This window comes from Sulfitobacter sp. EE-36 (assembly GCF_000152605.1).
Taxonomy (GTDB): Bacteria; Pseudomonadota; Alphaproteobacteria; order Rhodobacterales; family Rhodobacteraceae; genus Sulfitobacter; species Sulfitobacter pontiacus.
Genome location: NZ_CH959310.1, coordinates 1,641,153 through 1,756,495 on the forward strand (window position 1 = coordinate 1,641,153; position 115,343 = coordinate 1,756,495).

Here is a 115,343-nt window from a genome sequence, read left to right on the forward strand (position 1 = left end):
ATGCGCCACCTCCATCCCGTGGGCCCCGCCCATCATCAATCCGATCTCGTCCACCGTCAGCCCTGCCGCGGCGCGCGGCTCCGACAGGCGGCCCTCGTTCAGCGCGGCGAAGCGGTCCGAGATTTCCATCAGCTCGTCCAGATCCTGACTGATCACGATCACGGCTGTGCCATTCTCGGCCAGATCCAGCAGCGCCTGCCGGATCGCCGCCGCGGCAGAGGCATCGACCCCCCATGTGGGCTGATTGACCACCAGCACCTGCGGATTTTGCAACACCTCGCGGCCGATGACGAATTTTTGCAGGTTCCCGCCCGACAGCGACCGCGCGGCATTGCCGGGGCCGGGGGTGCGCACGTCGAAATCCGCGATGATACGTTCGGCAAACCGTTTGGCGGCGGGCCAGTTCAACATGCCGCGCCGCTCCAGTTTTTCGCGCACGGCACCGGTCAGCATCGCGTTCTCGGTCAGGGACATATCAGGGGCGGCGGCATGGCCAAGCCGTTCCTCGGGCGCGGTCAGGATACCCAGACGGCGGCGCGCGGTGGGGCCAAGCTGGCCCACGTCCTGACCCTCGAACCCGATCATGCCAGCGGCGGTCGGCAACTCGCCCGACAGGGCCGACAGCAATTCATCCTGCCCGTTGCCCGCCACGCCACCGATGCCCAGAATCTCGCCCGCGCGGACTTGCACGGTGATGTCACGCAGCGGCATGCCAAAGGAACTCGGCGAGGGCGCGGACAGCCCCTTCAGGTCCAGCTTGACCGCGCCGGGCGTCTTGCCTGCGCGGGTCGGTGTCTTGAGCGTGCTGCCCACCATCATTTCTGCCATATCCCGTGCCGTCGTCTCTGACGGGGTGCAATGGCCTACCACCTTGCCCAAACGCAGGATCGTGGCGCTGTCACACAGGCTGCGGATCTCTTCGAGCTTGTGCGAGATATAGAGGATCGCGGTGCCCTCGGCGCTGAGCTTGCGTAGGGTTTTGAACAGGATTTCAACCTCTTGCGGGGTCAGAACGCTGGTAGGTTCATCCATGATCAACAGTTTGGGGTCTTGCAGCAGGCAGCGGATGATCTCGACCCTCTGGCGTTCACCGGCCGAAAGGTCGCCGACGATGCGGTCGGGGGCCAGCGGCAGGCCGTAGGCCTCGGACACATCGCGGATCTGCTTGCTGAGGGTGCGCAGCTTGGGCGCGTTCTCCATCCCGAGGGCGATGTTTTCGGCCACGCTGAGCGCATCAAACAGTGAGAAATGCTGGAACACCATGCCCACACCGGCGGCGCGTGCGGCGCGGGGCTCGTGCGGGGCGAAACTGGCTCCGTGCATCTGCATCGTGCCGCTATCGGGTTTGACCAGCCCATAGATCATCTTGACCAGCGTCGACTTGCCCGCGCCGTTTTCCCCCAGCAGCGCGTGGACCTCGCCCGGCGCGATCCGCAGTGTCACGTCATCATTGGCGACAACACCGGGGTAGGCTTTGGTCAGCCCGGAAAGCGCCAGAAGGGGCGTGTCGGTCATGCGCAGCGTTCCTTTTGTGTCAAACGAACCTGTTTATTCGTGCGGGCGGGTTCAAATTGCAAGAGTTGCGTGGCCACCCCAAGCGCAATCGCTTGAGGATGCTTGCCAAATTGCCGCGCGCCGATGGGGCAGGTGATGCGGGCGATCTGTTCGGGGGCATGGCCAAGGGCGACCAGACGGCTACGAAACCGCGCCCATTTCGTGTCTGACCCGATCAACCCGCCAAAGGCGAAATCGCGTTGCAGCAAGCGGTGGCAGAGCTCCAGATCGTCGTCATGGGCCGGTGTCATGATAAAATGTGCAGCGTCATCTTCAGCGCTGTGCAGCGCGGCACCCCAAGGGGCATCGACGCCGCTGACGCCCTCTGGCAGATCGTCCAGATACCCGGGGCGCGGGTCGGCGAGTATGACGCGAAACTGCGGCAGCGGGGCCAGAATACGCGCCAGCGCGCTGCCGACATGGCCCGCGCCGTGAATGACCACTTGCCGCGAGTGCTGCCACAGCGGCTCTGCCAACCAGCCACCGTGCAGGGTAATAGCGAGCGGTGTCGTGCCGCCACTGGCACGGTCGATCTTGGCGCGAAAACTGTCGGCAAGGGGCGGGGCCGCCGGATCAACAGCGCGCAGGTAGATGTCGGGGTAGGTGTCGGGCAGGGCTTCGACTGTGGCGGCGTCGAAACGCTCTGTCACGACTGTCACCGCCCCGCCGCAGCATTGGTTCATCGCGGGGCCAAGGGCGGCGCGGGTCAGCTTGCTGCGGGGGTCGCCCGCCAGCATGGCGGCGGCGTCGCGCATCGATTGCAGCTCAAGCTGGCCGCCGCCGATGGTGCCGGACGCACCGCCCGCCCAAACCAGCATCGACGTTCCCGCCGGACGCGGGGCAGAGCCTTTGACCTGCACCAGAACGATGCGCGCCACCGTGCCATGCGCGGCAACGGCCTGCGCCAGGGCTGCGCGGTCAAAGGGCATTGCGGGCCTTCCCGATGGCGGTCAGCACTGCTTCGGCCGTGGCGGGTGTTTGCAGGTCGCCAAACCCGTCGCCACAGGCGCTCACCGCATCCGACAGCGCCATAAAGGCCGAGATGCCCAGCATCAGCGGCGGCTCCCCCACCGCTTTTGACCGGTAAATCGTCTGCGCAGGGTTGGGCTCGTCCCAAAGCGCCACGTTGAACACATCGGGCCGGTCCGAGATGGCGGGGATTTTGTAGGTCGACGGCGCATGGGTTTTCAGCGTGCCTTTGGCATCCCAGACGAGTTCCTCGGTCGTGAGCCAGCCCGCGCCCTGCACATAGCCGCCTTCGATCTGGCCGATGTCCAGCGCGGGGTTCAGCGATGCGCCTGCGTCATGCAAGATGTCCGCGCGCAAAATGCGGTTTTCGCCCGTCAGCGTGTCGATCACCACTTCGGTGACGGCTGCGCCATAGGCAAAGTAGAAGAACGGGCGGCCCTTGCCCTTGATGCGGTCCCATTCGATTTCGGGTGTCTTGTAGTAGCCGGTGGACGACAGCGACACGCGGTTTTCATAGGCAGAGGCGGCAGCTTGGGCAAAGCTGATCACCTCTTCCCCGATATGAACCTGGCCTTGGGCAAAGCGTATCTGGTCTGCGGTGGTCTGATAACGCTCGGCCAGATGGTCGGCGATGCGGTCGCGGATCGTGTCGCAGGCCGCTTGCACCGCCATGCCGTTCAGGTCCGTCCCCGAAGACGCCGCCGTGGCCGAGGTATTGGGTACCTTGCCCGTATCCGTCGCGGTGATCTTGACGACCGAGAGGTCAACGCCAAAGCGACTGGCGGCGACCTGCGCGATCTTCTGGAACAGGCCCTGACCCATTTCCGTGCCGCCGTGGTTCAGGTGGATCGACCCGTCCTGATAGACATGCACCAACGCCCCCGCCTGATTAAGGTGGGTGAGGGTAAAAGAGATGCCGAACTTGACCGGCGTCAGCGCGATGCCGCGTTTCAGAACCGGCTGTGTCGCGTTCCAGTCGGCAATGGCGGCGCGGCGGGCGGCGTAGTCTGATGTCTGGGCCAGCCGGTCGGTCAGCGCGTTGATGATACAGTCCTGCACCGGTTGGTGGTAGGGGGTGGTTTGCAGACCCGTGGGCTGGGGTGGCGTGCTTTCCTGTGGTGCGGGCGGTGCCCCGCGAGAAGCAAGATCAGCCTCGGTATCATGGGGCAGGGCGCGGTGGTCACGGGCCTGTCCGGTAGCGTCAGGCTGCATCACATCGGCGTAGAAATTGGCCCGCCGCACCGCCAGCGGATCAAACCCGAGTGACTGCGCGATATGGTCCATAACCCGTTCGATGCCCACGATCCCCTGTGGCCCGCCAAACCCGCGAAACGCCGTGGCGCTTTGCGTGTTGGTGCGCAAGCGGTGCGAGGTGATGCGGATGTTATCGAGGTGATAGGCATTATCCGCATGCAGCATCGCACGGTCGGCCACGGGCAGGGACAGGTCCATCGCCCAGCCACAGCGGGTGTAATGGGTGAAATCCAGCGCCGAGATGCGGCCAGTGGCGTCAAAGCCTACGGTATAGTCAATGCGGAAATCATGGCGTTTGCCTGTGACGATCATATCGTCATCGCGGTCATATCGCATTTTGCAGGGGCGTCCCGTGCGCGCGGCCGCGACGGCACAGGCCACGGCGAGCGCATTGCCCTGACTTTCCTTGCCGCCGAAACCACCGCCCATGCGCCGCGTCTCTACCCGCACGGCGTGCATCGGCGTGCCAAGCGCCTCTGCCACCTTGTGCTGGATCTCGGTCGGGTGCTGGGTGGAGGAATGAACGACCATGTCGCCATTATCTTGCGGCAGGGCGAGGGCGGCCTGACCTTCGAGGTAGAAATGCTCTTGCCCGCCGATATTGATCGTCCCGCTCAGAGTTTGGGGGGCGGTGGTCAGCGCGGCTGTGGCATCGCCTTTTTGGTAGATGCGGGGGCCATCCTCGAACCGTGCATCGGCGGCCAGCGCCTCTTCGATGGTCAGGATCGGCGCGGTCGGGGTGATGTCCACCGCCCCAAGCCGCGCGGCGTGGCGAGCGGCAAGGTGGGTTGTCGCGATGACCATGAAGACGGGCTGGCCCGCATAATGTACCGCGTCGGTGGCCAGCAGGGGTTCGTCATGGTTTGACGGGGATACGTCATTGTCAAACGGCAGATCTGCCGCCGTCAGCACCGCCACCACACCGGGGGCAGCAGCGACATCGCGCAGGTCCATGCCGTTGAGCGTGCCCGAGGCCACCGTGCTCAGTCCAAAGGCGATATGCAGCGTTGTGGCCGGTGTCGGGATGTCGTCCACGTAACGCGCAGCCCCCGTGACATGGAGCTTGGCTGCATCATGGGGGAGGGGTTTGGCAACGCTCATGCTGTCACCTCGTGCAGGTTCGTGGGCAGGCCGTTCACGTCATGCAGATAGCGCAGCAGCAGGTTCTGGGCGGTCAGCAGGCGATACTGCGCCGAGGCGCGCATGTCGCTCATCGGCTGATAATCCAGCGCCATCGCATCCATCGCGCGGCGGATCGTCGCCTCGTCAAAAGGTTGGTTGATCAACAGGGCTTCGGTCTGGCTTGCCCGTTTCGGTGTGCCTGCCATGCCGCCAAAGGCGATGCGTGCGTCTGTGATTACATCGCCCGCGCGGGTGATGTTGATACAGCCGCACAGGGCCGAGATGTCCTGATCGAAACGTTTGCTGATCTTGTAGCAGCGCAGGCTGTCATCCTTGCCGGTGGGGAGCTTCGGGACGGTGATCGCCTCGACAAATTCTCCGGGGGCGCGGTCCTGTTTGCCGTAGTCGATAAAGAAGTCCTCAAGCGGCAGGCTCCTGCGGGTGTCGCCGTGACGCAGGTGCAATGTTGCCCCCATCGCGATCAGCGCCGGAGGGCCGTCCCCGATGGGCGAGCCATTGGCGATGTTGCCCCCGATGGTGGCCGCATTGCGCACCTGCGCCGAGCCATACCGCCGCAGCATCGCGCCCAAGCTGGGATAGAGCGGGCCAAAATGCGCGGTGAGCGTGGCAAGGGTGGTGGCTGCGCCGATGCGCCAGTGATCCCCGCCATCGGTGACGCCGCGCAGGTCGGGGATCTGGTTGAGAAACACGACCGGCCCCAGATCGCGGAATTGTTTAGTGACCCAGAGGCCGACATCCGTTGCCCCCGCAATCAGGGTCGCATCGGGGTGATCGGCGTACCAGCGGGCCAGTTCATCCGTGGTCGTGGGGCGCGAGGTCGCAGGGGGCTGTCCGCCCCCGTCCGGCTGCGCCGGCCCCCCCGAGGATTTAGGGCCATCTGGAAGTTTGAGGTTGCGCAGGTGGGCGGGCACGGGGGCGGCCTCGGCGGCTTTGGCGGCGCGGATGATGGGCGCGTAGCCGGTGCAGCGGCACAGGTTGCCGGCGAGCTGCGTGTCGTGGTCCGTGGCCCCGTTGAGATGGTCGGTGGCCATGGTGACGGCAAAGCCCGGCGTGCAAAAGCCGCATTGGCTGCCGTGATAGTCGACCATGGTCTGCTGCACGGGATGCAGGCTGCCGTCAGGTGCCGAGAGCCCTTCGACGGTGGTGACGGATTTGCCGTTGATCTGGGGCAGGAACAGGATGCAGCCGTTCAGGGCGCGGTGACCCTGATCGTCGCTGATCATAACGGAACAGGCGCCGCAATCGCCTTCGTTGCAGCCTTCCTTGGTGCCGGTCAGATGTCGGGTTTCGCGTAGCCAGTCCAGCAGCGTCATGGTGGGGGAGACGCCGGTCAGTGACACGACTTCCCCGTTGAGGAGAAAAGTGATGTCCATAGGGTTCGTTCCGCCGCGGTACCTCAGCCCGTGATCTGCGCGGCGTTCGATGCGACGTAGAACGCGGCGCGGGCAAATGTTGAACGAGGCTAGGCGGGGGCAAGGGGGCTTGGCAAGAGATTTCGTGGCGTCCTGCGCTCAAGGGCGTGTCGTGTTGCTGGAAAAACGGGCGCGGGGTGCCGGTGGGACTGGTGACTGCGGGTGGGCTTGGGTAAGTTGGCCCCATGGCACAAGCACCCCGATTCATTCACCTGCGCACGCACTCCGAATATTCGTTGTTGGAAGGGGCGTTGCGGCTGAAAAAGCTGCCCGATCTGTGCAAGGGGGCCGATATGCCGGCGCTGGCGCTGACGGATACCAACAACATGTTCGCCGCGTTGGAATTCTCGGTCGCCATGGCAGGGGCCGGTGTGCAGCCGATCATCGGCTGTCAGGTGGATCTGGCCTATGTGAAGGTGCAACCGGGGGAAAAACCGCGCGATCCGGCCCCTGTGGTTTTGCTGGCCCAATCCGAGGCCGGGTATGAAAACCTGATGAAGCTGAACTCCTGCCTTTATATCGACAAGGGCGGGGCGCTGCCGCAGGTCACCTTGGAGGAGCTGGAGGCGCTGAACGGTGGGTTGATCTGTCTGACAGGCGGGGCGGGCGGCCCCGTGGGGCAGCTGTTGCAGGGCGGTCAACGCCCCGCGGCAGAGGCATTGATGGCACGGCTGCACGGGGCTTTTGCCGACCGGCTTTACGTCGAGTTGCAGCGCCACCCCGGCGAGGATGGCCAGCCCGTAGCCGAACAACTGACCGAGCGGGGCTTTGTCGAGATGGCCTATGACATGGGCATCCCTTTGGTCGCGACGAATGACGTCTATTTCCCCAAGGCCGATATGTACGAGGCCCATGACGCGCTGATCTGTATCGCGGATGGGGCCTATGTCGATCAGCAGCACGAACGCCGCCGGCTGACCGCGCAGCATTACTTCAAATCGCAGGCCGAGATGGTGACGCTGTTTGCCGATCTGCCCGAAGCCATCGAGAACACGGTCGAGATCGCCAAACGCTGTGCTTTTATGGCGTATCGCCGTGATCCGATCCTACCGAAGTTTGCGGATGACGAGATCGAAGAGCTCAAGCGGCAGGCGCATGAGGGGCTGAAAAACCGGCTGAAGGTGATCCCCCATGCCACCACCGTCGAAGAATATGAAAAGCGGCTGGATTTTGAACTAGGCATCATCGAGGGCATGGGGTTCCCCGGCTACTTTCTGATCGTTGCCGATTTTATCAAATGGGCGAAAGACAATAATATTCCCGTCGGGCCGGGGCGGGGCTCGGGGGCGGGTAGTCTGGTGGCCTATGCGCTGACGATTACCGATCTGGACCCGCTGCGCTATCAACTGCTGTTTGAACGGTTCCTGAACCCCGAACGGGTATCGATGCCCGACTTTGACATCGACTTTTGCATGGATCGCCGGGAAGAGGTGATCCAGTATGTGCAGCGCAAATACGGGCGCGACAAGGTGGGGCAGATCATCACCTTCGGGGCGCTTTTGTCCAAGGCGGCGGTGCGTGACATCGGGCGGGTCTTGCAGATGCCTTACGGGCAGGTGGATCGCCTGTCCAAGATGATCCCCGTCGAGGGCGTGAAACCTGTCAGCATCGAAAAGGCACTGGCGGATGAACCACGCCTGCGCGAGGAGGCCAAGAACGAGGAAGTCGTCGCGCGGCTGTTGAACTATGGCCAGCAGGTCGAGGGGCTGTTGCGCAACGCATCGACCCACGCGGCGGGGGTTGTGATCGGGGACCGGCCGCTGGACGCGCTGGTGCCGCTGTATCAAGACCCGCGGTCCGATATGCCCGCGACGCAGTTCAACATGAAATGGGTCGAACAGGCCGGTCTGGTCAAGTTCGACTTTCTGGGCCTCAAGACCCTGACCGTCATCCAGAACGCGGTCGACCAGATCAAATCCTCGGGCCGTCACCTGCATGTGGCCGCCGACGGGACAGAGCTGTTCGAGCCGCCCGAGGGGCTGATCGACGATATCGCCACCATCCCGCTGGACGACGAGGCCTCTTACAAACTTTATGCCAGTGCCAAGACGGTGGCGGTGTTCCAGGTGGAATCCAGCGGCATGATGGATGCCCTAAAGCGGATGAAGCCGACTTGTATCGAGGATATCGTGGCCTTGGTCGCGCTGTACCGGCCCGGCCCGATGGAGAATATTCCGGTCTATTGCGAGGTCAAGAACGGCCAGCGCGAGCGGGAATCCGTGCATCCGTCGATTGACCACATCCTCGAGGAAACACAGGGCATCATCGTCTACCAGGAACAGGTGATGCAGATCGCGCAGGTCATGGCGGGCTATAGCCTTGGTGGCGCTGACCTGCTGCGCCGTGCGATGGGTAAAAAGATCGCCGAGGAAATGGCCAAGGAACGCCCCAAGTTCGAAAAGGGTGCGATGGCCAACGGGGTCGATAAGAAAAAGGCGTCTGAGGTTTTCGACCTTCTGGAAAAATTCGCCAACTACGGTTTCAACAAATCCCACGCCGCCGCCTATGCGGTGGTCAGCTATCAGACCGCATGGCTCAAGGCGAACCATCCGGTCGAATTCATGGCTGGTGTGATGAACTGCGATATCCATCTGACCGACAAGCTGGCGGTCTATTTCGAAGAGGTCCGCAAACGGCTGGAACTGCCCTGGGTGCCGCCTTGTGTGAACCGCAGTGATGCGACGTTCAAGGTGGTCGAGGGCGCGTTGGTCTATGCTTTGGGCGCGCTGAAAAACGTCGGGGTGGAGGCGATGAAGCTGATCACCGAAGGCCGCAAGGTTGACGGTGTGGACAAGCCCTTTGCCACGCTTTTTGATCTGGCGCGGCGGGTTGATCTGAAACGGGTGGGAAAACGTCCGCTGGAAATGCTGGCCCGCTCCGGTGCGTTCGACCAGCTGGACAACAACCGCCGCCGCGTCTGGCAGTCGCTGGACGGGTTGGTCAGCTATTCCGCCGCGATCCACGAGCAGAAAGCCTCTAATCAGGTGTCGCTGTTTGGCGAGGCGGGGGATGACTTGCCAGAGCCGCGCATCGTGCCTTGCGACGATTGGGAGGCCGCCGAGCGCCTGACCGAAGAGTTCAAGGCCGTAGGCTTCTATCTGTCGGGCCACCCGCTGGACGATTACATGGGGCCGATGAAACGCAAATCCGCTACGGGCGGTGTGCCGTTCCTGACGCTGGACGAGCTGACCGAGAAAGTCTCGGTCAAAGGGGCGATGAACGCCCGTCTGGCAGGGATCGTCGCCGGTCGGCAGGAACGTAAATCGGCGCGCGGCAACCGCTTTGCTTTTGCGCAACTGTCGGACCCGACGGGCGCTTACGAGGTGACGCTGTTTTCGGACACGCTGGAGCTGGCGCGCGACCACCTTGAAACAGGATCTAAGGTCGTGGTCATGGTCGAGGCGACGATGGAAAGCGACCAGTTGAAACTGCTGGGCCGGTCCGTGGTGCCGATCGACACGGTGGTCGAGGATGCGGGCAACATGGGGCTGCGGATCTTTGTGGATGATGCGGGGGCTATTCAGGCGGTCGCCGATGTGCTGGCCGGTGCCCGATCCGCGGCGCGCAGCGCGGGCAAGGGGCCGGTGCAACTGTGCCTGATGGACCCGACCCTGCCCGGCGAGGTGGAGGTAGACCTCTGCGCCGAATACCCTGTCACCCCCAAGATCAAGGGCGCGATCCGGTCCCTGACCGGCGTGATGGAGGTAGAGGAAATCTGACGCGGCCCATCGGGGCGGCGGCAGCTTCCTGGATGGGGCATCCTATCAATAGTGCGGCGGGCGTTCGTTGCCGATGACAACCCCTTCGGAGCCCGCTGCCTCGCGTTCGCCCTCGCGCTGCATCAGCATATGAACCCGCCGCGTCAGGGTCGCTATCTCTGTCTCCTGACGGGCGACGACATCGGACAGGTCATCCACCGTACGGATCAGATGGGCCATTTGTTCTTCGAGCTTATCCATGAGGGCACCTTGCAGCTTGCGCGTTTGCCGTCCTCCTAACAGGTTGTATGGCGTTCGATAAGGGGGGATGCGTGCCGCGGCGGGGCCGCGTCGCTTGCCCTTGGCGGGGGGTTGGGCTAGACGCGAAGCGCGATATTCAGCCCACAGGATGTGATCCAATGGCCAAGCCAAAAAAGACCCCCCGCCCCAAGGCCGAAACGCCAAAGGGGTTTCGTGACTATTTCGGTGCAGAAGTAACACAGCGTGCCGAGATGCTGCATAAGATTGCGCAGGTCTATCATCGCTATGGCTTTGACGCGCTGGAAAGCTCCGGGGTCGAGACGGTGCAGGCTTTGGGCAAGTTCCTGCCCGATGTGGATCGCCCCAATGAGGGCGTCTTCGCGTGGCAAGAGGATGCAGAGGCGGACAAGCCCGGCGACTGGCTGGCCCTGCGCTATGACCTGACGGCACCGCTGGCTCGCGTCTATGCTCAACACCGCAACGATCTGCCCACGCCCTATCGGCGCTATGCGATGGGGCCGGTCTGGCGCAACGAAAAGCCGGGGCCGGGACGCTTCCGCCAGTTCTATCAATGCGATGCCGATACGGTCGGCGCACCGTCGGTCGCGGCCGATGCAGAAATCTGCGCGATGCTGGCCGATTGTCTGGAAGAAGTCGGGATCGACCGCGGCGATTACATCGTGCGGGTGAACAACCGCAAGGTGCTTAACGGTGTGATGGAGGTCGCAGGCGTGCTCGACCCCGCCAACCCCGACAATTTCGCCCACGAGCGCGGCATCGTGCTGCGTGCGATTGACAAGCTCGACCGGCTGGGTCTGGACGGGGTGCTGGATCTGCTAGGTAAAGGTCGGAAAGATGCTAGCGGAGATTTCACTGAGGGAGCAAATCTGAGTGTTTCACAACGACAGAGGATCTTAAAGTTCCTCAGCGCAGGGAGTGGTGCTCACAGGGATGAATTTGCGTTTGGTTCTGGCGGTGTGGATGAGGATCCAGAAGAATTTGAGAATCGCGTTCGGGGAATTCACCTCTTCTCTGACGGGAACTACGATGACGCAATTTCGGGGGGCAGCTATAACGAACGTGTACTCGCCACCTTGGACGCTCTTACAGAGGGTTCGAAAACAGGCGCAGAAGGTGTTGAGGAACTTCGAATGATATCTTCACTGCTCGCTGCGCAGGGGTACAACGCTGACCGTATCGTTATCGACCCCTCCGTGGTGCGCGGTCTTGGCTATTACACCGGTCCGGTGTTCGAGGCGGAACTGACCTTCGAGATCCGGGACGAAAAAGGCCGGCCCCGCAACTTTGGCTCTGTCGCAGGGGGCGGGCGGTACGACGATCTGGTCAAGCGCTTCACCGGTCAGGAAGTCCCTGCAACGGGCGTCTCTATCGGCGTCGACCGGCTGCTTGCAGCACTGCAGGCCAAGGGCCGGATGTCGGCGCAGGCCGAAGGGCCCGTGGTGGTGACCGTGATGGATAAGGCGCGCATGTCCGACTATCAGGCGATGGTCGCTGAACTGCGTCAGGCAGGCATCCGGGCCGAGGTTTATCTGGGCAACCCCAAGAACTTTGGCAACCAGCTGAAATATGCAGACCGCCGCGCCAGCCCGGTGGCGGTGATCGCGGGCGGGGATGAATTCGACAAGGGTATGATCCAGATCAAGGACCTGATCCTTGGCGCGAAAATCGCTGAAAGCGCCACGCTGGAGGAATGGAAAGACCGCCCCAGCCAATATGAAGTGGCGCGGGGGGATCTTGTCTCTAAAGTGCGCGAGATACTGGAGCTGAACCGCTGATGGCTACACGATCCGACATCCTCGCCAAGGCCGCAAGCCTGCGCGCCATGTTCGAGGCGCAGGGGGCCGCGGTGGTGGAACCGCCGATCCTGCAACCCGCCGAGACCCTGCTGGACCTTTATGGCGAAGACATCCGCGCGCGCGCCTATGTCACCTCGGATGCGATGCGGGGCGAACAGATGCTGCGCCCCGATTATACCTTGCCCGTGGTGCAGATGCATATGGCCCATGGGGCGGACCCGGCACGCTACACCTACGCGGGCGAAGTGTTCCGCCGTCAGGAACGTGACCCCAACCGCGCCAACGAATATATTCAGGCGGGCTACGAAGTCTTTGACCGTGGCGATCCCGCGGCAGCCGATGCCGAAGTCTTTGCCCTGATTCAGGGCGCGTTGGAGGGGCTTCCGGTCACTGCCGTGACGGGGGATATCGGTATCTTGATGGCTGCGGTTGCGGGGCTGGATACATCGGCGTCGCGCAAGGCGGCACTGATGCGGCACATCTGGCGGCCCCGCCGGTTCCGTGCGCTGCTCGACCGCTATGCTGGCAAAACGCCGATGCCCGCGACCCGCGCGGCGCTCTTGGCCAGTGACGGTGCTATCACCGCACCACTGATCGGCCTGCGCAGTCTGGACGAGATTGAAACACGCATCGCCGCCCTGCGCGCCGACGCCACCGAACCGGCCCTGTCGCGCACGCAGGTGTCCTTGCTGCTGGCGCTGCTGGATGTGCGTGAAACCATGCCCAATGCGATCAGCCAGTTGCATGACCTTGCCGTCGATATGCCCGCGATCTCTGAGGCGGTGGATCGTGTCGCGGCGCGGGAAAAGGCGCTTGCCGCCCGCGGTGTCGATACCGGTAACCTGATGTTCGAAGCCAGTTTTGGCCGCGTGTCGATGGAATATTATGACGGGTTCGTCTTCGGCTTCCGCGCGGCGACACGGCCCGACCTGCCCACCATCGCCACAGGCGGACGCTATGACGCGCTGACACGGCGGCTGGGGCAGGGCGGCGAAATTCCCGCGGTGGGGGGCGTTATGCGCCCCGGGCTGATGCTGGAACTGGAGGCAGGCCAATGACGATCAAACTCGGTGTGCCCTCCAAAGGGCGTCTGATGGAGAAAACCTTTGAATGGTTTGCCGCGCGCGGGATTACCTTGCAGCGCACGGGCTCCGAACGTGAATACGCGGGGGCCGTCGAAGGCATTGAGGGCGTGTCGTTGATCTTGCTCTCTGCGGGCGAAATCCCCCGCGAGCTGGCCGCTGGCCGTATCCATCTGGGCGTCACCGGCACCGATCTGGTGCAAGAGAAACTGGCGCTGTGGGATCAGCTTGTCGCCCCGGTAGAAGAGCTCGCCTTCGGGCATGCCGATCTGATCATTGCTGTGCCTCAGGCCTGGATCGATGTTGATACGCTCGATGATCTGGATGCCGCCGCCTCGGCCTTCCGCGACAAGCACGGGTTCCGCCTGCGCATCGCGACGAAATACCACCGGCTGGTGCGGGAATTCCTGCGCAGCACCGGTGTCGCGGATTATGCGCTGGTCGACAGCCAGGGGGCGACCGAAGGCACGATCAAGAATGAAACGGCAGAGGCCATCGCCGACATCACCTCGAGCGGGGAGACATTGCGCGCCAACCACCTCAAGATCCTCTCCGACGGGCTGATCCTGCGGTCACAGGCGACGCTTTGGCGCAGCCGGATGGCAGAGATGGATGATGCGGATCGCGCGACGATGACGGCCCTGCTGGCGCAGCTGTCCTGACGCGCATGCGCGCGGCATCCTGCGGATGCGCCTCCGGCGGGAGTTTAAGGGCAAAATGAAGAGGCACGCGCGGCCCTGCTTCATTTTGCCAAATAAACTCAAATTCCGCGGGGGATGCGCGCGCAGGGGCTGCTGCTAGAGCACGCCGATCTCGGCCAGCGCGCGGTTCAACTCTATGGGCAGGGGCTCTTCGTGGTCGCGGCCTTCGGGCAGATCGGCAGGGGCATCCTGCGGCGCAAGGTAGCGCCACCCCTGAAACGGGCGTTTGAGGCTGCCTTGCACGCGGATGATCTTGGGGTCCAGCACGATCGCGCAGCGGCGCACACCGTCCGCGCCCGATGTCTCGTCCAGACGCAGGATTTTCTGACGACACTGGATCACACCTTTGATCACCCAGAAGATCGACCCGCCGTTCAGAATCTCGGGTTCGCGTTTGGGCCACATGCGGGTCACGTGGCGGGGAAAACCGTCCTCGGTTTGCACGCGTTTTTTTTCCTGCCATGCGGCCAGGTCATCGACGGTTTCCGTGCCGACGGACAACTTGATGAGATGTATATGATTTTTCACAGAATCCTCCGTCGCTGCTACAGCATCATGTATTCTAATACACACTTTCTTCAACCTGTTGTGCTTGCGCTTTGATTTGGGGTATGGTGAACACCTTCCCAAACAGCCCTCAAGGAATCGAATATGTCACGATTTGCCGCCCCCATTGCCGAACAGATTTGGGACATGAAGTACCGTTTTAAAGATGCCGACGGCACGCCGCGCGATGTGACGGTCGAAGACAGCTGGCGGCGAATCGCCCGTGATCTGGCGCAGGTCGAAAAAGCACCGGAAAAATGGGAAGAGGCATTTTACGAAGCGCTGGAGGATTTCAAATTCCTCCCCGCGGGCCGCATCACTGCCGGGGCAGGTACTGCGCGCCGTGTGACATTGTTCAACTGTTTCGTCATGGGCACCGTGCCTGACAGCATGGCCGGCATCTTCGACATGCTCAAAGAAGCCGCTGTGACCATGCAGCAGGGGGGCGGGATCGGATATGACTTTTCCACCATCCGGCCCCGTGGCGCGGATGTGCTGGGGGTCTCTGCTGACGCCTCCGGCCCGCTGAGCTTTATGGATGTCTGGGATGCGATGTGTCGGACCATCATGTCTGCAGGGTCGCGCCGTGGCGCGATGATGGCCACAATGCGCTGTGACCACCCCGATGTCGAAGACTTCATCGCCGCGAAATCCGACCCCGCGCGGCTGCGGATGTTCAACATGTCCGTGTTGATCACAGACCCTTTCATGGATGCGGTCAAGGCCGATGCCAGCTGGGATCTGCAGTTCAACGGCAAGGTCTACCGCACCGTTCAGGCCCGTGATCTGTGGAACCGGATCATGAAAGCCACGTATGAGTTCGCCGAGCCCGGTGTGATCTTTATCGATCGCATCAACGAGGCCAACAACCTAAGCTATTGCGAAACCATCGCCGCCACAAACCCCTGTGGGGAACAGCCGCTGCCGCCCTATGGTGCCTGTTTGCTGGGGTCGATCAATATGGCGCGGATGGTATCCGACCCGTTTGGCGACAACCCTCAGCTGGATGTCGAGGCGCTGAACAAGCTGGTCGCGACCGCTGTGCGCATGATGGACAACGTCGTTGACGTGTCGAAATTCCCGCTTGACGAACAGCAGGCAGAGGCGAAAGCCAAGCGCCGCATCGGTCTGGGTGTCACCGGTCTGGCGGATGCCTTGTTGATGGTCGGGCTGCGCTATGGCTCGGACGCGGCGGCAGAGCAGACCGAGGCATGGCTCAAGGCGATTGCACGGGCGGCCTATCTGGCCTCCGTCGATCTGGCGAAGGAAAAGGGGGCCTTCCCGCTGTTTGAGGCGGACGCCTATCTGGCTTCCGGCACCATGCAGCAGATGGATGAGGATGTGCGCGACGCCATTGCCGAAAACGGCATCCGCAACGCGCTTTTGACCTCGATTGCGCCGACAGGCACCATCAGCCTTTATGCAGGCAACGTCAGCTCGGGGATCGAGCCGGTCTTTGCCTATGCCTACACCCGCAAGGTTCTGCAAAAGGATGGCAGCCGGACGGAGGAAGAAGTCGTCGATTACGCCGTACAGATGTGGCGCGATCTGAAGGGCGACGCGCCCTTGCCAGACTATTTCGTTAATGCACAGACGCTGGCCCCTCTGGATCACGTCAAGATGCAGGCCGCGGCACAGAAATGGGTCGATAGCAGCATCTCGAAAACCATCAACTGCCCCGAAGACATCAGCTTTGACGCGTTCAAGGATGTTTATATGGCCGCTTGGGATCAGGGCTGCAAAGGCTGCACGACCTATCGTCCCAATGACGTGACCGGATCGGTTCTGTCGGTATCGGAAAGCGCCGATACAGCCCCGGGCGAGGTTGCGGCCCAAGCCACCGCAGAGGAAGGCGGCGAGGTCGTTTATATGTCCGATCCGCTGGACCGTCCGGAAGAGCTTGAGGGCTCCACCTACAAGATCAAATGGCCCGACAGCGAGCATGCGCTGTATATCACCATTAACGATGTGGTGATCGGCGGGCATCGGCGTCCGTTCGAGGTCTTTATCAATTCCAAGAACATGGAGCATTTTGCCTGGACGGTCGCGCTTACCCGCATGATCTCTGCCGTGTTCCGTCGCGGGGGCGATGTGTCCTTTGTCGTCGAAGAGCTGAAGGCCGTCTTTGACCCGCGCGGCGGAGCCTGGATGCGCGGCAAATACATCCCCTCGATGCTGGCCGCCATCGGGGGCGTGATCGAACAACACCTGATCGCCACCGGCTTTATCGCGGGCGAAGGGCAGGGGCTGAAATCCGACCCGCAAGCCAAGGTCGTCGGCCTGGAGGCCCCCCGCGGCAAAGCCTGCAGCAGCTGCGGCCAATACGATCTGCGCATGGTCGAAGGCTGCATGACCTGCGGCAGCTGCGGCCATAGTAAGTGTGGCTGATTGGAGTTGTGGGGTGAGGTTTCAAAACCTCACCCGTGTTCCTCAAACCATTGCGTTCAATTTTCGGGTCCCCCAGATCTGCAGATGAATGCGCAATCAAGGCCGCGCGCCTGTGTGTGGTGTTGCTTCGAGTCAGCGATCAACACCCTCACCGAACCCGCTTCACTTGCGTCTCGCGATAACGGTCACGCAAATCCGGCGCGCTTGGCCTGTGTCACCAGTTCCGTGACCCTCTCGGCATTGTTTGCCGCGACTTGTCCGTCTGCGTTCAAGCGGTTGTTCTCGAATCCGATCCGGGTCTTGCCGCCGTGGCGCATGGCCTCGATCAGGCAGGCGGTTTCTTGGGGGCCGAAGGCGCAGGCGGCCCAGTCTGCGTCCGGCAAGGCCGATTTTAGCCTTTGTGCCAGTGCTGCAACTTCGGCGGGTGTGCTGGTCTGGCCGGTGGTGTAACGCCCCAGAACGATCAGGGTCTTCAGCCTGTCGCGGGGGACATCGCCTTGTGCGACAAGCCGGGCAAGATGGGCGACATCCGCGGTGTCATAGAGGATGTGTTGAACGTCGATCATCGCTTCGGCGCACATGGCAAAGAACCGTCGGGTGGCGGCATTCTCTTGATTGGCCGTGATCTCGCGCAGCGCGACCGACACGGCGCGCGGTTTCAGGGTTTCGACCAGATGGCGTTGTTCTGCGGGGGTAAAGCGGCCCGCGGCCTCGCTGGTGATCTGAACATAGAGGTCAGGGGCGCGCTGGCCGAGCTCGCTCAGAAGCTCGGCATAAAGCCCGACGTCCAGAACATGCCGTTGCTCGGTATCGCGCACATGCGCATGAAGGCCATCGGCACCCGCAGCATGGCAGGCCAGCGCGCAGGCGACCGTCTCTTCTATGGTGACGGGGAGGGCAGGGTGGTCCGCCTTGGTCAGCCGCGCCCCATTCGGCGCGACCATAAATCTGGGCAATGCGGTCATGCGGCAAGCGCCTTGTCGATGGCCGTTGATAGCTTGCCCACCAGCTCATCAATCTGTGCGTCCTCGATGATAAACGGCGGCGCGAGCAGCACGTGGTCGCCATATTGACCATCGATTGTGCCGGACATCGGATAGCAGATCAGACCGGCGGCAAAGGCCTCCTTCTTGATCCGTGCGGCAAGGCCACGGGACGGATCGAAGGGTGCTTTGGTGCTGCGGTCGGCAACCAGTTCGATCCCGCGGAACAACCCGCGCCCGCGAATATCGCCAATGTTGTCATGATCGCCGAACTGCGCCTTTAGTGCTGCGTCAAGCTTGTCGCCCTGGGTGGTGACATGGGACAGCAGATCGCGGTCAAGGATTTCGCTGAGCACGGCATTGGCCGCCGTGGCCGCCATGGCGTGGCCCATATAGGTGTGGCCGTGCTGGAAGAAACCGGTGCCCGCTGCAATCGCATCATAGATGGCGGCCGAGGTCAGCAGCGCGCCGATCGGTTGATAGCCCGCCCCAAGACCTTTGGCGATGGTGATCATGTCCGGGGCGACGCCGTCCTCGGTGCAGGCGAACAGTTTGCCGGTACGGCCCATGCCACACATCACCTCGTCCAGGATCAGCAGCACGCCATATTGGTCGCAAATCTCGCGGATGCGCTTGAGATATCCCGGAACGGCAGGTACCGCGCCCGAGGTCGCACCCACGACAGGCTCCGCAAGGAAGGCCATCACCGTATCAGGGCCAAGCCGCAGGATTTCGGTTTCCAGTTCGTTCGCCACGCGCAGGCCGTAGGCCTCTTGCGTTTCGCCGTCCTGCCGGTCGCGGTACTCATAGCAGGGGCTGATATGGGTGGTGTCGGCAAGCAGGGGCGCGAACTGGGTACGACGCCACGCATTCCCCCCAGCTGCCAAAGCGCCCAATGTATTCCCGTGATAGCTTTGGCGGCGGGCAATGACGCGGTGGCGCTTGGGCTGCCCGATTTCCAGAAAATACTGCCGCGCGAGCTTGATCGATGCCTCTACCGCTTCGGAGCCGCCAGAGACGAGATATACCCGATCAATGCCCGCCGGCGCATTCTCGATCAGGCGATCGGCCAAACGCTCTGCCGGATCAGAGGTGAAAAAGCCGGTGTGCGCGAAGGCAAGCTGGTCAATCTGGGCGTGCAGGGCGGCGCGGACAGCCTGATTTGAATGCCCCAGACAGGAAACAGCAGCGCCGCCCGAGCCATCAAGATATCTGCGTCCGTCCGCATCGATCAGATAGCAGCCATCCCCCCTGGTGGCGACCGGCAGCGCGCCTTTGGTGGATCTGCCGAAGATATGACTTTTCATGACTGTAGTCCTTGCTTGAAGACGCGCTTTGGGTGACGTGACATCAGCACTTGCCTGCGCGATGATGCGTTTGTATTATTGTATTGCTATAGATTAAGCAAATGTATTTTTGCTGTGCATTGGATGTGACAGCGACGTGAACGCCGGCACGCATAAACAGAAGGTAAGGGTTTGATGAGCAACGATGAAACGCTGAAAGACCGCTTGTCACAGGTAAGTGCGCAAGGAACGCCCGCGCTTCGATCCTTTGCGCGGTGGCTTCTTGATAACCTTTCGCTCGTGGCCTTTAGCTCGATTCGCGGGCTGGCAAAGCAGGCAGGGGTCAATCCGAATACCGTGACCCGTATGGCGAAGGAGCTTGGCTATACCAGCTTTGACGCCTTCCGCACGGATGTGCAGGCAACGATCCAGACACCTGCGCCAAACTACGGCGCGCGTGCCCAGACACTAAGGCACGAACATCGCGACAGCGCGTTTGCCGCGCTCATGGAAGCGCATGGTAAAAACACGGCGATGCTTTTCTCGGCAGATATTATGGACACGTTGAATGCGTGCATCGACCCGTTGCTCGGGGCGCGCAAAGTCTATGTGGTCGGCGTGCGCAGCTGCTATGCGATCGCGCATTATTTCTCGTATGTGGGCGGCATGGCGTTTTCGAACTTCGTAGACGTGCCGACCCTGCCGGGGGGCATTGTCGATGTTCTGTCTCAGGCCACGTCCGAGGATATTATCGTCGGGATCACCTATGAACATTACGCGGCAGAGGTGGTTCAGGCCTGCCAGATCGCCCAGTCCCGCGGCGCGCGGGTTCTGGCGCTGACGGACAGTCATGCCTCCCCAATCGCGGTTGGCGCTTGGAAAGTGGTCCCGCTGCCCATGGCCGGACCTCATTTCCTGCCATCGCTCAATTCGGCGTTTCTAGCGGTGGAGATGCTGCTGGTCGGAATGGCCGCGCGTTCGGATGACGCGGCAGAGCGGGTATCGAATTTTGAGGGCCGTATCCGGCAGTATGGCGGCTACGACGTGTGAGGTGTCTTACGCGGATGAAAATCATCCGGCAGGCCCAATGCCACGGCAGAGCCACCGGTGATCAACCCCGTGGACCGCAGGTCGCTTTCGTCCAGCGCGACGATGACCGCATAGGATAGGCGTTGTGCCAGTCCGCGGCATGAGTGACGGTTATACCGATAACGGGCGTGTTGTGGGCGCGGGGCTGGCTGCTACGCGCCCCACTCTGCATGTGACCCAAGATGCGCGATGAGAAAGTCGATCAGGATGCGCGTCTTGGGGGTAAGCACGTTTGAGCGCGGGTACATCAACCACAAGACCGAACTGTCGTTCAGCTTCCATTCCGGCAGGACGCGGATCAACCGGCCCGAGCGCAGCTCGTCCGAGACGCTCCAGAGCGAATTGATCGACAGACCGGCCCCCGCAAGGGTGGCCTCACGCTGAGCGTCACCATCGTCAACGATGGTCCGGCAGATCATCTGGGCGGGGTCAAGCGGCGCGGTTTCGCCCTCTGGGGCGATCAATTCGCGCGGCTCAAGGTCGATCCATGCCAAGAACCGATGCCCCCGAAGCTCTGCCGGTGACTGCGGTACGCCGTGTTCCTCAAGATATGCAGGAGAGGCGCAAAGGACGCGGGTATCACCCGCCAGCTTGCGCCCCTTGAGGCTGCTGTCGGTCAGGGGGGCCGCGCGCAATGCAAGGTCAAAACTGCCCTCGATCGCGTCAAACCGTGCGTCAGACAGACGAAGTTCGAGCGTAAGGTCGGGGAACGCCGCGTGAAACTGCGGCAGAAGCGGCATGATGTGGCGCTGCGCGAAACTGCTTGGCGCGGCAAATCGGATGGTGCCTTTGGGGCTGGTTTCATGACTGCCAAGAACGGCCTTCGCGGCCTCTGCCTGCGCTAGGATCTCCCGCGCGTAGGGAAGGAAGTCGGACCCTTCGAGCGACAGCGACACTTTGCGGGTGGTCCGTCGCAGCAGCTCTACGCCAAGCTCCTGTTCCAGTTTGGCAAGGCGGGCGCTGGCGACCGCAGGCGCAAGACCCAGATTCCGTCCGGCAGCAGAGATGTTCAGCCGGTCGGCGGCCATTACAAAAAGGCGCAGGTTGTCAGTATCCACCGCTATTATCTCCGCTATCCGAATAATCAAATCGGAAAAATGCCGGTTTTCTACCGTTTCACAAGACCTATTTTTCAGCGACACAATGAAGGAACAAAGAAATGAAAGCCATTGGCTATAGCGCGGCGGGCCCTGCGGACACGCTTGATCTGATTGAAATCGACCGGCCCGCGGTGGGGCCGCGTGATCTGCTGGTCGCGGTGAAAGGCATCTCGGTCAATCCGGTCGACGTGAAGCTGCGCGCAGCCGCCCAACCCGAGGGCGCGGCGCGCGTTCTGGGCTTTGACGCGGCAGGCGTCGTGGCCGAGGTGGGCGCGTCGGTCACCGGCTTTGAGGTCGGCGATGAGGTCTTCTATGCGGGCGACGTCACGCGCGCGGGCACCAATGCGGAATTCCATGCCGTCGATGAACGGATCGTCGGGCGCAAGCCGGCCAGCCTCGACTTTACCGAAGCGGCGGGGCTGCCGCTGACCTCGATCACCGCGTGGGAGATGTTGTTCGACGCATTCCGTCTGACCGAAGGAGGCGGCGCGGAGCAAAGCTTGCTGGTGATCGGTGGCGCTGGCGGCGTCGGCTCTATCCTCATCCAGTTGGCCAAAGCGCTGACCGGGCTTACCGTCATTGCGACGGCCTCTCGACCCGAGACGCAGGATTGGGTGCGCAAGATGGGGGCGGATCACGTGGTTGACCATCGCGGTGACCTAGCCGCGCAGCTGGCAGAACTGGGCCAGACCCCAAGCTATGTCGCCGCGTTGACGGCCACGGATCAGCATTGGCCCGCAATCATCGACTTGATCGCGCCACGCGGCCAGATTGCGCTGATTGACGACCCCGAGGCGCTGGACATCAAGGCGGCCAAACCCAAGGCGTTGAGCATCCATTGGGAGTTCATGTTCACCCGTTCGATGTTCGCGACCGACGATATGGATGCCCAGCAAAACCTGCTGAACCGCGTCGCAGCGATGATCGACGCAGGCACATTGCAGTCGACAGTCACCGAGCGCGGCGAGGCGCTGACCGTCGAGGCGCTGCGCGCAGCGCATCTGCGGCAGGAAAGCGGTCGCGTGATTGGCAAGCAGGTGCTTGGCGGACTTTAAGTAATAGAGATCACGCGAGGGCGTGGTGCCATGTTCGCGCCACGCCCCCGCGTCCCCTGCGCCTTTGAGGGGGCGCGTAGATTGCCCATAGTTTCGCGCAAGCGCAACGGGTTGCTGATCAGGGCTTGACCTGCGTCAAATGAATCAATAATTCCCGATATATGGATAAGAATCATGCTCTCGACGCTTTTGCGGCGCTCAGTCAGGTCACCCGCCTTGATGTCTTCCGTCTTCTCATCACAGCCGGAGAAGGGGGGATGTCGGCAGGCGATATCGGCGACACCTTGGGGGTGCGACAGAACACGATGTCGACCAACCTCGCGATTTTGGCGCGTTCGGGCCTTATTCGCAGCAAGCGCGAAGGGCGAAGCATTCGTTACTTTGCCGATATGGAGGGGCTGCGCGGTTTGCTCGCCTTTCTGATGGAGGATTGCTGCGGCGGGCGCCCGGAACTCTGCCAGCCCATCATAAACGAGCTCGCCTGCCCCTGTTAGGCGCGCATGGGGGAGGTGCCGCATTGGTCCTGTAACATTCCTGTGCTGACATCGGGCAACCACATATTCACGGCCAAGGGGCTGCAATTTTTGAAGGTTCGACATGACTGATACGACACTTCCCGCGGCGGCGGGTCTGGGCACGTTTGAAAAATGGCTGTCCGTCTGGGTGGCGCTGGCGATTGGCGCGGGGCTGCTGCTTGGCAATCTGTTCCCGACGGCGTTTGGTATGCTTGCCGGGCTTGAGGTGGCGTCGGTGAACCTGCCCGTTGCGGTGCTGATCTGGGCGATGGTGTTCCCCATGATGGTCGGTGTGGATTTCGGAGCCTTGCGTCAGGTGGGCGACAAGCCGAAAGGGTTGGTTGTCACGGTGGTGGTGAACTGGCTGGTCAAACCCTTCACCATGGCCGCCCTTGGCGTGTTGTTCTTTAACTATTTTTTCGCAGGCCTGATCCCGCCGGATGACGCGCAGGCCTATCTTGCGGGCGTTATCCTGCTGGGGGCCGCGCCCTGTACCGCGATGGTGTTCGTCTGGTCGAACCTGACGCGGGGGGATGCGACCTATACGCTGGTGCAGGTGAGCGTGAACGACGTCATCATGGTGTTCGCCTTCGCGCCCATCGTTGCCTTCTTGCTGGGGGCCACGGATATCGTTGTGCCTTGGGATACGCTGCTGTTGTCCGTGGGCCTTTACGTGATGCTGCCGCTTTTCGTGGGGTATCTGACGCGCCAGCGGCTGATTGCGCAAGGCGGCGAAGCGGCGGTGGATCGGTTCAAGTCGGGTGTGCAGCCGTTCTCGATCATCGGTCTGCTTGTGACGGTGGTCTTGCTTTTCGCGTTTCAGGGCGAGGTGATCCTGGACCGGCCGCTGGTGATTGCCCTGATCGCTGTGCCGCTTCTGATCCAGTCCTACGGGATATTCTTTCTGGCCTATGGGGTCGCGCGGGCCTGGGGTATTCCGTTCAACGTCGCGGCGCCCTGCGCCTTGATCGGCACCTCCAACTTTTTCGAGCTGGCCGTTGCGGTTGCGATCAGCCTTTTCGGGCTCGGCTCTGGTGCGGCATTGGCGACGGTGGTCGGTGTCTTGGTCGAAGTGCCTGTCATGCTGTCGCTTGTCGCTTTTGCAAACAGAACCCGCCACTGGTTCCCTGCCTCGGAGGGGTCAGCATGAGTGTTGTCATTCACCATAACCCCGACTGCGGCACGTCCCGCAATGTGCTGGCCATCATAAAAGCATCGGGCGTGGAGCCAGTGGTGATCCCCTATCTTGATACCGGCTGGACGCGCGGACAGCTTTTGGGGCTTTTCGCGGCGGCGGCTTTGACGCCGCGCAGCGCCCTGCGGGTAAAGCGATCTCCGGCAGAGGCATTGGGGCTGCTGGATCCCGACGTGGACGACGAAGCCCTTTTGGCCGCCATGCTGGAACACCCCATTCTGGTCAATCGGCCCCTTGTTTGCACGCCCAAAGGCGTCCGGCTGTGCCGCCCAAGCGAGGCCGTGTTGGACTTGCTTGACCACCTACCACAGGGGCCGCTGACCAAGGAAGACGGCACTTTACTGATTGACGCGGAAGGAAACCGAGTTGCCTGATACCCCGAACCTTGATGACACCCATTTCAAAGCGATTGATGCGGCGCGTCTTTTCGAACCCTCAGCAGACGCGGATCGCCCGCGTATTTTGTTGCTTTACGGATCATTGCGGGACCGGTCGTTCAGCCGGCTCATGACCGAAGAAGCCGCGCGCATCCTGACACGGCTGGGGGCCGAGACGCGTACCTATTCGCCGTCGGGCCTGCCGCTGCCGGATGATGCCGACGCCAGTCACCCCAAAGTGCAGGAACTGCGTGATCTGGTCACGTGGTCGGACGGAATGGTCTGGTGTTCACCCGAACGCCACGGGGCCATGACCGGCATCATGAAAACCCAGATCGACTGGATTCCGCTGTCCTTGGGCGGTGTGCGTCCGACGCAGGGCAAAACGCTGGCCGTGATGCAGGTCAGCGGAGGGTCACAAAGCTTTAACGCCGTGAACCAGCTGCGCATTCTTGGGCGTTGGATGCGGCTGCTCACGATCCCGAACCAGTCCTCCACCCCCAAAGCCTTTCTGGAGTTTGACGACGCGGATCGGATGAAGCCATCGCCGTTCTATGATCGGGTCGTTGATGTCATGGAAGAGCTGGTGAAGTTCACGATGCTGACCAAAGACAGGAAAGACTACCTGCTGGATCGCTATAGCGAGCGTAGGGAAAGCGCCGCCGAGCTGTCGAAGCGCGTGAACCAGAAGTCGATCTGACCGATTTGTCGACCGCAGGGGCAGGAATATCCATATGTTGAACGGGACGCGGCTTGAATGATTTGCGCGACAGCTGCGGTGGATGGTCTGTTAAAGGTTCATCCAGCGCAGTTGCCTGCCTAAGGTGACCGCGCAGCGGCTGCATATAATGATTGTGATATCGCCAGAGACAGGGGCATTTTGTGACACAACTATCTGATACACCAACCCGTTACGGCACCGTAAGCCGGCTGCTTCACTGGGGCATGGCCGCATTGTTTGCGGCGCAGTTTATCTCGGCCGCGGCGCATTGGGCGCTTCCGCGAGAGAACACCCTGCGCGAGCTTCTTTGGGGCTACCATACGACGCTGGGGGTGACGCTGTTTGCGCTGATCCTGGTGCGCGGTCTCTGGGGACTGGCGAACATCCAGCGGCGGCCTACGCATGTCGGTTTGATGGGGCAGGCGGCTGTCGCGGGTCATGTGGTTCTATATGCCTTGATGGTGATCGTCCCGGGCGTACGGCTCTTGGCCGCAGCGGGCGGCACCCGTGGGCTAAGCTATTTCGGGGTGCAGATATTTTCGCCCCAAACCGCCGAGGTCGCCTGGATGCAAGCGCCCGCGGAATGGCACGGAGAGCTGGGCTGGATCCTTGCCCTTGTGGTGCTTGGGCATATCTTCATGGCAGTCGTTTGGCATCGCCTGATCCAGCGTGATGATGTCCTGTCAACGATGGCGGGGCGGTAAGATGCTGAAAATAGGGAGCCCGCGGCTATAGGGGCTTCAGTTTTTCCCGAGGCCAACGGCCGCGTCTTCGGTTTTACTATGGGGCCTTCAGGGGGTAAGACAGGCCAACGGCCTGGCTGCTTTTCACCACTTTCAACAAAGGCTTTCCCATGGCCACCAAAACCAACTTGCACCCCCGCAACCTCCACAACGAGGGGTATGATTTCGCGCGCCTGATTGCGGCCCTCCCCGAGCTAGGGCCGTTTACCGGCCCCAATCCAGCAGGTCAGACCACCATCGATTTCCGGGACGTGGCGGCTGTGCGTATGCTCAATCGGGCGCTGCTCAAGGCGGACTACGGCATCGATTTCTGGGACATCCCGCCGAACTATCTTTGCCCGCCCATTCCGGGGCGCGTCGATTATATCCACCATCTGGCCGATCTGCTTGCGCGCAGCAACAACAACGAGATTCCGCGCGGGCCGCAGATCAAGGCGTTGGACATCGGCACCGGCGCAAGCTTGGTCTACCCGCTGACGGGGCAAAGCGCCTATGGCTGGCAGTTTACCGGTGTCGATATCGATCCTGTGGCCATCAAGTCTGCGCAACAGATTGCAAAGGCCAACGCGCTGGACGTGGACCTGCGGCTGCAAGAGAACCGCGAGGATATTTTCGACGGGGTGATCTATCCTGACGACCGTTTCCACGTCACCCTGTGCAACCCGCCCTTTCATGCCTCAATGGAAAGGGCGACGAAGGGCACGCAACGGAAATGGGCGAACCTTGGCAAAGGGCGTTCAGGCAAGCTCAATTTCGGCGGGCAAAACGCCGAGCTCTGGTGCCCCGGCGGCGAGATCAGGTTCATCGCCAGCATGGTCGACCAAAGCCGCGCGATTGCGGGGCAATGTCTGTGGTTTACGTCGCTTGTGTCAAAAAAGGACAACGTGCAGACGCTTTATAAAATCCTGAAAAAGGCCAAGGTCGCCAACTGCGATGTGGTCGAGATGGCGCAGGGGCAAAAAACCAGCCGGTTCATCGCCTGGACATTCATCAAGAAAGACCAGCGTGCGTCCTTTATGAAGGGATCCGCGCGCTAGATCCGCCATGCACATGTTCGATGCCCCGCGACATTAACCGCCCGTATCGCCCTTCGTCTCGATCTTGAGCGTGGTGCCACAGTGTTTGCAGTGAACGGCGTCTGTCTCGTGACGGTTCAGGCCACATTCGGGACAGGTGTGCTTGATCTTGGAGGGTTGGAAGATCGTGCGCGCCAATTGTACGAACAGCGCGACCCCGACCACCATGATGAACACCGACAGCAGTTTGCCACCCGTTGTCGTCATCGTGATGTCGCCAAAACCCGTTGTCGTCAGCGTCGCCACTGTAAAGTACAGTGCATCGACATAGCCCGCGACACCCGCGTCCTCTTCAAAGGTCAGCACAAACACCAGCGACGTGATGACAAAGATGAACACCAGCAGGTTGACCGCCGCAAGGATCGCGTCCTCGTGTTTTCGGAAAAACGCGCTTTCGCGCCGCAGGTCGTGCAGCAGATGATAGGCATGGATCAGCCGCAAACCGCGCAAGACCCGCAGGAACGCAAAGCTTTCGGCCATAAGCGGTGCCAGCACCAGCGATATCACCACCACCAGATCAGCAAGGGTGTAGATGCGCGTCAGCTCTTTGCGCAGGTTCGTAGAGATCCAAAGACGCGCGGCAAGGTCGAACAGGATGAACAGGCCAAAGAACGCATTGACCGCCGTAATCACCGGCGTTGACGGCAGCGCGGCGGTCGCGATGAAATAGATGATCGTCAGTGAATCAAACACGATCAACCCGTAGCGAAACCGCCGCGAGCGCGTGTTTTGCCCATCGTATAAAGATTTAATCGTACTGCGTAGACTGTTCATTGATTGGACATACCGCTTCCCTCAGGGTCGTCATCGTCAACAACCGCTGAGGGTCAAGATGGCGCAAGGCGCGCCAATATCAATGGTTTGCGTAGGCCGGCAGGATTATTCCGGCGTGGGCTCGTCTGTCCGGGCCAAGCGGCGCACAAAGCTGACGCCCGTTTGACGGCGCAGCATGCGTCGGGATTTATGCTTTAGGCCGACTTCTTCCAGCACCTTGGGGTTGCGGTAGTGCACCGTGAAGATATCGCGATCTTTGGGCAGGGGCTCCCCCCGTATCTTGCCGCCCAGGATATAATGTTGCTCTTCCGCCAGCGGGTTCCATGTCAGGCCCGCACGGCGGATGGCGACAGGAAGGCTCATCTGATCCAGATAAGGGCGTCGCTTTTCCAGCGTGTCAATCTCGTCAATCCGTCGGGCCGTCTCGTACCAGATATCGGCAAACCGGCCCTGTGGTCCTTCGGCTTCGGGGAAAAGGACGAAACCGGACGAGAAATAGGGCACTTTGGGGCGGCGCGACTGGCGCATCAGGTACACGCGCTCTTCCGGGATCTCCATATCGAAGGCCCCGTAGATCAGGTCCCAGATGTCTTTCTGCGCCCAATACATACTGGCCGCGACAGAGCAGGAAACATGGCCGGATTTGACGATATTGTCGATTGTATTGGGGCGGATAAACAAGACGTCGGAATCCACAAAGGCGGAAAACTCGCTCTCTCGGGGCTGCATCGCGGCGATGATCTTGTTGCCGTGGGGATAGGGCTCGCGCCACATGCCTTCCGTTTTCATCGGGCGCAGCTCCGCGCCCATTTTCTCGTGTGCGATGAACACCGAGGGGTGAACGTCGTTCATGCGATGTTCGGGCACATAGCCGATGCAGGCCACGTCTTCGGAAAACTGCTCGCGGATAGAGGCAAGCAGGCTACAGGCCATGATGTCGTAAGAGGGCGGTTCCACGATATAGGTGAGCGTAAGTCTTGGTTTCGCCATTAATCTGCTTCCCTATCTGCGGTGCCCGTCCCGCCCGGGCGGTCGGCTCCGGCGGGACTGTCGCGCAAGGCTCGCTTGCACGCCCCAACTGTTTTTCAGGAATGTCTGGTTCTGTCTAGGTTTACGTGACCGATGACCCGCCTGCGCCTTAGCGCAGACGTTGTTCGGTGTTGGCGTCAAACAGCATCGCCCGCTCGGGCGGGATTTTCACGCCAACCTGCGCCCCTTCACGAGACCGGTCGTCGCCGCGTTCCTCGACGATGATCTTGGCACCGGTGTCGGACAGCAGGTGAACATAGGACACGCCGCCAAGGGCCTCGGTCATTTCGACGGTGAAGCCTTTGCCTTGGGGGTCAATTTCGATGTGTTCCGGCCGGATGCCGAGGGTGATGTCCCGGCCGTCTTCGGGTGGGGTCACGGGCAGGGCATAGCTGCCGTCCAACCCGTCCAACACGACCTTGCCGCCGCTGGTGGTGCCATCCAGAAAGTTCATCGCGGGCGAACCGATGAAGCCGGCCACAAAGCGGTTGTCAGGATCGCGGTACAGGTCAAGCGGTGCGCCGACCTGTTCGATCCGGCCCTTGCGCAGCACCACGATCTTATCGGCGAGGGTCATCGCCTCTACCTGATCGTGGGTGACATAGACCATCGTCGCCCCGATTTCCTTATGCAGGCGGGCGATCTCGACGCGCATTTCGACACGCAGCTCGGCGTCGAGGTTGGATAGCGGTTCGTCGAACAGAAAAACTTCGGGGCCGCGTACGATGGCGCGCCCGATAGATACGCGTTGCCGCTGGCCCCCCGACAGGGCGGCGGGCTTGCGGTCAAGATACTCTTCCAGCTTCAGGATTCGCGTCGCCTCGGCCACCTTCTGGGCGATCTCGGCTTTGGGATGGCCGTTCATTTTCAGGCCGAACCCCATGTTGTCGCGCACGGTCATATGCGGATAGAGCGCGTAGGTCTGGAACACCATCGCGACCCCGCGCTCTGCCGGGTCCATGCGGGTCACATCCCGGTCGCCGATGCTCATGCTGCCTTCGGTGGTTTCTTCCAGCCCCGCAATCATGCGCAGCAAGGTCGACTTGCCGCAGCCTGACGGGCCGACAAAAACGCAAAACTCGCCATTTTCGATTTCAAGGTCGATCCCGTGTATCACCTGAACACCGCCATAGCGTTTCACGACATCTTTCATGACGACACCGGCCATATACGACTTCCTTTTATGAGGGGACAGAGGGGGACTGCCAGGACTGCGCCTCGGCCCCGATGCGGGTGGCACAATCAAGCAGGGCAGGGCGGAACGCATTCAGACCGTCCAGCGTATGACGGTGTGTTGCGGTTGCGATGGATACGGCACCCACGACGCGGCCCGCGTCGGTCAGAATGGGGGCGGCGATGCTGATGATGCCGGCCTCGTGTTCCTCGCGGTCAAAGGCGATGCCCTCGGCGCGGATCTGTTCCAGCTCGCGCACAAGGGTTTCGGTGCTGGTATGGGTGGCATCGGTATATTTCAAAAACGCCTGCTGCTGCAGCGCCTGCGCCTGTGCCTCGGGTTCAAGATGCGCGAGAATCGCCTTGCCGACTCCTGTGCAATAGGCCGGGGCGACCTGACCGGTGCGCGCCAGCGTGGCAAAGCGGCTACTGGCCTGACGCTTGTCGACGAACACGACCTGACCGTTGTCGATTTGCGCAAGGTGGATCGCCTCGCGCAGGCGTTCGCCGAGGGCGCTGATATAGGGGGCGGCAATGGGTGCAAGCGAGGCTTGCGACCATGCGGAATGGGCAAGGCTGACCAGACGGATGCCCGGCGCATAGGTCTGCTGATCCTTGTCATAGCTTAGCATACGTTGACTGGTGAGCGTCTGAAGTAGCCGATACAGCGTCGGTTTTGGAAACTCCGATGTCTCCAGCAATTCGCGCATGCGGACAGGGCGGCCCATTGCTGTCACCTGATCCAGCACGCTTAGCGCCTTTGCAACAGTCCCGTCGCTGTTCACCACATTCATATCGTTCTCCGTCCCTCAGGGCGCTGCATCCTGTGGGGTCTTTTGACTGACCCGTCCCCCATGCAGCGCACCAAACTGTTGACAAGGCTAGCGAGCTTGATCTTATATATCAATATACAAAACTAAGTTTCAAATAATGAGACAGTTTTGGATTGCGGAAGCATCAGGGAGGATACCATGCATTCCATTCTCAAGAGGTCACTCGCGGCCGTTGTCGCTGCGGGATTTTCAACATCGTTTGCTGTCGCGGACGAAAGTCAGCTTTCAGGGGAGCTCAAGATCACCTCTGACATGTCGAACCCCGCGCCGCGCGCGGTGATGGAGAGTTTGGCAGCCGGTTTCGGAGAGCTGCATCCGGACGTCGATATCGAACTGACGATCGTCGACCGCGAAGCGTGGAAGACGCAGATCCGGAACGCCTTGGGGGCGAACCCGCCCGATGTGGTCAACTGGTATGCCGCGAACCGCATGGGCCCTTATGTCTCTGCCGGGTTGTTCGAAGACATCTCTGATATGTATGCCAACGGCGATCTGCCCGGGCTTGAGTCCGTCAAAGGTGCGCTGACCATCGACGGCAAGCAATATGGTGTGCCCTATACCTACTATCAGTGGGGCATGTACTACCGCGAAGATATCTTCAAGGAACTGGGACTGACCGAGCCTGAAACCTTTGAGCAAGAGCTTGCGAACTGCGAAAAGATCGTTGCCTCGGGCCGTGCGTGCTATGCCATCGGGACCAAGTTCCTGTGGACCGCTGGCGGCTGGTTCGACTATCTGAACATGCGCACCAACGGCTTCGACTTCCATATGGAGCTGGCCCGTGGCGAGGTGCCCTGGACCGATCCGCGCGTCCGCGAAACCTTTGCCAACTGGCGCAAGATCATCGACATGGGCGGCTATGTCGCCGATCACCAATCCTATTCCTGGCAGGAAGCGTTGAACTTTATGATCGAAGGCGATGCGGTGGCCTATCTGATGGGGAACTTCGCCGTTGCCGCGATGCGCGAAGGCGGTCTGGACGACAGCCAGATCGACTTCTACCAGTTCCCGAAGATCGCGGATGTGCCACAGGGCGAGGATGCCCCTACCGACACGTTCCACATCCCGTCAGGAGCCAAGAACAAGGAAAACGCCCGCGCGTTCCTTCAGTATGTGACATCGGCTGATGTGCAGACCAAGATCAACGCAGGCGACGCCTTGGGGCAGCTGCCCATCAACTCTGAATCCTCGGTCGATAAGGACGAGTTCCTCGAGCAGGGTTTCGAGATGCTGAACACCAGCGCCAAGGGCGGTGTGGCCCAGTTCTTCGACCGCGACTTCAGCGCCGAGATGGCCAGCGTCGGCATGGAGGGGTTGCAGGAATTCATGGTGGTTCCCGACAACCTCGACGACATCCTCGAGCGTCTCGAAGAAACGCGTCAGCGCATCTACGAATAACGCTAAAGCGTCGCGTCCTCCCGCATCGGGGGGACGCAACCCACCGCCTCAATCCATTCGCAAGCCCGCCGACGGCCGGTTTTCGCATGTGTTGATTTACCGGAGACCACGGCATGGCAGCAACAACACCGCCCCCCGCGCGCAGTTGGTACAAACGCAACGAGATCGCGCTGACGCCGTGGCTTTTCCTGCTGCCGGCGATGCTGTTCTTTGCGGTCTATGTGATCATTCCCATCGGCCAAAGCGTGGCGATCAGTTTCTACCAGTGGGACGGACTGGGGGAAAAGACCTTTGTCGGCACCGCGAACTATGAAAGGTTGCTGGGGATCGGCGACCAGAAGATGGACCGCAAGTTCGAGATCTCGTTCTGGAACAACCTCAAATGGCTGGTGCTGTATTTGCTGGCGGTGCCTGCGGGGCTGTTCATCGCCTTGTTCCTGAACCAGACCGTGCGCGGCATCCGTATCTACAAGTCTTTGTTCTTCTTTCCTTTTGTCATCTCCCAGGTGGTCGTCGGGCTGGTGTTCTCGTGGTTCTACCTGCCACGCGAAGGGCTGCTGAACGCGATGCTGGCGATTTTCGGGGCAGGGCCGGTGAATATCCTGGGCGATCCGTCTACGGCGACCTACGGGATCATCGCGGCGGGGCTGTGGCCGCAGACGGCCTATTGCATGATCCTCTATCTGACCGGTCTGAATGCGGTGGACCCCGAACAGATCGAGGCCGCGCGACTGGACGGGGCCAAGGGGCGCAAGATGCTGTGGTACATTATCCTGCCGCAGCTCAAGCCCGCGACGTTCATCGCCTTTGTCGTCACCATCATCGGCGCGCTGCGGTCGTTTGACCTGATCAGCGTCATGACCAACGGCGGCCCCTTCGGATCGACCCGCGTGCTGTCGTTCTACATGTTCGAAGAAGCGCTGTCCGAGTTCGGCTTCCGTATGGGCTATGGCTCTGCCATCGCGGTGATCCTGTTCCTCATCATGCTCGGGTTCATCGCCTATTTCCTCTATGCCATGTGGCGCGAAGAGCGGGAGGCTCGCTGATGTTCCCTACACCGATCGCCAAACAATCGCGCAGCCGCCAGCTGACCTATCAGACGTTGCTGCCCGTCGCGCTGATCCTGTGGCTCTTGCCGCTGATCGCGGTGGCGCTGTTCTCTATCAAGCCGGGGTCGGATTTCGCCGCCGGGAACTACTGGGGGTGGCCGTCCAGCTTCGAGGGGCTGACGAACTACGGCAAGGTCTTCTTTGAAAGTAATATGCCGCGCTATCTGATGAACTCGGTCTTTATCACGCTGCCCACGGTGCTGGGGGCGATTGCGCTGTCCAGCATGGCGGGGTTCGCCTTGGGGATCTACAAGTTCAAGGGCAACCTGCTGATCTTCTTCATGTTCATCGCGGGCAACTTTGTCCCGTTCCAGATCCTGATGGTGCCCGTGCGCGACCTGACCATATCGCTGGGGATGTATGACAGCATTCAGGGGCTGGTCCTGTTTCACGTGGCGTTCCAGACGGGCTTTTGCACGCTCTTCATGCGCAACTTCATCCGCGCATTGCCCTTCCCCTTGATCGAGGCCGCCCGCGTCGAAGGCGTGGCCGAGTGGCGCATCTTTTTCTTTGTCGTGCTGCCACTGATGAAGCCCGCGCTGGCTGCGCTGGCGGTATTGGTCTTTACCTTCATCTGGAACGATTACTTCTGGGCCGTCGTGCTGACCCAAGGACCAAGCGCGCAACCTGTCACCGCGGGCATCACCGAATTCAACTCGCAGTTCCGCGCAGCCTATCACCTGATGAGCGCGGGATCGATTGTCGCCGCCTTTCCGCCGGTCGCGATGTTCTTTCTGATGCAAAAACACTTCATCGCCGGTCTCACGCTTGGCGCAGTAAAGTAGAGAGTTATGACACAGACCTACCGCCTTGATGACGGGCACCAGACGCTTGTTCTGGCCTCTGCGCACGACCGCCTGCCGCAGGTGGTCTATTGGGGCAGCCCGCTGCCCGACAGCGAAAATCTGGAAGAGATCTGCGCCGCCCATGCCATCGACGTCACAGGCGGCATGCTGGACGAGATCCCTGATCTGTCGCTGTGCCCCGAAGCCGGGCGTAGCTTTCCGGGGCAGGCGGGGATCGCGGTTGCGCGCGCCGACGGCACGCCGCTGCGCCCCGTGTTTCACCTGCGCAACGTGGTGCAGGATGCAGGGCTGCGGTTCACCTGCGCGGCACCGGAGGAGGGTCTGACGCTGACCTTTGACTTTGCGGTTGATGCCGCAACCGGCGTGATCACTTGCCAGACGACACTGGAGGCCGCGCAGCCCGTGCGCCTGCACTGGCTTGCCGCGCCGGTGGTGCCCGCGCCGCAGCTGAGCACAGAGATGATTGACGTCTCGGGCCGGTGGTGCGGTGAATTCCAGTTGAACCGCACCGCGTGGCGGGCAGGCATCCACGCGCGCGACAACCGCACGGGTCGCACGGGCCACGAACACTTCCCCGGACTGCTGATCCCGACCACGGGGGCCACGAACACCCAAGGGACGTGCTACGGGTTCCACTATGGCTGGTCGGGCGGTCATACGATGATCGCCGAGGAGCTTCAGGACGGGCGGCGGCAGGTGCAATGGGGCCATGCGGCTGGCACCCAGGACGCCCCCGCGACACGGTTCCAGACGGCGCCGCTTTACCTGACCTATTCTGACACCGGCCTGAACGGCTGTGCCGTCAGCTTTCAGCGTCATCTGCGCGACCGCATCGTGACATGGCCCAAGCCAGACACCCCGCGCCCCGTTCACTACAACTGTTGGGAAGCGGTGTATTTCGACCACGACTGGTCTGTCCTGACCGATATCGCCAACCGTGCTGCCGCTTTGGGGGCAGAGCGTTTCGTGCTGGATGACGGGTGGTTCGGACAGCGCGACGACGACACCAGCAGTTTGGGCGACTGGATCATTGATCCGCGCAAATACCCCAAGGGGCTGACCCCGCTAATCGACCATGTTCAGGGGTTGGGAATGCATTTTGGCCTCTGGTTCGAGCCCGAGATGATCTCGCGCGATAGTGACCTCTACCGCGCCCACCCCGATTGGATTCTGGGCCCGCAGGACCAGATAGAGGGGCGTCAGCAGTTGGTGCTGAACATGGCGCTGCCGCAGGTCCAAGATCTGCTCTACGACCGTATCGCCACGGTGCTGCGCGACAATGCCATCGACTATATCAAATGGGACCATAATCGCGTGTTGCCCGCACCCGACGCGGCGCAGACAGGCGGCGTCTATGCGCTGCTGGACCGGTTACGCGCCGATTTTCCGCTGGTCGAGATTGAAAGCTGCGCGTCAGGCGGGGGACGGATCGATTTCGGGATCATGGCGCGGACCCAGCGGGTCTGGCTGTCGGATAGCAACGACGCGCTGGAACGGCTGCGCATTCAGCATGACGCTGCCTTGTTCCTGCCCGTTGCCGTGACCGGCAGCCATGTCGGCCCACGCCACTGCCACACCTCTGGGCGCACGCTGGACATCAGCTTTCGCGCCTGGGTCGCCGCGCAGCGCCACATGGGGTTCGAGATGGACCCGCGCGAGCTCGACGCCCGCGAAACCGATGTGCTGAAACAGGTCACGCAGTGGTGGAAGGACAATCGCGGATGGATGCGCACCGCGGATATCCTGCGGCTCGACAGCGCTGATCCGGCGGTGATCGCAGAGCAGCAACAGGCCACCGATGGGATGCGTTTCGTGGTGTTCGCAGGCAAGGCCGCGACCTCGGCCCAGATCTCACCGCGCCCGCTGCGGCTGACCGCACTTGACCCGCAGGCGCGCTACCGGATCACGCTGGCAAACCGCGACGAGGCGGTCGCGCTGTCACGGGGTGATGCCGCGCTCAAGACCCGCGATCTTGTGCTGTCGGGCCAGTACCTCATGAACCATGGCGTGACCCTGCCATGGTCGTTCCCTGAACGCATGTGGGTCATTGAAGGAACACGGCTATGACAAAAGAGAAACGCAACCGCGCTTGGTACGGCAAGAATGATCGGGACGGGTTCATTCACCGCAGCTGGATGAAAAATCAGGGCTTTCCCGACCACTCGTTTGATGGCCGCCCCATTATCGGTATCTGCAATACATGGTCCGAACTGACCCCGTGCAATTCCGGCCTGCGCGATCTGGCCGAAGGGGTGAAGCGCGGCGTGTGGGAGGCAGGGGGCTTTCCGGTCGAATTTCCGGTGATGAGCCTTGGCGAGACCCAGATGAAGCCGACCGCCATGCTGTTTCGCAACCTGCTGGCGATGGACGTCGAAGAAAGCATTCGCGCCTATGGTATTGACGGTGTGGTTCTGCTGGGCGGCTGTGACAAGACCACGCCGGGTCAGCTGATGGGCGCGGCAAGCGTCGATCTTCCGACGATCGTTGTCAGCTCCGGCCCGATGCTGAACGGCAAGTGGAAGGGCAAGGACATCGGCTCTGGCACGGATGTGTGGAAGTTCTCGGAAGATGTGCGCGCGGGCGAGATGACCTTGCAGGATTTCATGGCCGCTGAATCCGGCATGAGCCGGTCCAAGGGCGTGTGTATGACGATGGGCACGGCCTCTACGATGGCGAGCGTGGTAGAGGCGATGGGGATGTCGCTGCCCACCAACGCCGCGCTGCCTGCCGTTGATGCGCGCCGCATGGCGCTGGCGCATCTGACCGGCAAGCGCATTGTCGAGATGGTCGAGGAAGATATCAAGCTGTCACAGGTCGTTACCCGTGCCTCTATCGAGAACGCTATTCTGGCCAATGCCGCTGTCGGCGGGTCGACCAATGCCGTGATCCATCTGCTGGCCATCGCGGGCCGCGTCGGCATCGATCTGACGCTCGATGATTTCGAGCTTGGGTCGGATATCCCGCTGCTGGTCAACTGCATGCCCTCGGGTAAATATCTGATGGAAGATTTCTGCTATGCGGGCGGGATGCCCGTGGTGCTGTCCCATCTGCGCGACAAGCTGCGGCCCGCGCAGACCGTCATGGGTGGGGATATCCTTGCCTATGCCGAAGGGGCTGAATGCTACAACGAGGATGTGATCCGCCCGCTGGATAATCCGCTGCGCCCTGCGGCCGGGTTGAAGGTGCTGCGCGGCAATATCGCGCCCAACGGGGCGATCGTGAAACCCTCGGCGGCGACGGACGCCTTGCTGGAACACGAGGGCGAGGCATATGTCTTCGAGAATATCGAGGATATGAAAGCCAATATCGACCGCGAGGATCTGCCGGTGACCGCAGATACGGTTCTTGTGCTCAAGGGCTGCGGCCCAAAGGGGTACCCCGGTATGCCCGAAGTCGGCAATATGCCGATCCCCGCGCGTCTGGTCAAAGAAGGCGTGCGCGACATGGTCCGCGTGTCCGACGCGCGTATGTCCGGCACCGCCTATGGCACTGTGATCCTGCACGTCAGCCCTGAATCCAACGCAGGCGGCAATCTGGGGCTGGTACAGACCGGCGACCGTATCCGGCTGTCGGTGGCGCAGGGCACATTGGACGTGCTTGTCTCTGACGAGGTGCTGGCACAGCGCCGCGCTGCCTGGGTACCCGAACCGCCCCGATACGACCGCGGCTATGCCAAGCTCTATACCGAGACGGTATTGCAGGCAGACAAAGGCGCGGACCTTGATTTTCTGGTGGGTAAAGACACCCGCCCCGTCACACGGGAGAGCCACTGATGACCCTGAACGCAACATTTCCCGATCTGCGCGGCCGGTCGGTGTTCATCACCGGCGGCGGCGCGGGGATCGGTGCCTTTCTGACCGACGGCTTTCTGGCGCAGGGGGCCAAGGTCAGTTTTGTCCAGCGCAGCGACGCCACCGCGTTTTGCAACGAGATGGAAGAAAAACATGGCCAGCGCCCCTTTGCGCAGACCTGCGATATCTCGGATATCGCGGCACTTCGGTCCAGTCTGGCCGCGGCCGCCGATGAGCATGGCCCTGTCACGGTTCTGGTGAACAACGCCGCCAATGATGCCCGCCACACCGCCGAAGAGGTCACCGAAGACTTCTGGGACCAGTCGCAGGCGATCAACCTCAAGTCCTATTTCTTCGCCTGTCAGGCCGTACTCGCAGGGATGCGCGCCGCGGGTGGCGGGGCCGTGGTGAACATGAGCTCGATCTCGTATATGATGGGGAACGCGGGCTATCCTGCCTATACGACCGCCAACGCCGGCATCAATGGGATGACCCGTTCGCTGGCGCGGGAATTTGGGCCGGACAAGATCCGCTTTAACGCGCTGGCACCGGGGTGGGTGCTGACGGAAAAGCAGATCGAACAATGGGTCACGCCCGAAGCGCTGGCGGCGCATATTGACCGGCAATGCCTTAAGGATACGTTGAAGCCGCAAGACATCGTGGATGCGGTGCTGTTTTTATCCTCTGCCTCCAGCCGCATGATGACGGGGCAGTTGATGGCCGTCGATGGCGGCGTCGTGGTCACCGGATAGGAAGGGATACCGTGCAACACTACGCTGAATGGATCGCTGTCGATTGGGGCACGTCAAACCTGCGGGTCTGGATGATGGGGGCCGATGGGCGGCCCTTTGCCTCTGACAGGTCTGACAAGGGGATGGCGGGGCTGACGCAGGACGGGTTCGAACCGGCCTTGCTTTCGTTGATAGACCCCTACCTAGATCCGGACCATGTGACCCCTGTGATCTGCGCGGGTATGGTGGGCGCCCGCGAAGGCTGGCGCGAGGCCGCCTACGTCGCCACGCCCTGCGCGCCTCCGGATGCGCGGGCGGCAGTTGCGGTACCATCCCATGACCCGCGGATCGCAGTGCACATCCTGCCCGGCGTGAAACAGATGGCTGCCCCTGACGTGATGCGCGGCGAGGAAACCCAGATCGCAGGGGTGCTGCACAGTCAGCCGGAGTTTGACGGCATCCTCTGTCTGCCCGGCACCCACACCAAATGGGTCCATATCAGCGCGGGCGAGATCGTGAGCTTCCAGACCTGCATGACTGGCGAGATCTTCGCGCTGCTGGCCAGCCAGTCGGTCCTGCGCCATTCGGTCACCACGGCAGAGTGGGACGAGGACAGCTTTATCGACGGCGTCACGCAGGCGATGGACAGCCCGCAAAGCTTCGCCTCCAGACTGTTCGGCCTGCGCGCAGGGGGGCTGTTGCAGGGCACATCTGCAGGGGCGGCGCGGGCGCGGCTGTCAGGGCTGCTTGTGGGGCTAGAGCTGGCCGGCACGCGCCCCTATTGGCTGGGCCGCCATGTCGCCATTCTGGGCGCAGACAGCGTCGCCGCACATTACCGTAGCGCATTGGCCGCACAGGGTGTGCAGGCCGAAACACTGGATAACGCGGGTCTGACGCTGGCGGGCCTGACCTCTGCCTATCGTTCATTGAAAGGGGCCCTTGTATGAGCCGCAATATCATCGCCATTCTGCGTGGCATCCAGCCGCATGAGGCCGCCGACATCTGCGCCGCCTTGATCGACGCAGGCATCACCCGCATCGAGGTGCCGCTGAATTCGCCAGAACCGCTGAAATCCATCGAAACGATGGCCCAAACCTATGGGGCCGACGCGTTGATCGGCGCGGGCACGGTGTTGGACGTTGAAAACGTCGCAGCGGTGGCGGCTGTGGGGGGGCGGATGATTGTCTCTCCGAATGCGGATCCTTCTGTTATCACGGCAAGCAAGGCGGCGGGCATGATGTCCTATCCCGGTGTGATGACGCCCACGGAATGTTTTGCCGCGCTTAAGGCCGGGGCCGATGGGCTCAAGCTGTTTCCGTCGTTCCTGCTGGGGGTCGAAGGGCTCAAGGCGATCAGGGCAGTGCTTCCGGCTCAGACCGAAACCTATGCGGTCGGCGGCGTCGGCCCGTCGAATTTCGCGGAATGGCTTGCGGCAGGGGTGACGGGTTTTGGCCTTGGGTCCAGCCTGTACAAACCGGGGCAAAGCGCGGCGGATGTGACACAAAGCGCGCGCGCGGCGGTAAGCGCCTATGACAAGGCGACGCTCTCTTGAACGCCACACTCTTTGATGCGCGGGCGTGCGCGTTGGGCGAGGGGCCGCTGTGGCATCCCGAACGCGGCCAGTTGTTCTGGTTCGACATCCTCGGCAAAACCCTGATGTCGCGGCAGGGCGACAAAACGCTGTCGTGGCAGTTTGACGAATGCGTCTCTGCCGCCGGGTGGATCGATAGGGATACCCTGCTTGTCGCGTCCGAAACCGCGCTGTGGCGGTTCGACCTAAACGGAGAGGAGCGTTCCCTCGTCGTGCCACTTGAGGCGGATCAGCCGCTGACCCGATCCAACGACGGGCGCGCCGATCCGTGGGGTGGTTTCTGGATCGGGACAATGGGCTTCAACGCAGAGCGGGGGGCGGGGGCGATCTACCGCTACTATAAAGGCGCGCTGCGACAGCTTTTCGCGGAGATTACCATTTCGAACGCGATCTGCTTTTCGCCCGACCGACGTTATGCCTATTACACCGACACGCCCACGCGCCAGATCATGCGCGTGCCCCTTGATGCCGCAGACGGCTGGCCCTCGGCCCCGCCAGAGGTGTTTGTCGATCTCAAGAAAGACAAGCGTAACCCCGACGGCGCGGTTGTCGACAGCGACGGCTGCTTGTGGAACGCGCAATGGGGGGCCGCGCAGGTCGCCCGTTACAGCCCCGATGGCTCCCTGTTGCAGACCGTTGATATACCCGCAGCGCAGGCCACCTGTCCGGCCTTTGGCGGTGCGGATCTGCGGACGCTCTTTGTCACCTCAGCCGCGCAGGGCCGCGACGGGGCGGAGGATGGCCAGACCTTCCAGCTTGCATCGGACGTGCGAGGCCAGCGGGAACACCGGATAATTTTGTGAGGCGTGATGAAACGAACCCTAGGGACTTGCTATTACCCTGAACAATGGCCCGAAGAGATGTGGCAAACCGACGCCCGCCGCATGGTAGAAGCGGGCCTGACATGGGTGCGCATCGGCGAGTTTTCATGGAGCAAGCTAGAACCGCAACCCGGCCAGTATAACTGGGCGTGGCTGGACCGCGCGATCGAGGTTTTGGGGGCTGCTGGTCTGCGGGTTGTGCTGGGCACCCCCACCGCCACCCCGCCACGCTGGATGCTGAAACGCCACCCCGATATGCTTGCCGTGGATATTGAAGGGCGTCCGCGCAAATTCGGGTCGCGCAGGCACTACTGTTTCAGCCACGAAGGCTATCAGAAGGAATGCGTCACGATTGCCACGTTGATGGCGAAACGCTATGGCGCGAACCCCCATGTGGCGGCGTGGCAGATCGACAATGAATACGGCTGCCACGACACGGTGATCTCGTATAGTGACGCGGCAGCCCATGCTTTTCGGGGCTGGCTGGCACAACGCTACGGCACCCCCGCCGCGCTGAATGCCGCGTGGGGGAATACTTTCTGGTCGATGGACTACGACAGTTTTGACGACATCGACCCGCCCAACCTGACCGTGACCGAAGCCAACCCTGCGCATCGTCTGGCGTTCCGGCGGTTCAGCTCGGATCAGGTGGTGGCATTCAACCGGCTTCAGCTTGACGTGATCCGCCAGCACAGCGCCGCCCCCGTGAGCCATAACTACATGGGCCGGATCACCGACTTTGACCATTTCGCGGTGGGTGAAAATCTTGATATCGCCACATGGGACAGCTACCCGCTGGGCTTTCTCGAGGATCGGGTCGGCGCGGATGCGGCGCAGCAGCACCGCTATGCGCGGCAGGGCGACCCGGACTTTCAGGCGTTCCACCACGATCTTTACCGCGCCGTGGGCAAGGGGCGCTGGTGGGTGATGGAACAGCAGCCGGGGCCGGTCAACTGGGCCCCGCACAACCCTGTGCCACTGGCCGGTATGGTGCGTCTGTGGACATGGGAAGCCTTCGCCCACGGGGCCGAAGCGGTGTGCTATTTCCGCTGGCGACAGGCCCCTTTCGCCCAAGAGCAACTGCACGCCGGCTTGCTCCGGCCCGACAGTGCCGACGCCTTCGCGATGGCGGAGGTCCGGCAGGTCGGCGCAGAGATGGCCAAGGCTCCGGATGTGCAGCCCGCGCAGGCACCGGTCGCGCTGGTGTTCGACTATGACGCGGATTTCGCATGGGCGACCCAGCCCCATGGTGCGGATCTAAGCTATTTCGGGTTGGTCTTTCACACCTACAAGGCGCTGCGGCGTCAGGGGCTGTCGGTTGATATCCTGCCCGCCACCTGCCGCGATTTTGGCGGCTACGGGCTGGTGATGGCACCGGGGGTGATGCACATGCCGGACGCTCTGAAACAGGCGCTGGCGCGCAGCGCGGCGACGGTCGTCTATGGCCCCCGCAGCGGCGCGCGCACGTCCGAGATGGCGATCCCCGTGCCGCTGCCCCCCGCAATCGACGGGTTGGACGTAACGGTCACGCAGGTCGAAAGCCTGCGGCATGACATTTCCGTACCGCTGGAGGGCGGTGGGAAAGTGATCCGCTACCGTGATGTGCTGGACGGCACGGCAAAGGTCATCTTGCAGACCACAGACGCAGAGCCGGTTGCCATGCGCGACGGGCAGCAGATCTATCTGGGGGGCTGGCTGGATGAGCGCACGCTCGACCAATTCATCAGCGGGCTGTGCGGCGAGGCAGGGATCGACGTGCTGCCGATGCCCGAAGGGGTACGTACCCGCACGACGGGGGGCGAACGGTTCTGGTTCAATTATTCAGATGCAGAGGTTGCCTGTCACGGTGTCGAACTGCCCGCCGCGGGCGTTCTGCGTGTGCCGCTCTGACCACAAGGGCGCGGCCCAAGAGACCGGATACCGCCGCGTCATTGGCGGTATCCGGTGCGTCACTTACCAAGATGTGATGACGGTCCCGTGGTAGCTTTCATCGATGAAGGCTTTGATCTCGTCCGAGTGATACGCCTCTAGCAGGGTCTTGACCCAAGGCGCGTCTTCCTTGCCTTCTTGTACAACGATCACGTTCACATAGGGGTTGTCGGCGCTTTCCATCGCGATGGAATCTTCCTTGGGGCTAAGGCCCGAGGCGATGGCGTAGTTGGTGTTGATCAGCGCCGCATCCAGATCGGCCAGCGAACGGGGCAGCTGCGCCGCGTCGAGTTCCTTGAACGACAGGTCTTTGGGGTTCTCGGTGATGTCCAGAACGGTGGGCACGAGACCTGCAGCGGGATCGACCTTGATCATGCCAAGCTGTTGCAGCACCAGCAACGCGCGCCCGCCATTGGTGGGGTCGTTCGGGATGCCAAAGGTCGCGCCTTCTTCAAGCGCGGCGATATCGGTGATCTTGTCCGAATAGATGCCCATCGGCGTGGTGATCGTGTTGCCCACAACCGTCAGCGCAAAGCCGCGGTCTTTCATCTGTGCCTCAAGGTAAGGCACGTGCTGGAAGGAGTTCGCCTCGATGTCGCCATCGGCCAGCGCCTGGTTCGGCACCACATAGTCAGAGAATTCGACAACGTCGATCTCAAGGCCCATCGGTTCGGCCACACGGGCGACCTCTTCCATGATCTCGGCGTGCTCGCCGGGGGAAACGCCGACTTTGATCTGCTCGGCCATCAGCGATGTCGCCATAAGCGCGAGGGTAGAGGTCAGGGTCGCAATGCGTAGCATGTATATGCTCCTTTAACTGGGAAACGAAATTGGGAGGAGGAGACGGGCGCTATTGCCCGCCGCTTCTGGTGGCGCGTTTGTCGACAGCGGCTGCGATGCGTTCGCCGATCGATTGCACAAGCTGCACCAGGACGATGAGGATGATCACGACAACCGCCATAACGTCGGGCATAAACCGTTGATACCCATAGCGAATGCCCAGATCGCCCAGACCTTCGCCGCCCACGGCACCGACCATGGCGGAATAGCCGATCAGGCTAACGATGGCGAGTGTAAGGCCAAGCGTGATACCGGGCAGCGCTTCGGGCAGCAGCACCTTGCGGATGATCTGCAACGGGGTCGCCCCCATGGCGCGCGCCGCCTCGATCAGGCCGGACTCAACCTCGCGGATCGCGTTTTCCACCAGACGCGCGATGAAGGGCACGGTGGCGATCGTCAGCGGCACAATCGCGGCTGTCGTGCCGATCGACGTGCCCGCAACCATCCGCGTGAAGGGGATGATCGCGACCACCAGAATGATGAACGGCACCGACCGCGTGGCATTGACCACCAGCCCGAGCACCTTGTTGACCCACGGGGCCGACAGCAGCTCGCCGCGTTGCGAGGTCGCCAGAAACAACCCCAAGGGCAGGCCAAGCAGCGTCCCCAGCAGCGCCGAGATGGCGACCATATAAAGCGTCTGGCCCGTGGCCTCGATCAGTAGGTTGATAAGGTTAGCCGACATAGCCAAGCACCTCCGTCATAAGCCCGTGGCTTTCCAAGAATGAACGCGCCTCTGCGGCTTTTGCCACAGGCAGCGATACCAGCAGGTTGCCGAAGGGGCGGGTGCCGATTTCCTCGACCGCACCGGCAAGGATATTGACCGGAATGCCCATGTCCTGCGTCAGCCGCGCCAGCATCGGGTCGGTGGCGTGCTGGCCCGCAAAGGTCACGCGGATCACCTCTTCGCCGCCCTGCGCGGGGGCGTTTGAGATCAGACGATCCTTGACGAAAGCGGGCAGGGTGACGCCGGTCACCCCCGACAGGAAAGACCGCGTGGTCGCATGCTGAGGCGCGGTGAAGATATCGTAGGTCTCGCCATGTTCGACGATTCGGCCCCCGTCGATCACGGCGACGTGGCTGGCGATGTCACGGACCACGGCCATCTCGTGGGTGATCAGTAGGATGGTCAGCCCCAGTTCGCGGTTGATGTCCTTGAGCAGCGACAGAACCGTTTGCGTCGTTTCAGGGTCCAGCGCGGATGTCGCCTCGTCCGACAGCAGCACTTTGGGGCCGGTGGCCAATGCCCGCGCGATGCCGACGCGTTGCTTTTGCCCGCCCGACAGCTCTGCCGGATAGCGTGTGGCGTGCGCGCTTAGTCCGACCCGTTCGATCAGGTCGGCCACACGGGGTTTGATTTGCGATGACGGCACACCGGCGATTTCCAGCGGCAAGGCGATGTTGCCCGCCACGCTGCGCGAGGCCAGCAGGTTAAAGTGCTGAAAGATCATCCCCACATCGCGGCGGATCGCACGCAGCTTGGCCCCTTTTGCAGCCCCCACATTCTGCCCGCCCACGAGAACCGCGCCCGTCGTAGGCCGCTCGATCCCGTTGACCATGCGCAGCAGCGTCGATTTGCCAGCCCCCGACCGTCCGATGATGCCGGTGATTGATCCCGGCTCCATCGCCAAAGAGACGCCTTCAAGCGCCGTGACAGTCGTGCCGCCGGATTTGGAATAGGCTTTACCCACGTTTTCGAACGTGATCGAAGCGCCGTTGGGTTCTGTCATGATCGGTCCAGCCTGCGGTCGGTTGCGGTGGCGCCCGTAGACAGAAAGGCCGGGGGTATTGCAAGCGCAGTTTTCGCATACCCGCCCTGACTTTACCGATGTGCTGAACGCTAAGTTTTCACAGGTCCAGCACCAGATGCCCCCCCGCTGCCGCCGCGCGCGACTGGCAGGTGATCAACGTGGTTTCACGCTGCGCCTGTGACAGCACATAATCGCGGTGATCGGCGTCGCCCTCGACCAGCCCGCAAGCGCAAACCCCGCAGATCCCGTCGGCGCATTTCACATCCACGGGCACGCCTGCCTCTGTCAGCATATCCGACAGGCTGCGGTCGGCGGGGACGTGGATGTCTTTGCCGGTCTTGGCCAGATGGACCGTAAAGCTGTGGTTCTCGCGCGGGGGGGCTTCGGGGACGGCGAAATATTCGATGTGACACTGATCCTCGGCAAAGCCCGCGCGGGCGGCGGCGGTCATTGCGGCTTCCATATAGGCGGGGGTGCCGCAGGCGTAGGCGTGACTGCCCACAGGATGGCCCGACAGGATCGTGTCAAACTCTGCCCGACTGCCCTGATCGCTGACGTGTAGCACGGCATGGGCGGCCCAGGGGGCGGCAGCGATCTCGGCCGCAAAGGCCAGATCAGCGGCGGTGCGGGCTGAATAATGCAGCGCGAAGTCACGGCCCAACTGATGCAGGCGGTGCGCCATAGCGATCATCGGGGTGATACCGATGCCACCGCCCATCAACACGCTGAAGGGGGCGTCTTCGGTCAGGGGGAAATGGTTGATCGGGCGGGCGGCGAAAATCTTGCGCCCCTGCGTGAAGATACGGTGCATCAGGGCGCTGCCGCCGCGGCCCTGATCCTCGCGCTGGACGGCAATGACATAGCGCGACCGGTCCGAGGGATCGCCGCACATGGAATATTGGCGCAGGTACTCGGGCGCGATCACCACATCCAGATGCGCCCCTGCCTGCCACAGGGGCAGATCGGCCCCGTCGGGATCACGCAGTTCATATCGCGTGATGCCGTCGCTTAACACATCCGCGCGGGTGACGGTCAGCGGCAATACCGGACTATCCGCCAATGGCTTGAGCGCAGGGACCAGCCCCTGCGTGTCTCCGCTTGCGACCCGCGCGCGGTGTGTGGCGGCGGGGATCATCGCGCCATAGGCGCGGATGCCGGCCTCGCGGTCCATCGGGTCGGGGTAGGGGTAGGGATGCGGGGCAAGCGGCGCAGGGTAGACGGCCAGCGTCTGGTCTTTCGCGCGCAGCTTCAGGTCTTTTTGCAGACCGCGGGTGTTCACCGGCTTGTCCGTGGGGCGGTAGCCACCGTCGTCCTGCACCTCCAGATCCCACCACCATTTCTTGACGGGGTTGATGTCGCCACGGTCCAGCAGATCGTCGAGCTTGGCCAGCGCTGGTGCGGTAGCGGGCAGCTTCATCGCGGTCCAGCGCCACACGCTGTCGGCCAAGATCCCCTCAAGGTTCCACGGGCAGGTCTTCATGCAGCGCCCGCACATGGCACCGCCCTCGGTCGTGATCCGGTAGGTGGCGCATTTCTGGCTGTCGGATTTCCAGATTTCGTAGCCGTTGAACATCAGCTTCGGCCCCGCCGTGATCGCCCCCGAGGGACATTCCCGCGCGCATTTCTGGCAGCTTTCGCAGAATTTCTGCAGGCCGAAGTCGATCGGCTTGTCATGGGTCATCGGCAGGGTGGTCGTCACCGCGCCCGATTTCAGACGCGGGCCAAGATAGGGGTTCAGGATGACTTCGCCGATGCGGCTGACCTCACCCAAGCCCGACAGCAGCAGCAGCGGGGGTTGCAGCACATCGCCATCCATCACCGTATGCGCCTTGGCGGGATATCCCACATCGCGGATCAACCGCGCCAGCACGCCGCCCACAAGGCTGAACCGAAGATAGGCGCGCATGGATTGCGCCACGCTGATCCAGTCATCGCCCGAGGCCCCCTCCATCGTGTCGAAACCCTGATCGATCACAAGGCTGATCGCCTGATCATGGGGCGGGTCGATCGCGGTGCCGGTGGCGTCATGGCTGTACCACGCCCAATCGGGACAACGGCTGACCCCCACGGCATCGGCCCCCAGAAAATAGGCAACCGCCTTGACCATCTCTGCCGCCTGTTGCGGGGCGAGGGCGGTTTGCGTTTCGGCAGCTTGCCCGTCTTGCAGCAGACCAAAGGCCCCAAGCGCGCGTCGCTGCGCCATCGAGGTCGGCGTCTTGCGGATATAGCGCCCGCCGGTGGCCCCGTCTTGCAGCTTTTTGCCCATGTCCCCGAACAGCGCACGGCTGAACATATCGGTGCGTTTGGGCAGGCGCGGGATGCGCGGTTCGTCCATATAGGTCGTGGGGCTGTCCACGCGTTTAAGCTTTTCGAAAGGCTGCGCGCCATCGACAAAGCGTCGCGTTGCATAGGCGGGCGGCGTGCGGGGCAGGGCAGCGGTGGCCAGAGGGCGGTCACAGGCCAGATCCATCGCCATGGTGACGGCGGCCAGCGAAAAGCGCGTGCCGACGAAAGGGGCGGTCAACTGACCGTCTTGGGGCAGCGCCAGACCCGCCGCGACCGCCAGCCGGTTCAGATCCACATCGCTTGCCGTCATCGTATGCCCGCGCGCCGGACGCCCCAGCAGGCGGATGTAATTCGACAATACCGCCGCCGATTCCGCGGCCAGTAGAGACGACCGGTGATCCTCCATCCCCGCGATCCATGTCGCACCGGGTTCATCCTGCTCGACCGTGCGGGGATGCGCGAAAAGCAGCACCAGCGCATGGGTATGGCCTGCGATATCCGTCTCGGGCGCGGTGACGGAGTCGCGCAGGTCGGCCATGATCGCATCCACACCAGAGGCGAGCGTTTTGACCTGACGCGTCTGCAAATCCTGCGCCAGCCGCGCGACATCCGCATTGCGCAGGGGCTGCGCCAGATGGTGGTCGGGTGCAAGCTTGCAAATCCCCACCATCGTCGCATCGTTGAAATGGGCAAACGCCTTGAGGTGCTGCGCCCGCTCGGTCAGATCGGCGGGGATCTCGGCCAAGGCCTTGTTCACCAGACCCTCGCGGATCGCATCCAGCATGGCGCGGTGATCCCGCGTCGCTTGGGCCAGCGGACGCGCGTCCTCCGTCACCCCCAAGGGGGTGAAGGCCGGCACCGGCCCTGCAACACCCTCCGCCCGCCGCAGCTTTTCAGTCGGGTAGGCACCCATATGGATGGGGCGGTTTTTGCGGGAACGCAGCCGTGGGGTCATGGGTATTGCCTCGTTGTTCGGCGCTATAGTTGTCCTAGATCAACTATTTTGCAAGCAAACAGTAGCGGTGCGGCAAAAATGAAGTATTCATGCTTTATGACCGGACCCGAGAACACCTCTGCCACTGCCTCCTATCGTCTGCACGACAGGCTGGGCTTTCGCGTGTCGCGGCTGGCCGCGGTCATGCGTGCCAGTCTGGATGCAGAGCTTTCGCAGCTTGGGCTGACACGGTTGGAATGGTGCGTCTTGGCCAGTATCGCGCTGGAAGGCATCACCGCGCCCTCCGGTATCGCCGAGAATATCGGCATCACCCGCCCCACGGCGTCGCGGACGTTCAAGCAGATGCGCGACAAAGGCTGGCTGGTGCAGAACCTGACAGAAGGCGACGGGCGCGCCCGTGCGATCACGCTGACCGAGGCGGGACAAGACCTGTTGGCGCGTGCGCGGGTGCTGGTCGACGCGCATCAGGCGCGGTTTCTGGACAAGCTCGACCCCCAAGCGGCGGCGCATTTCCTATCCGCGCTGGATACGCTGCTTGAAGGGGTTCACGACCGGTTCGACGATCCGTAGGGGGTTTCAGGTCACCACGGGAAAGACGTTCGACTGCTTCAGCACGCCATAGGCAAAGCTGGAATCAATCGACGCGATGCCGGGGATGTTGTGCAGCTTGTGGCGCACGAATTCCTCGTAGCTTTTCAGGTCCTCGACCAGCACGCGCAACAGATAATCCTCGCTGCCGGTGATAACATAGCATTCGAGGATCTGTTCGGTCTCGTGCACCTTCTTCTCGAACAGTTTCACCACGTCGCCCGTGTGGCTGCTCAGCCGGATGCGCACCAGCGCCGTCACGGGCAGACCGTAAGCGCGTTCATCCACAATCGCGGTATAGCCCTTGATCACGCCTTTTTCCTCAAGCGCGCGGGTGCGCCGTAAACAGGGTGAGGGCGACAGATTCACCTGAGCCGCCAGATCCTGATTGGTCAGACGCCCGTTACGCTGCAGCGCTTTGATGATGTCGCGATCTTTATTGTCCATCTTGGCCCTCTAAGGGCAGGATATGCCCAAAATTATTACTATTGCGCAATCATTAGCAAGCATCTGCCCGTGGATACAGCGTAAAACAGCGCAAATACAACGCGCAGGACGAATATGCTCAGTTCCCCCTCACTGCCCGCCGCAAACGGATTAGGTCCGCGGCAGATCCCCCTTCGGCCCTTGGTTGGCTATCTCGCGATTGCGGTGACCGTGCTGGTCTGGGCGGGGTTCGCGCTGTCCACCCGTGCCGTCAGCGGGGCGCAGCTGACGTTTGGCGATGTGGCGCTGATCCGGTCGGGTATTCCGGCGCTGTTCTTTTTACCCTTCCTGCCAAAACGTATCGCTGTGTTAAGGCAGTTGCCCGCGCGGCGCTGGTTGATGATCGCGGCGGGGGCGGGGCTGCCGTTCTTCTGGCTCGCGGCTATGGGCGGGGCGCAGACCTCGGCCACGCATGTGGGGGCGTTGATTGCCGGGACAACACCGGTGTCGGTGGCTGTTCTGACGTGGGTGGTCTACCGCCAACGCCCCGCGGTGCTGCTGCCGCTGGGGGTCATCCTTGTGGGGGTGGCGGCGCTGATCGGTGCCTCGGGCAATTTGGCGGCAGGCAGTTTGACCGGCGTGGCGCTGTTGCTATCGGCCAGTCTGCTCTGGGGGTGCTATACGCTGGGGCTGCGGGGCAGCGGGTTGGACCCGATTGGCTGCGCGCTGGTGCTGGCACTGCCATCCACGCTGGTGCTGCTGCCGCTGCTCGCCACGGGGGTGCTGCCCAGCAATCTGACGCAGGTGCGACTGGCCGAGGCGATGCCGTTCATCCTTGCCCAAGGGGTCGGTGTCGGCCTTGTCTCGAGCCTGACCTATGCCATCGCCATCGCGCGCCTTGGTGTCGCGAAATGTGCCGCGATCGGGTCGCTCGCCCCTGCGATTGCGGCGGTGCTTGCCGTGCCGCTGCTGCACGAGGCCCTGACGTTTGGCACGATTTTGGCCGTTCTCATCATTTGCGCTGGCGTCATGCTGGCCAACCGCCCCAAGGAGTAACCCCGATGCTCGACGCGCTTGCCGCCCTTCCCGAAGACCCGATCTGGGGTCTGACCTCTGCCTTTCGCGCCGATCCGCGCAGCCACAAGATCGACATGGTCATCGGCGTCTACCGCGATGACAACGGGGCCACGCCGAATATGAAGGCGGTGCGCATGGCCGAGCGCGCCTTGGCGCAGGACAGTGCGCCGAAAACCTACCGCGCTTTGGCGGGCAATGCGGTGTTCAACGCGGGCATGGCGCGGCTGGTCTTGGGCGATGCGCCCGCGCGGATCGCGCGCAGCCATGTGATCCAGACGGTCGGCGGGACAGGCGCCTTGCGCGTCCTGGGGGATATGCTGGCCAGCCTGCGCCCCGACACCACGGTCTGGAGCACGGACCCCGGCTATGTGAACCACCGTCCGATATTCGAGGGAGCCGGGCTGACGCTGCAGTTGTATCGCTGGCAGGCCAAGGGCGACGCACTGGATCTTGACCGCGTGCTCGCGGATCTGGCGGCGGCGAAGCCGGGGGATGTGGTGCTGCTGCACGGCTGCTGCCACAACCCCACGGGCATCGATCCCGATGCGAATATGTGGCATGCGCTGGCCCGATTTTGCGCGGCGCGGGGGCTGATCCCGTTGATCGACATTGCCTATCAGGGCTTTGGCCGCGGGCTCGACGAAGATGCGGCGGGGCTGCGGGTGATGGTCGATGCGGTGCCCGTGGCGATGGTTGCGGCAAGCGGGTCCAAGAACATGGGGCTATATTGCGAACGTATCGGGGCGGCGATGGTGCTGGGGCCGGATGCGGCGTCCATCGCCCATGTGGGTCGCCACCTAGAGACATTGACCCGCGCGAATTATTCGATGCCCCCCGAACATGGTGCCGCTGTCGCCTGCCATGTCTTTGACACCCGCACCATCTGGGAGGAAGAGCTCAACAGTATGCGCGCCCGTGTCCAATCGCTGCGGCAGCAACTGGCCGATGCGCTGGCCGCGATTGATGCGGCCCCCGCATTTCAGGCGCTGCGGCACCATCGGGGGATGTTTTCGCTGCTGCCCCTCGCGCCCGACCAGATGGAGAGCTTGCGCCGCGACCACGCGATCTATGGCACGGCCACCGGACGGATCAATATCGCCGGTCTGCGCAGCACGCAGATCGAACAGGTCGCGGCTGCGCTTCGGGAGGTGTCACAGGCGTGACACTGGCCCGCCCCTTGGGCCAGCGTCTGTAGGCCTTAGCGGGGGGCGGCGTCGAGCATCCCCAGACGCGGCTCTGTCAGCGAGGTCACGGCAATGCGCCCGTCGGGCAGGGTCACAGCACCCGTGGTCAATGCATAGTCCCCTGCCGGATCCTGAAGCGTTTCCAGCACTTTGCCCGAGGCATCCATTCGCAGGACAAAGCCATAGCGCAGCGGCGCGGGTTTCATCGCGTCGGGCAGGCGCATGATCACGCGGCGCAGGAAGGGGCTGTTTGCCAGTTGATCCATGACGGGGTTGCGCGGGCTGACGAGACCGACCCAGAATGTGCCATCGGGGGCGTTGTTGATATTGTCTGGAAACCCCGGCAGGTTCTCCAGCACCACCGTGCCTGCGCTGCCGTCCATGGGGAAGCGCCAGACGCGGTAGCTGCCGGTTTCGACCACAAATACCGCGCTGTTCGCGTCATCCACCGCCACCCCGTTGGCAAAGTTCAGACCGTCGGCAAAGACAGTCGTTTCGCCCGATGTGGGGTCGTATTTCAGAATGCGCCCGTTCGACGAATGCTCCACCAGATCCAACACCGACGCCGCCAGCGTGCCGCCGTTATCCTGCGCGCCAAAGCGGGTCGAGGCATCCGAGAAATAGACGCTCCCATCGGCGGCGATATCCACATCATCGGCGTAAAGGATCGGGCTGCCGTCCGTGGTCGTCTCGGCCAGCAGGGTCACCTTGCCGCCGCGGTCCACCGACAGCAGGCCACGATAGGCGTCGGCGACGTAAAGCGTGCCGCTGTCGTCAAATTCGATCCCAAGGGGGCGGCCCCCGGTCTGCGCAAAGACGGTGATGGCCCCGTTCTCTTCGATCCGCAGGATTTCGCCATCGTGGGTGGCGACATGTACCAGCCCGTCCGGGCCGATATCGGCATCCTCCGGCCCGCTGCGGCCCTCAAGCTCGACGATCTTCAATGCGGTCAAACGGTCGTTGGCCGCGAAATCACCGGTGTAGCCCTGATCGGGCGGGGCCTCCCACGCGACGGGGGCGACGGATACGGGCCAGAACGCGAGGTAGGCAAGCAAGGCCAGCAGGGCGATGCCCAGTAGTGTAAATAGTTTCTTCATCGGTGATCTCCTCCCCAGAGTTCGCGCCGAAGTGGTGGCGCACAGCGTAGGGTTGCCGATCCCTCTGGCAGGTGCAAGAGGCTACGCCGCGCGATTTATGTCAGCCGCTTTGGCCCGCGCCGAGGTCGCATCCCCCGCAGTGGTGAACACCGCGAGGGGGTGATGCTTAGCTCTCTACCTGAAACGTCAGCCCTGCATTGGCTGTGAGCCGGTCGATGATCGCACCACCAAAGGCAGGGGCCGCCGTCAGCACGCCGCCGGGGGTGTCGGCGGCTTCCTCGATCAGACAAAGCGCCGCTTCGGTTAGCATTTTGGAGGTGGAGCCATAGCCCGGATCGCGGTCGCCCTTGACGCCAACGGTCAGCCGCTCTCCGTCTGCGGAGGTGCCGGTGAACATCAAGTCATAGCTGCCATTGTCGCGTTCTTCTTTCGATGGGCCTTCGCCGGGCTTGATATCATCATCGCCCATCGGGTTGGATTTGGCGATGCTCTTGGCGATCGCCTCGCCTTTTTCGCCCTTGCCGGTGAACATCATTTCTTCATAGGTGAAATCCGTGCCGTAGGGGTGCCCCATCAGCATATTGGACCGGTGCACGTTCTTGGTATTGATCGACGCCATCACGAAAGGGGCGACCCAGATGCCGAAATCGGGGTCTTCGTAGGGCTTGTTGCCGTAAGGCTGTGTCGGCCCCTCAAACCCCGGTGTCAGCGCGAAGGACGAGACCAGGCGTTTCATGACATCGGGATTGCCCATGGCCAGCTTCATCGTCTCTTTGCCCGACGCCGCCGTGCCGCCCGAGAACGTACCCTTCATCCCGCGCACGCGTCCCTTGACGTCTTTCAGCGGCGCGCCAAAGCGTTTTTGTGCCTCTTGCTGCAGGAAATAGACGCCCATATCGAAGGGGATGCTGTCAAAGCCGCAGGAGTGTACAATCCGGGCCCAGCTGGCCTTGGCGGCATCGTTGTACTTTTCGATCATGTCCCACATGAAGGGCGGTTCGCCCGACAGGTCGACGTAATCGGTGCCCGCCTTGACACAGGCCGCGACCAGCGGCTCGCCATACAGCAGATAGGGGCCGACCGTGGTGATGACAACCCGCGCCCGCGCGACCATCGCGTCAAGCGAGGCAGGGTCAGAGGCATCGGCCTCGATCAGGGGGGTATCGGCGGGCAGGCCCATCTCGTCGCGCACCTGCCCCAGCTTGGACGCGCTGCGCCCTGCCATCGCCCAAGGACGGTCCGGATAGGTCGCGTGGATGTATTCCGCGACCAGCCGCCCCGTAAACCCAGTCGCGCCGTAGATGATGATATCGAATTCAGCCATGTGCCGTTCCTCCCCGATTGGTTGCATGTCTTTGCGCCGACTATGGGACAGCGCAGACGGTATTGACCATTGCCGAGTTTCAGAACGCTGCGTCGGGGGGCAAAAGAAACGGGCCGCAGCAGATGCTACGGCCCGTCTCGAATTCAGGTAGGATGCGTCCGGATCACTCTGCCGGGAGCTTCCATGCGTCGCGGTCGATATCCAGATCGGCATAATCGTCCGGGTTCAGCACGGGGCGTTCGACGCCTGCCTTCAACTGACGACGGAAGTCGCGCAGCAGGCGCATGGCCACGGGGAAGAGCATCATGATCGCCAGCAAGTTGACCAACGCCAGAATACCCATCATCGGATCCGAGAAGAAGAACACCGCAGTCGCCGCCGGTGCTGTCGCACCCAGGAAGACAATCGCGATGATCGCAATCCGCAGGCCGAGGATCCCCAAGGGGCTCTTGGTCAGTACCGTCATCGCGTTTTCACCCAGATAATAGTTGTAGATGATCGACGAGAACGAGAAGAGCAGGATCGCGCCGCTCAGGAAATACTGCACCCATGTGCCCAGATGCGACACCATGCTTTGCTGTGTCAGCGCCACGCCGTCGATGCCTTCGGCACCGGGGACATAGACATCGCCCAGCAGGATCACGAAAGCCGTGCACGAGCAGATGATGATCGTGTCGATAAAGACCGAAAACGACTGCGTGATGCCTTGGCTGATGGGGTGACGTACCTCGGCGGTGGCAGCCACGTTCGGGGCAGAACCCAGACCCGCCTCGTTCGAGAACAGACCACGCCGCAGGCCTTGCGCAACCGCAGCACCCATACCGCCACCAACGGCTTCTTGCAGGCCGAAGGCGTTGGTCACGATGTCATAGATCACGCCGGGCAGGCTGGTGATGTTGAGCAGGATCACGATCAGCGCCATTGCCAGATAGCCGATGGCCATGATCGGCACGACAACGTCCGACACTTTGGCAATACGGTGGATGCCGCCAAAGATGATAAAGCCCGAGATGACCGCCAGCGCGATACCGGTCCACAGACGGTCAATGCCAAAGCTGTCCTGCATCGACCCCGCAACCGTATTGCCCTGGAACGCGTTGAAGCCCAGACCGAAGGCCGCAATCAGGCAGATCGCATAGATCACTGCCAGCCAGCGGTATTCCTTGCCCAACCCGTGGATGATGGCCGCTGCCGGACCGCCGCGGTAGCTGTGCTCTCCGACTTTGCGCTTGAACAGCTGTGCCAGCGAACATTCGACAAGGCTCGTGGCCATACCGACCAACGCGATGGCCCACATCCAGAAGACCGCGCCCGGGCCGCCAAGGGTGATCGCAACCGCGACGCCCGCGATGTTGCCGCCGCCGACACGTCCACCGACCGACACCAGCAAGGCTTCGCGCGCTGAAATCTGGTTGGAATCATCCGCGTTGTTCTTGTTCGACAGCACGCGGAACATGCGGCCAAAGTATTCGATCTGCACAAAACCGGTGGCAATGGTGATGAAGATACCGAAAATGACGAGGATCGGGATCAGCGACCATCCCCAGGTGAAGTCTCCGATCCAGCCGAAGAGCGTTTGTAGAAATTCCATATAAATGTCCCTTTGTTTTGCCGCGTTTTACGGTGTTCTTGGCCAAAGCGTAAAGCCGAATGACGCAGCGGGAAGCACGCAGCCCCTGCGCGACGTCTAGTGCGTTGATCCTTATACAGGTTATTTCGCAATTCAACTCTAGCGGGTTGGCTCTTCACGCGTTAATCGGCCATTTCTCCGCATTGATCCGCAGCCAGATAGGCGTGTTGCGCGTCAAACTCCGCAAAGCAGCTCAGCGCGAGGTGGATTTTGACGAAGGCCGCCTCGGCTGTCATCTGGCCGCCGTCGACCACCCCGCTGTCGCGCAGCGCCTTGCCCGCGGCATAGGTGCCGATCTGCATGCCGCCCTCGGCGCATTGGCTGACGGCCACCACGGGAACGCTCTTGTCCTGCGCTTTGCGCAAGGCGGCACGCAGGGCGGGGCTGTCGGGGACCGTGCCCGCGCCAAAGCAGCGCAGAACGATCCCGCCGCAGGTGGTCGCCGCATGATCCAGCAGGGCGGCGCTGAAACCGGGGGTGACGGTCAGAAGGGCAACCTCCTGGGCGCGCAGGGGGATGAGCTGCGGGTCGGGAGCGGTGGCACGCGGTGCCCTGTCGGTTGGCGCGGCGGTGAAGGCGTCCAGCGCCTGTGAATGCGCCTTGCGCACCCGCCCGCCATGCAGCCGTTTGCCGCCGAATTGCACCCAGACCCCCGCCGGTGCCGTACGCGCTGCGGCAAGCGCATCGATCAGATTGGCCGTGCCGTCCGTGTCAGCCACAGTCAGCGGTCGCATCGCGCCGGTCACGATCACAGGCTGCGCCAGACCGGGCAGCGCGAGGCACAGGGCGGCGGCGGTATAGGCCAGCGTATCTGTCCCGTGGGTCACAACGAAGCCGTCAAAGCGGCCCCGATGCTGATGGATGGTCTGCGCGATGCGTGCCCAATCCTGCGCCGTGGCAAGGGCGGAATCGACCAGCGGATCAAGGCGCAGCACCTCGACCTCTCCGGCGATCTTGCCGCTGGCCACCAGCGCTGCGACCGCATCTTCGACCACCCCGTCGCGAGGGGCGAAGCCGTCGGAGGTCTGGGCCATGCCAATCGTGCCGCCCGTGTGGATCAAGAGTGTCGCCATGCTGCGCCCTTTGTGTTGATTGCCGCCCAATATGCCCCGTCCGGAGCCCTGCAAAAACTGCCGCAGGCGGACCAGAAGCGCCCGTCGCTGTCAAGCCTGTTGACCGTCGGCGTATGGGGCCAAAGCCGCCATGACGTGACATCCGGCTTGACGGGCAGGGTGCGGCGGCGCGTATATACGCCCGACACGACCGGAAGGCCCCCTGATGCGCACACCGACCCGCCGCCACTTTATCGCCCTTGCCAGTGCGGGTGCCGTCGCCGGATGTGGCGGGCAGGGCGGGTTCTCTGTCGTTGATCCGGACCACGCCGGCGCAGGTGTCGGGGCGGATGTGGGCGCGGGCGTGCAACAGCTGCTCGTTGCGACCACACGCACCGCCGATCCCGCGCCGATCGCCTATGGGGCGGGGCGGGCCAAAACGCTGGATTTCGCGCGGCTTGCCATCTCAATCCCGCCGAACCACGCGGTCGGGCAGATCGAACGCAGCCGCGGATCGCGGGCCGACCCCGCACGCCATTTCGCCCTCACCGGGGCAGAGACCTTGCCGGATCTGGAGGCGCTGGTCACCGCCGCCCGCGCCGCGTCGACACCGGGGCAAGAGGCGGTGGTCTTTGTGCATGGCTATAACAACGGCTTTGCCAAAGCCGCATACCGTCATGCGCAGGTGGCCTGGGACTATGAATTGAAGGGGCCACAGATCCACTTTTCGTGGTCCTCAGCGGCGAACCCCTTCGAATATACCTATGACCGCGACAGCGTGCTGATCGCCCGTGATGCGCTGGCGACTTTGCTGCGGCGCCTGCTGCGCGAGGACGGGCTGCGCGTATCGCTGGTGGGGCATTCGATGGGCGGGCTGCTGATTATGGAGACGTTGCGCCAGATCGCGCTGAGCGGGGACCGCGCCCTGCTGGACCGTTTGTCTGCGACGACGCTGATCTCGCCCGATATCGATATGGATCTGTTCCGCGCGCAGGCCCATGCGCTTGGCCATTTGCCGCAGCCCTTTACCGTGGCGATCGCGCAGAACGACCGGCTGTTGCGCCTGTCGTCGGGCTTGTCAGGGGGGGCTGCGCGTCTGGGATCGGTAGAGGATCTGGACCAGCTTGAAGGGCTTGGCGTCTTCGTGGTGGATATGACGGGCATCGCCGACACGGGCAGCAATCACTTCTTGCCGGGCACTTCGGCCTCTGCCATCGCGCTGATAAAGGGGTTGCGAGACGCCGATGCGCTGGCCCCGCAATCCCTGTCGGTCGGACCGGTGAGCATCAAGCTCGGCGGGTAGCCCCGTCGCCGTCCAGGCCCGCCACTGAAATTGCTGCCCGAAGCGCTGTGCTAAAGCGCGCCATCATCGCGCCATCCTCTGCCAAGTTGCGGCGCAGGGATCGGGGCAGTTCCAACTGCACGCCCGCGCCGCTGCGGGTGCGGTTGCAGATGTTGCTGGGGTGCACGCCGGGCAGGGCCGTATTCAGCGCGGCCTCGAAGCCCGCCGCGCGCAATGCGTCGCCGACAGCATCCCGCAGGGTTTCGTCACGCCCGCCCAGCCAGACCGTGTCGTTGCCATCATCCTTGCGCCCGTGAATGGCAATCGACGTGTCCGCCCCTGCCACCAGTGCCAGCGCCCGAGGTTCATCAAACCGATGCGAGGTGATGTGGTAATCGCCATGCGCCCCGGCGCGCAGCGCCTCGAACAAGTAGAACGACAGATCATTCCCGGCGACAGCCCGTGCGATGCTTGCCGTTTCCGGTTCGATCGTCCCGCCGTGGGGCGCAAGGATCACGACGCATGTGCCACGATCCTGCACGGTGATACGGTAGTCCCGGTCCTGGTCATGCGCCGCGGCGAGCGTGGCGAAATCAGGGTAGCGGTCGGCCATAGTCTAAACGTCCAGCTTGGTGATCGTTTTGCTGATCTTGCCGCCGTCGCGACGCAGGCTCACCATCTCTCCGAAGCGGATGTGCAGCCAGTCTGACCCATCCTCTGTCAACGGTTCCGACGCGAAAATGGCCGAGGTGGCTTCGCCCTCGGGGCTGGCATCGACCTTGTAGCTGTCGGCGTAGTCCTCGAAATTCTCGCCCATCAACAGGTACATCGGTTCAAGCAGCATCGACAGGGCGTAGTCATCGGTGCCGGGGCCGGCTTTGCGCAGCTCTTTCCAGTCGCCTTCGGGTGCGGTTTCGCCTTTGTGGCCGGCCCCATAGTTCACGCCGATGATCCGGTCGGTGGACACCAGCGCGATCTTCAACTTGGTCAGGGCGACCAGATCCAGTTTGCGCATCGCCTGCAATACGGCATCAAGAAGCTTCTCGAACGCCGCCTGCACGTCGTCATCGCTATCGCCCTCTAGTAGGGACAGCAGCAGCACGTAAAAGAATTCCGTGTCTGTCGTGCCTTTCATCTGCCGCAGGAAATCGTCTTTGCACAGGGGCAGCAATTCGCGTTGCAGCAGCCGCCAATGGGGCAGGGCTCCGTTTTGCGCGATGATCCACGGGGTGCCCTTGAACGAGAACGGGTGGCAGTTCTCGTCCGCCAGCACATTGCGGGCGTCATAGGCCGCAGCGCGGACATGGGCGAGCATGGTGCTGGCCTGCAAACTGGGGATGATGCCGGGGGCGTTGTCATCGTGGAACGCGGCCATGGGGCGGTGATACAGCAGCGGTTCCTCGGGCTTCAGCAGATGCGCGCTCCATAATCCGAAGCCCCAACCGGCCAGCTGCAGGTTCGGGTGCAGCTCGGGGTCAAGGCTTTGGTTGATCAGACTGTTTTCCGGCTTGATCAGCAGGCTTTCAAGCGGGATTTCGGGCCCGATATAGGCGAGAACGCGGCACATGGCTTTCCTATCACATCAAGGGTCGATCAGGGGCACCACCAAGCGGCGGCATCCCGTATCATTCTGTCAGCTCAGGTAGGGCGGCGCGGGCCAAAGGCCAGATCAGCGGATCAGAGGGGGCGGACACCTGCGCATTTGGCAGGGGCGTCCGGCAAATGCAGACGGTCGCGGGTCAGCGTGTTGCGCTCACAGCGCGACAGGTGCTGTTTTGCGGCATCCGTATCGCCACTGAACCGCTGCAAGGCGCGCTGCCACGCCCGCAGGGCAGAGCGTGCGGACCAAGGCAATGCCGCTTGGGCCAGCCAGCCACGCAGTTCCGGCGGCAAGCGGTCATAGGCGGCCATCGGGTCTTGTGTGCGACGGCGTGCGGCAAGGCTGCTGCGGCAGTTGGGCTGGCGAAGGGTGGTTTTTGGCATGGTACTTTTGTCGCTGCAAGCAAGGGGTGCGCCGCCACCGTCAAGGCAGGCAGCGGCGCAGGATGTCAGTGCGCCTGCATCTCGGCAGAGATGTCAGCGGGGCTGAGGGCCGCGGGGTAATATGTCGGCCAGTTGGTGACCTCTTTCAGCAGGGCCGCGCGATCATCCCCCCAATAAAGGTGATAGTGATCTGCCTTGGCGGGCGCGATCTTGTGGTCACTGAACTGGAAGAACATCGGGGCCTCGGCGTCGCCGCTGATCTTTTCAAAGATATAGCGCACACCGCGATTGCCCTTTTCATAGGTCAACACCTCGAAGCCGTCGCTTTCATACCGCCCCTGCACCGATGTCTCGCCCGTGTAGAAGGTTGCGGTATCGCCCGAGAATACGATCCGGTCGACATCGGTGGCATAGCCGGTGGCGTAATAGGCTTTGTATTCCTCGGCGGTTTTGTCACCCTTGGCCGCCTTATGCGCCATCACCGCGTCCAGATCACCGCTTTGCAACAGCGGGTAGACGGACTGCCAGTCGCCCTCCCAGTCGGCCAGCGGGCGCGGTTTGATCTGCGCGTCGTCGAAGTAGCCTTTGTAGATGTCGTCGTCGCCTTGGTCGTGCTTGTGGTCGTGATCATGGTCGTGGCTGTGATCATGGGCTTCGTGGTCATGCGCCTTGTCTTTGGCGTGATCGGCAAGGGCGGGCAGGGCTGTGGCGGCAAGAGAGGTCGCGGCCAGAGCGGAAAGAAATGCGGTGTGGATGCGGGTCATCATGGGCTCCATTCAGGGTCGGTAGAGAAGTGATTCGTTATGTTATAACGTAACTATTTCTCTACAAGCAAGCCACGCGGAGAGCAATGATCAGAATTCTTGATTAAATCAGTCAAGGCGGTAAGGTCGGGACACGATTGCCGGTAGGGAACTTGAAAAAGGGCCGTGCAGTCGCTCTGGGAGGAGAACAAAATGAAGACTAATAATAGTATTAATCGACGTTCGTTTTTGACCAAATCGGCAGTCGCTGGCGGGGCTGCGGCTGGCAGCATGCTGGCGGCTCCGGCGGTTCTGGCGCAAGCGCCATTGGTTATCAAAATGCAAACGTCATGGAATGATGCCAACATCTGGCAGGACTTCGCACGCGACTATGCCACCCGCGTCGAAGAAATGTCGGGCGGGCGCGTCAAGGTTGATGTGCTGCCTGCCGGCGCGGTTGTTGCGGCGTTCCAAGTGCTGGACGCTGTGAATGACGGCTTGATCGATGCCGCGCATTCGGTGCCTGTCTATTGGTACGGCAAGAACAAGGCCGCGTCGCTGTTCGGCACCGGTCCGGTTTTCGGCGGGTCCGCAACGACGATGCTGTCGTGGTTCTACGAAGGCGGCGGCCAAGAGCTGTATAACGAGCTGACACAGGACATCATGGGCCTCGACGTGGTTGGCTATATGGGCTTTCCGATGTTTGCGCAGCCCTTTGGCTGGTTCAAGGAAGAGGTGAATTCGGTCGAGGATCTGCAAGGGTTCAAATATCGCACCGTGGGTCTGGCGGCCGATCTGATGGCCAAACTCGGCATGTCCGTCGCTCAGCTGCCGGGCGGCGAAATCGTGCCTGCGATGGAGCGTGGCGTGATCGACGCTTTCGAGTTCAACAACCCCTCGTCGGACAAAGACTTCGGCGCGCAGGACGTGGCCAAGAATTACTATCTGTCGTCCTATCACCAGGCGTCCGAAAGCTTCGAGTTCCTGTTCTCGCGGACCTTCCTTGAAGATCTGGACCCGGATCTGCAGGCGATCCTGAAATATGCTGTCGAAGCGGCCTCTACCGCGAACACAGCCAAGGCGATGAACCGCTATTCCGCGGATCTTCAGTTCTTGCAGGATGAAGCAGGGGTCACCGTGCGCCGCACCTCGAAAGAGATTCTGGACGCACAGCTGAAGGCATGGGACGAACTGATCCCCGAGCTGGAAGCCGATCCGTTCATGAAAAAGACCCTCGACAGCCAGCGCGAGTGGGTCAGCCGTGTGTCGTATTACGAGCTGATGAACTCGCCCGACTACGGTCTGGCCTACGAGCATTACTTCCCTGGCAAGATCAAGCTCTGATCCCGCTGACAGGTAAAGTACAGAACCCCGGCACCTATGTGTGCCGGGGTTTCAGACGAGGCATGGGGACATCATGATTTCATTTATACGGTTCGCCGACAGCCTGTCGGCATGGTTTGGCAAGTCATTCGCGTGGCTTATCCTGCTGATGTCCATCGGCACGGGCTACGAGGTTTTCGTACGCTATGTGCTCAATAGCCCGACGGCCTGGGCGCTGGACGTTTCCTTTATCATGTACGGCACGCTGTTCATGATGGGCGGGGCCTATACGTTGTCGCGTGGCGGGCATGTGCGGGGCGATTTCCTGTACCGGCTGCTGCAACCCAAGACCCAGGGCAAAATCGATATCGTGCTGTATATCGTCTTCTTTTTCCCCGGTGTGCTGGCCCTGATCCTGTCCGGCTGGAAATACGCCGCGCGGTCCTGGCAATACGGAGAGGTCTCCGTCAACAGTCCCGCAGGTGTGCCGATCTACCAGTTCAAAGCGGTGATCGTGGCGGCGGGCATATTGCTGTTTATCCAGGGGATCGCGCAGGTATGCCGCTGCATTATCGCGATCCGGGACAATTACTGGCTTGAAGCGGACGAAGACGTTTTCGAGACCGAAGATCTTTTGATCCAGAAGGCCAACATGGCCGAGAAAGACCATATCACATGACCGATCCGCAAATCGCCCTGATGATGCTTGGGCTGTTCATCATCTTTGTTTTTCTGGGCTTCCCGATCGCCTTTACCCTGATGGCCATGGGCATCGGCTTTGGCTACTACGCCTATTTCGATGCGCGCCGCATGTGGCGCGGTTTTGACCGGCTGGATGAAACCGCCGGACAATGGGAACAATGGTCGAGTTGGATAGAGGGGTTCTATAACAACCGAATATTTGACCTCTTCGTGAACCAAACCTTTACCGTGATGTCGAACGAGGTGCTGACGGCTGTGCCCTTGTTCCTGTTCATGGGCTATATCGTCGAACGCTCCAACATCGTGGACCGTTTGTTCACCACGCTGAACATCGCGTCCAAGAATGTCCCCGGATCGATGGGGGTGGCGGCGCTGATCACCTGCGCGCTGTTTGCCACGGCGACAGGGATCGTGGGCGCGGTTGTGACCTTGATGGGCCTGCTGGCGCTGCCGGCGATGTTGAAAGCGCGCTATGACCCATCCTTTGCGGCGGGCATTATCTGTGCGGGCGGTACCTTGGGGATCCTGATCCCGCCGTCGATCATGCTGATCGTCTATGCGGCGGCGACCAACGTGTCGATCGTGCGCCTTTATGCGGCGGCGCTGCTGCCGGGGCTGACGCTGGTGGGGCTGTATCTGGTCTATATTATCGGGCGGTCTTTGCTGCAGCCATCCTCGGCGCCAAAGCCTACGGCGGATGAGGTGCCGGACATGCCAATGGGCAAGCTGGTGATGATGATCATCACCTCTTTCGTGCCACTGGCTTTCCTGATCTTTGCGGTGCTCGGGTCGATCCTTTTCGGTCTCGCCACCCCGACAGAGGCGGCATCTATCGGTGCATTGGGCGGTATCTTCCTTGCCTTTATCTACCGCGCGATGACATGGCAGCGTTTGCGTGAAAGCGTCTATCTCACTGTGCGCACAACGGCGATGGTCTGCTGGCTGTTCGTCGGCTCCTACACCTTCTCTGCCGTGTTCTCCTACCTCGGGGGGGAGCATGTGATCTCGGAGTTCGTGCAATCCATGAACCTGTCGCCGATCCAGTTCCTGATCATGGCGCAGCTCATCATCTTCCTGCTGGGCTGGCCGCTGGAATGGTCCGAGATCATCATCATCTTCGTGCCGATCTTCCTGCCGCTGCTCGCGGTGTTCGAGATTGATCCGCTGTTCTTCGGTATCCTTGTGGCGCTGAACCTGCAGACCAGTTTCCTGACCCCGCCGATGGCGATGTCGGCCTATTACCTTAAGGGTATCGCGCCGCCGTCGCTCCTGCTGACGCAGATCTTCAAGGGGGTCATGCCGTTCCTCTTCTGCGTGATCCTGTCGATGGTGCTGATGTATGTCTTCCCGCAGATCGTCTTCTATTTGCCGGATCTGTTTTATGGACGGTAATCGGATGACGGGTCACGGGGTGGACGGCACCCCCAGCGTGACGCTGCTGCGCGACAGGCTGGCGTCCGGCGCGCTGGATGCGCTGGCGCTGGTCGACAGCTATATCAAGCGGATCGAGGCGCGCGAGCCGCAGGTCGGTGCATGGGCGTGGTTCGATCCCGAATTCGCGCGCGCACAGGCCCGCACGCTGGATGAGCATCGCCGGGCAGGGCGTCCCTTGGGGCGGCTCCACGGGTTGCCGGTCGCGCTGAAGGACGTGATCGACACCCAACGCATCCCCACGGAAAACGGCTGCGTTCAGGATGCGGGGCGCGTGCCCCTGCGCGACGCTTTTGTGGTAGACCGGCTGCGCAAGGAAGGGGCGATCCTGATGGGCAAGACGGTCACGACCGAGCTTGCCTTCATGCAGCCCGGCAAGACCGCGAACCCGCATAATCTGGCGCATACGCCCGGCGGATCGTCCCAAGGCTCTGCCGCGGCGGTGGCGGACGGGATGGTGCCGCTTGCCATCGGCACCCAGACCGGCGGGTCGGTGATCCGACCGGCGTCCTTCTGCGGGGTGACCGGATATAAACCCACCTTCGGCGCGATCCCGCGGCGGGGGGTTCTGACGCAATCGCCCTCGCTTGATACGATCGGGGTCTTTGCCAGCGATCCCGCAGGGGCAGCACTGCTGGCCGAGGTACTTTTCGGGCAGGACGACGAAGACAACGCGACCACGCTTTGCGCTGCGCCCGCCTTGCATGCGGCGGCGACCTCGGCCCCGCCGCTGCCGCCCGTATTCGGCTTCATCCGCCCGCCGGGATGGGAGGATGCGGAGCCGCAACTGCATGAGGCCTTTGCCGAGCTGCTGGACGCGCTTGGCGATCAGGCGTTCGAGCTTCCGTTGCCAGCGGTGTTCGACACGGCAGCAGACCAGCGCAAGCTGATCAATCTGGCCGAGATGTCCTATCACTACTACCCCTATTGGCACCGGGGCGCGGACAAGCTGGGGCCGATCACCCGCGACGCGATAGAGCAAGGCAACGCCGTGCCTGCCCGCGATTACCTGTCGGCCCGCGACATGCCCAAGGTGCTGAACGCCGCGCTGGACGAGATGTTCACCCGCTGCGATGTGATCCTCTGCCCCTCGGCCCCCGGTCCGGCACCCAAAGGGTTGGAAACCACGGGCGATCCGGTGTTCAACGGGCTGTGGACCTTCTGCGGCACGCCCTGCATCAACCTGCCGCTTTTCACCTCGACCGAAGGGCTGCCCATGGGCGTCCAACTGGTCGGCGCTCGCCACAATGACGCGCGGTTGCTACGCACGGCACAATGGCTGACCGACTGGGCCGCCGGTGCCTCTGCATAAAGGATATCTGATATGAACCGACTTCTCGCACTTGTGGCCTTTGCGACCATCACCACCTTTCTGCTGATACTGGCGGTCAAGGTGCCCAGCCCCGATCTGGTGATCATCGTGGCGATCACACTGGCGTTCATCGCCTTTGATCTGTTCACCTCCAGTCGCAACAAGAAAGACTAGCCGATGTCCAAACCCGTGATCTGGATCACCCGCACCCTGTCGAATGCCACGCTGGAACGCGCCCGCCGCGACTACGAGGTGATCTGGAATGCCGCCGACACCCCCGGCAGCGCCGAGGATATCATCAAGATGAGCGCATCCGTCGACGGGATCATCCCGTGCCACTCCGAACATTTCAGCGCAGATGTCGTGGCGCAGCTCGACCCGCGGCTGAAAATCGTCGCGAACCATTCGGTCGGGGTGGACCATTGCGATCTGGACGCGCTGCGCGGCAAGGGGATCGTCGTGACCAATACGCCCGATGTGCTGTCGGATGCCACGGCAGAGCTGGCGATGATGCTGATGCTGGGGGCTGCGCGCAATGCGGTCGCGGGGGACCGGACTGTGCGGTCCGGCACATGGGATTTCTGGTCGCCGGCCTTTCTGGTGGGCAAACAGCTGACCGATGCGCGGCTGGGGATCGTGGGGATGGGCGGTGTGGGCCGTGCCTTTGCCCGCAAAGCGCGCGGCTTTGATATGGAGATCCACTATCACAACCGCAGCCGTCTTTCGCCCGAGGATGAAGCGGGCGCGATCTATCACGAGACGCTGGAAAGCCTGCTGGCGGTGTCCGACTTCCTGTCGCTCCATTGCCCCGCAACGCCCGAGACGGTCGGGCTGATGAACGCCGACCGTTTGGCGCAACTGCCCAAAGGGGCAGTGCTGGTCAACACGGCCCGCGGCAATCTGATCGACGAGGCCGCTTTGGTCGACGCTCTGGATGCGGGGCATATCGGGGCGGCGGGGCTGGATTGCTTTGTCACCGAACCGGGGGGCAATCCGGCCTTCGCGTCCTATGACAACGTGATGATGATGCCCCATGTGGGCAGCGCCACGGTGCAGACCCGCGATGCGATGGGGTTCAAGGCACTGGATAATCTTGACGCGTTCTTCCGTGGAGAGTCCCCGCCGAACGCGCTCTAGTCTAGAAGGGGTCCGAAGAACTCAATGCGGACCTACGCGAAAAAAATCGTATACGATTTACACGATCGTATTTATTTGTCATGGTGTGTTTCGAAAGGGGCGCATCATGACACTTCGGCAATCGAAATCGGACATTCTATTCGACCGGCTGCGCCATGATATCCTGTCACTGGATCTGCAACCGGGCATGGCGCTGCGCCTACCGGCCCTGTCGGAACGCTATGCCATCGGCCTGACGCCGCTGCGCGAATGTCTGAACCGGCTGGCGGCTGAACAGCTTGTCGTGCCCGAGCATAACAAGGGCTTTTGCGTCACCCCGCTGACCCGTGCCGATCTTCTGGACCTGGAACGCAGCCGCGATGCCATCGAAGGCGCGATGCTGGCCCATTCCGTCAGCCACGCCGATGACGCGTGGGAGGCAGGGGTGATCGGTGCCTATCAGCACCTGTCGCAAACCCCCGTGCCTTCGGTGATCCATAATGACGAGGCGCTGGCCCAATGGACGCGGCGGCATCTGGCCTTTCATCAGGCATTGGTGGCGGGGGCGCGGTCAGAATGGATGGCGCGGTTTGCGGGGCAGTTGCAGGACCAGTTGGGGCGCTACCACCGTTTTATTCAGGCGGGCCTGCGCGATCTGACCCAAAGCGCGCCCCCGCTGGCGGCCAAAGCGGCAGAGGTATTCTCTGCCGGTATGGCGCTAGAGCCGCATCGCGCGCTCTATCAGGCAGCGCTTGATCATGATCCGGCGGCGGCGCTTGCGGCCTTTCGCCATCACACCGGCCTGAGCATCGCCGCCTTCGAGGAGCTTTCGACGCTGATGCCGGCCCATTCACCCTTTGCAAGAACCCTCGGCCCCCAATCGGAGCACCCCGCATGACCGGCTACAACCCCGCTGACGAAGGGGCGCAAATGTCCTTTGCCAAGGATATGTCCTATACCGATTACCTGTCGCTCGACCCGATCCTCGGGGCGCAGAATTGCAAATCCGACGCCCATGACGAGATGCTGTTCATCATCCAGCATCAGACCTCAGAACTATGGATGCGCCTGTGCCTGCACGAGCTGTCGTCGGCGCGCACCCATCTCGCGGCGGGTGATTTTGCGCCGGCGATGAAGATGCTGACCCGTGTGGCGCGCATTTTTGAACAGCTCAACAGCGCGTGGGATGTGCTGCGCACCATGACCCCCAGTGAATACAGCGATTTTCGCGACGACCTCGGCGCGTCCTCGGGGTTTCAGTCGCATCAATACCGGCTGATCGAGTTCATCCTCGGCAACCGCAACCGCGCGATGATGAAAGTGCATGAACATCGCCCCGAACTGCACCATATGCTGACGCAGGAACTGGGCACCAAATCGCTCTACCATGTCGCGCTTGATCTGCTGGCAGAGGCAACGGGGCAAAGCTTTGACCCGCAAGCCTATGCGATGGACACGCCTCATGCGGCGGATGATGCGGTGATGCAGGCATGGGTGCGCGTCTACCAAGACCCGCGCGCCCATTGGCAACTATATGAACTGGCCGAAAAGCTCGTCGATCTCGAAGACTACTTCCGCCGCTGGCGTTTCAACCATGTGACCACGGTGGAACGCATCATCGGCTTCAAACGCGGCACGGGCGGCACGTCGGGGGTGAAATACCTGCGCCGGATGCTCGAGGTCGAACTTTTCCCCGAACTCTGGAACGTACGAGGTGCCCTGTGACCCGATTGCCGATGAAAGACCGCTTTTCCCTGCCCGAGGGCATGATCTACCTTGATGGAAACTCGCTTGGGCCGCTGCCTGTGGGGACGGCCGAAAAGGTGCAGGATGTGGTGCAGGCGCAATGGGGCGCGCATCTGATCAAGGGCTGGAACCTTGACGGCTGGATGGCGCAGCCCGCACGGGTCGGCAACCGTATTGCCCGCCTGATCGGCGCGCCCGAGGGGTCGGTCACCATGGGCGACACGCTGTCGGTCAAAGTGTTTCAGGCCCTGTCTGCTGCCCTCAAGATGCGCCCCAACCGGCGGGTGATCCTGTCGGACAGCGGCAACTTCCCGTCGGACCTGTATATGGCCGAGGGGCTGATCCAGCAGTTGGGGCAAGGCTACGAGCTGCGCATCGTCGCCCCCGAAGATGTCGCCAGCGCCATGACAGATGACGTGGCTGTCGCGATGATCACCCAAGTCGACTACCGCACGGGCCGCATGCATGACATGGCGCAAGTGACCGCGGCGGCCCATGGGGCAGGGGCGGTGATGCTGTGGGATCTGGCCCATAGCGCAGGCGCGGTGCCCGTCGATGTGGCCGCCTGCAACGCGGAATTCGCCGTCGGCTGCACCTATAAATACCTCAACGGCGGGCCGGGGGCCCCTGCGTTCATCTATGCGCGCCCCGATATCGTCGCGGACATCCAGCCCGCTTTGGCCGGATGGCTGGGCCATGACGCGCCCTTCGCCTTCGAGACCGGATACCGCCCCGCTGCGGGCATCGAGCGCATGCGTGTCGGCACGCCCCCCGTGATCCAGATGACCGCGCTGGAACATGCGCTTGGGCTTTGGGACGAGGTGGATATGGCCGAGCTGCGGGAGAGGTCTGTCGCGCTGAGCGAGCTGTTCATCGCGCTGGTCGAAGAAAAATGCCCCGAGCTTGTGCTGGCCAGCCCACGGGATGCAAACCAGCGCGGCAGTCAGGTGTCTTTCGCGTCAAAGAACGGATATGCGGTGATGCAGGCGTTGATCGCACGGGACGTGATCGGTGATTTCCGCGCGCCTGACATCATGCGCTTTGGCTTCACGCCTTTGTACATCGACGAAGGTGACGTGCGCGGCGCGGTCGACATCCTTGCCGACATCCTTGCGACCCGCAGTTGGGACCGGCCCGAGTATCACCAGAAGCGCGATGTGACCTGACGGGCCAAGCGGCATCGGGACACAGCGCGGTGGCGGTGCGTCTTGGTGATGGTGGTCCGCGCGAATGAACGCTATGATCGCGCCATGCTTGATCTTCAGTCGCGCCCGAAATGCAGTGAATGCCCGATCCGCCACCGCGCCGTTTGTGCGCGGTGCGATGATGATGAACTGCTGATGCTGGAGCAAATCAAGACCTATCGGTCGTTCAAGGCGGGTGATCCGATGCTTTGGCGGGGCGACGGGCTGACCTATGTCGCGTCGGTCGTGTCGGGCGTCGCGAGCCTTGGCAAAACGATGGAAGACGGGCGCACCCAGATGGTCGGGCTGCTTTTCCCGTCGGATTTCATCGGCCGTCCGGGCCGCGCGGCGATTGATTTCGACGTGGTCGCCGTTACTGATGTGACGCTGTGCTGCTTCCAGCGCAAACCCTTCGAGGCGCTGATCGAAACCACGCCGCATATCGCCCAAAGGCTGATGGAGATGGCCCTCGATGAACTGGACGCGGCGCGTGACTGGATGCTGTTGCTGGGCCGCAAAACCGCGCGCGAAAAGATCGCGACCTTCATTGAAATGCTGGCGCGGCGGCAGCAATTGGCCAATGCGGATACCCCTGGGCAAGAGCTGGTCTTGCCTCTCACACGGTACGAGATCGCCAACTATCTGGGGCTTACGCTTGAAACGGTCAGCCGCCAGCTTGGCGCGATGAAGAAAGAGGGTATCCTGAGCTTTGTCGACCGTCGCCGATTCCGCGTGGCCGATGTGGACGCGCTGCATGCGGCCTCGGGCGACGACTGCGACTAGGGAAATATTCCCTTTGATTTGATCTGTATCAACGACGCAGGGCACCCCAAGGCGTTCCCTGTCTGCACCTTCATAGGAGAGTGCAGCATGTACAAGAATATCCTGATCCCCGTTGTTTTCGAGACCCCCGAGATCACCCAGACCGCCTTTGATGCGGCGCAGGCGCTGGCGGCACCGGACGCCAGATTGACCCTGCTGCATGTGATAGAGGCAGTGCCGGTCTATGTCGCCGAATACATCCCCACCGACGTCGTGACCTCCACCCGCGAGGCGGTACAGGCGCGGCTGGATGCGCTGGCGCTAAGCTTGCCGGGGGCCGCGACAGCGATTGCGGACGGGCGCGCCGGGCCACGGGCGACACGCTGGGCCGAGGAAAACGGGACCGACTGTATCGTGATCGCGTCGCATCAGCCCGCGTTGTCTGACATCCTGCTGGGGTCGGTCGGGCAATATGTGGTGCGTCACGCCAAATGCGCGGTGCATGTGGTCAGATAGGTCGGGGCACCGCCAACGGGCTATTGCAGCCCGAGTATGCCATCAGCGGTGGCGGCAACACGGGCGAATGCGGCGCGGTCTTTACGTGCGATCAGCCATAGGTCGTGAAACCGCCGTTGGGGCAGGGTATGCACCGCCAGTGCGTCGCGGTGCGCAAACCCCTCCACCCCCGACCGCGGCAGGATGGTATAGCCCAGTCCTTGGGCCACGGGCAGGGGGATTTGCCCGATCTGGTTGATAAAACTGCGCAGCCGCAAATGCTCTGCCCCGCGGTAGTCATCAAAGTTGCGCCCGAGAAGATCATCGGCATAGGCATTGCCATCGGGATGCGCGATGAACCCCAAGTCATCAAGCTTCTGCAGTGTCAGATCCGTCGCGTTAAAGGTGGCGGGCAGCACGAGGCAAAGTTCCTCTTGCGACAGGGGCGTGGCCTGAGCACGGGGCATATCGGGCACCGCAGTCACCACGCCCAGATCAAGCGTCCCTGCCAGTATATCAGCCAGAATACGCGCCTGCGGCGCGGCGCTGAGGTGCATTTCCAGCTTCGGGGCCTGCTGCATCCGCGCGATCAGATGCGGATACAGCCGTAACGCAAAGCTGCCAGAGCAGCCGATCCTCACCGTGCCTGACAAGGGATCATCGCGCTGCATCCTTTCGCGCAAGGCGCGCTCCTCTGTCCGGCGGGCACGCCCGATCGACAGCAGCTCTTCTCCGGCGGGGGTGAGGGTAAAGGACTTTCCCTCGCGCAGGATCAACGGCTGGCCGACCTGTTGTTCCAACTTGCGGATATGCTGCGATACCCCCGGCTGGGTCATGGCCAGCCGGTCTGCGGTGCGGGTGAAATGCCCGATGTCACATAGGGTCGTGAACGTTTCGAGCCATGAGGCGTTTAGCACGCGGACCATTCCGTAAAGTTATCAATTTAATTCCATATGATAATTTTATGTTTGCGCGCGGTCCACCTAAATCACGGGGTATCACAGAACAAAGGATAGACCATGACACCGACACCACGCAGTTTCTCTCATATCGGGCTTTCCGTGCCGGATCTGGACCAAGCCGTAAAATTCTACGCCGACGTGCTGGGGTTCTACGTTATCATGCAACCGACAGAGATTGTCGAAGACGGCAGCGATATCGGGCAGATGTGTACCGATGTCTTTGGCGAAGGCTGGGGCCGCCTGCGTATCGCGCATCTTGCCACGGCAGACCGTATCGGGATCGAGTTGTTCGAATTTGACGGCAACCACGCGCCCGCAGACCCGCTGAATTTCCGCCAGCACGGCACGTTCCATTTCGCCATTCAGGATCCCAACCTCGAAGACCTGCTGGCCAAGATTGTCGCGGCAGGGGGCAAACAGCGGATGCCGGTGCGCGAATACTTCCCCGACGATAAACCCTATCGGATGGTATATGTCGAAGACCCCTTTGGCATCGTGTTCGAGCTGTACAGCCACAGCTACGAGCTGACCTATTCCGCCGGAGCCTATAGCTAAACTCAAGTCTGTTCTGCGGGCGAATGCAGGGCTTTCGCCCGCAGTCATAAGCGCAAGATATGTCAAATAATGCAGGTCGGCGGGAACCCTCCTGCGCGGGAAGGCGGTTTTGTTGTCATAGCAACATCACGAAAGGTCTTCTCATGTCATACTGGCGCTTCTTTGCAATGATCATCACCTCTACCGTGGTGATGTTCGGCTTAATGTATCTGAACACCTACGCAATCGATCACGTGTTCTTTAGCGAAACCCGCAGCTATATGGCACTGTATATGGGCGCGGTGATGGCGGTCATCATGCTGGCGTTCATGCTGGGGATGTACAGCAACCGTGGCGTGAATATCGCGATTTTTGCAGGCAGCGCGCTGGTTTTTGCGGTGTCGCTGTTTCTGGTGCGTAGCCAGTCCACGATCGATGACACGGCGTGGATGCGTGCGATGATCCCGCACCATTCCATCGCGATCCTGACGAGCGAGCGTGCCAATATCTCGGACCCGCGGGTGCGCAAGCTGGCGGATGATATCATCGAAGCGCAACGGCTTGAGATCGACGAGATGAAGGCCCTGATCGCGGATCTTGAAGGCGGGCCAGCCGCAACACCAGAAATCGACGGGAAGTGAGGACGCAATGACGCAACAGCAGACACAACCGGCAAAACTCTACCGTATGGTGATGCCTGACCATACCTGTCCCTACGGTCTGAAATCGAAAGACCTGCTGGAGCGTCAGGGCTTCGAGGTCGAGGATCATCACCTGACAACGCGCGAAGAGACAGACGCGTTCAAGGCGGAGCATGATGTCGAAACGACGCCGCAGAGCTTTATCGGCGGGGAACGGATCGGCGGCTATGACGATCTGAGGGTCTATTTTGGATTGGACAAACCCAAGGACCAGCAATCTGACACGTCGTACCAGCCGGTGATCGCCATCTTTTCGGTCGCCGTTCTGATGGCGCTTGGCCTGTCGTGGTTTGCCTTCGAAAGCATCTTTACCGTGCAGGCGTTCCAGTGGTTTATCTCGATCTCCATGTGTTTCCTCGCCGTGCAGAAGTTGCAGGATATCGAGAGTTTCTCGACCATGTTCCTGAACTATGACCTGCTGGCAAAACGCTGGGTGCCCTACGGCAAGATCTACCCGTTCGGAGAGGCCTTTGCAGGCATCGCCATGACCGCAGGGGCGCTCCTGTGGCTGGCAGCACCGATCGCGATCGTGATCGGTGGCATCGGGGCGATCTCGGTGATCAAGGCGGTCTATATCGACAAACGCGAGCTGAAATGCGCCTGCGTGGGCGGCAGTAGCAATGTGCCGCTTGGCTTTGTGTCCCTGACCGAGAACGTGATGATGCTGGGCATGGGGCTTTGGATGCTGGTACGCCTCTTCGGGTGATCTTTTGGCACCTGCTCAGCGGGCTTAGTGCCTATTCCTATTGCAAATCCCCCCGCGCCGCATCCGCGGTACGGGGGGATTTTTGTTCGTTTGGGGCGCGGGAAACACCCCCTTCCGTGCCTGACCATAAGCGCCGCCTTAGGGGGCGATCCGCACCTCAAAGGACACAGACCCCGTTGCACCCGGTTCATGTGATCCAGTGCAGTCCCATTGCAGCGCCCCCGCATAGCCCGCCGTATCTGCCCCGGGCGTGGTCATCGTGCAGACCACATCGCCGCCGATGGAGACGGGGCTTGGGATGGCGGATGCCAGCTCTGTGTAGGGCGGCGTGCGGTCGTGGATCACGATGTTGGTCGCGGGCAGCTCGCCTGGGTTATCGAGGAAGATGCGATATTCAAGCACATCCCCCGCGGCGGCACCGTTGCTGACGCCTTCGGGCGTGCCTTGGGTGACGTTGCGGACCGTCTTGCGCAGTTTCAGCACCCCTTCGGAGGATTCTACCCGCACCAGATCGGTGTTGCGGTCCTGCTCGGTCGCGCCGGTCGCGCCATAGGTCGTGTCGGCGACCACATCAAAGGCGATGGTTGATCCCGGTGCCGCCGCACCCGAGGCGGCGACACGAGCCACCAGACAGATACGCGTGTCAGGGGTCACGGGCAGGGCGGTGGTGATGGGGCTGGTGGCCGTCCCGTCGCAGGCGGCATCCTCGAAAAGTGCGACGGTAAAGAGCCCCGGCGCGGTGATCGACTGGATATCGGTGTCAAACACCACAGAGCCTTCTGCATCGGCAAGATATTCATGCCGCAGGGTTACCACCTGTGCCGGACGGATCGCGCTTTGCTGGCTTTCGCTCAGCCGGGCGTCCTCGATCAGGCCCACATCCAGATCAGGATAGGATGTCCCCGCCGCAGGCGTGAAGGTGAAGGTACCATCGCCGCTGGCCGGGTTGACCAGGCCGGGCAGGGCACCGGGGTTTTCGGACACGGTGAGCAAGCCGTTGTCCGGGACCACGGTGATGGTGACGTCATCGGCAAAGCCTTCGGGCAGGGTTAGGCTCCAGCTGCCATCGCTGGCAACCTGCGGCGACCCGATCAACGTGCCGCTGCTATCGGTGATCCGTACTTCGGCGGCACCAGTGTCGGCTTCCGAGGCCCCTTGCAGCGCGTCATAGGCTGTGTCGGAACCTGCACCATTGTCGATAAAGACCTTACCAGACAAGCTTGGGCCGGATCCGGCAAAACTCACGCTCACGGCGGCTTCGTCGTCATCGGCAACCCCGTCGCCCAGATCGTCCGTCAGCGGGCCCACGAGCGGATCGCTATCGGGATCCGGCAGGTCAGAAGCGATGATCTCGGCCACGTTGGTATGCTCGCCTGTGGCGTTCATCGTGACGCGCACGGTCAGGGTCTCGCTCGCGCCATTGGCCACCTCGCCGACGTCCCATGTACCGGTGTTGGCGTCATAGGTATCGGTGCCATCCGCCGGTGTGGCAGAGACAAAGGTGAACCCGTCGGGGATCAGGTCACGGACCCGCACACCGGTGGTACCGTCAGGGCCGTCGTTTGTCACGGTGAGCACGAAATCAAGCTCTGTGCCCGGGCCCGCTTGGGTCACCGGCTGGCCGCTGGTGTCGAACACGCCCTTGGCCAGGGACAGATCCGCCGTCGCCCCGCCGTTCACAAACCCGAAATCAAGGGTGCGCACGCTGCCGGCGGTGATTGATACGCCCGTCTGCGGGTTCACGGTACCGGCCACAAGCCCGGGGGGCATGTCGGGATCGGCTGCGTCGACCTCTACGCGGTAGGTCGCTGTGGCAGATAGGTCAGAGAAGAGATAGGTGCCGTTGCTGGCTGTCTCTACGCTGGTCAGGAACGTGTCATCCGCGGTGTCAGCTGTGCCATTGTCGTCGTACAGCGACACGGTCACGGCGCTGAGCACGGTTTCACCGGGCTGGTAGCTGTCCGAATAGTTGGTGTCGCGGTAGACGACGCCGGACAGGTCACCTTCGGGCGGCAGCGGGCCAAAGCGCGACGGGCAGGCGGCACCGTCGTTCAGGCCACCCTCGCCGACAGGTACCGTATTGATCAACTGCCCCCCGCCCGAGCCGGAGCCCTGAAGCCCCACATCGGCCTCATAGACCTCGTTTGTGACGTTCTGGTTGATGTACATGCGGCCGTAGAAATCGAACCACACCGCGCCATAGGAACCTGTCCAGGCGGTCGGGCCGAATTCAACCGGCGCGCGGGTGCCCGACGTACCATCCGCAGGGTCGATATAGAACAGGCGGTCAGAGGCCTCGTTGACGCCGTACAACATGCCGTCGTTCGGATTATAGGCGATGTCGGAGGGTTCAACCGCAGCCGACAGCGTGATCAGGCCCAGATCAACGGGGGCGGACGGATCGGAAAGATCCAGCAGCTGCAACGCGTTTGCCCCGTTCACACGATAGACCATCACCCCGTTGGGCAGGATGTCGCCTGCGGTGGAGCCCACCGCCGCCGACGCGGGGAGGGTCGAGACGACCTCGTAGTTGCCGGTGGAGTCCAGGCGGATCAGCTCGCGCGTTGCACTGCGCACCCCGTAGAACAACCCGTCGAGCGCATTGTAGCCCCAGCCGCCGTCATATTGCACGCCCGCAGGGGCACCGATGTCGGTCGCGGTGATGCTGTACACGCCAGCGCTTTCCGCGAAGCTAAGCCGCTGCAGCTGCGTATCCGTCTGTGTCACACGGTAGAGCGAGCCATCGCAGGTAAAGGGCACCGCCCCTGCCGAGAGGATCACTTTGTAGTCCTCGACCTCACCGTCGAAATTCAAACCATCAAAAGGGTCCGCCGCGACGGCGCTGGAGGTCGACCAGCGGATACGTGCATGGGTAAAGCCGCTGCTGATATTCGCAGGGACAGGGATGTTCAGGGTGATCTGGTTGTTGAACACCCCATCTGTATCGCCCGCGCCCCCATCACGGTAGTCGACCGCGATGTGTTCGGAGGGATCGAAGGTGCCGCTTTGGTCAAAATCGACCCAAAGCTGCAGGTTTGTGATCCCCGCGGTTACCGGAATGCCCAAGGCGAGTTGAGCGCTCAGGGTTTCATGGGTCACGATGGTCAGGGGCACGGTTGTGCCGGCCTCCAGGATGGGAAAGACGGCGATGGAATCCTCATCGTCAAAGCCCGACAGGTCATCCGCATCGGAATCGGGGCTATGCTGAGGGGTCTGTTCGGTGTCGGGTTCGCCAGCACCCAGATAGATGTCCTGGACCACGATGTGACGCGGATCGCCATAAGTCGCGGGCGCATCGCCGCGGTCGGACAGATCAGCAGCCGCAATGACCAGCGAATAATCCTCTACCTCGCCATCCACGGCAAAATCCGATGTGCTCAACCCCGTCTCGGAGCCGTAGCGGAAGCGCGCGTAGGTGGTCGATGTGGTCGCATCCGACGGCACGGTAACGTCGATCTGGATCACGCCATCGCCCGCGACATTGTCGAATTGCGTGCCGTCATCCTTGAGGTCAAGCGCGATACGCTCGCCGAGTGTCTCTTCGAACAGACCGTCGCCGTTGAAATCGATCCAGGCCTGCAGGTTACCATTGCCTGTTACGGTCACGTCGAGCGTGCTGATCGTGCCTTGGGTCAGGACGGGAAAGGTGATCCCGTCTTCGTCGTCGGTGCCGATCAGGTCATCCGCCGTTGCCGTGGCATCCGATTGTGCAACCAGTTCGATATCCGGCTCGATCAGGCCCAAATACACACCCGGAGAGGCATCAACGCCGTGGGTCGGTGTGAGGTAGCTGAGCGGTGCATCGCCAAAGTCCACACCCAGCCCGGCAAAGACCGCCACCGTGACCAACGCACGGTCACAATCTGCGGGGTCCAGCGCATCGCAGAGCTGGTATTCGATGGTGTAGACGCCAGCGGGAACGCCCGCGGGGACGATAACGCGACCGGCTTCGGCACCGGCTGTTTCCAGAATCGGCACAGGATCGCCCGTGTTCTGCGGCACGGCTTCGGTCAATACAGTCAGCGTCGCGGTCGGGAAGGCGGCGGGCAGGCCGTTGATTGTGTCATTCGACATGACTTCGCCTGCGGTGCCGCCAAGCAAAGTGTTCACTGGCGACGCGGTGTAGTCGTCGTCTTGCGCCACAATATCGGGCGAGGTGTTTGAGATTGCGCACAGCTGGATGCCGGACCCGCGCGTCGCGCTACGGTCGGATGTCCCCGTGTAGCCGTGGATAAATTCAGCTTCGACGAAGGTGTTGAATTCATACGTGGCGTAGTTGTCAAAGCTCGATTCATTCGGCTCGTCCACCCAATCAAGCGGGTTGCCTGTCTTGGCAGGATCCATCGCGATCGCGTTCGGCCCGGCCGGAAAAGACGACAAGGGCGCGGTGTTGAAGAAAGAGGTCACCGTCGGATTGGTGAGCGAGCCCACCACATCCGAAGAATCATCGCCCGTGCCGCGGCTGTCGACATCCGTTTGCTGGACAATGACACCGTTAATCCGGCTTTGGTCAATGGCCAGACCTTGCGGGTTGGCCGCTGTGGCCGTGCCATCCTGGACCAGCCGCAGACGGTAGGTGATGTATGCGTCGTCCTCTGGCGTCATGCGCGCCTCGAGGGATGTATCGAGGGTAAGCGCGGTCGCATTATTGATGCTCGTGACCTGCATGACCACATCGATCGGGTTGCCGTTGATATCGGTTGTCACGTCGTCGAACAGGAAGATGTCTGACGGGGTTACATTCGTCGGGCTGCCGGACCCTGCCAACTGGGTCGATGGCTGGCGGAAGACGGACTGAGGCGTGCAGCTTTGCGAACCGGTCTCGCCTGACAGCACGCTGCTGACGATGGACAGGGATTCAGAATTGGACTGCAACCGTGAAACAAAAGGCTGGCCGATACGGCCAATGCCCGCAACCGCGTTGCTGTCCACAGACCCCGTCAGCACATCGGCCGCCTGAATGGTGTAGTCCTCCTGACAGACGATTGTACCACCCGGGGCGACAGGCGTGGTGATCGCGGGGCAGAGCACAGGCCCCAGCAGATCGTCGTCGATCACAATGTCCTGCCCGGTGTTGAACGGCAGCGCGCCGGTGTTTGTGACCGTGTAAGTATAGGTCACAGTCTCACCCTGCGTCCCTGTGCTGGGGCTGGCGGTACGTGTCAGTGAAATGCTTTGATCCACGTTGAACGTTGCCGCACCGAACATCCCGATACCCCGCGGGGCGGGGTCATAATTGGTGAACTGGCTATAATTGCGCACGTTGCCGATCGTTTCATCATACCAGAAGGTGACCGTCGAGGTGCTGTCGGGGAAGGTCGCCCGCACGGTGCCGGTGTCATCGTTGTTCGATGTGGGCGAGGCCCCGAACCCTTCGACATAGATACATTGTGCCTGGTTCGCGCCGATGGTGCCGGTGAAGCCAGATCCGGGACCGGGGCCGACCAGAACTGCGGGGGCCGCGCTAACCGGTGCCAGCGTCGGATTGCCGTTATCGCCAAAGGCGGTCACAAAATCGCATCGGTCAGACCCGGCGTTGCTATCGCTGGCGTCAATATCCAAAATGTCGATCTGCAGATTGTCGATCGGAAAGGCGACCCCGCCCGAACTGGTGGAAATAGAGGAAGTCGTCCGCGCATCCCCGAAACGCCCGCGGTTTGGCGGCGCATCCGAAATGACCACGAGAGATTCAATATTGCCGCCAAAGATGGTCGAATCGTTGGGTGTCCCTTCGCCGCTGAAGCCGGTGTAGTTGCCTGTATGTTCAAAGGTCAGGTCAACCTCGAACCCGTATTGGTCCCGCAGGGTGCGTGTCAGTGGGCCAAGATTGCCGCCGGGCCAGTCGTAGGTGCCCCAATCAAGTTCGAACTCGCCGGCATCAGCTTGGCTAGCGCCTGTAACGACCAAAGCCGCCAAAGCGGCAGCACAATTCAGTGTTGTAAAGGTTAACTTTGAAATCGACATCAGACGGACCTCTTGTTGCGGTGTCCCAAACACCTTGTACATTGGCCGGAGACGACCTCGCCGTCTTTCCTGCCCCCCGGGATATGTCTAAAGTTCTCATACAAGGTTAACGCGAGCGACACTGCGCAGGTACAATCCCCCTGCCTTCCAGAATAGCGCCCTATACTTTCGAGAGCGTCCCACCCAGAATCGGTAGGCGGTGCGATGCGGAAAAGCCTTTAATCCATAGGCCCTTGCTCTGTTGCCGTTTGCCCGCGGATGGTGAATATGTCGGCACCAATTCTCTCGCGCCGCACGAAAGCCAGTATTTTGCAGACAATTTTCGACAAATCAGGAGCGTCTGCAGAAACTCCACCTGTTTTCGGTCACTTCGGTGAATGGGTGCAGGGGCGGTTGGGGCCGGAGGGCCCGGTGGTTCTGGTCACGATGCTGTGCCGTGCACATGGGGTGCGGGCGCGGTTTACCCGCGGGGGGGCATTGGACCTGACGCAGGGTGAACCCGCAGCGGTGAGCCTCGCGCAGCTGCGACACCTGCTAGAGGCCGCAGGGGAAAATGGGGGCAGTTTTACCTTGTCTGGTAACCTTCCTGTCGGGGTCGGGGCAGGTGCATCCACTGCCGCGCTGGTGGCTTTGGCGCGGGCTGCGGGCATTGCCGAGGACCGTTTGCCGTCGCTGTGTCTGGCGGTGGAAGGGGCCACCGATCCGTTAATGTTACCGCATCCGGACCGCGTGATCTGGGCCTCGCGGCTGGCGCAAAGCAAGGGCGCGCTGGGCGCGCCGCCACGGGCTGACATCATCGGCGGCTACTTTGGCGAGCCGATCCGGACCGATGCGGCGGATAGCGGTTTTGCGGATATTGCCGACCTGTTGCCAGCCTGGGAAAGCGCCGTGGCGCAGGGTGATTTGCCTCAGGTGGCGCGGTTGGCGCGCATCAGCGCAGACCGCACCACCGCGTTGCGCGGCCCTCTGAGCGACCCGAGCGCGATACTGGCGCAGCGGCTCGGTGCTTTGGGCTATGCGCGCGCGCACACAGGGTCCGCGCGCGCGTTCATCTTTGCGCCGGGCACTGTCCCGGATGATGCTGAACAGCTGTTGGCCGACCACGGGCTGACCGGCGCGATGCGGTTCACAACCGGAGGGGACGCATGATCGGCGCGGCGGGCATCCTGCTGGGGTTTGTGATCGAGGCGGCTTTGTCGTGGCCTGCGCCGCTTTATGCGAAAATCGGCCATCCGGTGTCCTGGATCGGCCACGCCATTCGCATGATCGAGGCGCGGTTGAATAGCGCCGATACATCGCCCGCACGGTTGCGCCTGTTGGGCGGTGTCGGGGTCTGTCTCGTGCTCGCGCTTGCGGTCTTGCCTGCGATTGTGGTTGCCGCGTTGCTGCCGTCTGGTTGGGCGGGCTACGTTGTCGGCGGGCTGCTGGCGTGGCCCTTTCTGGCACCGCGGTCGCTGTTCGACCACGTTCAGGTCGTCGCCACGCCTCTGATACAGGGCGACATTGCAGGGGCACGCTATGCCGTCTCGATGATCATCGGGCGCGATCCTGATCAGCTGGACGCTGCCGCGATTGCCCGTGCTTCTATTGAAAGCCTGGCCGAGAATGCCTCGGACGGGGTGGTGGCTCCGGTGTTTTGGGGCGTGCTGCTGGGGCTGCCGGGGCTGGTGGCCTATAAGGCAATCAACACGATGGATTCGATGATCGGGCACCGGTCCACACGCTACCGTCACTACGGGATGGTGGCTGCGCGGCTCGACGATCTGGTCAATCTGATCCCGGCGCGGGCAACGGGGCTGCTGTTCGTGATCGTGTCGGGCCAGCCACGCCGCGCCGCCGCCGTGATGCTGCGCGATGCGCGCCACCACCGGTCCCCCAATGCCGGTTGGCCCGAAGGGGCGATGGCCGGTGCGCTGAACGTGCGCCTGTCCGGCCCGCGTGTGTACGGCGCAGAGATCGCGGATGAACCCTGGCTCAATGCCGAAGGGACCGAGGCCGATGCAACCACCCTGCGACGGGCGCTGACGCTTTACCTTCGCGCCATGTTCGTATTAGCAGTCGTGTTGGCGCTGGTGGCGCTGATCTGACAGGGGCAAGCGATGCGGGACCACGGCGGCAATCTGGATGGGGCGATCAAGGCGTTCGGCGGCGACCGCGTTGATTGGATCGACCTGTCCACGGGGATCAATACGGTGCCCTATCCGGTGGGGCCGATCTCGCCAGAGGCATGGACCCGTCTGCCCGAACGCAGTGCCCTTGCCGCGCTGGAAGACGCCGCGCGGCGGGCCTATGACGCAAACTGTGCTGTTGTGCCTGTGTCAGGGGCGCAGGCGGCGATCCAGTTGGTGCCGCGCCTGATCGCGCCCGGGCAAGCCGCGATCCTGTCGCCCACCTATAACGAACATGACGCCGCATTGCGGGCCGAAGGCTGGCAGGTCACCGAAGCCACGGATCTTGCCGCGCTTGAAGGGTATGCCCTTGCCGTGGTGGTCAACCCGAACAACCCCGACGGGCAGCGCCACGCCCCTGACGCCTTGCGCGCGCTTGCCGAAACGGTCGAGCTGTTGATCGTGGATGAAAGCTTTGCCGACCCCGATCCAGAGGTGTCGCTGGTCCGCGGCGGGGCCGAACTGCCGAAAAATGTCCTTGTGATGCGGTCCTTTGGCAAGTTTTACGGGCTGGCGGGGCTGCGCTTGGGTTTTGTGCTGGCGGCAGAGCCTTTGGCCGAAAGGCTGCGCGCGATGACGGGGCCATGGCCCGTTTCCGGCATGGCGATAGAGGTCGCCTTGCGCGCGCTGAATGATACTGAATGGGCGGCACAGACCACCGCGCGCTTGCAAGGCGAGGCGGCGCAATTGGATGCGATGGCGGCGCGGGCAGGGTGGGGGCTGGTAGGCGGCACCCCGCTGTTTCGCACCTACGCGACGCCGGATGCCACGGCTGCGCAAAACGCCTTGGCCGCACATCACATCTGGTCGCGGATCTTCCCCTATTCCGACAGCTGGATCCGTCTGGGCCTGCCCGGACCGGCCGGTGATTGGGCCCGGTTAGAGACCGCGTTGAAAGACGGCGCGTGATCCGTCGCATCACAATGAGAGGGCGGCGGGTGCTGCTGGGGCTGGTGGCCGCCCTGATAGCCGCCCTGATAGCCGTCACTTCAGCCAGCGCCGCAGACCTGCCCCGTGTGGTGTCGATGAACCTGTGCACGGACCAGATGGTACTGCTGCTGGCGGACCCAGATCAAATCACCTCTCTCAGCCGATTGGCGCGCGATCCGCGATCGTCGTCCCTAGCGCAGGAAGCATCGGCACATCCGCAGAACGCGGGGGGTGCAGAAGAGATATATCTCTCCGCGCCGGATCTGGTGTTGGCGGGGCAATACTCCGACAAAGCGACCCTCGCGATGCTGCGCCACCTTGGCCTGCGGGTAGAGCAGATGCCGACCACCAAGGCGCTTGACGATATTCCCGCGCAGATCCGGTGGATGGGCGACCTCTTGCAACAGCCCGCGCGGGCAGAGGCGATGGCTCGCGACGTCGAACAGACATTGGCCGCACAGCCCGCACTCGCCTCCGATGCCCCTGTTGCGGCGTTCTATTACCCGAACGGCTATTCGCTGGGGGTGGATACTTTGGGCCACGACATCGTGACCACCGGCGGACTGCGCAACCTCTCGCAGAAACTCGGACGCCGGAACAGCGGGCGTCTGGCGCTGGAAGAACTGGTGATGAATGCCCCCGATGTTTTGGTCACCACGACACCCTATCCCGGAGGTTCCCGATCCGAAGAGATCATGCTACATCCTGCGCTCGCACAATACGCCAAGACCGGCCGGATGGTGTATAGCTCGCCCGATTGGGTCTGCGGCACGCCGCTGGCGTTGCGGGCGGTGCAAGACGTACGCAGGGCAGGCAACCAGATACGCCACGAGGAGAGATAACAGATGACCGACAGCACCCCAGACCAGAACAAGCGCCACGCCGAAAAGATGGCGAAGGTCCAGACTGCCCGCGCCAAGATGATGGCGGAAAAGACCGTGACCAAGGGGTTGATCATCGTCCACACCGGGCCCGGCAAGGGTAAAAGCAGCTCTGCCTTCGGGATGATCATGCGCTGCATCGGGCACGGGTTCCCCTGCGCGCTGGTGCAGTTCATCAAGGGCGCACGGGTGTCGGCGGACCGTCAACTGCTTGAGGACCGCTTTAGCGACATCTGTCAGGTCTATGTGATGGGCGAGGGCTTTACCTGGGACACGCAAGATCGCGAACGCGACATCGCCGCCGCCGGGCGCGCATGGGAAAAAGCCAAAGAGCTGATCCGCGATCCCAACAATCGCATGGTGCTGCTCGACGAGCTCAACATCGCGCTGCGCTATGGCTATATCGACGTGCAGGATGTGGTCGATTTCCTGCAGGCCGAGAAGCCGCATATGACCCATGTGGTGATCACCGGCCGCAACGCGCCCGACGCCTTGATCGAGATTGCGGATCTGGTGACCGAGATGAAGGAAATCAAACATCCTTTCCGCAAACAGGGTATCGCCGCACAGGCCGGTGTGGAATTCTGATCGCCACCGGGGCAGGGCATTCGCCCGCGCCCCGCTTGGCAAAGGGCGGATATCATGGACAAGATCACGCTGGTCACCGGCGGAGCAAAATCGGGCAAGAGCCTTTTTGCCGAAAACCACCTACGCGCCTACGGGCTGCCGCTGGTCTATATTGCCACCAGCCAGGCCTTCGACCCCGAGATGGAGGACCGCATCGCCGCACATAGGGTGCAACGCGGTGACGGTTGGGACACGGTGGAGGAGCCCCTTGATCTATGCGGCGCGCTGATGCGCACCGATGGGGCGGGCGCGCGGCTGGTCGATTGCATGACGCTGTGGCTGTCCAACGTGATGCATGCCGAACGCGACTGGCAGGCGGAGCTTGAAAAAGTGCTGGACAGCTTGCGCACACAGTCCTCTCCGGTGGTGCTGGTCACGAATGAGGTGGGCGGGGGCATCGTGCCGATGTCCGCGCTGGCACGGCGCTACCGCGATGCCTCGGGCCTGATGAACCAGCGCGTTGCAGCGGTGGCGGGGCATGTCGTGTTGGTCAGCTGTGGTCTGCCCCTGACGCTGAAGGGTAGTGCGCAGGCTCCGGCCTCGCTTGCCTGACCCATGATCCCGACATACGATAGATTTCCAAACGAAAGAGACCCCTTTGCATGGCGCATGTGACTTTTCCCCTGACTTCCCTGTCCGACCTTGACGCGCTGACCCGCGATTTGCCTCAGGTTGATTCCGTCGCCCAAGACGCCGCGCGCGACCGGCAGAATGCGCTGACCAAACCGCCCGGATCACTGGGCCGGCTGGAGGAACTGGCGGTGTTCATGGCGGGGTGGCAGCAACAGGCGGTGCCGCAGATCGACATGGCGCAGGCCCTCGTCTTTGCCGGTAACCACGGGATCTGCGCGCAGGGGGTGAACCCTTTCCCGCAAGAGGTGACGGCCCAGATGGTGCAGAACTTCAAGGCGGGGGGCGCTGCGATCAACCAGTTGTGCCGCACCAATGACGCGCAGCTGTCGGTGATTGATCTGGACCTTGACCGCCCCACTGCCGATTTCACGCAAGCCCCCGCGATGACCGAGGCGGATTGTGTCGCGGCCCTTAACGCAGGGGCGGCGGCGCTGCACCCCGCGGCCAGTGTCTTGATCCTGGGCGAAATGGGAATCGGTAATTCGACCGTCGCCGCAGCGCTGACGGCGGCGGTCTTTGGTGGGGCTGTGCAAGATTGGGTCGGGCGCGGCACCGGTTCGGACGACGAAGGTCTGCGCCGCAAGGTCGACGCTATCACCCGCGGACTTGCCCGCCACGCCACCACCCCGCAAGACGGGGCGTCTATCCTGATGACCTTGGGCGGGCGCGAGCAGGCGGCGATCTGCGGCGCGGTGCTGGCCGCACGGCAACGGCGTATTCCGGTGATCCTTGACGGGTTCATCTGCACCGCCTCTGTCGCACCGCTTTTCGCGCTGGCCCCTGCGGCGCTGGACCATTGTCTGATCGGGCACCTGAGCGTCGAGCCCGGGCATAAACGTCTGCTGGATGCGATCGGCAAGACGGCCGTGCTCGATTTCGACATGCGTTTGGGCGAAGGATCGGGCGCCGCGCTGGCGCTTGGTATCCTGCGCTCGGCGCTGGCGTGCCACAGCGGCATGGCGACCTTTGCCGAAGCCGGCGTGGCGGACGGCTGATGCTGCGCGCCCGGGTGGCAGAGGCGCGGCTGGCGATGCTGCTGCTGACCCGTATCCCCGTGGGATATCTGCGCGATCCGATCCCCGCGACAGGAGCCTCGGCCTGGGGCTGGCCTTTGGCGGGGGCGGTCGCGATGCTGCCTGCCGCTCTGATCTACTGGGCGCTGCACGCGGCGGGCTTTGGCCCGACGGTTGCGGCCCTTGGTCTGATCTTTGCCACGACACTGCTGACCGGCGCGATGCACGAAGACGGGCTGGCCGATATGGCCGACGGGTTCGGCGGCGGGCAGACCCGCGCGCGCAAGCTCGAGATTATGCGCGACAGCCGCATTGGCAGCTACGGGGTGATGGCCCTGATCCTGACGGTGGCGCTGCAGGTGGCGCTGATCACACGGCTGGATCATCCTGCACTGGTCGTGCCTGCCGCGCTTGGTCTGTCGATGGCCAGCCGCGCGATGCTGCCGTTCTGGCTGGCGCGGATGCCTGCCGCGCGGGCCGACGGGCTGGGGCACGGCGCGGCGCAGGTGCCGGCGACTTGCGTCTATATCGCGGTCGCCTTTGGCTTGATCGGGCTGCTGCCCTTAGGCTTTGGCGCGGCGGCGGTGATCTTTGCGGGGGTCGTCGTGGCCACCGCGCTGGTGGCGGCGCTGGCGCTGCGGCAAATCGGCGGGCAGACCGGCGACGTGATCGGCGCGATGCAGAAACTGGCCGAACTGGCGGGCTGGGGCGTCACCGTCTATCTCTTTGCCTGACGCGTCCGAGCCGCGCGCCCCCTTTGACCGGCCGCAAATCCGATGTAGCAAGGCCCCATGTCGAAAAAGACCCTGAACACCGCAAATCTTGCCGCCCTCGGGGCGGAGCGGCTGGCCGAACTGTTGATCGAGGTCAGCACCGGCAGCGCCGATATGAAACGCCGTCTGCGGCTTGAGTTGAGCCACAACCTAGGCCCTGCTGAACTGGCGCGTGATGTGCGCAAACGGCTGGTCACGATACGGCGGGCCAAAAGCTACGTCGGGTGGCGCAAGCGGACGGCGCTGATCAAAGACCTGCGTACCCAATCCGCGATGATCATCGACAAGATCGCCCCAGACGCCCCCGCCGACGCCTTCGACCTGCTGTGGGAGTTTCTAGCGCTTGCCCCTTCGATCATGGATCGGGTGGACGACAGCAAGGGGGACGTGGGGGCCGTCTTTGCCGATGCGCTTGCTGAGATCAGCCAGATTGCCGCCCGCGCCCCGCTGGACCCGATCGCGCTGGCGGAACGCACGTGGGAGGCGGTGCAGGGGAATACGGATGGCGCTTTTGACGGGATTATCACGCGCATGGCCCCGTCCTTGGGCGACAGCGGGCTCGCACATCTGAAGGAGCTGATCCAGATATTCGAGGCCGCGCCGCTGGACGCGACAGAGGATCACCCCGCCTTGCAATTCCTGCGTGAGCTGCGCGGGCGCAATGCAAACTACGCCGCGCAACGCAAGAAACGCTTTGTCCAGATGCACCTGCGCGAGGTGGCCTTGGCGCAGGGCGATACGCAGACCTACATCTCGCTGTTCTCTCCCAGCGATGTGGCGCGGCCCACCGTCGCGGTCGAGGTGGCGGCGCTCTGGTCGGCTGCTGGCAATCACAATGCCGCGCTTGATGTTCTTGAGGGCGCGCGCCCCAAGGGGAAAGAGGCGGGGCGGCAGGCGTGGGACGCGGCCTATATCCACGCGCTGATCGCATCGGGGCGCGAGGACGAGGCGCAAGCCCACCGCTGGCGCTGTTTTACCGAAACGCTCGACCCAGAGATGCTGCGGGCGCACCTCAAACAGCTCCCGGATTTCGATGATCTTGAGGTAGAGGAAGCCGCCAAGGCCCATGCGGCCACGTTCAAGGATCTCAACGCGGCGATCGCCTTTTTCCTCGCGTGGCCCGACCTGCGCGGGCTTGCAGCGATGATCGAGGCGCGCGCCGAGACGTTGAACGGCACCCATGTCGCCCCACTCTCTGGTGCCGCCGATGCGCTGCGGGCGCGCCATCCCTTGGCGGCAGCGCTGTGTTGGCGCGCCATTATCGAAGCCGCGCTGTGGGAAAGCGCCAAGTCTCGCTACGCGCAGGCGGCAGATCATCTGATGGATTGCGCCGCCGCGGATATCGAGATCGAGGATTACGGAGCTTTCGAAAGCCACGACGCCTTTGTCCGGCGCTTGCGCAAAGGCTATGCCCATAAAGCGGGGTTCTGGACGCGGGTAACCTGATCAGCGCGTGCGCGGGCTTTTCTTGCCGCGACGCGGGAACCAACAGGCACGTCGCGCGTATGGATGCATGAGTATTTTCAAACGCGCCGCCTTCGCCCCCATTGCCGCCCTTGGCTTTGCCCTTCCTCTTGCAGCTACCGCTGATGTGGTGGGCAATGTCGATGTGGACTGGCTGGGCAATGACATCGTCGTAGAGGCGGTCCAAGACCCCGAGGTCAAGGGCGTTACCTGCCATCTGGCCTATTTTGAACGCGGTCTGATCGACCGGCTGCAAAAGGGCAATTGGTTCGAGGACCCATCGAATTCCTCCATCTCTTGCCGCCAGACCGGCCCGATCGAGATTGGGGACATCTCGCGCGATGACGAGGGCGAGACGGTGTTCAGCGAACGCCGGTCCGTGATCTTCAAGACGCTGAAGGTCAAACGGATTTTCGACGAGGAAAACAACACCTTGGTCTATATCAGCCACGCGCGCGATGTGCAGAACGGATCTGCAAAAATGTCGATGTCGACTGTGCCGCTCTACGTACCGACCAAATAGGCAAAGCTTTGCCAAGGCGTATCATCCGCTTTGCCCGCCCCCATGCTTCGGCTATTCTATGCCGAAGTCATAACAAACAAGGGTGCGGGCAGTATGAGCATTTCTCGAAGAAGTTTCACCGTCGGAGTGGCAGCATTGGGTCTTGCGGCCTGTAGCACTGGCAACAGGGCAGGCAGCTTTGCGCCGCGCAGCGATGCGGCGCTGGCACCGGACCTGCAACCCCAACCGAACGCGGGCTATGACGCGTGGGTTTCGGCGTTCAAGTCACGCGCTGCGGCGCAGGGCATTTCCGACAGCACGCTGCGTCGCGGCTTTGCAGGGGCGGGCTATCTACCGGGGGTGGTCAAACGGGACCGCAACCAGACGGAATTCAGCCGCTCGCTTGAAGATTACCTTGCCATTGCGGCATCGGACGAACGTGTCAGCAAAGGGCGCGCAGCATTCGCGCGCCACCAGGGCGTGCTGCGCCAGATAGAGGCGCGCTATGGCGTGCCTGCCGAAGTCGTCACCGCCGTGTGGGGGCTGGAAAGCTTTTACGGGGAACGGCGCGGGAATGTGCCGGTCGTGTCGGCGACATCGACGCTGGCCTATGACGGTCGTCGCGGGGCCTTTTTCGAGAAACAACTGATTGCGGCGCTGCATATCCTTGAGCGCGGCGATGTGTCGGCTGCCGGTCTGACCGGAAGCTGGGCCGGTGCCATGGGCCACACGCAGTTCATCCCCACATCCTATCAATCCTTCGCGGTAGATTTCACCGGCGACGGCAAACGTGACATCTGGTCTGACGACCCGTCGGATTCGCTGGCCTCCACCGCCGCCTATCTGGCGAAGTCGGGCTGGAAGTCCGGCCAGAAATGGGGCGCAGAAATGGGCACCGCGGCGGCAAGCTCTGCCACGCCGGTGCAGATCCTCCAGCCGGATGCGGGCGGGCCGCGCTTTGCGATCTTTAACAACTTCAAGGCGATCAAGCGCTATAACAACTCGGACAATTACGCGATTGGCGTCGGGCATCTGTCGGACCGTATCGCAGGGGGCGGGCCTATTCAGGCCAGCTTTGGCCCCGATAAATACGGGTTGACCATTGATGATCGCAAGGCGTTGCAGGAACGGCTGACCGCCCGCGGTTTTGACACAGACGGCACCGATGGTGTGATCGGCCCGAACAGCCGCAAGGCGATCACCGCCTATCAGCAAAGCCAGGGGCTGCCCGCAACCGGCGACCCGTCGCGCGAGCTGCTGGCGCGGTTGGGCTGATACCGCGATGAAACGATGATCCGCTCGCTTAGGTCGGGCGGATCAGGTCGGCGATTTCGGACAGTTTGCTGGCCAGCGGGCTGGTCTTGCGCCAGATCATCCCCACACGGCGCGTCGGTTCGGGCGCGGGAAAGGCGTTGACCGCCACCTGCGCCGACCGCGTTTCCACGGCGACGGCCATCTCGGGGATCAGCGTCACGCCAATGCCCGCGCCGACCATCTGTACCAGCGTGGACAGGGAGCTCGCATCCAGCCCCTCGCGCGCGGTTTCCGACTGCATATCGCAAAACGACAGGGCCTGATCGCGAAAGCAATGCCCTTCCTCAAGCAGCAGTAACTTCATCTCGTTCAGATGTGCGCTGCTGGGGATCGGCTTGCCGCGATCAGCCTCGGGACGCACCAGCATGAATTTCTCGTCAAACAGGGTGACTTCGGTCAGGGAGGGTTCTGATACGGGCAGGGCGACGATGGCAGTGTCGATGCGCCCCTCAGTCAGCTCGGTGATCAGCCGCGGGGTCATGGTTTCGCGCACGTGGATATCCAGCGCGGGGTTCATCCGGGTTAGCTTGGTGATGATCGAAGGCAGTAGATATGGGCCGATGGTAGGAATGATGCCGATTCTCAGCCGGCCCATCAGCCCGTCCTTGGAGGCGCGCGCCATATCCTGAAGCTCGTCCACCCCCTGCAGGATCGCCCGCGCGCGCGGCGCGAAATCGACGCCAAAGCTGGTCAACGTGATATTCCGCCCGCCGCGATCAAAGAGGGGCGTTTGCAAGTTCTGCTCCAACTCCTTGATTTGCACGGATAAGGCGGGCTGCGAGATCGCACAGGCCTCGGCGGCGTGGCCAAAGTGACGGTGATGGGCAACGGCCTCGAAGTAGCGAAGCTGTTTCAGGGAAATGTTGGTCATAGTTTATTTTTATCAAACTGATAGGAAATGCCAACTTAAACTAATCAATAACTGCTGTTAGAACAATTCCAGAAAGACGGGGCAGACTGTATCGCGCCCCCGACATCCATCCCCCGTGACGCGGTGCAAAACCGCGCACCAGACAGATAACATCGGAGACCACCATGGACGGAAATGACGTCGAAAACATCAGCAAATGCCCGGTCGTCGGCAGCCACGGCCGCAACTCAAAGCGCGGTGCGCGGTCGTTGAACGAATGGTGGCCGAACCAGCTGAACCTCAAGCTGCTGCACCAGAACACCATCGATTCGAACCCGCTCGGGCCAGACTTTGACTATGCCGAAGAGTTCAAGAAGCTCGACGTTGATGCGGTCAAGGCTGACCTGCATGCGCTGATGACGGATTCGCAAGACTGGTGGCCCGCGGACTATGGTCACTATGGCCCGTTCTTCATCCGTATGGCATGGCACGCGGCAGGCACCTACCGGACGGCGGATGGCCGTGGCGGGTCCAGCACGGGCACGCAGCGTTTCGCGCCGCTCAACAGCTGGCCCGATAACGCCAACCTCGACAAGGCGCGCCGCCTGCTGTGGCCGATCAAGCAAAAATACGGCAACCAGATTTCTTGGGGTGACCTGATCATCCTGTGCGGCAATATCGCGCTGGAATCGATGGGGCTGAAAACATTCGGCTTCGCCGGTGGCCGCGTGGACCGTTGGGAACCCGAAGAGGATGTCTATTGGGGCCCCGAGGACGAATGGCTGGGCAACAAACGCTACAGCCAGGAACGCGCGTTGGAAGACCCGCTGGCCGCTGTGCAGATGGGCCTGATCTATGTGAACCCCGAAGGGCCGGACGGCAAACCCGACCTGCAAGGGTCGGCCAATGACATCCGCGACACCTTTGGTCGGATGGCGATGAACGACTACGAAACCGTCGCGCTGATCGCGGGTGGTCACACCTTTGGTAAAGCGCATGGTGCCGTGGGTGGCGAGAATGCCGGCCCCGATCCCGAAGCCTCGCCACTGGAAGCACAGGGATTTGGCTGGACCAACAAGCACGAGACAGGCCACGGCATCCACGCCCTGACCAGCGGGCTTGAAGGCGCATGGTCGCAAACTCCGACAAGCTGGGACATGACTTACTTCGACAACCTGCTGGGGCTCGAATGGGAAATGACCAAAAGCCCTGCCGGTGCCGTACAGTGGACCCCAAAGAACGGCGACGCCGCAGGGACCGTGCCGGATGCGCATGACCCGTCCAAACGTCACGCGCCTATCATGTTCACCTCTGACCTCGCGCTGCGCGAAGACCCCGAGTATTTCAAAATCTCGACGCGTTTTCATGAGAATCCCGAGGAATTTGCCGACGCATTTGCCCGTGCATGGTTCAAGCTGACCCACCGCGACATGGGGCCGATTGCCCGCTATCTGGGCAAGGACGTTCCCAGCGAAGAGCTGATCTGGCAGGACCCGATCCCCGCCGTGACGCATACGCTGGTCGATGACGCAGATGTGGCATCGCTGAAAGCCAAAGTGCTGGAGTCGGGGCTGAGCGTTCAGGAACTGGTGGCCACCGCTTGGGGCTCTGCCGCGACCTTCCGCGGGTCCGACAAGCGCGGCGGTGCAAATGGCGCGCGCATCCGTCTGGCACCGCAGAAAGACTGGCCGGTGAACGAACCCGATCAGTTGGCCAAAGTGCTTGGCGTGCTGGAAACGATCCGCGCAGACTTCAACAACGCGCAGTCGGGGGACAAAGAAATCTCTGTCGCTGACCTGATCGTGCTGGCCGGTGCCGCCGGGATCGAGAAAGCCGCCAAGGACGCGGGCCACGACGTGACCGTGCCCTTCGCACCGGGTCGCGGCGATGCCTCGCTTGAACAGACCGAGGTTGACTCCGTTGCCTATCTTGAACCCGTCACCGACGGTTTCCGCAACTTTGCCAAGACCCGCTATTCGGTCACCACGGCAGAGCTGCTGGTCGACCGTGCACAGCTTCTGACGTTGACCGCGCCAGAGATGACGGTTCTGGTTGGGGGGATGCGTGCACTGGACGTGAACGTGGGCCGCGCCAAACACGGCGTGTTCACCGATGCGCCCGGCACGCTGAACAACGACTTCTTCACCACGCTGCTGGATATGGGCACCGTGTGGTCGAAGGCGGACGAGACGGCGACGGACGACATCTATGAAGGCCGCGACCGCGCCACGGGTGAGCTGAAGCACACCGGGACCGCTGTTGATCTGCTTTTCGGGTCGAACTCGCAACTGCGCGCGATTGCAGAGGTCTATGCAGGTGATGTCGCGAAAGACAAATTCGTGACCGACTTCATCGCCGCCTGGACGAAGGTGATGAACCTCGACCGTTTTGATCTCGCCTAAGGGTAGGTAACGAGTGCCAAGGGCGCGGCCGGTATCCGGTCGCGCCCTTTTTTATGTCGTGGTGTCAGATGAAACAGGGCTTAGCTGCCCGCGTGGCGTAGCAGATGGGCCTGTGCCTGCTTTGCCGTGGGTGGGGTGCTGCCGCCCAGCAACAGCAGATGCCAGTAGAATTGTACTTCCGCCGGATCGGTCATCAATGCGGCAAAGCTGTCATGGTGCCACTGCACCGCCTGCGCGTGCGCGTCGGCCACACCGGGCAGGGCGCGCAGGCGGGTGACCTCTGCCATTGTTGCGTCCAGCATCGGGTCAATCATCGTGTCAGTCACGGTGTTGAAATTACGCTCCGCCCAGTAATGCAGATCCAGCCGCTTTGTCGTCCGGTTGGGCAGGCCGCGCCCGCGTTTGACCATAAACTCGCCCGCCGAGCGCAGGGAATAGTGGTTCAGCCGCGCGCGCGCTTGGCTCTGCATCACGCCGAACAGGTTGATCCGGTTATCATTTTCGGCAAAGCCCCCGGGGGCGGTCTGAACACCGCCCAGGTTCCACTGCGGGCTGACATCGCGCTTTTTCTTGGGCCGATGCACGCCGAGCTTCTGAAACGCCGCGGGCCGGTGCAGGGTCTTGAAGAAGCTTCCCGCAGGCAGAAAGAACGGATCAGGGGCCGCATGGCGAAACCGCAGCGGGGTGAGCGTATCTTGCAACGCCTCTTGCCCGTCCGCGCCGAAAAACCGCCACGGCAGGGCAATCGCGTCGGTATCCGCGGGGACCGACGCGATCAGATCGGGCAGCCCGCGCATCGGTGCTGCGAGGGTTAGAAACTCATCCGCGTCGAAAAACAGCGCCCAGTCGGCCTGTTTCATCAGGTCATGGCGGTCGGCCAGACGCATGGCCTGCCATTGCACCGATGTGTCGCCCTCGGGGGTAAAGGGCACATGGGTCACATCATCCAGCAGGTCCAGCAGGGCCGGCGTGCCATCGGTGCAATCATGGGTAAAGATCAGAAAATCCGTCACCCCCGCCGCGCGGTGATGCGCGATCCATTCAAGGCAATAGGGCCCTTCGTTGCGCATGCAGGTTACGGCAAGGATACGTGTCACGGGCGGGCGGTCCCTTGGGTCAGGATATCAAAGGTTGGGCAAATGACTCTCATGCGGGTCAGGGCAAGTCAATCTTTGCCACGGGCGATGCTGCGCCGGCTTAGGATTGTTTACAAGCTGGGGTCGGCTAAGCTATCGTTCTGCCAATGTATTTGAAAACACCACGGTGCATTTCAGCCCCGCGTTTCGCGCCACCAGAGAGGCCCCTTATATCATGAACACCCGTCGCCCTGTCGCCTCCCTTTGGATTGGCGAAAAGCTTCATTATCTGAACCAGCTTTGCCTCAAGTCCCATGTCGTTGCAGGTCATAAAACGATCCTTTACTGCGCCGATAAAGTGGACAACGCCCCCGTAGGGGTCGAGGTGCGCCCCGCGTCCGAGATCATGGAGATTGACCGCGAGCTGGTCGCCGCGACCAGCGCGTCTTTCCTGTCGAATGTGTTCCGCTACAAGATGATCCAGAAGACCGGCGCGATCTGGATCGACTGCGACGCTTTCTGCCACCAGCCTTTCCCCGAGGATCAGGAATATATCTTTGGCCGCCACGGCATGTCCGGCGCTCTCAACTGTGGTGTGGTGGGGCTGCCGCAGGAATGCGAGTTGATGGATCAACTGCTGGATTACTACGATAACCTGCCGGACTATCCCGCATGGTGGAACAAGAACCAGCGCAAGAAATACGACCGCCAAGACCCCAAACTGACCCACGCGCACCGCATCTATAACGCCGAGCGTACGGCCTTTGGCCCGCAGGCGTTTACCTATTTCGCCAAGCAGACCGGCCAGTATGAAAAAGCAAGCGAACGCGAGGTGCTGTATCCGGTGCCGTTCCAGTTGAACGACATCTTCTATGACCCGCATGGCCGCGTTGAAGGGCATTTCACCGATCAGACGCTTTCGGTGCACCTTTATACCAATGGCACGAAACCGTGGTGGGAAAAGAACGAACCTCTGCCCGGCTCCTATGCCGCGCGGATGTGCGAGAAGATCGGGATCGACCCGTCCAAAGCGCTGCGCTAAGCCGCGTTACAGAGGGCCTTTGCCATCAATCTGAAACCGCACACCAGCCGGCACGGCAAGCTGCTGGCCATCTCTATGATGAAGGACGAGGCACCATTCCTGCTGGAGTGGTATGCCCATCATCTTGCCGTGGGGTTCACCAAGATACTCGTTTACACAAACGATTGTTCCGACGGCACGGATGACATGTTGATCCGGCTTGAAGAGCTGGGTCTGGGCTACCACCGGCGCAACGACATCCCCGAAGGTGTGAAGCCGCAGCCATCGGCGATGAAATACGCGCAGGCCGAACCCAAAGTCGCCGAGGCCGACTGGATCTTGATGTTCGATGCCGATGAATTCCTCTGCATCAACTATGGTGACGGCACGCTGGACCCGATGCTGGACGCGGCGGGGGATGCCAATGGGATCGTGATCACCTGGCGGATATTTGGCTCTGGCAATGTGGTCGACTGGTCCCGCGATCCGGTGACCGAACAATACCTCTATGCGGCCCCGCCGACGTGGAACAAGGGCTGGGGCGTTAAGACGCTGTTCAAGTTTGACCCTGACAAATGGAAAATCGGCATCCATCGCCCGTCGATCAAGAACAAGCATCTGGAGACCGGCTTTCCCGACACTGTGAAATGGCTCAACGGGTCGGGTCAGCCGATGGAGGATTACTTCAAGTTTCGCGGCTGGCGGTCGATCCGGCGCACCGTGGGCTATCAATGGGCGCAGATGAACCACTATGCGGTCAAATCGGTCGACAGCTATGCGATCCGCAAGTTTCGCGGCAATGTGAACAACAAGAAAGACAAGTATAACGCCGACTATTGGTCATTGCAGGACCGCAACGAGGTCTATGATGACAAGATCCTTCGCTATACCGAACGGCGCAAGCAGATCATGGACGAGCTGCTGACTGATCCGGTTCTGTCGCGTCTCCATAATGCCGCTATCGAAAAGGTCGAGGCACGGCTTGAAGAATACCGCGCGACCGACGCCTATGCAGAGCTGAAGCAATCGCTGCTTGAGGCATCCGAGGTGCCGATCACGCAGATCGTGGCCAAGCCGCCCAAGGCCCGCGACCCCGAAGAGATCGCCAAGCTGATGTCTCAGGTCGAGAAAAACGTCGCCGACCGCCCCGCCGAGGAACGCCGTAGCGTGCCGGAAGCCGCATTCGCGGATGTCGCAGAGGGCGGCGACGGGTTCGTTCCGGGCGACATTGACGTATCAGTTCAAACGGCGGTGGACTGGGTGCCCAACCACGACATCGCCCTGCCTGCGGATGTGCGTATCTTTGCGCAAAGCACGCTCGAGCTTGTGATGCGCGGCAAATACCAAAGACGTATGGCGCGCATGACCGGGCGTATGGTCGAGGATGGCCAAAAGGTGCTCGACCTTGGTGCGGGGATCGGTTTTCTGTCGATTCATGCCGCGCAAACGGTGTCAGGTGCGACGGTTTTGGCGCAAGAGGATAACAGCTCGCGGTTTGCGATCATGCGCGACGTGCTGGACCATAACGCGCTTGAAATGGGCGACCGTTTGTCCATGATCAACGCGCCGGTGATCTGCGACAACGATGCCGAAACCCTTGCGCGGGTGAACCAGATGATCGCGGACCATCAGCCGGATGTTCTGCGCATCAGCTACGAGGAACTGGGCGGCGGATTGCTTAGCCGGGTGACGCTTGGCCCTGTGACGCGTGTCGTGTTGTTCGGGCCTGCCGTGGCCGCGTTCCATGCACAACGGAGCAAGGTCAAAGACCCGAGCCTTTCGCCCGACCAGGACCAAAGCATGCCCGAGTTTGTTATCATCGAGCCAAAGCAGGCTGCCCATGCGACCTGAGACGGCTTTCCCGAAGGGGATGGCGGCTGCGGTGCTTTTGCCGCCTCGGGGATGGTGACATAAACGATGCTGAAGGGGGCGCGAAACGGCGCCCGACCCGCCAATAGGAACGTATCAAATGCCAGACCACGCCCCCAGTAAACGCGGTGTCCTTCTTCGGGCAAAGAACGGCGACGTGATCGGCTTTGACGAAACGGGCCTGCGCCTGAACCTCTCGGACACCGTCATCGCGGATATCCACCGCCGCCTGCCTGCCGGGGGGCAGGTGCTGCCCGTCGATGCGGCCGTGTTGGGCGATGTCGATGCGTGGAACCTTCGAGAGCAGGGAGAATGGTACGTGTTTGACGCGAACCTGCCCGGTGCCCAAGGCACGCGGCAATTTCGACGCAAAATCACCGCTGCCCCGGACGCTAGCGCGCCTGACATTATTGCCGACACGTCGGGCGCGGTGTTTGGTGTTCTGGCCATCGGGGGCACGCGGCGGGCGGTGACTGCAGATGAAACACTGTCCTTCCCCTACCATGTGGTGACCACCGGTGACGACTTGGGGCCCGCTGGGGCTGCGGGGACAGAAACGCTGGCACCCACTGACCTGATGCAGCGCCTGACCGAACAGACCCGCGACAGCCTGATCGCCGACGAAATTCTGCGTCGCAGACACGCGGAGCACCGGGCCTTGCCACTGCTATATGCGCGCACCGAAACCGACAGCAGCGCCAGCATCAGCGCGTTGATCGACGGGGCCGCCTTTACCAGCTTTCATCAGACTGTCGCCAACCTTTGTGCCGCCGCGCGCGCATTGGGTAAACCGGCCAAGGTCCTGTCTGTGGGGCTTGATTTCACGCTCGAAGATGTTCTGAGCACCGGACCCGAATGGTGCGCCGCCATGCACGCGCTGATGCGCCGTATCACGGATATCTTCGCCGACCACGGATTGCGCAAGCCGCTGTTTACGGCTGTCTTTGATGCAGGGACGCGGGATGTATCGGACTCGGACGTGCTGCGCGCGCAGTGGGATTTGGCATGGAACAAGGGCGGGCACGATCACGTCTACGCGGCACCGGGCTATATGTTCGCGCTGGATGAATTTGGCCGGCCCACAGATATCGCGCGGCTGCAAATGGCCGAGATGGAGGCCTGCGCGATCGAGGCGCGCAACAGCGACCAACCGTGGAACTGTCCCGTTCTTCTGCTGGCAGAGCGTGAGCCCGACAACCCCAGCGTGATCCGTTGCCGCGGGGAGGGGATGGGCTCCTTTGTGCTGGATGCCGCCGATCCGCTGAATGCCGGTGGTGCCTGTGGTTTCCGCCTTGAAGGGGACAGTGCCGGTGCCAAGATTACCAGCGTGCAAGTTGATGCCAAAGACCGTAACGATCTGCTGATCACCTGTGACAAGCCTCCGACGGGGGAGGGGCTGACGCTGTGTTACGCCATCGGGGCCGCACCCAGCGACGACGGGATGCCCGCCAATCGCGGGGCGCTGCGCGACGGGTTCTGCTATGCCAGCCGAACCGGAGAGATGTTACACCGTTGGGCGCTGCCAGCCGCGCTGCCGGTGCACTGATGCAAGATTTTACGCCCCTTTATGTCGATATCGACCTGCCCGAAGGTGCCTTGTTGCGCGATGACGCAGGGCAGGCCAGCGTCGTGGACGCCTGTCACCCCAATGATGCGCAGGCGGTCTGGTACCATGCCCATGCCCCCGCCATGACCTTCAATGCGCAAAAGGCGATTACCCAATGGGCCGCCGAGAACGGACTTGGCCCGCGCGCGCGCCCTGTCGATCCGAATGACGACAATGGCACGTTGCTGGAGGGCGGCGGGGTGGCATTCACGCGCGGGGTGAACTGCGGCTTTGTCGTTGATGCGGCACTGGTCGAGCAGGACTGCTTTTGCCTTGCCATCCGCGTCTCTTCGCCCGACGCAGAGGCGCGTAGCCTCCTGACGGTGAACCCCGACGCCAGCGACAACTACCTGTTTCTCAGCGAAAGCGAGGGCCGGCTGATCTGGCGGGATGATGCAGGTATGGTCGAGGTCTCTATCCCCGCACCGGGTAAGGACTATTGGGTGCTGGCAGGTTTTGACCAAGGGAAGTTGCACCTGACCGCCGCACCGGTCGGGGATGTGTTTCCGATCCCGCAGAAGAGCACCCGACCAAGCGCTGAACTGGCGGAAGAGTTGAACGGTGTGGCTGATCTGTTCATCGGCTGCCGGTCCCACCGCAAGGGGATCCTCAAGACCCTGGGCTCATCGGTGGTGCATGATGTGCTGATCTGGCTTGATCATGGTGCCAGCACGCCCGCCGCCCTTGAACAGGTCGCGCGCGCTTGCCGCTATGCTGAAGCGCCCCGAAACACAGGGGAACGCCCATGAGCTTTACCAGAGCCGACACCGCTGGCGGCAATATCTGTGTCATCTGGATCGATGACATGATCGATATTTTCACGTGGCGAACTGCCTTCGGGCTGCAGATCAGCACGCCCAATATCGACCGCTTCATGTCCGAGGGGACGCGGTTTTCCAATGCCTATGCCACCGTGCCGCTTTGTGCGCCGTGCCGGGCGGAACTGGCGACGGGGTTGTCACCGTTTCGCACGGGGCTGGTCGATCTCAACCGGTTTTGGCGCGATATCTTGCCGCCAACGGCGGGCTGGCAATACGATCTGCGTCGCAACGGGTTCCGGACGTTCACGACGGGCAAGGTCGACAGCAACTACAAACCCATGCCCCATGAATATGCGCGCATCCTCTTTCATGAACAGCCTGAGGCAAAGGATGCGGGGCGGCGATCCAAGGTCAAGAAATACCTCGACAAGGGGCCGGGGATCGCGGGCGTGAACCATCCCGATGACGATGGCAGCCAGGATGACCGCTTCTACGACAATAGGGTGGCGCAGAACGCCATCGACTATCTGGATCGGGCCGACCCTGCGCGGCGGCACTTGATCCAGCTGGGCTTCAAGCACCCGCATTACAACCTGCAATGCCCCGACCGCTTCTATCAGCAGTATGATCCCGACCAGATCGTCTGGCCCAATTCAGCCGCGCCGGAAGATTACTTTGGCCCGCAGGAGGGCATGGCCGTCTACGAGGCCGCCTATATCGCCAACGGTCCCTGGACCCCGGAGAAGGCGGGCGATCATGCGTGGCGACAGGTTGTACGCGCCTATTTCGCGGCCATCAGCCATGTGGATGCGGAAATCGGTCGCTTCATGGACGCCTTGCGCGGCTCGGACCTGGTGGAAAATACCACCGTCCTGTTGCTGTCAGACAATGGGTTCAACCTTGGCACCCACGACAGTTTCCACAAGATGAGCCAATGGGACAGCGCCGCCCATGTGCCGCTGGGGATCTGGCACGCAGGCATGACGCAGGGCCGCGTGGTCGAGATGCCCGTATCGCTGCACAATGTGCCCAAGACGATCATGGATTTGGCAGGGCTGCCATACCGTCCGGACTGGACGTCGGGCCAAAGCCTGCTGCCGCTGATCGATGACAGTTTCGGATCGTATGACGACAGCAAATCTCCGGTGACGAGCGTTTTCGGCACGCTCTCCGTGCGCGCCGCCGATCCCGATCTGAGCCAATACCGCTACTTCCGCTACCCCAACGGCGAAGAGCATATCTATGATCTGGTCGCCGACCCCGGCGAGACGAAAAATATCGTGGAAACGGCCCCGCTCGACGCGTTGCGCCGCACGATGGTGGACAATGCGCTCGACCTCGGGCTTGACCTGCGCGGGTTCGAGAACCCGCAGCGCGGGGTCAATGCGATGATGGCGCTGGACGGCTCTGTGGTGCTGGCGGGGGGCACGGCGGATAATGATTATTGGGCCTATGGGGCCAATGCCGAAAAGATTTCGGAAGATGAGGACGGCGGCAATGACACCTTGTGGTATATGGCGGGACCAGATGACTATGTGCTGCACATGCCCGCCTATATCGAGAATATCCGCATCGCCACTGTCGTCGCCCGGGAAGAGCAAGACCCCTCGAAGGGCAAGCCCATTGCGGTTGTGGCGCATCCCGATACCCCGATGAACTTCGAAACCTCCGAAAGGGTCGCGGTGAACGTCCAAGGAAGCCGCGGGGCCGATGTGATGATCGGTGCAAAATACGCGGGCGCGACCTTCTATGGCGGTGCCGGCGACGATATGTTGATCGCCAAATCAGGGCGCGGCAAGGATGTGCACCTGTTCTACGGCGGCGCGGGCAATGACACGCTGATCGGCGGCAATGGGCGCGACATCCTCGACGGGGGCGCGGGCAACGACGTGATCCGTGGCGGGGCAGGGCGCAGCAAGATCTACGGCGGGCCGGGCAATGACGATATTTCCGACGGCGAAGGCGGGTCCGAAATCCACACCGGCCCCGGCCGTAATCGTGTGAAATCCGCAGGCGGGGATGATACGATCTATATCGGCAGCGGGCACAACACGATTGAACCCGGCAAAGGGCGTGCGACCTTCCACGTGGCTTATGGCGGCGTGACGACACTTACCGGATGGGAGGACGACTATACGCTCGACCTATCCGACTGGCCGGCCGCCCCGACCATCACAATCGACGAAGGCCGTGGTGCGGAACTGAGGCTCGGCGTCGCCGTCGTGCGGATCAACGCCGCCGTCAGCGCCAGTCAATTACAGTCGCAAATCCAGCAAAGCCGATGAAAGCGCTGTCGCCCACCGAAAGCCCGGGGCGGCAGCGGATGTCTTAGACGCTGCGCAGGCCCAGAATGTCGCGCGCCTGCTGCCAGGTCGCCACGGGGCGTTCGTATTTCTCGCATAGATCCGCCGCGCGTTTGATCAGCGCCGCGTTGGATGGGGCGAGCGTGTTACGGTCCAGACGCACGTTGTCTTCCAGGCCGGCCCGCGTGTGACCGCCCGCCGCAATCGCCCATTCGTTCACGACGATCTGGTTCGGCCCGATACCTGCGGCACACCACGCGGCCTCGGGCGCGCGGGCTTTCAACTGCGCGACGTAGAAGTCAAAAACCTCTTTATCCGCGGGCATGGCGTTTTTCACCCCCATGACGAATTGCACATAAAGCCGCCCGAACAGCTTGCCGTCCTTGTGGTGCTGGATCGCCTGTAGGATGTGGCTCAGATCGAAGGCTTCGATCTCGGGCACAACCTCATGGGCGCGCATTTCGGACGCCAGCCAATCCACCAGATCCGGCGGGTTCTCGTAGACGCGGGTGGGAAAGTTGTTCGACCCCACCGACAGCGAGGCCATATCGGGCCGCAGTGACAGCATGCCGCCGCGCGCCTTGCCCGCACCTGACCGCCCGCCGGTCGAGAACTGGATGATCATCCCGGGGCAGTGTTTCTCCAGCCCCTCTTTCAACCGCGCAAATTTCTCTGGGTCAGAGGAGGGCGTCTCGTCATCATTGCGCACATGGGCGTGGCAGATGCTTGCCCCGGCTTCAAAAGCTTCATGCGTGCTTTCAATCTGCTCGGTGATCGTGACGGGCACGGCGGGGTTGGCGGCTTTGGTCGGTACGCTGCCGGTGATGGCAACGCAAAGAATGCATGGATCAGACATCTAGGAACACTGTTTCTTTCTCGCCCTGAAGGTAAATATCAAACCGATAGACGCCATCGGTTTCTTTCTCCGCGATCAGGGTCGCAACGCGGTTTTGATGTTCAATACGGGTCAGCAACGGGTCGGCGCTGTTATCGGCATCGGGGAAATACATACGTGTATTCAAGCCGATATTGATCCCGCGCGCGACGATCCACAAGCTGATATGCGGGGCCATCATACGCCCGTCAGGAAAGGGCACGGCACCGGGGCGGATGGTGTCGAACTGCCATTCGCCGGTGTCATAATCGCCCGCCTGGCGGCCCCATCCGGTAAAGTTCGGATCGGCGGCCCCACGGGGGTCGTTGCCCGGATAGAGCCCCGCCGCATCGGCCTGCCAGATCTCGACCAGCGCGTCTTTCAGCGGCGTGCCGGTGCCGTCATAGATCGTGCCCTTCACCGTGATCCGTTCGCCTTTGGTCTTGGCATTGACCATACGCGTGCCCAGATCCTCGGGGTAGACGCCGGTGATGTCGCAAAAATTCGGCACGCAGCCGATATGGACATAGGGCCCTGCAGTCTGCGACGGGCTTTCTTTCAACTGGGTCAGCTCTTGCATCAGTTCCCCTCCATCCGGTTTTCAAACATGGTGGACCGGCGGCCTCTGAGCACGATGTCGAATTTATAGGCCCGCGCATCCATTGGCACGGTATTGTCCATGTCCAACGGCGCGATCAACTGCTCTACCGCGGCGCGCGACGGGATCGTCTGCACGATGGGGCATTTCCAGATCAGCGGATCGCCCTCAAAATACATCTGCGTGATCAAGCGCTGCGCAAAACCCTGTCCGAAAACGGAAAAATGGATATGCGCAGGGCGCCAGTCATTCACCCCGTTGGGCCAGGGGTAGGCACCCGGTTTGACTGTGCGCAGGCTATAGCCGCCGTTCGCATCGGTCACCGTGCGGCCGCATCCGCCAAAATTGGGATCGAGCGGGGCCAGATAGCCCTCTTTCTTGTGGCGATAGCGCCCCCCTGCATTGGCTTGCCAAAATTCGAGCAACACACCAGGCACACCGCGCCCGTTCTGGTCGAGCACACGACCATGCACGATGATCCGCTGGCCAATCGCCATCTCGCCCTCGGCGGCGTAGTTGAGGATCAGGTCATTATCCAGCGCCCCCAGCATGTTGTGGCCAAAGACCGGGCCGGTCTGCTCGCTCAGCGTGGTATTCATCGAGATCAGCGCCTTTTGCGGCGACCGCACCACCGATGTCTTATAGGCCGGTGCCAGCGCGGGCGGGTGCCAGCTCCGGTCACGGTGAAAGAACGCTCCGTTCTGATCGGTCATTCGACGGCTTCCATTTCCTGATAGGTCTGTTTGGCGAGTTTAAGCGCATGGTTCGCCTTTGGCACCCCCGCGTAAATGGCAACATGCTGGAACGCTTCGATCACATCGGATTTGCTGGCACCGGTATTGGCGGTGGCGCGGATGTGCATGGGGATTTCCTCGAAATTGCCGGTCGCCGCCAGCAGTGCCAGCGTCAGCATCGACCGTTCGCGGCGGCTGATCTTGTCGCTGGCCCAGACGGTGCCCCAGGCCGCTTCGGTGATCAGACTTTGGAACGGCGCGTCCAGCTCGGTCTTGGCGGCTTCGGCGCGGTCCACATGGGCATCGCCCAAAACGGCGCGGCGGGTGGTCATACCGATCTCGGTTCGGTCGGCCATGTTCTTCTCCTCGGTCACGGTGGGTGTTCATTGTCTCGCTACCGATTGGACAGGAAAAACACGCGGCGCGCAAACGCATATCCGCCCTTCCAAATGGATGAAAATCCCGGGGGAGGGGCCGCAAAGCGGTGCCGGGGGCAGCGCCCCCTTATGCCTGTCCGGCATCCCCCTGACCTTGACATCGCAGCGATTTTTCGTCCTTTTGGCCGAAACAGCAAAAGGACGCTTCTTATGATGAAAACACGCGCCGCCGTCGCCGTTGCCGCAGGTCAACCGCTTGAAGTGATGGACGTAAATCTCGAAGGCCCCAAGCGGGGTGAAGTCCTGATCGAAATCAAGGCCACCGGCCTGTGCCACACCGATGAATTCACCCGTTCGGGCGACGACCCCGAAGGGATTTTCCCGGCCATTCTGGGCCACGAGGGCGCAGGCGTCGTGCTTGAGGTCGGCGAGGGCGTCACCACGCTCGAGGTCGGCGATCACGTGATCCCGCTTTACACGCCCGAATGCCGCGAGTGTGAATATTGCCTATCGGGTAAAACCAACCTCTGCCAGGCGATCCGCGTGACCCAAGGCCAGGGGCTGCTGCCCGATGGCACCACGCGGTTCTCGATGATGGATGGCACGCCGATCCACCACTACATGGGCTGTTCGACCTTCGCCAATCACACGGTCATCCCTGAAATCGCGCTTGCTAAAGTCCGCAAGGACGCGCCGTTTGATAAAATCTGCTATATCGGCTGCGGTGTGACCACGGGCATCGGCGCGGTGATCAACACCGCCAAGGTAGAGATCGGCGCGCGCTGTGTGGTCTTTGGCTTGGGCGGCATCGGGCTGAACGTCATTCAAGGCCTGCGCATGGCGGGCGCCGACCAGATCGTCGGCGTCGATCTGAACGACGACAAGGAAGAGACAGGCCGCTACTTCGGCATGACCGACTTTGTGAACCCCACCAAGGTCGAGGGCGATATGGTCGCGCATCTGGTCGAGCTGACCAAAGGCGGCGCGGATTACACCTTTGATGCCACAGGCAATACCAAGGTCATGCGGCAGGCGCTTGAAGCCGCGCATAAGGGCTGGGGGGAGTCGATCATTATCGGTGTCGCACCGGCGGGGGCCGAAATCTCGACCCGTCCGTTCCAGCTGGTCACGGGCCGCGTCTGGAAAGGCACGGCATTCGGCGGGGCCAAGGGCCGCACCGATGTGCCCAAGATCGTGGATTGGTACATGAACGGCAAGATCGAGATCGACCCGATGATCACCCACAAGCTGACGCTGGACCAGATCAACGAAGGGTTCGAGCTGATGCACAAAGGTGAATCCATTCGCGCCGTCGTTGAATTCTAAGCGCGAATTCGTAAAACTTGCGACAAACGCCGTCCTCACGGGGGCGGCGTTTTATGTTTTCTGAAACCCCTCGTGACACGATGTTTTGACGTGAGGGCACGAGGGGATGCGGGATAGATTGGGTTTACCACCCCGATCCCGCTGGTATTTATAGAGTGAACGTCGGGAGACAAGGCATGAAACTTACAGTGAATGGCGTGACCCATGATGTGGACGTCGAGGAAGACATGCCCATGCTCTGGGTCTTGCGCGACGTTCTGGGGATCACCGGCCCGAAATACGGCTGCGGGATCGCGCAATGCGGGGCCTGCACCGTGCATATGGACGGGATCGCGGTCCGGTCGTGCCAGTTGGCCGCGGGCGATGTCGAGGGCGAGATTACCACCATCGAAGGGTTGGGCTCTCCGGCGGTGCGCCATGCGGTGCAGGAGGCCTGGATCGACCTGCAGGTCGCGCAATGCGGCTACTGCCAATCGGGGCAGATCATGCAGGCGGCCTCTTTTCTTGAGCTGAACCCCACCCCTACGGATGACCAGATTGACGCCGCGATGAGCGGGAACCTCTGTCGTTGCGGCACCTATCCCCGTATTCGCGAGGCGGTGAAATCCGCCGCGATCAAGCTGAAGGCGGTGTGATATGGGACGTGTGAAAACAATTGCCCGCCGCAGCTTCCTGATCGGCTCTGCCGCTGTCGCAGGCGGCGTCGTCTTTGGCACCTATCTTTACAAACGCGAGGGCGAGAACCCGCTGCTCGACGGGTTGAAACCCGGCGAAACCGCGATCACCCCCTACGTTAAAATCGACGCTCAAGGGATCACGCTGATCACGCCGCGCGCGGATGTGGGGCAGGGCGCGTGGTCGATGCAAGCGCATATGATCGCCGAAGAGCTCGACATTGACCCGCGCAGCGCCAAGCTGTCGCCCGGTCCGGCGGATGCGATTTACTACAACGGCGTTGTCGGGGCAGAGGCGCTGCCGATTGCGGCGACCTCTGACACGATGCTGGCACGCGGCGGGCGCGGTGCGGTCGATGTCATGGGCAAGCTGATGGGGCTGCATATCACCGGCGGCTCGTCCACCGTGCCTGATATGTATGATCGCCTGCGCATGGCCGGTGCCGTCGCACGCGAGACGCTGATCAAGGCCGCGATGAAGCAGACCGGCCTGCCGCGCGACCAACTGGGGACAGAGAACGGCTGCATCGTGCTGCCCGATGGGTTGAAGATCGAATACATCGACCTTGCCAGCATCGCCGCCGAGATCGAGCCGGTACAGGATGTCACCCTTCGTGATCCGTCGGAATGGCGCTATCTGACCAAGCCGCAGAAGCGGACCGACATCGTGGCGAAATCCACCGGTCGGCAGATCTACGGCATCGACATGCAGATGGACGGTATGGTGATCGCCACGACCCGCACCAATCCGGCGATTGGCGGCGGGCTGAACGGGTTTGACGCTGAGGCGGCACGCCAGATGCGCGGGGTCAGCGCGGTCTTGCCCATCACCGGCGGCATCGCTGTGGTGGCGGATAACACATGGCGCGCGTTTCAGGCGGCTCAGGCGGTTGAATGTGACTGGGGCCCGTCGCCCTATATCGGTGACAGCGCTGATCAGTTTGCCGCTGTGGCGGCCTCTTTCACCGACGATCACCGCGACAGCCGGTTCAAGGATGAAGGCGATGTAGAAGAGGCGTTGCAAGATGCCTCGGTGGTCGAGGCGGAATACCGCATCCCTTATCTGGCCCATGCGCCGATGGAACCGATGAGCGTCGTGGTCAAGCTGACCGAGGGGCGGCTGGATATCTGGACCGGCACGCAAATCCCCCGTTTCGTCAAGGCGAATATGGCGCGGCTGACAGGGTTGGACGGGGATGACATCCACGTGCATGTGCTGATGTCCGGTGGCAGCTTTGGCCGGCGCCTTGAGGATGATTATATCGCCCAAGCGGTCGAGATCGCGATGCAGATGCCTGACACGCCGATCAAGATGATCTGGCAGCGCGAGGAAGACTTCACTCATGATTTCCCCCGCCCGCTGGCCATTGCGCGCGGGCGCGGTGCTGTGGCGGATGCCGGTATCGCGGCGTTTGATCTGTCGATTGCGGCCCCCTCGGTCGCTGAATCCTCGCTCGCAAGGTTGAACCAGCCCGCCTTCGGTCCTGATGTGGCGATTGTCGCGGGGGCGTGGGACCAGCCGTTCCAGATCCCCAACTACCGCGTCACCGGCTACCGCACGCCAGCAATGGTGCCCATCAGCTCTTGGCGGTCGGTCGGGGCATCGGGCAACGGGTTCATGCACGAAAGCTTCATGGACGAGATGTGCCACGCAGCGGGTGCAGACCCGTTGCAAGAGCGGCTGCGCCTGTGCTGGCACGACGCATCGCGCAAGGTGCTGGAGGCGGTGGGCGAGATGTCGGAGTGGGGCAGCGATCTGGGGCCGAACCGGGGGCGGGGGCTGGCGTTTACGCTGGCCTTCGGCGTGCCCGTGGCCGAGGTGGTCGAGGTCACCAACACCCCAGACGGCATCCGTATCGACAAGGTGTTCGTCGCCGCCGATGTGGGTCGCGTGCTGGACCCCGTGAACTTTGAGGCGCAGCTGCAAGGCGGTGTGATCTTTGGCCTGGGCCACGCGATGAACTGCGAGCTGACCTACCGCGACGGCGTGGCAGAGCAGGATAACTACCACGCCTACGAAGGGATGCGCCTGCACCAGACGCCTTTGATCATGGTGCGCGGGCTTGAGAATGGCGACAAGATCAGGGGCATCGGTGAACCCGCCGTCCCCCCCGCAGCACCTGCTTTGGCCAATGCGATCTTTGCCGCGACGGGGCAGCGTATCCGCGAACTGCCGCTGTCCAAGTCGATTGATTTTGTATGATCTCCCTTCGCGGGGGCATCATCGGCGGGATCATTGCGCTGGTCTGCGCGGGCGGTGCTTTTGCGCAAGAAGCACTCGATCGCGCAGCGGCGCTGGCGGCGTGGGATGATATCCACGCGGTCGTTTCGCATCCGCGCTGTACCAATTGCCACGTGGGCCCTGCTGGCGTGCCGCTCTGGGAAGGGTTGGGCCACGAGGAGGCTGCCGACCAGAAACCCGTGCACGGCATGAACATCCTTGCCGACGAAAGCCGCATCGGGGCCGAGACGATGCCCTGCCGTACCTGTCACATCAGCGCCGCGTCGGAAAATACCCTCCCTCACGCGCCACCGATGATTGCGGACGCATGGCGGCTTCCCCCGATAGAGATGGCGTGGAAAGGCAAGACCAGCGCCGAGATATGCGCACAACTGCGTGACCCCGACAGCAACGGTGGCTTTACGCCCGAAGACCTGTCCGATCACCTGCGAACGTCGGCCTTTGTGGCATGGGGCTTTGATCCCGGCGCAGGGCGCGCGGCGGCCCCCGGTAGTATCCCAGAGATGCAGGAGGCGCTGGCGATCTGGGTGGCAGGCGGCACGCCCTGTGTGGGCGATCCGCACCCGTAGTCAGCCCTTGAACAAATCCGCATAGGTTTCGCGCAGCAGGTTCTTTTGCACCTTGCCCATCGTATTGCGGGGCAGGGCATCAACCACCACCAGCTTGCGCGGACATTTGAACCGCGCCAGCGATTGCGCGACGGTCTGCGACAGCGCCTCCAGGTCCAGATCACGGCTGCCATCGGCGACCAGCACACCAACCGGCGCCTCGCCCAGATCCCCATGAGCCACGCCGATCACGGCGCTTTCCAGCACGCCGGGTTGATCGTCCAGCACCTGTTCCACCTCTTTGGGATAGATGTTATAGCCGCCGGATATGATAAGATCCTTGCCGCGCCCGACGATCTGCACATAGCCGTCTTCGTCAATCAGCCCCAGATCACCGGTGATAAAGAACCCGTCCGCACGCAGTTCAGCGGCGGTTTTTTCGGGCATCTGCCAATAGCCTTGGAAAACATTCGGCCCGCGGACCTCGACGACGCCGATCTCTCCCTGTGGCAGGGTTTCGCCGGTATCGGGGTCGCAAATCTTGAGCTCGACCCCCGGCAGGGGCGTGCCGACAGTACCGCCGCGCCGCGACCCGTCATAGGGGTTCGAGGTGTTCATATTGGTTTCCGTCATCCCGTAGCGTTCCAGAATACGGTGGCCTGTGCGTTCCTCGAACTGCTTGTGCGTTTCGGCCAGCAAGGGGGCAGAACCCGAGATGAACAGACGCATATGCGCCGTCAACCCGGCGGTGAAGTCATCAGAGCCCAGCAAACGGGTGTAGAAGGTCGGCACGCCCATCAACGCGGTGGCCTGCGGCATGAAACGGATCAACTGATCGATATCGAGCTTGGGCAGGAACACCATCGCGCCACCGCTGAGCAGCATGATATTGGTCGCCACGAACAGCCCGTGTGTGTGGAAAATCGGCAGCGCATGGAGCAGCACATCGGCCTTGGTGAATTGCCAGACGTCAACCAGCGTTTCGGCGTTGCTCAGCAGGTTGCGCTGGCTCAGCATCGCGCCTTTTGATCGGCCTGTGGTGCCCGAGGTATAGAGGAAGGCGGCCAGATCCTCGGCCGCTCGGTCGACGGTATCGAATGTGTCGGGCAGGGTGGCCGCCAGATCGCGCAGCGTGCCGCGGCCGGTGTTGTCCATCGTCTCTACCGCAGCACCTGCGGCGGCAGCGACCGGCGTGAGTTCGGGAACATCGGCAGGATCGCAAACCAGCAGACGCGCGCCCGAGTTGCCGACGAAATAATCCACCTCGGACGCGGTGTAGCCGGGGTTGAGCGGCAAGAACACCAGCCCTGCCTGCACGCAAGCGGCATAAAGCGCCAGCGCATCCGGCGATTTGCCGACCTGCACCGCGACACGGTCGCCCACTGTCAGCCCCTTGTCCGAAAACGCATTGGCATAGCGCGCGGCAGAGCGGATGAATTGGTCATGGGTGATGGTGCGCCCGTCCGGCAGGATCAGGAACGGCGTGTTTTGCCCGATGTGGCGACCGAATAAAGCGTCGTAAAGCGGGTTGGGCATCGTCGTCTCCTTCTGACCTTTGGTAGCGCGGAATTTGCGCCATCGGCAGGGCTAGGTAAAGGGCGGCAAATGGCGCATTTCGATCTTTGCTGCATTTCGCGCGTGCAGACGGCCTTGACGACCCGCAGCGTATGACTTACCCCTCCTCCCGTAGCGCGGGCGTTGTGTAATGGTAAGACCTCTGCCTTCCACGCAGAAGACGCGGGTTCGATTCCCGCCGCCCGCTCCACTCCTTTCCCGACATCCTTTTGATTTTGGCTATTTGCGCTGGATCAATGCGCTTTTGTCGCAAGCGCCTTAGGGGTGCAGCCCTTGACCCCGCGCGATGTGCGGGCGATGACACGGCAGCACTCCAAAGGATATCTCATGGCACGTACCCCGACGCCCGGCCCCGGCACAGAAGAACGCGAAAAATCGCGTGAGTTGGGGGCCCTGCGCGCGCTGCTGCCGTTTCTTGCGCCCTATCGCGGGCTGATGATCGCGGCCATTCTGGCGCTGGTGCTCACGGCGATGATCTCTTTGACGCTGCCGCTGGCCGTGCGCCGCGTGATCGATAACTTCGGCACCGGCGAGGCCGAATTGCTGGACCAGTACTTCGTTGCCGCCCTGATCATCGCGGCCCTTCTGGCTGTGGGCACGGGGCTGCGCTATGCGCTGGTGACGCGCTTTGGCGAACGGGTCGTTGCCGATATCCGCAAGGCGGTGTTCGATCGCGTGATCTCGATGAGCCCGGCGTTCTACGAGAACCTGATGACCGGCGAGGTGCTGAGCCGGATCACCACGGACACTACGCTGATCCTGTCGGTGATCGGGTCGTCCGTGTCCATCGCGCTGCGCAATATGCTGATCGTGACCGGTGGGCTGGTGCTGATGCTGTTCACCTCGGCCAAGCTGACGGCGATGGTGTTGTTGATCGTACCGGCGGTGATTGTGCCGATCCTTGTTCTGGGGCGGCGCTTGCGGGTGCTGAGCCGTGAAAATCAGGACTGGATCGCGGCGAGCTCGGGCAATGCGTCCGAGAGTTTGGGCGCGGTGCAGACCGTGCAGGCCTTTACCAATGAAGCCGCCAGCCAATCGCAATTCGCACAGATGACCGAAGCGTCCTATGACGCGGCGCAGCGTCGGATCAAGACCCGCGCGCTGATGACGATTATTGTGATCTTTCTGGTATTTGCCGGCGTCGTGGGCGTTTTGTGGATGGGCGCGCGGGATGTGCGTGCCGACCAGATGACCCCCGGTGCCTTGGTGCAATTCGTGATCTATGCCGTGATGGTGGCAGGCGGGGTCGCGGCGCTGTCCGAGATCTGGGGTGAACTTCAACGCGCCGCCGGGGCCACCGAACGTCTGGTAGAGCTGTTGCGGACCGAAGACACCGTGCAAGACCCCGCTGCGGCCATCGCCTTGCCCAGCCCTGTCGCCGGTCGGATTGCCTTTGAGGACGTGCATTTCAGATACCCCGCACGACCTGATGTGCAGGCACTGGACGGGGTCAACCTGTCGATCAACCCCGGTGAAACGGTCGCGTTCGTCGGGCCCTCGGGTGCAGGCAAGACCACGATCATCCAGTTGATTCTGCGGTTCTATGACCCTGCCTCCGGGCGGATCACCCTTGACGGGGTCGATCTGCGCGATGTCTCGCGTGCGGCCTTCCGCCGTTCGGTGGCCTTGGTGCCGCAAGATCCGGTGATCTTCGCTGCCTCTGCCCGCGAGAATATCCGCTTTGGCCGCCCCGACGCCACAGACGCCGAGATTGACGCCGCGGCCGAGGCCGCCGCCGCCCACGGGTTCATCAGCGCATTGCCCGACGGCTACGACAGCTATCTGGGCGAACGCGGGGTGATGCTGTCGGGCGGGCAAAAGCAGCGTATCGCCATCGCCCGCGCCATCCTGCGCGACGCGCCGGTGCTGCTGCTGGACGAAGCCACAAGCGCCTTGGATGCCGAAAGCGAACGCGCCGTGCAGGCCGCCGTGGATCGGTTGAGCGCGGACCGCACCACCCTGATCGTCGCGCACCGTCTGGCGACGGTGAAAAAGGCCGACCGCATTGTCGTGCTGGAAGCAGGGCGGATCGTCGATATGGGCACCCATGACGAGCTGGTCACCAAAGGGGGGCTCTATGCGCGCTTGGCGCGGCTGCAATTCACCGATGGGCGCGGGGACGTATAAAAAACCTTGTGAATTTCACGGTTAAATGGAAACAATCACACCCGAATGGATCCAGAAGGAGAACAACATGGGTTTGTGGAGTTTCGTAAAAGACGCCGGCAAAAAAGTATTTGGCGGCGGTGATGATACCGAAGTCACCGGAGCCGCGCTTCAGGATGAATTGAAAGACCTCGGGCTTGATGCCGAAGGGCTCGATATTTCTGTCGAAGGCGACAAGGTCAAGGTCTCGGGCAAGGCGGCGAGCCAAGAGATGAAAGAAAAGGTCATTCTGGCCGTCGGGAACGTCGAAGGCGTTGCCGCGGTTGAAGAAGACATGGACGGCGGCGAGGGGGACGGCACCTTCCACACCGTTGAAAAGGGCGACACGCTTTGGGCTATCGCGGCCAAGACCCTTGGCAATGGCGCGCGCTATGAAGAAATCTTTGAAGCGAATAAACCCATGCTGACCCACCCCGATAAAATCTATCCCGGTCAGATGCTGCGTATTCCTGCCAAGTAATCGCACCACACATAGGGGGTGTGCCACGCGCTTTTACCCCATAAAAGAGAGCGGCAGGCGGCGTCTGCCGCTCTTTTTCGAGCCTTCCGTTGGGTCAGTGGGCTTGAACGCAGCGTTTGAGCGCCTGCAAATGCTTGCGAAAGCTGGAATTAGCAATCATCTTTGACAACAGGGAATAACGGGATGCGGGCAAACCGCACCACTAAGGGAGGAAAATAATGTCATTTGCCGGTGTAGAAGACCGTAACGCAATCGAAGCAGAAATGCCGTGGGCTGACCGCGACGTGCCCAAAACACTTTGGAGCATGTTGAGCGAAACCGCCGGGAAGTTTCCAAGCCACGACGCAATCAGCTACCAGATTTTCTCTGGGCCGAAAGATCACGCGGAAACCCTAAGCTGGTCGCAGCTGCGGGGGCAGGTGGGTCGTGCGGCCAATCTGTTCCGGTCGCTGGGTGTGGGGCCGACCGATGTGGTCGCCTATGTCCTGCCAAACTGTAACGAGACGGTCATCACGCTTCTGGGCGGTGCCGTCGCAGGGATCGCGAACCCCATCAACCCGCTGCTCGAGGCAGAGCAGATCGGATCGATCCTGCGTGAAACCAATGCCAAGGTCGTTGTGACCCTGCGGCCTTTCCCCAAGACGGATGTGGCCGAGAAAACCGCCGAGGCGGTCAAGCTGGCACCGAATGTCACGACCGTGCTCGAAGTGGACCTGTGCCGCTATCTGACCGCGCCAAAGTCGTGGATCGTGCCGCTGATCCGTCCAAAGTTGAAGGTCACCAATCAGGCGACCTACAAGAACTTCAATTCCGAAATTGCCAAGCAATCGGCCGAGCTGACATTCGACGATCCGCAAGAGGATCGCGTCGCCTTCTACTTCCACACCGGCGGGACAACGGGCATGCCGAAAGTGGCGCAGCACAAGTATTCCGGCATGGTCTATAACGGCTGGCTTGGGCACACGCTGCTGTACACGGAAAACGACAACATCATGTGTCCGCTGCCGTTGTTCCACGTTTTCGCCTGCCATGTGATCCTTATGGCCGCGGTGAAATCCGGTGCGCATGTGGTCTTCCCGACGCCTCAGGGCTATCGCGGGGACGGGGTGTTCGACAATTTCTGGAAACTGGTCGAGCGCTGGAAAATCACTTTCATCATCACTGTCCCTACGGCGATTTCGGCCAAGATGCAGCGCCCGATCAACGCTGATATCTCGACCGTGAAAACCGCCTTCTCCGGCTCGGCACCCTTGCCGCTGGAACTGTTCCGGCGCTTTGAAAAGGCCACCGGCATCACGCTGATCGAAGGCTACGGCCTGACAGAGGCGACCTGCCTTGTGTCGTCGAACCCGACGGACGGCGTGCGCAAAGTGGGCAGTATCGGCATCACCTTCCCCTATACGGATGTGAAGATCGTCAAAAGCACCAGCGACGGTCTGGTCGAGGCAGAGGTCGACGAGATCGGCGAGA

General features: G+C 62.1%; 100 protein-coding genes and 1 tRNA gene (2 of these 101 cut by a window edge). 66 read left to right on the forward strand and 35 right to left on the reverse strand.

From position 1 onward, the window contains the following. The 4 genes in view from EE36_RS10525 to xdhA are tightly spaced (each overlapping or abutting the next) and all read right to left on the reverse strand, a layout consistent with a single transcriptional unit that may run on beyond the window. Positions 1–1,515 carry the 5' portion of an ABC transporter ATP-binding protein gene (locus EE36_RS10525; protein WP_005852070.1) on the reverse strand. It extends 6 nt beyond the left edge of the window, so only the first 1,515 of its 1,521 coding nucleotides appear in the window; the start codon lies at positions 1,513–1,515; the stop codon falls past the left edge of the window. Continuing rightward, a complete protein-coding gene (gene xdhC, locus EE36_RS10530) occupies positions 1,512–2,483 on the reverse strand; it encodes a xanthine dehydrogenase accessory protein XdhC (protein WP_005852072.1) in 972 nt (323 codons plus the stop codon). Before xdhC ends, EE36_RS10525 begins: the two co-directional genes overlap by 4 nt. Next, a complete protein-coding gene (xdhB, locus tag EE36_RS10535) occupies positions 2,473–4,878 on the reverse strand; it encodes a xanthine dehydrogenase molybdopterin binding subunit (RefSeq protein ID WP_005852074.1) in 2,406 nt (801 codons plus the stop codon). The genes xdhC and xdhB overlap by 11 nt, the downstream gene beginning before the upstream one ends. Then, positions 4,875–6,293 carry a xanthine dehydrogenase small subunit gene (gene xdhA, locus EE36_RS10540; protein ID WP_005852076.1) on the reverse strand — a complete coding sequence of 473 codons (1,419 nt, stop codon included), beginning with the start codon at positions 6,291–6,293 and terminating at the stop codon, positions 4,875–4,877. Before xdhA ends, xdhB begins: the two co-directional genes overlap by 4 nt. 224 nt (positions 6,294–6,517) lie before the next feature. On the opposite strand from xdhA, the gene dnaE reads away from it, so the two are divergent. Further along, complete coding sequence (dnaE, locus tag EE36_RS10545) at positions 6,518–10,051, forward strand: DNA polymerase III subunit alpha (RefSeq protein WP_005852078.1); 3,534 nt, start codon at positions 6,518–6,520, stop codon at positions 10,049–10,051. Positions 10,052–10,096: 45 nt separating this feature from the next. On the opposite strand, the gene EE36_RS10550 is transcribed toward dnaE, so the two are convergent. Beyond that, a complete protein-coding gene (locus EE36_RS10550; RefSeq protein ID WP_005852080.1) occupies positions 10,097–10,291 on the reverse strand; it encodes a SlyX family protein in 195 nt (64 codons plus the stop codon). A gap of 158 nt (positions 10,292–10,449) precedes the next feature. Between EE36_RS10550 and hisS the strand changes: the two genes are divergently transcribed. Genes hisS through hisG form a run of 3 tightly spaced genes read left to right on the forward strand, consistent with a single transcriptional unit; the run spans position 10,450 to position 13,852 of the window. Beyond that, positions 10,450–12,087 (forward strand): histidine--tRNA ligase, encoded by a 1,638-nt coding sequence (gene hisS / locus EE36_RS10555; RefSeq protein WP_005852082.1) that lies wholly within the window; start codon positions 10,450–10,452, stop codon positions 12,085–12,087. After that, positions 12,087–13,166 carry an ATP phosphoribosyltransferase regulatory subunit gene (locus EE36_RS10560; RefSeq protein ID WP_005852084.1) on the forward strand — a complete coding sequence of 360 codons (1,080 nt, stop codon included), beginning with the start codon at positions 12,087–12,089 and terminating at the stop codon, positions 13,164–13,166. The genes hisS and EE36_RS10560 overlap by 1 nt, the downstream gene beginning before the upstream one ends. After that, positions 13,163–13,852, forward strand: coding sequence for an ATP phosphoribosyltransferase (gene hisG, locus EE36_RS10565; protein WP_005852086.1), 690 nt, complete (start codon positions 13,163–13,165; stop codon positions 13,850–13,852). The genes EE36_RS10560 and hisG overlap by 4 nt, the downstream gene beginning before the upstream one ends. 135 nt (positions 13,853–13,987) lie before the next feature. On the opposite strand, the gene EE36_RS10570 is transcribed toward hisG, so the two are convergent. After that, positions 13,988–14,419, reverse strand: coding sequence for a DUF1489 family protein (locus EE36_RS10570; RefSeq protein WP_005852088.1), 432 nt, complete (start codon positions 14,417–14,419; stop codon positions 13,988–13,990). A 123-nt stretch (positions 14,420–14,542) separates the two neighbouring features. On the opposite strand from EE36_RS10570, the gene EE36_RS10575 reads away from it, so the two are divergent. Beyond that, the gene (locus tag EE36_RS10575; RefSeq protein WP_005852090.1) at positions 14,543–16,825 is read left to right on the forward strand and encodes an adenosylcobalamin-dependent ribonucleoside-diphosphate reductase; all 2,283 of its coding nucleotides are present in this window, start codon (positions 14,543–14,545) and stop codon (positions 16,823–16,825) included. A 185-nt stretch (positions 16,826–17,010) separates the two neighbouring features. On the opposite strand, the gene EE36_RS10580 is transcribed toward EE36_RS10575, so the two are convergent. Together EE36_RS10580 and EE36_RS10585 are read right to left on the reverse strand one after the other, a co-directional pair. Next, positions 17,011–17,790 (reverse strand): 3-keto-5-aminohexanoate cleavage protein, encoded by a 780-nt coding sequence (locus EE36_RS10580; protein WP_005852092.1) that lies wholly within the window; start codon positions 17,788–17,790, stop codon positions 17,011–17,013. Further along, entirely contained in the window at positions 17,787–19,115 is a 1,329-nt protein-coding gene (locus EE36_RS10585; RefSeq protein WP_005852094.1) for an aspartate aminotransferase family protein, read from the reverse strand. Before EE36_RS10585 ends, EE36_RS10580 begins: the two co-directional genes overlap by 4 nt. A gap of 174 nt (positions 19,116–19,289) precedes the next feature. On the opposite strand from EE36_RS10585, the gene EE36_RS10590 reads away from it, so the two are divergent. After that, complete coding sequence (locus EE36_RS10590) at positions 19,290–20,144, forward strand: MurR/RpiR family transcriptional regulator (protein ID WP_005852096.1); 855 nt, start codon at positions 19,290–19,292, stop codon at positions 20,142–20,144. Positions 20,145–20,335: 191 nt separating this feature from the next. On the opposite strand, the gene EE36_RS10595 is transcribed toward EE36_RS10590, so the two are convergent. After that, on the reverse strand, positions 20,336–21,241 hold the full coding sequence (locus EE36_RS10595) for a LysR family transcriptional regulator (RefSeq protein WP_005852098.1): 906 nt from the start codon (positions 21,239–21,241) through the stop codon (positions 20,336–20,338). Between the two features lie 101 nt (positions 21,242–21,342). Between EE36_RS10595 and EE36_RS10600 the strand changes: the two genes are divergently transcribed. The 7 genes from EE36_RS10600 to rlmF all read left to right on the forward strand — a co-directional run bounded on the left by EE36_RS10600 (position 21,343) and on the right by rlmF (position 26,926). Continuing rightward, on the forward strand, positions 21,343–22,338 hold the full coding sequence (locus EE36_RS10600; RefSeq protein WP_005852100.1) for a zinc-binding alcohol dehydrogenase family protein: 996 nt from the start codon (positions 21,343–21,345) through the stop codon (positions 22,336–22,338). 161 nt (positions 22,339–22,499) lie between these two features. Beyond that, entirely contained in the window at positions 22,500–22,832 is a 333-nt protein-coding gene (locus EE36_RS10605) for a helix-turn-helix transcriptional regulator (protein WP_005852102.1), read from the forward strand. Between the two features lie 103 nt (positions 22,833–22,935). After that, complete coding sequence (arsB, locus tag EE36_RS10610; RefSeq protein ID WP_005852103.1) at positions 22,936–24,003, forward strand: ACR3 family arsenite efflux transporter; 1,068 nt, start codon at positions 22,936–22,938, stop codon at positions 24,001–24,003. Next, complete coding sequence (gene arsC / locus EE36_RS10615; RefSeq protein ID WP_005852105.1) at positions 24,000–24,422, forward strand: arsenate reductase (glutaredoxin); 423 nt, start codon at positions 24,000–24,002, stop codon at positions 24,420–24,422. The genes arsB and arsC overlap by 4 nt, the downstream gene beginning before the upstream one ends. Further along, positions 24,415–25,125: an arsenical resistance protein ArsH gene (gene arsH, locus EE36_RS10620; RefSeq protein ID WP_005852106.1), complete on the forward strand. Its 711-nt coding sequence runs from the start codon at positions 24,415–24,417 to the stop codon at positions 25,123–25,125. The genes arsC and arsH overlap by 8 nt, the downstream gene beginning before the upstream one ends. 182 nt (positions 25,126–25,307) lie before the next feature. After that, on the forward strand, positions 25,308–25,850 hold the full coding sequence (locus EE36_RS10625; protein ID WP_083776462.1) for a cytochrome b: 543 nt from the start codon (positions 25,308–25,310) through the stop codon (positions 25,848–25,850). A gap of 149 nt (positions 25,851–25,999) precedes the next feature. Further along, positions 26,000–26,926: a 23S rRNA (adenine(1618)-N(6))-methyltransferase RlmF gene (gene rlmF / locus EE36_RS10630; protein ID WP_005852109.1), complete on the forward strand. Its 927-nt coding sequence runs from the start codon at positions 26,000–26,002 to the stop codon at positions 26,924–26,926. 33 nt (positions 26,927–26,959) lie between these two features. On the opposite strand, the gene EE36_RS10635 is transcribed toward rlmF, so the two are convergent. The 4 genes from EE36_RS10635 to EE36_RS10650 all read right to left on the reverse strand — a co-directional run bounded on the left by EE36_RS10635 (position 26,960) and on the right by EE36_RS10650 (position 30,735). Next, the gene (locus EE36_RS10635; RefSeq protein WP_254655604.1) at positions 26,960–27,664 is read right to left on the reverse strand and encodes an ion channel; all 705 of its coding nucleotides are present in this window, start codon (positions 27,662–27,664) and stop codon (positions 26,960–26,962) included. A gap of 180 nt (positions 27,665–27,844) precedes the next feature. Further along, positions 27,845–28,729, reverse strand: a complete 885-nt coding sequence (locus EE36_RS10640) for a hypothetical protein (protein WP_005852111.1) — start codon at positions 28,727–28,729, stop codon at positions 27,845–27,847. A gap of 148 nt (positions 28,730–28,877) precedes the next feature. Further along, positions 28,878–29,936 carry an ABC transporter ATP-binding protein gene (locus EE36_RS10645; protein ID WP_005852113.1) on the reverse strand — a complete coding sequence of 353 codons (1,059 nt, stop codon included), beginning with the start codon at positions 29,934–29,936 and terminating at the stop codon, positions 28,878–28,880. 13 nt (positions 29,937–29,949) lie between these two features. Then, positions 29,950–30,735 (reverse strand): IclR family transcriptional regulator, encoded by a 786-nt coding sequence (locus EE36_RS10650; protein WP_005852114.1) that lies wholly within the window; start codon positions 30,733–30,735, stop codon positions 29,950–29,952. Between the two features lie 177 nt (positions 30,736–30,912). Between EE36_RS10650 and EE36_RS10655 the strand changes: the two genes are divergently transcribed. The 10 genes from EE36_RS10655 (at position 30,913) to EE36_RS10700 (ending at position 42,911) form a co-directional block, all read left to right on the forward strand. Then, a complete protein-coding gene (locus EE36_RS10655; RefSeq protein ID WP_180828926.1) occupies positions 30,913–32,172 on the forward strand; it encodes an ABC transporter substrate-binding protein in 1,260 nt (419 codons plus the stop codon). A gap of 113 nt (positions 32,173–32,285) precedes the next feature. Continuing rightward, entirely contained in the window at positions 32,286–33,218 is a 933-nt protein-coding gene (locus tag EE36_RS10660) for a carbohydrate ABC transporter permease (RefSeq protein WP_005852117.1), read from the forward strand. After that, positions 33,218–34,066 carry a carbohydrate ABC transporter permease gene (locus tag EE36_RS10665; protein ID WP_005852118.1) on the forward strand — a complete coding sequence of 283 codons (849 nt, stop codon included), beginning with the start codon at positions 33,218–33,220 and terminating at the stop codon, positions 34,064–34,066. Before EE36_RS10660 ends, EE36_RS10665 begins: the two co-directional genes overlap by 1 nt. A 6-nt stretch (positions 34,067–34,072) precedes the next feature. Then, positions 34,073–36,154, forward strand: a complete 2,082-nt coding sequence (locus tag EE36_RS10670) for an alpha-galactosidase (RefSeq protein WP_005852119.1) — start codon at positions 34,073–34,075, stop codon at positions 36,152–36,154. Beyond that, on the forward strand, positions 36,151–37,860 hold the full coding sequence (locus EE36_RS10675) for an IlvD/Edd family dehydratase (protein WP_005852120.1): 1,710 nt from the start codon (positions 36,151–36,153) through the stop codon (positions 37,858–37,860). Before EE36_RS10670 ends, EE36_RS10675 begins: the two co-directional genes overlap by 4 nt. Further along, on the forward strand, positions 37,860–38,630 hold the full coding sequence (locus tag EE36_RS10680; RefSeq protein WP_005852121.1) for an SDR family NAD(P)-dependent oxidoreductase: 771 nt from the start codon (positions 37,860–37,862) through the stop codon (positions 38,628–38,630). Before EE36_RS10675 ends, EE36_RS10680 begins: the two co-directional genes overlap by 1 nt. Before the next feature lie 11 nt (positions 38,631–38,641). Further along, on the forward strand, positions 38,642–39,556 hold the full coding sequence (locus tag EE36_RS10685; protein WP_005852122.1) for a 2-dehydro-3-deoxygalactonokinase: 915 nt from the start codon (positions 38,642–38,644) through the stop codon (positions 39,554–39,556). Beyond that, entirely contained in the window at positions 39,553–40,161 is a 609-nt protein-coding gene (locus EE36_RS10690) for a 2-dehydro-3-deoxy-6-phosphogalactonate aldolase (protein WP_005852124.1), read from the forward strand. The genes EE36_RS10685 and EE36_RS10690 overlap by 4 nt, the downstream gene beginning before the upstream one ends. After that, positions 40,158–41,003 carry an SMP-30/gluconolactonase/LRE family protein gene (locus tag EE36_RS10695; RefSeq protein ID WP_005852125.1) on the forward strand — a complete coding sequence of 282 codons (846 nt, stop codon included), beginning with the start codon at positions 40,158–40,160 and terminating at the stop codon, positions 41,001–41,003. Before EE36_RS10690 ends, EE36_RS10695 begins: the two co-directional genes overlap by 4 nt. A gap of 6 nt (positions 41,004–41,009) precedes the next feature. Beyond that, positions 41,010–42,911: a beta-galactosidase gene (locus tag EE36_RS10700; RefSeq protein ID WP_039911782.1), complete on the forward strand. Its 1,902-nt coding sequence runs from the start codon at positions 41,010–41,012 to the stop codon at positions 42,909–42,911. Between the two features lie 63 nt (positions 42,912–42,974). On the opposite strand, the gene EE36_RS10705 is transcribed toward EE36_RS10700, so the two are convergent. The 4 genes from EE36_RS10705 to EE36_RS10720 form a co-directional block, all read right to left on the reverse strand. Next, on the reverse strand, positions 42,975–43,751 hold the full coding sequence (locus tag EE36_RS10705; protein WP_005852127.1) for a MetQ/NlpA family ABC transporter substrate-binding protein: 777 nt from the start codon (positions 43,749–43,751) through the stop codon (positions 42,975–42,977). Between the two features lie 49 nt (positions 43,752–43,800). Further along, entirely contained in the window at positions 43,801–44,475 is a 675-nt protein-coding gene (locus EE36_RS10710; RefSeq protein ID WP_005852128.1) for a methionine ABC transporter permease, read from the reverse strand. Beyond that, positions 44,465–45,520, reverse strand: coding sequence for a methionine ABC transporter ATP-binding protein (locus EE36_RS10715; protein WP_005852129.1), 1,056 nt, complete (start codon positions 45,518–45,520; stop codon positions 44,465–44,467). Before EE36_RS10715 ends, EE36_RS10710 begins: the two co-directional genes overlap by 11 nt. 118 nt (positions 45,521–45,638) lie before the next feature. Beyond that, entirely contained in the window at positions 45,639–48,782 is a 3,144-nt protein-coding gene (locus EE36_RS10720; RefSeq protein ID WP_005852130.1) for a 4Fe-4S double cluster binding domain-containing protein, read from the reverse strand. A gap of 96 nt (positions 48,783–48,878) precedes the next feature. On the opposite strand from EE36_RS10720, the gene EE36_RS10725 reads away from it, so the two are divergent. Continuing rightward, the gene (locus tag EE36_RS10725; RefSeq protein ID WP_005852132.1) at positions 48,879–49,352 is read left to right on the forward strand and encodes a MarR family winged helix-turn-helix transcriptional regulator; all 474 of its coding nucleotides are present in this window, start codon (positions 48,879–48,881) and stop codon (positions 49,350–49,352) included. A gap of 6 nt (positions 49,353–49,358) precedes the next feature. Here the strand turns inward: EE36_RS10725 and EE36_RS10730 are convergent, their stop codons facing one another. Further along, positions 49,359–49,817 (reverse strand): Lrp/AsnC family transcriptional regulator, encoded by a 459-nt coding sequence (locus EE36_RS10730; RefSeq protein ID WP_005852133.1) that lies wholly within the window; start codon positions 49,815–49,817, stop codon positions 49,359–49,361. Positions 49,818–49,931: 114 nt separating this feature from the next. On the opposite strand from EE36_RS10730, the gene EE36_RS10735 reads away from it, so the two are divergent. Both EE36_RS10735 and EE36_RS10740 read left to right on the forward strand, forming a co-directional pair. Further along, positions 49,932–50,852 carry a DMT family transporter gene (locus EE36_RS10735; RefSeq protein ID WP_198005486.1) on the forward strand — a complete coding sequence of 307 codons (921 nt, stop codon included), beginning with the start codon at positions 49,932–49,934 and terminating at the stop codon, positions 50,850–50,852. Between the two features lie 5 nt (positions 50,853–50,857). Further along, positions 50,858–52,036, forward strand: coding sequence for an aromatic amino acid transaminase (locus tag EE36_RS10740; RefSeq protein ID WP_005852137.1), 1,179 nt, complete (start codon positions 50,858–50,860; stop codon positions 52,034–52,036). 35 nt (positions 52,037–52,071) lie between these two features. Here the strand turns inward: EE36_RS10740 and EE36_RS10745 are convergent, their stop codons facing one another. The 4 genes from EE36_RS10745 to EE36_RS10760 all read right to left on the reverse strand — a co-directional run bounded on the left by EE36_RS10745 (position 52,072) and on the right by EE36_RS10760 (position 57,181). After that, positions 52,072–53,154, reverse strand: a complete 1,083-nt coding sequence (locus tag EE36_RS10745) for an SMP-30/gluconolactonase/LRE family protein (protein WP_005852140.1) — start codon at positions 53,152–53,154, stop codon at positions 52,072–52,074. A gap of 166 nt (positions 53,155–53,320) precedes the next feature. After that, on the reverse strand, positions 53,321–54,478 hold the full coding sequence (locus EE36_RS10750; protein ID WP_005852142.1) for a trans-acting enoyl reductase family protein: 1,158 nt from the start codon (positions 54,476–54,478) through the stop codon (positions 53,321–53,323). Positions 54,479–54,641: 163 nt separating this feature from the next. Continuing rightward, positions 54,642–56,069, reverse strand: coding sequence for a sodium:alanine symporter family protein (locus tag EE36_RS10755; RefSeq protein ID WP_005852144.1), 1,428 nt, complete (start codon positions 56,067–56,069; stop codon positions 54,642–54,644). 161 nt (positions 56,070–56,230) lie between these two features. Further along, positions 56,231–57,181: an asparaginase gene (locus EE36_RS10760; RefSeq protein WP_005852146.1), complete on the reverse strand. Its 951-nt coding sequence runs from the start codon at positions 57,179–57,181 to the stop codon at positions 56,231–56,233. Positions 57,182–57,386: 205 nt separating this feature from the next. Between EE36_RS10760 and EE36_RS10765 the strand changes: the two genes are divergently transcribed. Then, positions 57,387–58,463, forward strand: a complete 1,077-nt coding sequence (locus EE36_RS10765; RefSeq protein WP_005852148.1) for an alpha/beta hydrolase — start codon at positions 57,387–57,389, stop codon at positions 58,461–58,463. Here EE36_RS10765 and EE36_RS10770 read toward each other — a convergent pair. The 4 genes from EE36_RS10770 to EE36_RS10785 form a co-directional block, all read right to left on the reverse strand. Continuing rightward, on the reverse strand, positions 58,447–59,055 hold the full coding sequence (locus EE36_RS10770; protein ID WP_005852150.1) for a poly-gamma-glutamate hydrolase family protein: 609 nt from the start codon (positions 59,053–59,055) through the stop codon (positions 58,447–58,449). The genes EE36_RS10765 and EE36_RS10770 overlap by 17 nt on opposite strands. A 3-nt stretch (positions 59,056–59,058) precedes the next feature. Continuing rightward, entirely contained in the window at positions 59,059–60,009 is a 951-nt protein-coding gene (locus EE36_RS10775) for a class II glutamine amidotransferase (protein ID WP_005852152.1), read from the reverse strand. A 110-nt stretch (positions 60,010–60,119) separates the two neighbouring features. Then, on the reverse strand, positions 60,120–60,425 hold the full coding sequence (locus tag EE36_RS10780; RefSeq protein WP_005852154.1) for a DUF6525 family protein: 306 nt from the start codon (positions 60,423–60,425) through the stop codon (positions 60,120–60,122). Positions 60,426–60,490: 65 nt separating this feature from the next. Then, entirely contained in the window at positions 60,491–61,189 is a 699-nt protein-coding gene (locus EE36_RS10785; RefSeq protein ID WP_005852155.1) for a metal-binding protein ZinT, read from the reverse strand. Positions 61,190–61,381: 192 nt separating this feature from the next. Between EE36_RS10785 and EE36_RS10790 the strand changes: the two genes are divergently transcribed. From EE36_RS10790 to EE36_RS10835, 11 genes are all read left to right on the forward strand, one after another. Next, on the forward strand, positions 61,382–62,512 hold the full coding sequence (locus tag EE36_RS10790; RefSeq protein WP_037943698.1) for a TRAP transporter substrate-binding protein: 1,131 nt from the start codon (positions 61,382–61,384) through the stop codon (positions 62,510–62,512). Between the two features lie 73 nt (positions 62,513–62,585). Next, positions 62,586–63,170, forward strand: coding sequence for a TRAP transporter small permease subunit (locus tag EE36_RS10795; protein WP_005852157.1), 585 nt, complete (start codon positions 62,586–62,588; stop codon positions 63,168–63,170). Then, positions 63,167–64,585 carry a TRAP transporter large permease subunit gene (locus EE36_RS10800; RefSeq protein WP_005852158.1) on the forward strand — a complete coding sequence of 473 codons (1,419 nt, stop codon included), beginning with the start codon at positions 63,167–63,169 and terminating at the stop codon, positions 64,583–64,585. The genes EE36_RS10795 and EE36_RS10800 overlap by 4 nt, the downstream gene beginning before the upstream one ends. Positions 64,586–64,589: 4 nt before the next feature. Beyond that, positions 64,590–65,936: an amidase gene (locus EE36_RS10805; RefSeq protein ID WP_005852159.1), complete on the forward strand. Its 1,347-nt coding sequence runs from the start codon at positions 64,590–64,592 to the stop codon at positions 65,934–65,936. 12 nt (positions 65,937–65,948) lie between these two features. Beyond that, the gene (locus EE36_RS17610) at positions 65,949–66,110 is read left to right on the forward strand and encodes a hypothetical protein (protein WP_005852160.1); all 162 of its coding nucleotides are present in this window, start codon (positions 65,949–65,951) and stop codon (positions 66,108–66,110) included. Between the two features lie 3 nt (positions 66,111–66,113). After that, complete coding sequence (locus tag EE36_RS10810; RefSeq protein ID WP_005852161.1) at positions 66,114–67,073, forward strand: D-glycerate dehydrogenase; 960 nt, start codon at positions 66,114–66,116, stop codon at positions 67,071–67,073. Between the two features lie 106 nt (positions 67,074–67,179). Then, complete coding sequence (locus EE36_RS10815) at positions 67,180–67,950, forward strand: GntR family transcriptional regulator (RefSeq protein WP_005852162.1); 771 nt, start codon at positions 67,180–67,182, stop codon at positions 67,948–67,950. Continuing rightward, positions 67,947–68,777: a tryptophan 2,3-dioxygenase gene (locus EE36_RS10820; protein WP_005852163.1), complete on the forward strand. Its 831-nt coding sequence runs from the start codon at positions 67,947–67,949 to the stop codon at positions 68,775–68,777. The genes EE36_RS10815 and EE36_RS10820 overlap by 4 nt, the downstream gene beginning before the upstream one ends. An 11-nt stretch (positions 68,778–68,788) precedes the next feature. Next, entirely contained in the window at positions 68,789–69,964 is a 1,176-nt protein-coding gene (gene kynU, locus EE36_RS10825; RefSeq protein ID WP_005852164.1) for a kynureninase, read from the forward strand. A 48-nt stretch (positions 69,965–70,012) separates the two neighbouring features. Then, positions 70,013–70,765 carry a transcriptional regulator FnrL gene (gene fnrL, locus EE36_RS10830; protein WP_005852166.1) on the forward strand — a complete coding sequence of 251 codons (753 nt, stop codon included), beginning with the start codon at positions 70,013–70,015 and terminating at the stop codon, positions 70,763–70,765. Positions 70,766–70,852: 87 nt separating this feature from the next. Continuing rightward, a complete protein-coding gene (locus EE36_RS10835) occupies positions 70,853–71,260 on the forward strand; it encodes a universal stress protein (protein ID WP_005852168.1) in 408 nt (135 codons plus the stop codon). A gap of 20 nt (positions 71,261–71,280) precedes the next feature. Here EE36_RS10835 and EE36_RS10840 read toward each other — a convergent pair whose 3' ends face one another. After that, positions 71,281–72,165 (reverse strand): LysR family transcriptional regulator, encoded by an 885-nt coding sequence (locus tag EE36_RS10840; protein ID WP_005852170.1) that lies wholly within the window; start codon positions 72,163–72,165, stop codon positions 71,281–71,283. 93 nt (positions 72,166–72,258) lie between these two features. Here EE36_RS10840 and EE36_RS10845 point away from each other — a divergent pair, with 93 nt between their 5' ends. From EE36_RS10845 to EE36_RS10855, 3 genes are all read left to right on the forward strand, one after another. Continuing rightward, positions 72,259–72,756: a lactoylglutathione lyase family protein gene (locus EE36_RS10845; protein WP_005852172.1), complete on the forward strand. Its 498-nt coding sequence runs from the start codon at positions 72,259–72,261 to the stop codon at positions 72,754–72,756. 143 nt (positions 72,757–72,899) lie between these two features. Next, positions 72,900–73,376 carry a DUF305 domain-containing protein gene (locus EE36_RS10850; protein ID WP_005852174.1) on the forward strand — a complete coding sequence of 159 codons (477 nt, stop codon included), beginning with the start codon at positions 72,900–72,902 and terminating at the stop codon, positions 73,374–73,376. Positions 73,377–73,383: 7 nt separating this feature from the next. Further along, complete coding sequence (locus tag EE36_RS10855; protein ID WP_005852176.1) at positions 73,384–74,142, forward strand: glutaredoxin family protein; 759 nt, start codon at positions 73,384–73,386, stop codon at positions 74,140–74,142. Positions 74,143–74,280: 138 nt separating this feature from the next. On the opposite strand, the gene EE36_RS10860 is transcribed toward EE36_RS10855, so the two are convergent. Continuing rightward, positions 74,281–80,106, reverse strand: a complete 5,826-nt coding sequence (locus EE36_RS10860; RefSeq protein ID WP_254655574.1) for a GEVED domain-containing protein — start codon at positions 80,104–80,106, stop codon at positions 74,281–74,283. A 267-nt stretch (positions 80,107–80,373) separates the two neighbouring features. Here EE36_RS10860 and EE36_RS10865 point away from each other — a divergent pair, with 267 nt between their 5' ends. The 11 genes from EE36_RS10865 to EE36_RS10915 all read left to right on the forward strand — a co-directional run bounded on the left by EE36_RS10865 (position 80,374) and on the right by EE36_RS10915 (position 90,372). Beyond that, positions 80,374–81,255, forward strand: a complete 882-nt coding sequence (locus EE36_RS10865; protein ID WP_254655575.1) for a hypothetical protein — start codon at positions 80,374–80,376, stop codon at positions 81,253–81,255. After that, positions 81,252–82,193: an adenosylcobinamide-phosphate synthase CbiB gene (gene cbiB / locus EE36_RS10870; RefSeq protein ID WP_005852181.1), complete on the forward strand. Its 942-nt coding sequence runs from the start codon at positions 81,252–81,254 to the stop codon at positions 82,191–82,193. Before EE36_RS10865 ends, cbiB begins: the two co-directional genes overlap by 4 nt. A 12-nt stretch (positions 82,194–82,205) precedes the next feature. Continuing rightward, entirely contained in the window at positions 82,206–83,183 is a 978-nt protein-coding gene (gene cobD, locus EE36_RS10875; protein ID WP_005852183.1) for a threonine-phosphate decarboxylase CobD, read from the forward strand. Further along, positions 83,180–84,046 carry an ABC transporter substrate-binding protein gene (locus EE36_RS10880; protein ID WP_254655576.1) on the forward strand — a complete coding sequence of 289 codons (867 nt, stop codon included), beginning with the start codon at positions 83,180–83,182 and terminating at the stop codon, positions 84,044–84,046. Before cobD ends, EE36_RS10880 begins: the two co-directional genes overlap by 4 nt. A gap of 3 nt (positions 84,047–84,049) precedes the next feature. Further along, positions 84,050–84,673, forward strand: a complete 624-nt coding sequence (gene cobO / locus EE36_RS10885; protein WP_005852187.1) for a cob(I)yrinic acid a,c-diamide adenosyltransferase — start codon at positions 84,050–84,052, stop codon at positions 84,671–84,673. 54 nt (positions 84,674–84,727) lie between these two features. Then, on the forward strand, positions 84,728–85,264 hold the full coding sequence (gene cobU, locus EE36_RS10890) for a bifunctional adenosylcobinamide kinase/adenosylcobinamide-phosphate guanylyltransferase (protein WP_005852189.1): 537 nt from the start codon (positions 84,728–84,730) through the stop codon (positions 85,262–85,264). A 50-nt stretch (positions 85,265–85,314) separates the two neighbouring features. Continuing rightward, on the forward strand, positions 85,315–86,340 hold the full coding sequence (cobT, locus tag EE36_RS10895; RefSeq protein WP_005852191.1) for a nicotinate-nucleotide--dimethylbenzimidazole phosphoribosyltransferase: 1,026 nt from the start codon (positions 85,315–85,317) through the stop codon (positions 86,338–86,340). Then, the gene (locus EE36_RS10900; RefSeq protein WP_005852193.1) at positions 86,340–87,092 is read left to right on the forward strand and encodes an adenosylcobinamide-GDP ribazoletransferase; all 753 of its coding nucleotides are present in this window, start codon (positions 86,340–86,342) and stop codon (positions 87,090–87,092) included. Before cobT ends, EE36_RS10900 begins: the two co-directional genes overlap by 1 nt. 57 nt (positions 87,093–87,149) lie before the next feature. Then, a complete protein-coding gene (locus EE36_RS10905; RefSeq protein WP_005852194.1) occupies positions 87,150–88,577 on the forward strand; it encodes a DUF6880 family protein in 1,428 nt (475 codons plus the stop codon). A gap of 67 nt (positions 88,578–88,644) precedes the next feature. After that, the gene (locus EE36_RS10910) at positions 88,645–89,118 is read left to right on the forward strand and encodes a CreA family protein (RefSeq protein WP_005852196.1); all 474 of its coding nucleotides are present in this window, start codon (positions 88,645–88,647) and stop codon (positions 89,116–89,118) included. A gap of 93 nt (positions 89,119–89,211) precedes the next feature. Beyond that, a complete protein-coding gene (locus EE36_RS10915) occupies positions 89,212–90,372 on the forward strand; it encodes a lytic murein transglycosylase (protein ID WP_039911789.1) in 1,161 nt (386 codons plus the stop codon). A gap of 28 nt (positions 90,373–90,400) precedes the next feature. Here EE36_RS10915 and EE36_RS10920 read toward each other — a convergent pair whose 3' ends face one another. After that, entirely contained in the window at positions 90,401–91,282 is an 882-nt protein-coding gene (locus tag EE36_RS10920; protein ID WP_005852200.1) for a hydrogen peroxide-inducible genes activator, read from the reverse strand. A gap of 164 nt (positions 91,283–91,446) precedes the next feature. Between EE36_RS10920 and katG the strand changes: the two genes are divergently transcribed. After that, on the forward strand, positions 91,447–93,663 hold the full coding sequence (katG, locus tag EE36_RS10925; RefSeq protein WP_005852202.1) for a catalase/peroxidase HPI: 2,217 nt from the start codon (positions 91,447–91,449) through the stop codon (positions 93,661–93,663). 80 nt (positions 93,664–93,743) lie between these two features. On the opposite strand, the gene EE36_RS10930 is transcribed toward katG, so the two are convergent. Beyond that, positions 93,744–94,760: a glycosyltransferase family 2 protein gene (locus tag EE36_RS10930; protein WP_039911791.1), complete on the reverse strand. Its 1,017-nt coding sequence runs from the start codon at positions 94,758–94,760 to the stop codon at positions 93,744–93,746. Positions 94,761–94,974: 214 nt separating this feature from the next. Between EE36_RS10930 and EE36_RS10935 the strand changes: the two genes are divergently transcribed. The 5 genes from EE36_RS10935 (at position 94,975) to EE36_RS10955 (ending at position 102,281) form a co-directional block, all read left to right on the forward strand. After that, positions 94,975–95,781 carry a hypothetical protein gene (locus EE36_RS10935; protein WP_005852206.1) on the forward strand — a complete coding sequence of 269 codons (807 nt, stop codon included), beginning with the start codon at positions 94,975–94,977 and terminating at the stop codon, positions 95,779–95,781. A gap of 75 nt (positions 95,782–95,856) precedes the next feature. Then, a complete protein-coding gene (locus EE36_RS10940) occupies positions 95,857–97,611 on the forward strand; it encodes a glycosyltransferase family 2 protein (RefSeq protein WP_005852208.1) in 1,755 nt (584 codons plus the stop codon). Between the two features lie 118 nt (positions 97,612–97,729). Next, the gene (locus tag EE36_RS10945) at positions 97,730–99,175 is read left to right on the forward strand and encodes a hypothetical protein (RefSeq protein WP_005852210.1); all 1,446 of its coding nucleotides are present in this window, start codon (positions 97,730–97,732) and stop codon (positions 99,173–99,175) included. Further along, the gene (locus EE36_RS10950; protein ID WP_254655577.1) at positions 99,175–99,984 is read left to right on the forward strand and encodes a hypothetical protein; all 810 of its coding nucleotides are present in this window, start codon (positions 99,175–99,177) and stop codon (positions 99,982–99,984) included. Before EE36_RS10945 ends, EE36_RS10950 begins: the two co-directional genes overlap by 1 nt. Beyond that, positions 99,981–102,281, forward strand: coding sequence for a sulfatase-like hydrolase/transferase (locus EE36_RS10955; RefSeq protein ID WP_005852214.1), 2,301 nt, complete (start codon positions 99,981–99,983; stop codon positions 102,279–102,281). The genes EE36_RS10950 and EE36_RS10955 overlap by 4 nt, the downstream gene beginning before the upstream one ends. Positions 102,282–102,324: 43 nt before the next feature. Here the strand turns inward: EE36_RS10955 and EE36_RS10960 are convergent, their stop codons facing one another. Genes EE36_RS10960 through pcaC form a run of 4 tightly spaced genes read right to left on the reverse strand, consistent with a single transcriptional unit; the run spans position 102,325 to position 104,861 of the window. After that, positions 102,325–103,155 carry a 3-keto-5-aminohexanoate cleavage protein gene (locus EE36_RS10960; protein WP_005852216.1) on the reverse strand — a complete coding sequence of 277 codons (831 nt, stop codon included), beginning with the start codon at positions 103,153–103,155 and terminating at the stop codon, positions 102,325–102,327. Next, positions 103,148–103,753 carry a protocatechuate 3,4-dioxygenase subunit alpha gene (pcaG, locus tag EE36_RS10965; protein WP_005852218.1) on the reverse strand — a complete coding sequence of 202 codons (606 nt, stop codon included), beginning with the start codon at positions 103,751–103,753 and terminating at the stop codon, positions 103,148–103,150. Before pcaG ends, EE36_RS10960 begins: the two co-directional genes overlap by 8 nt. Next, positions 103,753–104,484, reverse strand: coding sequence for a protocatechuate 3,4-dioxygenase subunit beta (pcaH, locus tag EE36_RS10970; RefSeq protein WP_005852220.1), 732 nt, complete (start codon positions 104,482–104,484; stop codon positions 103,753–103,755). Before pcaH ends, pcaG begins: the two co-directional genes overlap by 1 nt. Then, positions 104,481–104,861, reverse strand: coding sequence for a 4-carboxymuconolactone decarboxylase (gene pcaC, locus EE36_RS10975; protein WP_039912245.1), 381 nt, complete (start codon positions 104,859–104,861; stop codon positions 104,481–104,483). The genes pcaH and pcaC overlap by 4 nt, the downstream gene beginning before the upstream one ends. Before the next feature lie 234 nt (positions 104,862–105,095). Between pcaC and EE36_RS10980 the strand changes: the two genes are divergently transcribed. From EE36_RS10980 to EE36_RS10995, 4 genes are all read left to right on the forward strand, one after another. Next, positions 105,096–106,208, forward strand: a complete 1,113-nt coding sequence (locus EE36_RS10980) for an S-(hydroxymethyl)glutathione dehydrogenase/class III alcohol dehydrogenase (RefSeq protein WP_005852224.1) — start codon at positions 105,096–105,098, stop codon at positions 106,206–106,208. Positions 106,209–106,384: 176 nt separating this feature from the next. Next, positions 106,385–106,843 (forward strand): (2Fe-2S)-binding protein, encoded by a 459-nt coding sequence (locus EE36_RS10985; RefSeq protein ID WP_005852225.1) that lies wholly within the window; start codon positions 106,385–106,387, stop codon positions 106,841–106,843. Position 106,844: 1 nt separating this feature from the next. Then, entirely contained in the window at positions 106,845–109,085 is a 2,241-nt protein-coding gene (locus EE36_RS10990; RefSeq protein WP_005852227.1) for a xanthine dehydrogenase family protein molybdopterin-binding subunit, read from the forward strand. Then, positions 109,082–109,693 carry a hypothetical protein gene (locus EE36_RS10995; protein WP_005852229.1) on the forward strand — a complete coding sequence of 204 codons (612 nt, stop codon included), beginning with the start codon at positions 109,082–109,084 and terminating at the stop codon, positions 109,691–109,693. Before EE36_RS10990 ends, EE36_RS10995 begins: the two co-directional genes overlap by 4 nt. Here the strand turns inward: EE36_RS10995 and EE36_RS11000 are convergent, their stop codons facing one another. After that, positions 109,694–111,208: a malonyl-CoA synthase gene (locus EE36_RS11000; RefSeq protein WP_005852231.1), complete on the reverse strand. Its 1,515-nt coding sequence runs from the start codon at positions 111,206–111,208 to the stop codon at positions 109,694–109,696. 155 nt (positions 111,209–111,363) lie between these two features. Between EE36_RS11000 and EE36_RS11005 the strand changes: the two genes are divergently transcribed. The 4 genes from EE36_RS11005 to EE36_RS11020 form a co-directional block, all read left to right on the forward strand. Next, positions 111,364–111,437, forward strand: a tRNA-Gly gene (locus tag EE36_RS11005). Positions 111,438–111,574: 137 nt separating this feature from the next. Then, positions 111,575–113,374: an ABC transporter transmembrane domain-containing protein gene (locus tag EE36_RS11010; RefSeq protein ID WP_005852232.1), complete on the forward strand. Its 1,800-nt coding sequence runs from the start codon at positions 111,575–111,577 to the stop codon at positions 113,372–113,374. A gap of 67 nt (positions 113,375–113,441) precedes the next feature. Further along, positions 113,442–113,873, forward strand: coding sequence for a peptidoglycan-binding protein LysM (gene lysM / locus EE36_RS11015; RefSeq protein WP_037943733.1), 432 nt, complete (start codon positions 113,442–113,444; stop codon positions 113,871–113,873). Between the two features lie 218 nt (positions 113,874–114,091). Continuing rightward, positions 114,092–115,343, forward strand: the 5' portion of a protein-coding gene (locus EE36_RS11020; protein ID WP_005852236.1) for an acyl-CoA synthetase. Its footprint extends 626 nt past the window's final position; the window shows 1,252 of its 1,878 coding nt (coding positions 1–1,252); it begins with the start codon at positions 114,092–114,094; its stop codon lies beyond the right edge, outside the window.

Coding starts and splice junctions, on each gene's coding strand:
- xdhC (WP_005852072.1), bottom strand. CDS start 2,483: ATGCCCTTTGACCGCGCAGCCCTGGCGCAGGCCGTTGCCGCGCATGGC.
- xdhB (WP_005852074.1), bottom strand. CDS start 4,878: ATGAGCGTTGCCAAACCCCTCCCCCATGATGCAGCCAAGCTCCATGTC.
- xdhA (WP_005852076.1), bottom strand. CDS start 6,293: ATGGACATCACTTTTCTCCTCAACGGGGAAGTCGTGTCACTGACCGGC.
- dnaE (WP_005852078.1), top strand. CDS start 6,518: ATGGCACAAGCACCCCGATTCATTCACCTGCGCACGCACTCCGAATAT.
- EE36_RS10550 (WP_005852080.1), bottom strand. CDS start 10,291: ATGGATAAGCTCGAAGAACAAATGGCCCATCTGATCCGTACGGTGGAT.
- hisS (WP_005852082.1), top strand. CDS start 10,450: ATGGCCAAGCCAAAAAAGACCCCCCGCCCCAAGGCCGAAACGCCAAAG.
- EE36_RS10560 (WP_005852084.1), top strand. CDS start 12,087: ATGGCTACACGATCCGACATCCTCGCCAAGGCCGCAAGCCTGCGCGCC.
- hisG (WP_005852086.1), top strand. CDS start 13,163: ATGACGATCAAACTCGGTGTGCCCTCCAAAGGGCGTCTGATGGAGAAA.
- EE36_RS10575 (WP_005852090.1), top strand. CDS start 14,543: ATGTCACGATTTGCCGCCCCCATTGCCGAACAGATTTGGGACATGAAG.
- EE36_RS10580 (WP_005852092.1), bottom strand. CDS start 17,790: ATGACCGCATTGCCCAGATTTATGGTCGCGCCGAATGGGGCGCGGCTG.
- EE36_RS10585 (WP_005852094.1), bottom strand. CDS start 19,115: ATGAAAAGTCATATCTTCGGCAGATCCACCAAAGGCGCGCTGCCGGTC.
- EE36_RS10590 (WP_005852096.1), top strand. CDS start 19,290: ATGAGCAACGATGAAACGCTGAAAGACCGCTTGTCACAGGTAAGTGCG.
- EE36_RS10600 (WP_005852100.1), top strand. CDS start 21,343: ATGAAAGCCATTGGCTATAGCGCGGCGGGCCCTGCGGACACGCTTGAT.
- EE36_RS10605 (WP_005852102.1), top strand. CDS start 22,500: ATGGATAAGAATCATGCTCTCGACGCTTTTGCGGCGCTCAGTCAGGTC.
- arsB (WP_005852103.1), top strand. CDS start 22,936: ATGACTGATACGACACTTCCCGCGGCGGCGGGTCTGGGCACGTTTGAA.
- arsC (WP_005852105.1), top strand. CDS start 24,000: ATGAGTGTTGTCATTCACCATAACCCCGACTGCGGCACGTCCCGCAAT.
- rlmF (WP_005852109.1), top strand. CDS start 26,000: ATGGCCACCAAAACCAACTTGCACCCCCGCAACCTCCACAACGAGGGG.
- EE36_RS10640 (WP_005852111.1), bottom strand. CDS start 28,729: ATGGCGAAACCAAGACTTACGCTCACCTATATCGTGGAACCGCCCTCT.
- EE36_RS10645 (WP_005852113.1), bottom strand. CDS start 29,936: ATGGCCGGTGTCGTCATGAAAGATGTCGTGAAACGCTATGGCGGTGTT.
- EE36_RS10650 (WP_005852114.1), bottom strand. CDS start 30,735: ATGAATGTGGTGAACAGCGACGGGACTGTTGCAAAGGCGCTAAGCGTG.
- EE36_RS10655 (WP_180828926.1), top strand. CDS start 30,913: ATGCATTCCATTCTCAAGAGGTCACTCGCGGCCGTTGTCGCTGCGGGA.
- EE36_RS10660 (WP_005852117.1), top strand. CDS start 32,286: ATGGCAGCAACAACACCGCCCCCCGCGCGCAGTTGGTACAAACGCAAC.
- EE36_RS10665 (WP_005852118.1), top strand. CDS start 33,218: ATGTTCCCTACACCGATCGCCAAACAATCGCGCAGCCGCCAGCTGACC.
- EE36_RS10670 (WP_005852119.1), top strand. CDS start 34,073: ATGACACAGACCTACCGCCTTGATGACGGGCACCAGACGCTTGTTCTG.
- EE36_RS10675 (WP_005852120.1), top strand. CDS start 36,151: ATGACAAAAGAGAAACGCAACCGCGCTTGGTACGGCAAGAATGATCGG.
- EE36_RS10680 (WP_005852121.1), top strand. CDS start 37,860: ATGACCCTGAACGCAACATTTCCCGATCTGCGCGGCCGGTCGGTGTTC.
- EE36_RS10690 (WP_005852124.1), top strand. CDS start 39,553: ATGAGCCGCAATATCATCGCCATTCTGCGTGGCATCCAGCCGCATGAG.
- EE36_RS10700 (WP_039911782.1), top strand. CDS start 41,010: ATGAAACGAACCCTAGGGACTTGCTATTACCCTGAACAATGGCCCGAA.
- EE36_RS10705 (WP_005852127.1), bottom strand. CDS start 43,751: ATGCTACGCATTGCGACCCTGACCTCTACCCTCGCGCTTATGGCGACA.
- EE36_RS10710 (WP_005852128.1), bottom strand. CDS start 44,475: ATGTCGGCTAACCTTATCAACCTACTGATCGAGGCCACGGGCCAGACG.
- EE36_RS10715 (WP_005852129.1), bottom strand. CDS start 45,520: ATGACAGAACCCAACGGCGCTTCGATCACGTTCGAAAACGTGGGTAAA.
- EE36_RS10720 (WP_005852130.1), bottom strand. CDS start 48,782: ATGACCCCACGGCTGCGTTCCCGCAAAAACCGCCCCATCCATATGGGT.
- EE36_RS10725 (WP_005852132.1), top strand. CDS start 48,879: ATGACCGGACCCGAGAACACCTCTGCCACTGCCTCCTATCGTCTGCAC.
- EE36_RS10730 (WP_005852133.1), bottom strand. CDS start 49,817: ATGGACAATAAAGATCGCGACATCATCAAAGCGCTGCAGCGTAACGGG.
- EE36_RS10735 (WP_198005486.1), top strand. CDS start 49,932: ATGCTCAGTTCCCCCTCACTGCCCGCCGCAAACGGATTAGGTCCGCGG.
- EE36_RS10740 (WP_005852137.1), top strand. CDS start 50,858: ATGCTCGACGCGCTTGCCGCCCTTCCCGAAGACCCGATCTGGGGTCTG.
- EE36_RS10745 (WP_005852140.1), bottom strand. CDS start 53,154: ATGAAGAAACTATTTACACTACTGGGCATCGCCCTGCTGGCCTTGCTT.
- EE36_RS10750 (WP_005852142.1), bottom strand. CDS start 54,478: ATGGCTGAATTCGATATCATCATCTACGGCGCGACTGGGTTTACGGGG.
- EE36_RS10755 (WP_005852144.1), bottom strand. CDS start 56,069: ATGGAATTTCTACAAACGCTCTTCGGCTGGATCGGAGACTTCACCTGG.
- EE36_RS10760 (WP_005852146.1), bottom strand. CDS start 57,181: ATGGCGACACTCTTGATCCACACGGGCGGCACGATTGGCATGGCCCAG.
- EE36_RS10765 (WP_005852148.1), top strand. CDS start 57,387: ATGCGCACACCGACCCGCCGCCACTTTATCGCCCTTGCCAGTGCGGGT.
- EE36_RS10770 (WP_005852150.1), bottom strand. CDS start 59,055: ATGGCCGACCGCTACCCTGATTTCGCCACGCTCGCCGCGGCGCATGAC.
- EE36_RS10775 (WP_005852152.1), bottom strand. CDS start 60,009: ATGTGCCGCGTTCTCGCCTATATCGGGCCCGAAATCCCGCTTGAAAGC.
- EE36_RS10780 (WP_005852154.1), bottom strand. CDS start 60,425: ATGCCAAAAACCACCCTTCGCCAGCCCAACTGCCGCAGCAGCCTTGCC.
- EE36_RS10785 (WP_005852155.1), bottom strand. CDS start 61,189: ATGACCCGCATCCACACCGCATTTCTTTCCGCTCTGGCCGCGACCTCT.
- EE36_RS10790 (WP_037943698.1), top strand. CDS start 61,382: ATGAAGACTAATAATAGTATTAATCGACGTTCGTTTTTGACCAAATCG.
- EE36_RS10795 (WP_005852157.1), top strand. CDS start 62,586: ATGATTTCATTTATACGGTTCGCCGACAGCCTGTCGGCATGGTTTGGC.
- EE36_RS10800 (WP_005852158.1), top strand. CDS start 63,167: ATGACCGATCCGCAAATCGCCCTGATGATGCTTGGGCTGTTCATCATC.
- EE36_RS10805 (WP_005852159.1), top strand. CDS start 64,590: ATGACGGGTCACGGGGTGGACGGCACCCCCAGCGTGACGCTGCTGCGC.
- EE36_RS17610 (WP_005852160.1), top strand. CDS start 65,949: ATGAACCGACTTCTCGCACTTGTGGCCTTTGCGACCATCACCACCTTT.
- EE36_RS10810 (WP_005852161.1), top strand. CDS start 66,114: ATGTCCAAACCCGTGATCTGGATCACCCGCACCCTGTCGAATGCCACG.
- EE36_RS10815 (WP_005852162.1), top strand. CDS start 67,180: ATGACACTTCGGCAATCGAAATCGGACATTCTATTCGACCGGCTGCGC.
- EE36_RS10820 (WP_005852163.1), top strand. CDS start 67,947: ATGACCGGCTACAACCCCGCTGACGAAGGGGCGCAAATGTCCTTTGCC.
- kynU (WP_005852164.1), top strand. CDS start 68,789: ATGAAAGACCGCTTTTCCCTGCCCGAGGGCATGATCTACCTTGATGGA.
- fnrL (WP_005852166.1), top strand. CDS start 70,013: ATGGTGGTCCGCGCGAATGAACGCTATGATCGCGCCATGCTTGATCTT.
- EE36_RS10835 (WP_005852168.1), top strand. CDS start 70,853: ATGTACAAGAATATCCTGATCCCCGTTGTTTTCGAGACCCCCGAGATC.
- EE36_RS10840 (WP_005852170.1), bottom strand. CDS start 72,165: ATGGTCCGCGTGCTAAACGCCTCATGGCTCGAAACGTTCACGACCCTA.
- EE36_RS10845 (WP_005852172.1), top strand. CDS start 72,259: ATGACACCGACACCACGCAGTTTCTCTCATATCGGGCTTTCCGTGCCG.
- EE36_RS10850 (WP_005852174.1), top strand. CDS start 72,900: ATGTCATACTGGCGCTTCTTTGCAATGATCATCACCTCTACCGTGGTG.
- EE36_RS10855 (WP_005852176.1), top strand. CDS start 73,384: ATGACGCAACAGCAGACACAACCGGCAAAACTCTACCGTATGGTGATG.
- EE36_RS10860 (WP_254655574.1), bottom strand. CDS start 80,106: ATGTCGATTTCAAAGTTAACCTTTACAACACTGAATTGTGCTGCCGCT.
- EE36_RS10865 (WP_254655575.1), top strand. CDS start 80,374: ATGTCGGCACCAATTCTCTCGCGCCGCACGAAAGCCAGTATTTTGCAG.
- cbiB (WP_005852181.1), top strand. CDS start 81,252: ATGATCGGCGCGGCGGGCATCCTGCTGGGGTTTGTGATCGAGGCGGCT.
- cobD (WP_005852183.1), top strand. CDS start 82,206: ATGCGGGACCACGGCGGCAATCTGGATGGGGCGATCAAGGCGTTCGGC.
- cobO (WP_005852187.1), top strand. CDS start 84,050: ATGACCGACAGCACCCCAGACCAGAACAAGCGCCACGCCGAAAAGATG.
- cobU (WP_005852189.1), top strand. CDS start 84,728: ATGGACAAGATCACGCTGGTCACCGGCGGAGCAAAATCGGGCAAGAGC.
- cobT (WP_005852191.1), top strand. CDS start 85,315: ATGGCGCATGTGACTTTTCCCCTGACTTCCCTGTCCGACCTTGACGCG.
- EE36_RS10900 (WP_005852193.1), top strand. CDS start 86,340: ATGCTGCGCGCCCGGGTGGCAGAGGCGCGGCTGGCGATGCTGCTGCTG.
- EE36_RS10905 (WP_005852194.1), top strand. CDS start 87,150: ATGTCGAAAAAGACCCTGAACACCGCAAATCTTGCCGCCCTCGGGGCG.
- EE36_RS10910 (WP_005852196.1), top strand. CDS start 88,645: ATGAGTATTTTCAAACGCGCCGCCTTCGCCCCCATTGCCGCCCTTGGC.
- EE36_RS10915 (WP_039911789.1), top strand. CDS start 89,212: ATGAGCATTTCTCGAAGAAGTTTCACCGTCGGAGTGGCAGCATTGGGT.
- EE36_RS10920 (WP_005852200.1), bottom strand. CDS start 91,282: ATGACCAACATTTCCCTGAAACAGCTTCGCTACTTCGAGGCCGTTGCC.
- katG (WP_005852202.1), top strand. CDS start 91,447: ATGGACGGAAATGACGTCGAAAACATCAGCAAATGCCCGGTCGTCGGC.
- EE36_RS10935 (WP_005852206.1), top strand. CDS start 94,975: ATGAACACCCGTCGCCCTGTCGCCTCCCTTTGGATTGGCGAAAAGCTT.
- EE36_RS10940 (WP_005852208.1), top strand. CDS start 95,857: ATGATGAAGGACGAGGCACCATTCCTGCTGGAGTGGTATGCCCATCAT.
- EE36_RS10945 (WP_005852210.1), top strand. CDS start 97,730: ATGCCAGACCACGCCCCCAGTAAACGCGGTGTCCTTCTTCGGGCAAAG.
- EE36_RS10950 (WP_254655577.1), top strand. CDS start 99,175: ATGCAAGATTTTACGCCCCTTTATGTCGATATCGACCTGCCCGAAGGT.
- EE36_RS10955 (WP_005852214.1), top strand. CDS start 99,981: ATGAGCTTTACCAGAGCCGACACCGCTGGCGGCAATATCTGTGTCATC.
- EE36_RS10960 (WP_005852216.1), bottom strand. CDS start 103,155: ATGTCTGATCCATGCATTCTTTGCGTTGCCATCACCGGCAGCGTACCG.
- pcaG (WP_005852218.1), bottom strand. CDS start 103,753: ATGCAAGAGCTGACCCAGTTGAAAGAAAGCCCGTCGCAGACTGCAGGG.
- pcaH (WP_005852220.1), bottom strand. CDS start 104,484: ATGACCGATCAGAACGGAGCGTTCTTTCACCGTGACCGGAGCTGGCAC.
- pcaC (WP_039912245.1), bottom strand. CDS start 104,861: ATGGCCGACCGAACCGAGATCGGTATGACCACCCGCCGCGCCGTTTTG.
- EE36_RS10980 (WP_005852224.1), top strand. CDS start 105,096: ATGAAAACACGCGCCGCCGTCGCCGTTGCCGCAGGTCAACCGCTTGAA.
- EE36_RS10985 (WP_005852225.1), top strand. CDS start 106,385: ATGAAACTTACAGTGAATGGCGTGACCCATGATGTGGACGTCGAGGAA.
- EE36_RS10990 (WP_005852227.1), top strand. CDS start 106,845: ATGGGACGTGTGAAAACAATTGCCCGCCGCAGCTTCCTGATCGGCTCT.
- EE36_RS10995 (WP_005852229.1), top strand. CDS start 109,082: ATGATCTCCCTTCGCGGGGGCATCATCGGCGGGATCATTGCGCTGGTC.
- EE36_RS11000 (WP_005852231.1), bottom strand. CDS start 111,208: ATGCCCAACCCGCTTTACGACGCTTTATTCGGTCGCCACATCGGGCAA.
- EE36_RS11010 (WP_005852232.1), top strand. CDS start 111,575: ATGGCACGTACCCCGACGCCCGGCCCCGGCACAGAAGAACGCGAAAAA.
- lysM (WP_037943733.1), top strand. CDS start 113,442: ATGGGTTTGTGGAGTTTCGTAAAAGACGCCGGCAAAAAAGTATTTGGC.